This window comes from Rubritalea profundi (genome assembly GCF_002954445.1).
Taxonomy (GTDB): Bacteria; Verrucomicrobiota; Verrucomicrobiia; order Verrucomicrobiales; family Akkermansiaceae; genus Rubritalea; species Rubritalea profundi.
Genome location: NZ_MQWA01000001.1, coordinates 2,444,248 through 2,558,619, shown reverse-complemented (window position 1 = coordinate 2,558,619; position 114,372 = coordinate 2,444,248). Strand labels below are relative to the sequence as shown.

At 49.4% G+C, this 114,372-nt stretch carries 115 protein-coding genes, 4 tRNA genes and 4 pseudogenes (1 of these 123 only partly in view); 42 read left to right on the top strand and 81 right to left on the bottom strand.

Annotated elements, in window-relative coordinates:
- From BSZ32_RS11190 to BSZ32_RS11175, 4 genes are all read right to left on the bottom strand, one after another.
- Positions 1–423: the beginning of an endonuclease/exonuclease/phosphatase family protein gene (locus BSZ32_RS11190; RefSeq protein WP_105043489.1), read on the bottom strand. 612 nt of this gene lie to the left of the window's left edge; 423 of the gene's 1,035 nt are visible here — the first part of the coding sequence; its start codon is at positions 421–423; the stop codon falls past the left edge of the window.
- A 204-nt stretch (positions 424–627) separates the two neighbouring features.
- Positions 628–1,488: a sugar phosphate isomerase/epimerase family protein gene (locus tag BSZ32_RS11185; RefSeq protein ID WP_105043488.1), complete on the bottom strand. Its 861-nt coding sequence runs from the start codon at positions 1,486–1,488 to the stop codon at positions 628–630.
- A 54-nt stretch (positions 1,489–1,542) separates the two neighbouring features.
- Positions 1,543–2,589, bottom strand: a complete 1,047-nt coding sequence (locus BSZ32_RS11180) for a Gfo/Idh/MocA family protein (protein WP_105043487.1) — start codon at positions 2,587–2,589, stop codon at positions 1,543–1,545.
- Between the two features lie 25 nt (positions 2,590–2,614).
- Positions 2,615–4,225, bottom strand: coding sequence for a divalent metal cation transporter (locus BSZ32_RS11175; protein WP_105043486.1), 1,611 nt, complete (start codon positions 4,223–4,225; stop codon positions 2,615–2,617).
- 255 nt (positions 4,226–4,480) lie between these two features.
- Between BSZ32_RS11175 and BSZ32_RS11170 the strand changes: the two genes are divergently transcribed.
- Positions 4,481–5,635 (top strand): substrate-binding domain-containing protein, encoded by a 1,155-nt coding sequence (locus BSZ32_RS11170; protein ID WP_105043485.1) that lies wholly within the window; start codon positions 4,481–4,483, stop codon positions 5,633–5,635.
- A 155-nt stretch (positions 5,636–5,790) separates the two neighbouring features.
- Entirely contained in the window at positions 5,791–8,247 is a 2,457-nt protein-coding gene (locus tag BSZ32_RS11165; RefSeq protein ID WP_105043484.1) for a U32 family peptidase, read from the top strand.
- A 791-nt stretch (positions 8,248–9,038) separates the two neighbouring features.
- On the opposite strand, the gene BSZ32_RS11160 is transcribed toward BSZ32_RS11165, so the two are convergent.
- Complete coding sequence (locus BSZ32_RS11160; protein ID WP_165788796.1) at positions 9,039–9,824, bottom strand: helix-turn-helix transcriptional regulator; 786 nt, start codon at positions 9,822–9,824, stop codon at positions 9,039–9,041.
- 189 nt (positions 9,825–10,013) lie between these two features.
- Between BSZ32_RS11160 and truA the strand changes: the two genes are divergently transcribed.
- On the top strand, positions 10,014–10,778 hold the full coding sequence (gene truA / locus BSZ32_RS11155; RefSeq protein ID WP_105043482.1) for a tRNA pseudouridine(38-40) synthase TruA: 765 nt from the start codon (positions 10,014–10,016) through the stop codon (positions 10,776–10,778).
- On the opposite strand, the gene BSZ32_RS11150 is transcribed toward truA, so the two are convergent.
- From BSZ32_RS11150 to BSZ32_RS11050, 21 genes and pseudogenes are all read right to left on the bottom strand, one after another.
- Positions 10,763–11,209, bottom strand: coding sequence for a GAF domain-containing protein (locus BSZ32_RS11150; RefSeq protein ID WP_206018822.1), 447 nt, complete (start codon positions 11,207–11,209; stop codon positions 10,763–10,765). The two genes, truA and BSZ32_RS11150, sit on opposite strands and share 16 nt — an antisense overlap.
- A gap of 162 nt (positions 11,210–11,371) precedes the next feature.
- The gene (gene rplX / locus BSZ32_RS11145; RefSeq protein WP_105043480.1) at positions 11,372–11,593 is read right to left on the bottom strand and encodes a 50S ribosomal protein L24; all 222 of its coding nucleotides are present in this window, start codon (positions 11,591–11,593) and stop codon (positions 11,372–11,374) included.
- A 20-nt stretch (positions 11,594–11,613) separates the two neighbouring features.
- Positions 11,614–11,979: a 50S ribosomal protein L14 gene (gene rplN / locus BSZ32_RS11140; RefSeq protein ID WP_105043479.1), complete on the bottom strand. Its 366-nt coding sequence runs from the start codon at positions 11,977–11,979 to the stop codon at positions 11,614–11,616.
- A 76-nt stretch (positions 11,980–12,055) separates the two neighbouring features.
- Positions 12,056–12,322, bottom strand: coding sequence for a 30S ribosomal protein S17 (rpsQ, locus tag BSZ32_RS11135; RefSeq protein ID WP_105043478.1), 267 nt, complete (start codon positions 12,320–12,322; stop codon positions 12,056–12,058).
- Between the two features lie 20 nt (positions 12,323–12,342).
- Entirely contained in the window at positions 12,343–12,549 is a 207-nt protein-coding gene (gene rpmC / locus BSZ32_RS11130; protein WP_105043477.1) for a 50S ribosomal protein L29, read from the bottom strand.
- 34 nt (positions 12,550–12,583) lie between these two features.
- Positions 12,584–13,006, bottom strand: coding sequence for a 50S ribosomal protein L16 (gene rplP / locus BSZ32_RS11125; RefSeq protein WP_165788795.1), 423 nt, complete (start codon positions 13,004–13,006; stop codon positions 12,584–12,586).
- A gap of 37 nt (positions 13,007–13,043) precedes the next feature.
- Positions 13,044–13,757 carry a 30S ribosomal protein S3 gene (gene rpsC, locus BSZ32_RS11120; RefSeq protein WP_105043475.1) on the bottom strand — a complete coding sequence of 238 codons (714 nt, stop codon included), beginning with the start codon at positions 13,755–13,757 and terminating at the stop codon, positions 13,044–13,046.
- A gap of 17 nt (positions 13,758–13,774) precedes the next feature.
- Positions 13,775–14,128: a 50S ribosomal protein L22 gene (gene rplV, locus BSZ32_RS11115; protein ID WP_105043474.1), complete on the bottom strand. Its 354-nt coding sequence runs from the start codon at positions 14,126–14,128 to the stop codon at positions 13,775–13,777.
- A gap of 32 nt (positions 14,129–14,160) precedes the next feature.
- Entirely contained in the window at positions 14,161–14,886 is a 726-nt protein-coding gene (locus BSZ32_RS11110) for a hypothetical protein (protein ID WP_105043473.1), read from the bottom strand.
- Positions 14,887–14,911: 25 nt separating this feature from the next.
- Positions 14,912–15,181 carry a 30S ribosomal protein S19 gene (gene rpsS / locus BSZ32_RS11105; protein WP_105043472.1) on the bottom strand — a complete coding sequence of 90 codons (270 nt, stop codon included), beginning with the start codon at positions 15,179–15,181 and terminating at the stop codon, positions 14,912–14,914.
- A gap of 25 nt (positions 15,182–15,206) precedes the next feature.
- Positions 15,207–16,040 carry a 50S ribosomal protein L2 gene (gene rplB, locus BSZ32_RS11100; RefSeq protein ID WP_105043471.1) on the bottom strand — a complete coding sequence of 278 codons (834 nt, stop codon included), beginning with the start codon at positions 16,038–16,040 and terminating at the stop codon, positions 15,207–15,209.
- 63 nt (positions 16,041–16,103) lie between these two features.
- Positions 16,104–16,388 carry a 50S ribosomal protein L23 gene (gene rplW, locus BSZ32_RS11095; protein WP_105043470.1) on the bottom strand — a complete coding sequence of 95 codons (285 nt, stop codon included), beginning with the start codon at positions 16,386–16,388 and terminating at the stop codon, positions 16,104–16,106.
- A gap of 22 nt (positions 16,389–16,410) precedes the next feature.
- Complete coding sequence (rplD, locus tag BSZ32_RS11090; RefSeq protein WP_105043469.1) at positions 16,411–17,019, bottom strand: 50S ribosomal protein L4; 609 nt, start codon at positions 17,017–17,019, stop codon at positions 16,411–16,413.
- A 27-nt stretch (positions 17,020–17,046) separates the two neighbouring features.
- Complete coding sequence (gene rplC, locus BSZ32_RS11085; protein WP_105043468.1) at positions 17,047–17,694, bottom strand: 50S ribosomal protein L3; 648 nt, start codon at positions 17,692–17,694, stop codon at positions 17,047–17,049.
- Between the two features lie 28 nt (positions 17,695–17,722).
- Positions 17,723–18,031 (bottom strand): 30S ribosomal protein S10, encoded by a 309-nt coding sequence (gene rpsJ, locus BSZ32_RS11080; RefSeq protein WP_105043467.1) that lies wholly within the window; start codon positions 18,029–18,031, stop codon positions 17,723–17,725.
- A gap of 42 nt (positions 18,032–18,073) precedes the next feature.
- A pseudogene (fusA, locus tag BSZ32_RS11075) lies at positions 18,074–20,217 on the bottom strand (elongation factor G).
- A gap of 39 nt (positions 20,218–20,256) precedes the next feature.
- Positions 20,257–20,730 (bottom strand): 30S ribosomal protein S7, encoded by a 474-nt coding sequence (gene rpsG, locus BSZ32_RS11070; RefSeq protein WP_105043466.1) that lies wholly within the window; start codon positions 20,728–20,730, stop codon positions 20,257–20,259.
- A 45-nt stretch (positions 20,731–20,775) separates the two neighbouring features.
- Positions 20,776–21,150: a 30S ribosomal protein S12 gene (gene rpsL / locus BSZ32_RS11065; protein ID WP_105043465.1), complete on the bottom strand. Its 375-nt coding sequence runs from the start codon at positions 21,148–21,150 to the stop codon at positions 20,776–20,778.
- 287 nt (positions 21,151–21,437) lie between these two features.
- The gene (locus tag BSZ32_RS11060) at positions 21,438–23,009 is read right to left on the bottom strand and encodes a serine/threonine-protein kinase (protein WP_105043464.1); all 1,572 of its coding nucleotides are present in this window, start codon (positions 23,007–23,009) and stop codon (positions 21,438–21,440) included.
- 19 nt (positions 23,010–23,028) lie between these two features.
- Entirely contained in the window at positions 23,029–23,736 is a 708-nt protein-coding gene (locus BSZ32_RS11055) for an RNA polymerase sigma factor (RefSeq protein ID WP_105043463.1), read from the bottom strand.
- Positions 23,737–23,755: 19 nt separating this feature from the next.
- A complete protein-coding gene (locus tag BSZ32_RS11050; protein ID WP_105043462.1) occupies positions 23,756–25,198 on the bottom strand; it encodes an NfeD family protein in 1,443 nt (480 codons plus the stop codon).
- Between the two features lie 124 nt (positions 25,199–25,322).
- Between BSZ32_RS11050 and BSZ32_RS11045 the strand changes: the two genes are divergently transcribed.
- The gene (locus tag BSZ32_RS11045; protein ID WP_105043461.1) at positions 25,323–25,934 is read left to right on the top strand and encodes a methyltransferase domain-containing protein; all 612 of its coding nucleotides are present in this window, start codon (positions 25,323–25,325) and stop codon (positions 25,932–25,934) included.
- Between the two features lie 601 nt (positions 25,935–26,535).
- Here BSZ32_RS11045 and BSZ32_RS11035 read toward each other — a convergent pair.
- The 7 genes from BSZ32_RS11035 to BSZ32_RS11005 form a co-directional block, all read right to left on the bottom strand.
- Positions 26,536–27,846, bottom strand: coding sequence for an EF-hand domain-containing protein (locus BSZ32_RS11035; RefSeq protein ID WP_105043459.1), 1,311 nt, complete (start codon positions 27,844–27,846; stop codon positions 26,536–26,538).
- Positions 27,847–28,095: a leucine-rich repeat domain-containing protein gene (locus tag BSZ32_RS20605; protein WP_105043458.1), complete on the bottom strand. Its 249-nt coding sequence runs from the start codon at positions 28,093–28,095 to the stop codon at positions 27,847–27,849. It lies immediately after the preceding gene.
- Between the two features lie 50 nt (positions 28,096–28,145).
- Positions 28,146–28,838 (bottom strand): hypothetical protein, encoded by a 693-nt coding sequence (locus BSZ32_RS11025; RefSeq protein WP_105043457.1) that lies wholly within the window; start codon positions 28,836–28,838, stop codon positions 28,146–28,148.
- 731 nt (positions 28,839–29,569) lie between these two features.
- Entirely contained in the window at positions 29,570–30,307 is a 738-nt protein-coding gene (locus BSZ32_RS11020) for a sulfite exporter TauE/SafE family protein (RefSeq protein WP_105043456.1), read from the bottom strand.
- A gap of 53 nt (positions 30,308–30,360) precedes the next feature.
- Positions 30,361–30,936 carry a hypothetical protein gene (locus tag BSZ32_RS11015; protein WP_105043455.1) on the bottom strand — a complete coding sequence of 192 codons (576 nt, stop codon included), beginning with the start codon at positions 30,934–30,936 and terminating at the stop codon, positions 30,361–30,363.
- A 20-nt stretch (positions 30,937–30,956) separates the two neighbouring features.
- Positions 30,957–31,679 (bottom strand): COG3415 family protein, encoded by a 723-nt coding sequence (locus tag BSZ32_RS11010; protein WP_165788793.1) that lies wholly within the window; start codon positions 31,677–31,679, stop codon positions 30,957–30,959.
- Positions 31,680–31,773: 94 nt separating this feature from the next.
- On the bottom strand, positions 31,774–33,159 hold the full coding sequence (locus BSZ32_RS11005) for a dicarboxylate/amino acid:cation symporter (protein WP_105043453.1): 1,386 nt from the start codon (positions 33,157–33,159) through the stop codon (positions 31,774–31,776).
- Positions 33,160–33,388: 229 nt separating this feature from the next.
- Between BSZ32_RS11005 and BSZ32_RS19805 the strand changes: the two are divergent.
- The 3 genes and pseudogenes from BSZ32_RS19805 to BSZ32_RS10995 all read left to right on the top strand — a co-directional run.
- Positions 33,389–34,161 (top strand): annotated as a pseudogene (locus BSZ32_RS19805) (glutamate--tRNA ligase); the annotation flags it as partial.
- Positions 34,138–34,701: a hypothetical protein gene (locus tag BSZ32_RS19800; protein WP_425500445.1), complete on the top strand. Its 564-nt coding sequence runs from the start codon at positions 34,138–34,140 to the stop codon at positions 34,699–34,701. The pseudogene BSZ32_RS19805 and the gene BSZ32_RS19800, both read left to right, overlap by 24 nt.
- Positions 34,702–35,278: 577 nt before the next feature.
- Positions 35,279–35,878 (top strand): N-acetylmuramoyl-L-alanine amidase, encoded by a 600-nt coding sequence (locus BSZ32_RS10995; RefSeq protein WP_105043452.1) that lies wholly within the window; start codon positions 35,279–35,281, stop codon positions 35,876–35,878.
- Positions 35,879–35,960: 82 nt separating this feature from the next.
- On the opposite strand, the gene BSZ32_RS10990 is transcribed toward BSZ32_RS10995, so the two are convergent.
- Positions 35,961–36,149, bottom strand: a complete 189-nt coding sequence (locus tag BSZ32_RS10990; protein ID WP_165788792.1) for a hypothetical protein — start codon at positions 36,147–36,149, stop codon at positions 35,961–35,963.
- Between the two features lie 17 nt (positions 36,150–36,166).
- Positions 36,167–36,865 (bottom strand): class I SAM-dependent methyltransferase, encoded by a 699-nt coding sequence (locus BSZ32_RS10985; protein ID WP_105043450.1) that lies wholly within the window; start codon positions 36,863–36,865, stop codon positions 36,167–36,169.
- A 125-nt stretch (positions 36,866–36,990) separates the two neighbouring features.
- Between BSZ32_RS10985 and BSZ32_RS10980 the strand changes: the two genes are divergently transcribed.
- Together BSZ32_RS10980 and BSZ32_RS10975 are read left to right on the top strand one after the other, a co-directional pair.
- The gene (locus BSZ32_RS10980) at positions 36,991–38,427 is read left to right on the top strand and encodes a glycoside hydrolase family 10-like protein (protein WP_240610618.1); all 1,437 of its coding nucleotides are present in this window, start codon (positions 36,991–36,993) and stop codon (positions 38,425–38,427) included.
- A gap of 150 nt (positions 38,428–38,577) precedes the next feature.
- The gene (locus BSZ32_RS10975) at positions 38,578–38,772 is read left to right on the top strand and encodes a hypothetical protein (RefSeq protein WP_105043448.1); all 195 of its coding nucleotides are present in this window, start codon (positions 38,578–38,580) and stop codon (positions 38,770–38,772) included.
- Positions 38,773–39,127: 355 nt separating this feature from the next.
- Here the strand turns inward: BSZ32_RS10975 and pyrE are convergent, their stop codons facing one another.
- From pyrE to BSZ32_RS18870, 25 genes are all read right to left on the bottom strand, one after another.
- Complete coding sequence (gene pyrE / locus BSZ32_RS10970) at positions 39,128–39,697, bottom strand: orotate phosphoribosyltransferase (protein WP_105043447.1); 570 nt, start codon at positions 39,695–39,697, stop codon at positions 39,128–39,130.
- A gap of 288 nt (positions 39,698–39,985) precedes the next feature.
- A complete protein-coding gene (locus tag BSZ32_RS10965) occupies positions 39,986–40,864 on the bottom strand; it encodes a cytochrome c oxidase subunit II (RefSeq protein ID WP_240610617.1) in 879 nt (292 codons plus the stop codon).
- A gap of 27 nt (positions 40,865–40,891) precedes the next feature.
- The gene (locus BSZ32_RS10960; protein WP_105043446.1) at positions 40,892–41,083 is read right to left on the bottom strand and encodes a hypothetical protein; all 192 of its coding nucleotides are present in this window, start codon (positions 41,081–41,083) and stop codon (positions 40,892–40,894) included.
- 25 nt (positions 41,084–41,108) lie between these two features.
- Positions 41,109–41,312: a hypothetical protein gene (locus BSZ32_RS10955; protein ID WP_105043445.1), complete on the bottom strand. Its 204-nt coding sequence runs from the start codon at positions 41,310–41,312 to the stop codon at positions 41,109–41,111.
- Between the two features lie 18 nt (positions 41,313–41,330).
- Positions 41,331–41,681 (bottom strand): cytochrome C oxidase subunit IV family protein, encoded by a 351-nt coding sequence (locus BSZ32_RS10950; RefSeq protein ID WP_105043444.1) that lies wholly within the window; start codon positions 41,679–41,681, stop codon positions 41,331–41,333.
- Between the two features lie 37 nt (positions 41,682–41,718).
- On the bottom strand, positions 41,719–43,614 hold the full coding sequence (locus tag BSZ32_RS18415) for a cytochrome c oxidase subunit 3 (protein WP_129589722.1): 1,896 nt from the start codon (positions 43,612–43,614) through the stop codon (positions 41,719–41,721).
- A gap of 52 nt (positions 43,615–43,666) precedes the next feature.
- The gene (locus tag BSZ32_RS10940) at positions 43,667–45,511 is read right to left on the bottom strand and encodes a cytochrome c oxidase subunit I (protein WP_105043443.1); all 1,845 of its coding nucleotides are present in this window, start codon (positions 45,509–45,511) and stop codon (positions 43,667–43,669) included.
- A gap of 38 nt (positions 45,512–45,549) precedes the next feature.
- Positions 45,550–46,326 (bottom strand): c-type cytochrome, encoded by a 777-nt coding sequence (locus BSZ32_RS10935; RefSeq protein WP_105043442.1) that lies wholly within the window; start codon positions 46,324–46,326, stop codon positions 45,550–45,552.
- A gap of 74 nt (positions 46,327–46,400) precedes the next feature.
- Positions 46,401–47,159 (bottom strand): cytochrome c family protein, encoded by a 759-nt coding sequence (locus tag BSZ32_RS10930; RefSeq protein ID WP_105043441.1) that lies wholly within the window; start codon positions 47,157–47,159, stop codon positions 46,401–46,403.
- Positions 47,160–47,199: 40 nt separating this feature from the next.
- Entirely contained in the window at positions 47,200–48,678 is a 1,479-nt protein-coding gene (locus BSZ32_RS10925) for a cbb3-type cytochrome c oxidase subunit I (protein ID WP_105043440.1), read from the bottom strand.
- A gap of 39 nt (positions 48,679–48,717) precedes the next feature.
- Positions 48,718–49,050 carry a hypothetical protein gene (locus tag BSZ32_RS10920; protein ID WP_105043439.1) on the bottom strand — a complete coding sequence of 111 codons (333 nt, stop codon included), beginning with the start codon at positions 49,048–49,050 and terminating at the stop codon, positions 48,718–48,720.
- Positions 49,051–49,111: 61 nt separating this feature from the next.
- Complete coding sequence (locus tag BSZ32_RS10915; protein ID WP_105043438.1) at positions 49,112–50,584, bottom strand: hypothetical protein; 1,473 nt, start codon at positions 50,582–50,584, stop codon at positions 49,112–49,114.
- Between the two features lie 43 nt (positions 50,585–50,627).
- The gene (locus BSZ32_RS10910) at positions 50,628–51,290 is read right to left on the bottom strand and encodes a c-type cytochrome (protein WP_165788791.1); all 663 of its coding nucleotides are present in this window, start codon (positions 51,288–51,290) and stop codon (positions 50,628–50,630) included.
- Positions 51,291–51,315: 25 nt separating this feature from the next.
- The gene (locus tag BSZ32_RS10905; protein WP_105043436.1) at positions 51,316–51,867 is read right to left on the bottom strand and encodes a DUF3341 domain-containing protein; all 552 of its coding nucleotides are present in this window, start codon (positions 51,865–51,867) and stop codon (positions 51,316–51,318) included.
- Positions 51,868–51,906: 39 nt separating this feature from the next.
- On the bottom strand, positions 51,907–53,391 hold the full coding sequence (nrfD, locus tag BSZ32_RS10900) for an NrfD/PsrC family molybdoenzyme membrane anchor subunit (protein WP_105043435.1): 1,485 nt from the start codon (positions 53,389–53,391) through the stop codon (positions 51,907–51,909).
- Between the two features lie 55 nt (positions 53,392–53,446).
- Positions 53,447–56,896 carry a TAT-variant-translocated molybdopterin oxidoreductase gene (locus BSZ32_RS10895; protein WP_105043434.1) on the bottom strand — a complete coding sequence of 1,150 codons (3,450 nt, stop codon included), beginning with the start codon at positions 56,894–56,896 and terminating at the stop codon, positions 53,447–53,449.
- A 35-nt stretch (positions 56,897–56,931) separates the two neighbouring features.
- A complete protein-coding gene (locus tag BSZ32_RS10890) occupies positions 56,932–57,672 on the bottom strand; it encodes a cytochrome c3 family protein (RefSeq protein WP_105043433.1) in 741 nt (246 codons plus the stop codon).
- Positions 57,673–57,918: 246 nt separating this feature from the next.
- On the bottom strand, positions 57,919–58,896 hold the full coding sequence (locus BSZ32_RS10885) for a 2-hydroxyacid dehydrogenase (protein ID WP_105043432.1): 978 nt from the start codon (positions 58,894–58,896) through the stop codon (positions 57,919–57,921).
- Positions 58,897–59,152: 256 nt separating this feature from the next.
- Entirely contained in the window at positions 59,153–60,064 is a 912-nt protein-coding gene (locus tag BSZ32_RS10880) for a 2-dehydropantoate 2-reductase (RefSeq protein ID WP_105043431.1), read from the bottom strand.
- Positions 60,065–60,170: 106 nt separating this feature from the next.
- Positions 60,171–61,241, bottom strand: a complete 1,071-nt coding sequence (locus BSZ32_RS10875; RefSeq protein WP_105043430.1) for a Gfo/Idh/MocA family protein — start codon at positions 61,239–61,241, stop codon at positions 60,171–60,173.
- Positions 61,242–61,267: 26 nt separating this feature from the next.
- Positions 61,268–62,680 (bottom strand): MFS transporter, encoded by a 1,413-nt coding sequence (locus tag BSZ32_RS10870; protein ID WP_105043429.1) that lies wholly within the window; start codon positions 62,678–62,680, stop codon positions 61,268–61,270.
- A complete protein-coding gene (locus BSZ32_RS10865) occupies positions 62,677–63,534 on the bottom strand; it encodes an FAD:protein FMN transferase (RefSeq protein WP_165788790.1) in 858 nt (285 codons plus the stop codon). The genes BSZ32_RS10870 and BSZ32_RS10865 overlap by 4 nt, the downstream gene beginning before the upstream one ends.
- A gap of 203 nt (positions 63,535–63,737) precedes the next feature.
- The gene (locus BSZ32_RS10860; protein WP_105043427.1) at positions 63,738–64,871 is read right to left on the bottom strand and encodes a formylglycine-generating enzyme family protein; all 1,134 of its coding nucleotides are present in this window, start codon (positions 64,869–64,871) and stop codon (positions 63,738–63,740) included.
- Positions 64,872–64,875: 4 nt separating this feature from the next.
- On the bottom strand, positions 64,876–66,201 hold the full coding sequence (locus BSZ32_RS10855) for a Gfo/Idh/MocA family oxidoreductase (RefSeq protein WP_105043426.1): 1,326 nt from the start codon (positions 66,199–66,201) through the stop codon (positions 64,876–64,878).
- Between the two features lie 11 nt (positions 66,202–66,212).
- Positions 66,213–67,469: a 3-keto-disaccharide hydrolase gene (locus tag BSZ32_RS18870; RefSeq protein ID WP_165788789.1), complete on the bottom strand. Its 1,257-nt coding sequence runs from the start codon at positions 67,467–67,469 to the stop codon at positions 66,213–66,215.
- A gap of 64 nt (positions 67,470–67,533) precedes the next feature.
- On the opposite strand from BSZ32_RS18870, the gene pyrB reads away from it, so the two are divergent.
- The 4 genes from pyrB (at position 67,534) to BSZ32_RS10830 (ending at position 69,844) form a co-directional block, all read left to right on the top strand.
- Entirely contained in the window at positions 67,534–68,619 is a 1,086-nt protein-coding gene (pyrB, locus tag BSZ32_RS10845; protein ID WP_105043425.1) for an aspartate carbamoyltransferase, read from the top strand.
- 106 nt (positions 68,620–68,725) lie between these two features.
- Entirely contained in the window at positions 68,726–69,013 is a 288-nt protein-coding gene (locus BSZ32_RS10840; protein WP_105043424.1) for a hypothetical protein, read from the top strand.
- Positions 69,014–69,026: 13 nt separating this feature from the next.
- Positions 69,027–69,302: a TfoX/Sxy family DNA transformation protein gene (locus BSZ32_RS10835; RefSeq protein ID WP_165788788.1), complete on the top strand. Its 276-nt coding sequence runs from the start codon at positions 69,027–69,029 to the stop codon at positions 69,300–69,302.
- Between the two features lie 35 nt (positions 69,303–69,337).
- On the top strand, positions 69,338–69,844 hold the full coding sequence (locus BSZ32_RS10830) for a hypothetical protein (RefSeq protein WP_105043422.1): 507 nt from the start codon (positions 69,338–69,340) through the stop codon (positions 69,842–69,844).
- Between the two features lie 202 nt (positions 69,845–70,046).
- On the opposite strand, the gene BSZ32_RS10825 is transcribed toward BSZ32_RS10830, so the two are convergent.
- Entirely contained in the window at positions 70,047–71,177 is a 1,131-nt protein-coding gene (locus tag BSZ32_RS10825; protein ID WP_105043421.1) for a citrate/2-methylcitrate synthase, read from the bottom strand.
- Between the two features lie 153 nt (positions 71,178–71,330).
- On the opposite strand from BSZ32_RS10825, the gene tsaB reads away from it, so the two are divergent.
- Positions 71,331–72,002 (top strand): tRNA (adenosine(37)-N6)-threonylcarbamoyltransferase complex dimerization subunit type 1 TsaB, encoded by a 672-nt coding sequence (tsaB, locus tag BSZ32_RS10820; protein ID WP_165788787.1) that lies wholly within the window; start codon positions 71,331–71,333, stop codon positions 72,000–72,002.
- Positions 72,003–72,026: 24 nt separating this feature from the next.
- On the opposite strand, the gene rnhA is transcribed toward tsaB, so the two are convergent.
- Positions 72,027–72,500: a ribonuclease HI gene (gene rnhA, locus BSZ32_RS10815; RefSeq protein WP_105043419.1), complete on the bottom strand. Its 474-nt coding sequence runs from the start codon at positions 72,498–72,500 to the stop codon at positions 72,027–72,029.
- 36 nt (positions 72,501–72,536) lie between these two features.
- On the opposite strand from rnhA, the gene trmD reads away from it, so the two are divergent.
- Positions 72,537–73,229 carry a tRNA (guanosine(37)-N1)-methyltransferase TrmD gene (gene trmD / locus BSZ32_RS10810; RefSeq protein WP_240610616.1) on the top strand — a complete coding sequence of 231 codons (693 nt, stop codon included), beginning with the start codon at positions 72,537–72,539 and terminating at the stop codon, positions 73,227–73,229.
- A gap of 255 nt (positions 73,230–73,484) precedes the next feature.
- On the opposite strand, the gene BSZ32_RS10805 is transcribed toward trmD, so the two are convergent.
- Both BSZ32_RS10805 and BSZ32_RS10800 read right to left on the bottom strand, forming a co-directional pair.
- Complete coding sequence (locus BSZ32_RS10805; RefSeq protein WP_105043418.1) at positions 73,485–73,838, bottom strand: putative signal transducing protein; 354 nt, start codon at positions 73,836–73,838, stop codon at positions 73,485–73,487.
- A gap of 3 nt (positions 73,839–73,841) precedes the next feature.
- Positions 73,842–74,543 (bottom strand): hypothetical protein, encoded by a 702-nt coding sequence (locus BSZ32_RS10800; RefSeq protein WP_105043417.1) that lies wholly within the window; start codon positions 74,541–74,543, stop codon positions 73,842–73,844.
- A 156-nt stretch (positions 74,544–74,699) separates the two neighbouring features.
- On the opposite strand from BSZ32_RS10800, the pseudogene hemL reads away from it, so the two are divergent.
- Together hemL and BSZ32_RS10790 are read left to right on the top strand one after the other, a co-directional pair.
- Positions 74,700–75,981: pseudogene (gene hemL, locus BSZ32_RS10795) on the top strand (glutamate-1-semialdehyde 2,1-aminomutase).
- Positions 75,982–76,197: 216 nt separating this feature from the next.
- A tRNA-Arg gene (locus tag BSZ32_RS10790) sits at positions 76,198–76,272 on the top strand.
- A gap of 325 nt (positions 76,273–76,597) precedes the next feature.
- Here the strand turns inward: BSZ32_RS10790 and BSZ32_RS10785 are convergent.
- The 5 genes from BSZ32_RS10785 to BSZ32_RS10765 form a co-directional block, all read right to left on the bottom strand.
- On the bottom strand, positions 76,598–77,512 hold the full coding sequence (locus BSZ32_RS10785; RefSeq protein ID WP_129589721.1) for an EF-hand domain-containing protein: 915 nt from the start codon (positions 77,510–77,512) through the stop codon (positions 76,598–76,600).
- Positions 77,513–77,664: 152 nt separating this feature from the next.
- Positions 77,665–79,650 (bottom strand): transketolase, encoded by a 1,986-nt coding sequence (tkt, locus tag BSZ32_RS10780; protein ID WP_105043415.1) that lies wholly within the window; start codon positions 79,648–79,650, stop codon positions 77,665–77,667.
- A gap of 127 nt (positions 79,651–79,777) precedes the next feature.
- Positions 79,778–80,236 carry an acetolactate synthase gene (locus BSZ32_RS10775; RefSeq protein WP_105043414.1) on the bottom strand — a complete coding sequence of 153 codons (459 nt, stop codon included), beginning with the start codon at positions 80,234–80,236 and terminating at the stop codon, positions 79,778–79,780.
- Between the two features lie 97 nt (positions 80,237–80,333).
- Positions 80,334–81,137: a hypothetical protein gene (locus BSZ32_RS10770; protein ID WP_105043413.1), complete on the bottom strand. Its 804-nt coding sequence runs from the start codon at positions 81,135–81,137 to the stop codon at positions 80,334–80,336.
- 38 nt (positions 81,138–81,175) lie between these two features.
- Complete coding sequence (locus BSZ32_RS10765) at positions 81,176–81,958, bottom strand: hypothetical protein (protein ID WP_105043412.1); 783 nt, start codon at positions 81,956–81,958, stop codon at positions 81,176–81,178.
- A gap of 152 nt (positions 81,959–82,110) precedes the next feature.
- On the opposite strand from BSZ32_RS10765, the gene BSZ32_RS10760 reads away from it, so the two are divergent.
- From BSZ32_RS10760 to BSZ32_RS10725, 8 genes are all read left to right on the top strand, one after another.
- A complete protein-coding gene (locus BSZ32_RS10760; RefSeq protein WP_105043411.1) occupies positions 82,111–83,979 on the top strand; it encodes an ABC transporter ATP-binding protein in 1,869 nt (622 codons plus the stop codon).
- Positions 83,980–84,054: 75 nt separating this feature from the next.
- Positions 84,055–85,329 carry a serine--tRNA ligase gene (serS, locus tag BSZ32_RS10755; protein WP_105043410.1) on the top strand — a complete coding sequence of 425 codons (1,275 nt, stop codon included), beginning with the start codon at positions 84,055–84,057 and terminating at the stop codon, positions 85,327–85,329.
- A gap of 157 nt (positions 85,330–85,486) precedes the next feature.
- Complete coding sequence (locus BSZ32_RS10750) at positions 85,487–86,749, top strand: cation:proton antiporter (RefSeq protein ID WP_105043409.1); 1,263 nt, start codon at positions 85,487–85,489, stop codon at positions 86,747–86,749.
- 89 nt (positions 86,750–86,838) lie between these two features.
- Positions 86,839–87,396, top strand: coding sequence for a hypothetical protein (locus BSZ32_RS10745; RefSeq protein WP_105043408.1), 558 nt, complete (start codon positions 86,839–86,841; stop codon positions 87,394–87,396).
- A 171-nt stretch (positions 87,397–87,567) separates the two neighbouring features.
- Positions 87,568–87,918 (top strand): hypothetical protein, encoded by a 351-nt coding sequence (locus BSZ32_RS10740; RefSeq protein WP_105043407.1) that lies wholly within the window; start codon positions 87,568–87,570, stop codon positions 87,916–87,918.
- Positions 87,919–87,979: 61 nt separating this feature from the next.
- Entirely contained in the window at positions 87,980–88,381 is a 402-nt protein-coding gene (locus BSZ32_RS10735; RefSeq protein ID WP_105043406.1) for a hypothetical protein, read from the top strand.
- Positions 88,382–88,747: 366 nt separating this feature from the next.
- Positions 88,748–89,614: a sigma-70 family RNA polymerase sigma factor gene (locus BSZ32_RS10730; protein WP_105043405.1), complete on the top strand. Its 867-nt coding sequence runs from the start codon at positions 88,748–88,750 to the stop codon at positions 89,612–89,614.
- Positions 89,615–89,728: 114 nt separating this feature from the next.
- Positions 89,729–92,443, top strand: a complete 2,715-nt coding sequence (locus BSZ32_RS10725) for a DEAD/DEAH box helicase (protein WP_105043404.1) — start codon at positions 89,729–89,731, stop codon at positions 92,441–92,443.
- A 32-nt stretch (positions 92,444–92,475) separates the two neighbouring features.
- Here BSZ32_RS10725 and BSZ32_RS10720 read toward each other — a convergent pair whose 3' ends face one another.
- Genes BSZ32_RS10720 through BSZ32_RS10710 form a run of 3 tightly spaced genes read right to left on the bottom strand, consistent with a single transcriptional unit; the run spans position 92,476 to position 94,943 of the window.
- Complete coding sequence (locus BSZ32_RS10720) at positions 92,476–93,423, bottom strand: PulJ/GspJ family protein (RefSeq protein WP_105043403.1); 948 nt, start codon at positions 93,421–93,423, stop codon at positions 92,476–92,478.
- A gap of 7 nt (positions 93,424–93,430) precedes the next feature.
- Positions 93,431–94,180: a type IV pilus modification PilV family protein gene (locus BSZ32_RS10715; protein ID WP_105043402.1), complete on the bottom strand. Its 750-nt coding sequence runs from the start codon at positions 94,178–94,180 to the stop codon at positions 93,431–93,433.
- 31 nt (positions 94,181–94,211) lie between these two features.
- A complete protein-coding gene (locus BSZ32_RS10710) occupies positions 94,212–94,943 on the bottom strand; it encodes a pilus assembly FimT family protein (RefSeq protein ID WP_105043401.1) in 732 nt (243 codons plus the stop codon).
- A 209-nt stretch (positions 94,944–95,152) separates the two neighbouring features.
- Between BSZ32_RS10710 and BSZ32_RS10705 the strand changes: the two genes are divergently transcribed.
- From BSZ32_RS10705 to BSZ32_RS10680, 7 genes are all read left to right on the top strand, one after another.
- Positions 95,153–95,719 carry a type II secretion system protein gene (locus tag BSZ32_RS10705; RefSeq protein WP_165788786.1) on the top strand — a complete coding sequence of 189 codons (567 nt, stop codon included), beginning with the start codon at positions 95,153–95,155 and terminating at the stop codon, positions 95,717–95,719.
- A gap of 223 nt (positions 95,720–95,942) precedes the next feature.
- Positions 95,943–96,449 (top strand): hypothetical protein, encoded by a 507-nt coding sequence (locus tag BSZ32_RS10700; protein ID WP_105043399.1) that lies wholly within the window; start codon positions 95,943–95,945, stop codon positions 96,447–96,449.
- Between the two features lie 20 nt (positions 96,450–96,469).
- Complete coding sequence (hisI, locus tag BSZ32_RS10695) at positions 96,470–96,922, top strand: phosphoribosyl-AMP cyclohydrolase (protein ID WP_105043398.1); 453 nt, start codon at positions 96,470–96,472, stop codon at positions 96,920–96,922.
- A 128-nt stretch (positions 96,923–97,050) separates the two neighbouring features.
- Positions 97,051–97,404, top strand: a complete 354-nt coding sequence (locus tag BSZ32_RS19360; RefSeq protein ID WP_206018821.1) for a helix-hairpin-helix domain-containing protein — start codon at positions 97,051–97,053, stop codon at positions 97,402–97,404.
- Positions 97,287–98,147 carry a DNA-processing protein DprA gene (gene dprA / locus BSZ32_RS10690; RefSeq protein WP_240610714.1) on the top strand — a complete coding sequence of 287 codons (861 nt, stop codon included), beginning with the start codon at positions 97,287–97,289 and terminating at the stop codon, positions 98,145–98,147. The genes BSZ32_RS19360 and dprA overlap by 118 nt, the downstream gene beginning before the upstream one ends.
- A 150-nt stretch (positions 98,148–98,297) precedes the next feature.
- A complete protein-coding gene (locus tag BSZ32_RS10685) occupies positions 98,298–98,645 on the top strand; it encodes a P-II family nitrogen regulator (protein WP_105043397.1) in 348 nt (115 codons plus the stop codon).
- A gap of 87 nt (positions 98,646–98,732) precedes the next feature.
- Entirely contained in the window at positions 98,733–99,800 is a 1,068-nt protein-coding gene (locus BSZ32_RS10680; RefSeq protein ID WP_165788785.1) for a peptidylprolyl isomerase, read from the top strand.
- On the opposite strand, the gene BSZ32_RS19355 is transcribed toward BSZ32_RS10680, so the two are convergent.
- Positions 99,797–100,126, bottom strand: a complete 330-nt coding sequence (locus tag BSZ32_RS19355) for a rhodanese-like domain-containing protein (RefSeq protein ID WP_206018819.1) — start codon at positions 100,124–100,126, stop codon at positions 99,797–99,799. The genes BSZ32_RS10680 and BSZ32_RS19355 overlap by 4 nt on opposite strands.
- Positions 100,120–100,338: a hypothetical protein gene (locus BSZ32_RS19350; protein WP_206018818.1), complete on the bottom strand. Its 219-nt coding sequence runs from the start codon at positions 100,336–100,338 to the stop codon at positions 100,120–100,122. Before BSZ32_RS19350 ends, BSZ32_RS19355 begins: the two co-directional genes overlap by 7 nt.
- A 77-nt stretch (positions 100,339–100,415) precedes the next feature.
- Between BSZ32_RS19350 and pssA the strand changes: the two genes are divergently transcribed.
- Positions 100,416–101,246, top strand: a complete 831-nt coding sequence (pssA, locus tag BSZ32_RS10670) for a CDP-diacylglycerol--serine O-phosphatidyltransferase (protein WP_105043395.1) — start codon at positions 100,416–100,418, stop codon at positions 101,244–101,246.
- Positions 101,247–101,405: 159 nt separating this feature from the next.
- Positions 101,406–102,671: a hypothetical protein gene (locus BSZ32_RS10665; protein WP_105043394.1), complete on the top strand. Its 1,266-nt coding sequence runs from the start codon at positions 101,406–101,408 to the stop codon at positions 102,669–102,671.
- Here the strand turns inward: BSZ32_RS10665 and BSZ32_RS10660 are convergent.
- Positions 102,668–103,195, bottom strand: coding sequence for a SprT family zinc-dependent metalloprotease (locus BSZ32_RS10660; RefSeq protein ID WP_105043393.1), 528 nt, complete (start codon positions 103,193–103,195; stop codon positions 102,668–102,670). The genes BSZ32_RS10665 and BSZ32_RS10660 overlap by 4 nt on opposite strands.
- Positions 103,196–103,249: 54 nt before the next feature.
- Positions 103,250–105,496 (bottom strand): carboxy terminal-processing peptidase, encoded by a 2,247-nt coding sequence (locus tag BSZ32_RS10655; protein WP_105043392.1) that lies wholly within the window; start codon positions 105,494–105,496, stop codon positions 103,250–103,252.
- A 223-nt stretch (positions 105,497–105,719) separates the two neighbouring features.
- On the opposite strand from BSZ32_RS10655, the gene metF reads away from it, so the two are divergent.
- The 3 genes from metF to BSZ32_RS10640 all read left to right on the top strand — a co-directional run bounded on the left by metF (position 105,720) and on the right by BSZ32_RS10640 (position 107,412).
- Positions 105,720–106,628: a methylenetetrahydrofolate reductase [NAD(P)H] gene (gene metF, locus BSZ32_RS10650; protein ID WP_105043391.1), complete on the top strand. Its 909-nt coding sequence runs from the start codon at positions 105,720–105,722 to the stop codon at positions 106,626–106,628.
- Between the two features lie 47 nt (positions 106,629–106,675).
- Positions 106,676–106,749: transfer RNA gene (locus tag BSZ32_RS10645), tRNA-Gly, on the top strand.
- Between the two features lie 96 nt (positions 106,750–106,845).
- On the top strand, positions 106,846–107,412 hold the full coding sequence (locus BSZ32_RS10640; RefSeq protein WP_105043390.1) for a hypothetical protein: 567 nt from the start codon (positions 106,846–106,848) through the stop codon (positions 107,410–107,412).
- Here the strand turns inward: BSZ32_RS10640 and BSZ32_RS10635 are convergent.
- Positions 107,369–107,818: a sirohydrochlorin chelatase gene (locus tag BSZ32_RS10635; RefSeq protein ID WP_129589720.1), complete on the bottom strand. Its 450-nt coding sequence runs from the start codon at positions 107,816–107,818 to the stop codon at positions 107,369–107,371. The two genes, BSZ32_RS10640 and BSZ32_RS10635, sit on opposite strands and share 44 nt — an antisense overlap.
- A gap of 56 nt (positions 107,819–107,874) precedes the next feature.
- Positions 107,875–108,204, bottom strand: coding sequence for a sirohydrochlorin chelatase family protein (locus BSZ32_RS10630; RefSeq protein WP_105043388.1), 330 nt, complete (start codon positions 108,202–108,204; stop codon positions 107,875–107,877).
- Positions 108,205–108,333: 129 nt separating this feature from the next.
- On the opposite strand from BSZ32_RS10630, the gene BSZ32_RS10625 reads away from it, so the two are divergent.
- Positions 108,334–108,423, top strand: a tRNA-Ser gene (locus BSZ32_RS10625).
- Between the two features lie 268 nt (positions 108,424–108,691).
- Here the strand turns inward: BSZ32_RS10625 and BSZ32_RS10620 are convergent.
- Together BSZ32_RS10620 and BSZ32_RS10615 are read right to left on the bottom strand one after the other, a co-directional pair.
- Positions 108,692–108,766 (bottom strand) — tRNA-Met (locus tag BSZ32_RS10620).
- A gap of 97 nt (positions 108,767–108,863) precedes the next feature.
- Positions 108,864–109,745, bottom strand: coding sequence for an alpha/beta hydrolase (locus BSZ32_RS10615; RefSeq protein WP_105043387.1), 882 nt, complete (start codon positions 109,743–109,745; stop codon positions 108,864–108,866).
- Between the two features lie 156 nt (positions 109,746–109,901).
- Here BSZ32_RS10615 and BSZ32_RS10610 point away from each other — a divergent pair, with 156 nt between their 5' ends.
- From BSZ32_RS10610 to BSZ32_RS20125, 4 genes and pseudogenes are all read left to right on the top strand, one after another.
- Positions 109,902–110,927, top strand: a complete 1,026-nt coding sequence (locus BSZ32_RS10610) for a S10 family serine carboxypeptidase-like protein (RefSeq protein ID WP_165788783.1) — start codon at positions 109,902–109,904, stop codon at positions 110,925–110,927.
- Entirely contained in the window at positions 110,900–111,391 is a 492-nt protein-coding gene (locus BSZ32_RS10605; protein WP_105043385.1) for a hypothetical protein, read from the top strand. The genes BSZ32_RS10610 and BSZ32_RS10605 overlap by 28 nt, the downstream gene beginning before the upstream one ends.
- A gap of 77 nt (positions 111,392–111,468) precedes the next feature.
- A pseudogene (locus BSZ32_RS10600) lies at positions 111,469–112,725 on the top strand (sulfatase family protein).
- A 66-nt stretch (positions 112,726–112,791) separates the two neighbouring features.
- Positions 112,792–112,914 (top strand): hypothetical protein, encoded by a 123-nt coding sequence (locus BSZ32_RS20125; protein ID WP_276308431.1) that lies wholly within the window; start codon positions 112,792–112,794, stop codon positions 112,912–112,914.
- A gap of 241 nt (positions 112,915–113,155) precedes the next feature.
- On the opposite strand, the gene BSZ32_RS10595 is transcribed toward BSZ32_RS20125, so the two are convergent.
- Complete coding sequence (locus tag BSZ32_RS10595) at positions 113,156–114,250, bottom strand: transposase (RefSeq protein ID WP_105043384.1); 1,095 nt, start codon at positions 114,248–114,250, stop codon at positions 113,156–113,158.
- Positions 114,251–114,372: the final 122 nt, after the last annotated feature.

The window sequence follows — 114,372 nt, the reverse complement described above, 5'->3', positions numbered from 1 at the left end:
GCGACTCAGCACCAATCGGCCTTTGCTATCAGCCGCGGCATGCCAGGTTTGCCCCGTGATTTTGGCGAAATGCTTACCGATAGCTTCAGCCGTGGTATCCGCTCCGTCTTCTTTACTGTAGATGATTTCCTGCATGGCCCAGATGTCCGCATGCGCCTTGGGTGCCCATGCAGAAAACCGGTTCAAGCGCGCCTCACCATCAATGCCTTTTCCATCAATCCACTCGCTGGTTCTGACCTCGCCATTATCCCGAGGGAAAATCGAGGTCCAATACCCATTGTAAGAGACAACTCTGAGCCGAGTGTTTTCCACCCTATGAATCCCCTTGGACAACGCTTCCGTAGCGCCATCAATCGGCTTGGATTTTGCACTCATGCAGAAGCAGAGCCCAATGAAAAGAATGCTGGCAAACAGTTTGTTCATTTAGGGATATGGTTACTCTAATAGCCCTCTCCGCAAGACTATTTCGTTGAAATGGGCTCAGCCATCAACACCTGTGTAGCTTCGAGTATTGATTCGACGCTCCAAACAAGACAAAGGCATCTTGCTCTATTGCCTAGTCCAGTTTGGCTTGCCGTGATCTGGTGTGCCGTATCCTAGAGACTCCACATTTTATGACAACACGCGCTACTCGCTGGTCATTTTTTCTAGAGCTCTGCCGTAGTCGACGTAACTTTGGTAGCATTGGTCCCAGTCCACGCTATCGGATTTGGCATGGAAGACAGTGGCGACATGAGGCTCGATAGCCACAAAACCTTGATAATTTGAAGCCTTGAGATCGGCCATGATCTGTTCCACGTAGCCCTGCCCTTTACCGGGGAAAACGTATTCAGGCTCAACACCATCGCGCAACGGATTGAAGCAATCTTTAATGTGCACATGCACGATGTGCTCCTTCACGTCTTGATAAAACTGCCAAGCATCTTGCCACGGTTGCGGCTCGCTCATAGATCTATCCCGTTGAAAAACTGGGTTGCCTGTGTCAAAAATGAGCTTCATTCCAGGCACCTTCTCGACAAGATCTAAGGTATGCTGACTACTGAATCCTCCGTAGTTCATGCAGTTCTCGTGAGCAACCGTGATCCCAGCGTCTGTAAATCTCGCTACAATCTCGCGGAGCCTTTTGACCCTTTCGTCAAGGTATTGCTCCTCTCCCCAAGGCTCTTGAGCGTAGGACATCACGCGAACGATCTGGGTGCCAAGTTTGGGCATACGATCGATGCAGCGTTCGATTTCGCCAATCGTAATGTTAAAATCAGAATGAATCGACTTTGCCCAAGTTCCAATGAGGGAACCAAATTCTGCGATCTTGATATCAGCTTCAGCCAATTGCTCTACCGCATTGTTAAATGCAGCATCGCTGAGGTCGTGGATGTTTTTCCCATCGATTCCGCGTGCTGAAATATACTGCCATCCCAGCTCCTGTGTCGCTTTGATTTGAGTAGCGAGGTCTTTTGCTGCTTCGTCAGCGAATCCTGTGAGTTTCATGAAAATAATTCTATTATGTATGACTATGAGCTTTTGTGAGAACAATCCCTCAACTTAGAGGCTCACCCATGCGCCGTCGTTACGCGCACTTTCATAGATAGCACAGATCACTTCAACAGCTTTTCTGGCTTCGTAGCCACTTACTGTGCAAGGGCGTCCTTGTTCGATAGACTCTACCACCTCTTCGAAGTTTCTCTGATGGCCTGTGAAGTTAATCGCGTTGGGGTCGTTAGCTCCCAAGCCAGCTTCCTCTCCGCCGACCATAAGGTTTGCGTGAACATAGCTGTCAACATCTTGCGCTTCCGCAAAGTCCCAGACTTTAAACTTCTCGTCAGCAAGGAATGCGCTGCCTTTATCCCCACAGATGTTCACCTCAGCTGGGTGTCCAGTGGAGGAGTAACAAGCGGTCGACCCTTGAATGACGCCTTTAGCGCCATTTTCAAATTCTAAAATAGCGACTGCTGTGTCTTCAACTTCGATGTCTGTGTGTGCCAGACACGCCATGCTTGCGGTGAGTCGTTTGACTGGTCCAATGGTGTGGATAAGCTGGTCGACAATATGAACAGACTGATTCATCAGTGCTCCACCACCATCTAGTGCCCATGTGCCACGCCACCCTGCTGAGTCATAGTATTCTTGTGATCGGAACCATTTGACGGAAGCTTCTACTAGAGAGAGCGTGCCAAAGCGTTTTTGATCGACCGCATCCTTCAGTACAACGACCGACTCATTGAAGCGTCGGTTAAGAATCGCGGCTAGCGTGACCTTATTTTTCTCCGCCGCTTCAATCATAGGAGCGATGCGTTCAGGTGTCACCTCAAGTGGTTTCTCACAAATAACATGCTTGCCCGCATTCAGTGCTGCCATTGCGGGCTCCTGGTGGGTGCCTGATGGTGTGCCTATCGTGACTATTTCAAGCTCTGGATCGGCCAGAAATTCCTCCATTGTAGCATAGCTCACGATGCCGTTTGCTTCCGCGTATTCAGTCGCACGCTCAGGGCTACGATCAAAACAAGAATGGAGAGTTCCCCCAGCCATCGCTTCGATCGCTTTGGCATGAAAGTTTGCGATCATGCCAGTTCCTATAATTCCAAATTTCATAATATATTCTTTTTTGAGATTTACTCTATGCTGCTTTATTCCGCTTCAAGAAGCCAAGAATTCCAATAACTGCGAGCGCTCCGAGTCCGGCCATACCGATCATTCCTGGAACTCCTTTAGCGCTGAGTGCCCAGATCGATGCGAACGATGCCGCACCAGCTGAGATGACCATGAGTAGATTGATCAAGCCTCTGCGCTTCGGAAGCTCGTCGCCCAATGCGGACTTAGAGTTCATCAACAGCAGAAAGGCTAAGTACGCGATCGGCAGCAAGGTTGTTGCTATCACCGATGCGGGGACTGCCATAGCAGCCTTGGCATCGCCACTCCAAAGGTAAGGTGAGAAAAGCCCTGCAATTGCTGGCATCGAGGCTCCTAGTACGAAGTACTTCGAGTTGCCGACTTTGTTAAATGCTTCGCTTATCGCGTAGCCGTTCATCATCATGTGAACGAGTAATGTGGAGACCGCCATCGCTAAAACGCCAATTCCAAAAATAACTTGAGCATTCTCGCCGAGGAAGGGCTTCAGTGAGGCTGCTAGGTTTTTAGCCCCTCTGTTCGCTAGCATCGCGGCGAGTTGTTTTTCTTCTAGTGCTAGTCCTTCACGATGGACGGCTTTAGCTTCTACGTCTAGTTCGGCAAAACCACTAACGTCGTTCTGAAGACGCTTATCGACCACCTTGTAATACGCACTTTCCATTCCTGGGAGTGGCTTACCGTCAGCGGTGATCATATCGGCATGCTTGGCGTGAAATGAAGCCGCTGAGGCGATGACGAGCGCTGAGGCTCCAAGGACAAATGGCACAAACAAACCGAGCATGAGATCATAGCGCGAGAGTTCGCGGTGCGGTTTTCCCCAGCCTTTTTTCTTAAGTGAATACGGGAGAAGGAAGGTCATGTTGATGCCCACTGCTGTTCCGAATGCTGCGATAATTTTACTGCGCTGTTCTCCAGTAACGTACTCGGTCCAGTAACTAGCGCCATCACCAGTAGCTGAGATTGCCGCTGCTATCTGATCGGTGGGTCTAAAGAGTGCTGTAAAATCTGGGATAAGCCCTGAGAATAGGCTGCTCCACTGCACGGCTCCCTTGGAAATAAGGGTCACGACCACTGCCATGAAGCAGAGGACGATTATGCCGACTAGGGCTTTTAGAATATTATCAATGAGCGCTGCTGCTTTCGAGTTTTTCTGAGATATACAGATCAGAGCCATCGCTAGTACGAATAATGAGCCGGTGATGACATAGGGGCCAGGGGTGAATCCTAGATTATCCTCAATCGCACCTCGACCTAACGAAAATTGGGCGGCACAGAATACGGTGTCCGCAATAACGGTCGCGATCAGCCAGCCCCATGCAAGAGTGGGTGAAACTTTCTTTTCCATCACGCGGAATGGCCGCTCATCACAGGAAAGTGTGACGTAGCTGATAGCTGATAGCATAACAATGCCACAGAGCATCGCGAGTGGTTGCAGCCATAAGAACTCATAGCCACCAATCACTCCCAAATAAAGCGCGCCCACCAAGGAACCTCCGCCCAATGTCACAGCGGCCTGAATCCAACCAGGACCAGACATCTTGCCATAAATGGCGAGCTTCGTGCCAAATCCACCTTCTTTTGCTCTCGTTAAATCATCCATTATCGTTGTGTCTTAAAATTGCCGATCATTCCATCAATGAAAACATTCATCACGGTGGACTCTGACAGCACCAGTTGGCGCTCAAAGTTCAATTGGTCTAGCGTGCGTGAATCCTGCACAAGAGCATGTCGACAAGCAATCACATGCTGCGCATCGGATCATTACATTTAACGACAATTCATTTTCTGTTGACTTACACCAGCGCAGCTGTGATCACATCGATATTACGTCATTCAAATTTCAAATCACGACACCTTGAAAACTACCCACCAAAAACTCAAAATCCTCTTTCTTGGTGAATCATCTGGTTTCATTTCACGTGAAATCCTCAGAGGCGTACTCTCAATGCGCACCGAGGGCTTCAACTGGGACATCCGCTGTATCCGACCATCTATTACTGCCGAGGAACTGGAAAAGCACCGCAAACAAGCTGGCTTCGACGGAATCATCGCGCGCGGACTGACACCTGAGTTAGCCCGCTCCATCGCTCAACTCAACACCCCTTGTATTTTCATCCGAGATACTGAAGATGAATCAGCCGAGTACATCAACGGCCCGCACGTAGACGACCAAGCCATCGGTCGATTGGCTGGCGAAGAATTCAGCTTACTCAATCTAGGCTACTGGGGCTTCGTCCACTGGGACGACGTAGTGTGGTCCGATGCGCGTAGAAAATCCTTTCACTCCTACGCCACAGCCAGAGCAGTGAACAATGAGACCCTTACCCTTTCTGCCGAAACGCGCCATAGCTGGGCAGCGGTCGAAGCTATCGCCGAATGGTTGGCCCCAATCCCCAAGCCCTGCGGGATACTGGCATGTAATGACCAAGCGGGCATCGACGTGATCAATGCAGCTAATAAATTAGGCCTCTCCATCCCAGATGAGGTGGCTGTCATCGGCGTGGACAACGACAGACTTCTTTGTGAAACAACGAGCCCATCGCTCAGCAGCATTGATCTCAGGAGCGTGGACATCGGCCGCGCTGCAGCCGTTGCTTTAGCCAAAGCTATGGGAGTTCTCGAACAAGACGCCCCCAGCATGCTGCAACCAGCAAAGACAGTGGTTCGCGAATCCAGCCACGAGATCAACAAGTCGATGCTCACCTACCAAAAATCTCTCGATTATCTAGCGGCCCAGTCGCTCAAGGGCACTAGCGTCACTAAACTTGCAAGCGCCTGTGGAGTATCACGGCGCGGACTCGAAAGAGCATTTGAAAAATGCACCGACACTAGCCCTGCTGCATTGATCCGCGAAATGCGCATCAATGCCATCACTACCTTGTTACGAGATAAGTCCTCGACGATTGAGAGCATCTCACAACAAGCAGGTTTCTCTGAAGCCTCTGGGCTCTCGAATTTCGTCAAAAGAATGACAGGCAAGTCTCCAGGAGAGTTCCGCAGTGACGACTAGTAGCAGCCCTCGCCCCCCCCCTCTACCCCTTTTAATCCCTTAGACTTACGACTTAGTAGCAAGCCACACTTTGATTTTGCTTGGAATAGGGCTAGATTCAGTCCACCACCGCTTCGCAGCAACAACGTGTTGCAAAGCCAACCACTTCTAGAACCATGAACAACGACCGCACACCCGAACTTCTCTCACCCGCAGGTAACTGGGACTGTGCCCGCGCAGCTGTTGCTAATGGAGCTGACGCCATCTTCTTTGGTCTCTCTAGGTTCAACGCCCGCCTTCGCGCAGACAACTTCACTGACGAAGACCTGCCCGAGCTAATGAACTTTCTTCACGCCCACGGAGTCAAAGGCTTCGTGACGATGAACACCCTCATTTTCACCTCTGAGCTGGAAGATGCCGAAGTCCAGCTACGTTTGCTCGAGCGCTCTGGAGTCGACGCCATTATCGTCCAAGACCTCGGGCTCGCTATGCTCTGTCGCGCCGTGGCTCCCTCCATCGAGATCCACGCCTCGACCCAGATGACCATCACCTCGCCTGAAGGACTGGAGTTCATCGATTCACTTTACAAACTTGACCGAGCTGTGCTCTCGCGTGAACTTTCACTGGTGGAGATCAATAAGTTCAACCCCAGCGAATGCGTCCCGCTCGAAGTTTTCGTCCATGGAGCACTCTGCGTCGCCTACTCTGGCCAGTGCCTGACCTCCGAATCTCTCGGCCAACGCTCCGCCAACCGTGGTGAGTGCGCTCAGGCATGCCGTATGCCCTACGAACTCGTAATTGATGGAGAAATTCAGGACATGGGAGAAAAACGCTACCTCCTTTCCCCACAAGACCTCGCAGCAGTCGACCTCGTCCCCGACCTCGTCAACCAAGGCGTGGTCTCCTACAAGATCGAAGGTCGCCTCAAGACTCCTGAATATGTGGCGGCCGTGACCCGAGTCTACCGCAAAGCTATCGATGATGCCGTGGCCCAGCGCGATTCCACCATCACCGACCATGAACGCTACGCGATGGAAATGACCTTCTCCCGCGGCCTCTCCACTGGCTGGCTCGCTGGCACAGATCATCCGTATTTGACCCACGGTAAATACGGCAAAAAACGAGGTATCCGCGTCGGCACCGTCGAGAACTGTGGCCCTGGCTGGATCGTCTTTAACCAAGAAGGCAATGTCGGACTCAAAGCTGGCGATGGCATCGTCTTTGACGCGGGTGAGAACCGTGACCTCGAACAAGGCTCACGCATCTGGACAGTCGAGGGCACCGTCCTCAACTTCAGCAACAAGCATTGCAGAATCAACTGGGACCGGATCAGACCTGGGATCGAAATTTATAAAACTGACGACCCAAAGCTCAATTCCGAAGTGAAAGCACTTTGGAAAAATGCCAAACTCGAACCCGTCAAAAGCGGTCTCAAAATCACAGTCACCGGATCTGAGGGAACCCCTCTCAGCCTCGAGAGCAACGGACTCACAGCCTCCACATCAGAGCTTCTCCAGTCAGCAGAAAACCGCCCACTCACAACCGATTCACTCACAGCTCAACTCGGCAGACTAGGCAACACAGCCTACTCATTAGGAAGTATAGATAACAAACTCGAAGATGGTCTAATCATTCCAGTTTCAGCCCTCAACCGCACAAGAAGAGCACTTGTCGAAAAGCTCGACCAACACGCGGAAGCCCAGCCGATAATCGATAAAGCGATCTCCAAGCTCACCCTCTCAGACATCATGCCAACAAAGCCTGAGTCTGAGCCAGCACCTGCAGAACTTTCAACACTCGCCCGCCACCCCCACCAGATCGAAGCAGCACTAGAAGCCGGGATAAACCGAATCTACGCCGACTTTGAAGACATCCGCCGCTACAAAGAAGCTGTCGAAATCGTCCGCAGCGCCGGCGGTGACGCCACGATCCACCTCGCCACTCCACGGATTCAAAAGCCGCAAGAAACAGGCTATTTTAAATTCATAGACAAAGCTGAGCCAGATGGTGTTTTAATCCGCAACCTCGGAGCCGTAAGGTATTTCGAAGACCATGATGGGCTTTACCGCACTGGCGATTTCTCACTCAACTGCGCCAACCCAGCGACCGCTAAAATTCTTAAAGAGCGAGCCTCACTCGATCACCTCACTCTCTCCTACGATCTCAATGTCCAGCAACTCATAGATATGCTCGACCAAGCTCCGAGCGAGTGGTTCGAGCTCACCCTGCACCAACACATGCCCATGTTCCATATGGAGCACTGTGTGTTCTGCACCTTCATGAGCACGGGTACCAGCTATAAGGACTGCGGTCGTCCATGCGAAAAACATAAGGTCCAATTGCGCGACCGCGTAGGCCAACTCCACACCTTAGCCGCCGATGTCGGCTGCCGTAACACCCTCTTCAACGGACGCGCTCAAACGGGCGCCCGGTTCTATGATGAAGTCCGCGCCACCGGCCTCAGCCGCTACCGTATCGACTTCCTCGACGAGGACAAGGAATCCACCCTCCTCACACTCCAAGCCTACCAGCAACTCATCGAGAAGAAAACCGATGGCCACATGCTCTGGCAAGACCTCGGTATCATGGAGAAACTCGGCGTCACTGAAGGCACACTTGAGGTTAAATCCTAAAATAAAACCAGCTCTAGCAGTTTCCTACTAGAACTGGCTTTTGCACAAGTGGTTAGAGAGAACCTCTAACTTCTAACCACGAACTATTAGAATAGGGCCCAAATTGTTCGGATGGCAATCAGCCCAATTGACACCCATATGAAGATACCAGATCTAAAGCATTCTTGCTTTTGATTTGATTCATCGGAAAAGAGTTCGGCATAGGTGTGATCTAGGGGTTGCTTCTTCTTTTGTTTTTCTGTGGTAGATCTCATTTTTTAGAAGAGTGCTATTGGATGGATTGAGAGAAACATTGAAGTGAAACAAATAATGCTAGCAGCCCCCCTCATACATTGTTGGTAAATTTTATTAGTGAGCGGCAACAATAATCAGAGTAACAAAAACACGATGATCGAGCTCATCGTAATGGCTAACACGACACGTGAGGCTGCGGGTAACTGTTGTCGGTATCGGTTCTCGTCACTGAGAAATTCAGCTAAACGAGGATCAATGGGCCTGTCTTGATTTTCCTTAGTAGGTGTATTTTTTAACATTGGAGAGGTTGAAGGAAGTAACCTAACTCACGGAGCCAACATTGAAGTTAGCTCCGCAAATTAAGCTTGGATTCGGGGGGGCGAAGTTTCTAGGATGAGTGAGCAAATAGATCACTTCAAAGATATCGACATCTGAAACTAACAAACAACCCAGCACTTCTAGTTTCTACATCAATGAGCTTTGAGGATTACCCTCTGCTAATTTGAAGAATAAACGATAGTATCATTCTGTCTATTCCCCTAATTGGGGGGGGGCATCTAACAATGACCACTAGCACGAGTTGACAGTCCACCAGTGTAGGTATTCCCTACAAGAAACTTGCTCATCAACTGGGCATGTGAACTCACACCAAAATGCCTGTAAATATCTTTAATGTAACCTGCCACAGTGTTTTCTGTAAGTTGCATTTCAAAGACAATTTGCTTACGCCCCAAACCATCTAACATCAGATTAAGTACAACCCTCTGACGAGGATAGAGCTTTGGAGCTTTGGCGCTCATTTCCTGTGACCACCCAGCCGAGTGAAGCCAAGGGATTTCTTTAAAGAGAAGGTGAGCAATCTTAAGCTCCCTACGGCTGAACAGGGCTTCGCCGCTAGCACGATAAACGCCAATAGCGCTCATTGATGATTCATCAACTGGATATCCACTAAGAAAAAGCTCACCAATGTCGGCTTGCTCCATGAGATCAGCAACTTCACTATTACTAAATAAACCAGCCTCATCTAAATCTGTGAGACTATAGGTTGAATGCTTTTTCTGACGAGTCACTTCTGCGATCCACGGCGAGACAATTGTCTCATTATCTGGATGCTCTATGATACTCAATAATTTTGTAAACCTATTCTCATCAAAACCGCCATGCATAATACCCACATAAACTGGCGGATCACCAGGCTCCCCCCAAGTACCCAGCGACCATAACCAAGCATCAGCTCCTATCAGGTCACAAAGCCCATTCATCAGAAAACGCTTTTTATCAGATAATCCACCCTCAACCGCAGCAGTGTTTCCAAGTAGGCGCACTATGGCGCGAGCATCCATGTCAGATATCATATAATGTGGGAGTATGTTGAAGCGAGGAGAGCGACAACGTAAATCTAACACACTAACAGATTCATATAAGATTTGAATTTAGATCCCTGACATCTAAGAATTGTATTTTAGTGTCTCGGTGACATTATTCACTTCACCTTCAGCCCATCGGGTGCCAACTTCTCCACAAAAGAAACCATGCGCCTCAAACTCACAATAGCCTACGACGGGCGCCGGTATTCAGGCTGGGCCACTCAGCCTAGTTCACAAACAGTCCAAGACAAGTTGCAAGCAGCTCTCGCTGCTATTGCCAAACAAGAAGTCAAAATTCAAGGGTCAGGAAGAACGGATACTGGCGTGCATGCTAATGCGCAAATAGCTCATTTTGATAGCCCTGAAGGTATTGATATGAATCCCTACAATTGGGTTCCAGCTCTCAACACCAAACTACCAAAAACTATCCGAGTCATGGATTGCGTCGAAGTCCCTGAAGATTTCCATGCGCGCTTTTCAGCCAAATCGAAAACCTATAGCTATTTCCTAGCTACCAACCCGGTGCTCCACCCCATGCTCAATGGCCGAGCCTGGCATCTCCCTAGATTACTCGACCCAGCTACTCTAGAGCAAGCGCTCCAGCACTACATTGGCACGCACGACTTCAAAGCATTTGCCGCTCTACGTGGCAACGAAACAGCAGAGACAAGCTACACACGCACCATCAACGAAGCCTCACTCACATCGGTCGATGGAGGCTACCTCATCCGCTTCACTGGCAATGGATTTCTCTATAAAATGGTCCGCCTTTTGACGGGAGCTGCAGTACAAGCAGCACAAGGCCGACTCAGACTCGACGACCACCTCAACCTACTTGATCAATCAGCCGATCTCCCCAATGGTAAATCCCCCTACTGCGCTCCAGCTGATGGGCTCACACTCAGCTCAGTAAGCTACGAGACGACATAGCAAGTTCGCGTCAGCAGATCACAGACCTTAGCTAAGTGGTACTGATCCATAGCATCAAAGTGCGCGAGCTCATCAGAATCGACATCCAGCACAGCTCGCAACTCATCATTTACGTCCACCACTGGTAAGACGATTTCTGATTGGGTCGTAGTTGAACAAGCGATGTGATCCGTGACTGCATTCACATCACTGACTATCTGCACTTGCTTGGTCCTGGCCGCAGCTCCGCAGACGCCGCGGTCAAAACTAATCTTTAAACAACCATGGCCGCCTTGATATGGCCCGACAGTCAACTCTCCTGGTACTGTCACTCGGTAGAATCCCACCCAGTGAAATTCTTCGAACGCATGAAATAACTCACAGGCTGTCGTCGAAAGACAAGCGACCTCATCGCTCACTCCCGCCAACAGCGCCTCGAGACGCTTAAACACATCCTCATATCTTTGCTCCTTACTGCTCACCTGGTGACAACGCCACAGATGCGCTCAATATTCAACGAAAACCCAATCCTAGTAAGCTATGGTTCTAGAGCACAAAAAAAGCGGCCTCTGTGAAGAGAGCCGCTTTTTGAAAATCTCGTAGAGAGAGTAGAATTAATCTACTTTCTTAACGTTTGAGATGTGGATTGTACCGTCGATTTCAACGATGCCACCTTCTTGGTTAGCTTCGGAGGGCTTGATAGCCTTCTTGATCTTGCGGACACCTTCAACGATAACGCGCTGCTTAGCTTCATTGATAGAAGTTACAGTGCCAGATTTACCTTTGTGGTTGCCTGCGATGACCTGTACTTTGTCACCCTTTTTTACGTGTGCCATGATAGTTCAGTTCGTTAGAATTAGAGTACCTCTGGAGCGAGGGATACGATTTTCATGAACTGCTTTTCACGGAGTTCACGAGCAACAGGGCCGAAGATACGAGTACCTTTAGGGTTGTTGTCCTTATCAATGATGACTGCAGCATTGCCATCGAAACGAAGCACTGAACCGTCTTTACGACGAACAGGTGCAGCGGTACGAACGATAACACATTTCACAACTGCTCCCTTCTTAATAGTAGAAGTAGGGATAGCTTCACGGACGTGAGCTGTGATGATGTCACCAACGTTAGCAACCTTGGAACGAGTTCCGAGGACACCAATCATTTTTGCGGAACGCGCGCCAGTATTATCAGCGATCGCGAACGAGGATTCCATTTGAATCATATATTTGTAATCAGTTAGATTGTTACAGAGATGGAGGTCGCGCCCCGTTGATGGGACGCCGAATCCTTTGAGTTGATTAGTGGGAGAGAACTTCTGTAAGTTCCCAGCACTTAAGCTTAGAGATAGGCTTTGTCTCGGTGATACGCACCTTGTCGCCAACAGCAGCTTGACCAGTTTCGTCGTGAGCATAGAATTTCTTCGTGCGCTTAACGATTTTCTTGAAACGTGGGTGCGGAACGCGAGCTACGTATTCTACTACGATAGTCTTGTTCATGCTTGTGGAAACAACAACGCCGACGCGGGACTTGCGTAAACCTGGCTTAGTAGTGTTTGATTCGCTCATGTTTTTAATCCTTTGTGGGGTTATTTAGCAGCCTTAGTACGAAGCTCAGTGAGAACAGTGTTCACACGTGCGACTTCGCGACGGATTGCTTTGATGCGGGCGGTATTCTCTAGCTGGCCTGTGGCCTGCTGAAGACGGAGTGTGAGGGCTTCCTGCTTGAGTTCACGGAGACGTGTGCTCAACTCTTGAACGGAAAGCTCGCGGATGTCGTTAATTTGAGTAGACATAGTGTTTATTCTATTTCGCGTTATTTAAGTTCGATTACGAGATAAGCTTGTTACGCTCAACGAAACGAGTACGGAAACCAAGCTTGTTTGAAGCGAGACGAAGGGCTTCCTTCGCATCGGCTTCAGGTACACCTGCGATCTCGAAGATCATCGCACCTGGCTTGATTACTGCAACCCAACGGTCAACAGCGCCTTTACCTTTACCCATACGAGTTTCAGCTGGCTTGGCTGTGACAGATTTGTGAGGGAATACACGGATGTATACTTTTCCCTTACGTTTGAGGAAGCGGTTGATGGAGATACGGCAAGCTTCAATTTGACGGTTACTCATCCATGAGCGACCGAGTGATTGAAGACCGAAGTCACCGAAGCTTACTTCTGTTCCACGCTGTGCATTACCACCGCGGTTTCCACGCTGAGTCTTACGGAACTTCGTCCGTTTTGGCATTAATGGCATAATTCTTTATTCCTAATTGTTATAAGTTATATAGAGATTAGCCCTGACGACGCTCGCGGCGGTCACCACCTGGACGGCGACCACGACCACCACGATCATTGCGGTTATTGCCACCAGCTGTTAGCTTTTCTTCCTTCTTGTTGACCCATACTTTGACACCGATGATGCCGTATGTTGTTGCTGCTTCAGCGAAACCGTAGTCGATTGGAACACGGAGAGTTTGAAGAGGCACTTTGCCTTCGCGGTACCACTCAGCACGTGCGATGTCAGCACCACCTAGACGACCTGCGCAGCGAACACGGATGCCCTCGGCACCGAATTCCATTGCAGTCTGGAGTGAGCGTTTCATTGCGCGGCGGAAAGCGATACGACGCTCAAGCTGAACGGCGATGTTTTCTGCGACAAGCTGTGCGTCGAGCTCTGGCTTGCGAATCTCGATGATGTCGATCTTCACCTGGCAGCCACCACAAATCTTTGTGATGTCTGAAGTCATTTTCTCGATCTCTGAACCCTTACGTCCGATCACAAGACCTGGACGTGATGTGTGCATAGTTACACGAACACTGTTCCATGCACGCTCGATAGTGACGCGTGAAAGAGCAGCGAACTGAAGACGACCCTTGATATACTTACGTATCTTGAGGTCTTCGTGGAGCTTGTCTGAGTAGTCTTTACCCTTGGCATACCACTTCGAACGCCAGTCTTTACTAACTGCGAGGCGGAATGCGATCGGATTTACTTTTTGTCCCATAATATTGGTTCTTTAAGTTATTTAGTAGATTCAGCCTCTGCTTTTGGAGCAAGGGTAATGAAGATGTGACTTGTGCGTTTACGGATAGCACCTGCGGAGCCGCGGGCACGTGGTTTGAAACGCTTGAATGTTGGGCCTTCACCGACTGTCGCTTCTTTTACGATGAGTTCATCTGCATCGAGTTCGAAGTTATTTTCTGCGTTAGCAATGGCGGACTTCAGTGTCTTAGCAATGAGAGCGGCTGATTTCTTTGGTGTAAAGTTCAGTGCGTCAAGTGCGGAGGACACAGGAAGACCCTGGATTTCGCGGGCCACGTCGCGGGCCTTCTTAGCGGAGACGCGAGCGTATTTGTATGTTGATTTTACTTCCATGGATTTGTTTCCGTTGGATGATTGATTCCTGATTATTTAATCGTTTTGATTGATGCGATGTCGCCTAGGCGAACCGCGCTTTTTGTGTCTTCGAGTGTCACTACAAGGGCGCCAGATATATCTGGACGAACCCGAGCAATGATAGCTTCAGCTATTTGGCCGTTACCGCGTAGGATACGGAACATCATGCCGATGCGCACTTGCTGCTTTCCCCCTGCATTCAGTACCAGCAAGCCGGATTGGCTATCGATACTGATGATTTTAGCTTCCTGAAGGGAGCCAAAATCTACTTGGGGACGCGGCTTGTGCCTTATTCCGAGCTCAACGTCAAGTCCTCTGATAGCAGATTCTACATTTAGTCTTGCTTCGGCGTCAGCTGCAAAGGCGGTCTTGAGGTATTCACGCACCTGGTTGGTGAGCTTCAGTGCTGCTGTTTCCAGCTTGCTGTTGCGATCCTCGAGAACCTTGCGGTTGGCCACCGCCTGCTTGAGTCGTTCATCATCTATCCCTAGTGGGTAGGTTCCGAGCGCTTCAAGATCTAAGCGGATTGCATCTAACTCTCTGTTGGCTACTTCTTCTTGCTTATTAGCATGCGCAAGAGCCTTGGAGAGCGTCTGGTTATGTTGTTGAAGACTGGCAACTTTCGCTTCCAGTCTTAATAGGCGAGCATCTCGATTTTCATTTTGTTGCGCGCTACCCACACCAGCAGTCAGGAGTGAAGCCCCTGTGATTGCTGGTAGTAATTGAGAAACGCGCATAAAATGAAATCAGACGATCTAAGAATTACTTCTTACCGATTCCTCCGTGAGCTTTGAAGATTCGGGTTGGTGCGAATTCACCGAGCTTGTGTCCAACCATGTTCTCAGTAACGTAGACGGCAACAAATGTTTTGCCGTTGTGTACTGCGAAGTTGTGGCCCACGAAGTCAGGTGTAATCATTGAACGGCGGCTCCATGTTTTGATAGGCTTTTTGTTACCGCTTTCAACAGCAGCATCTACCTTATCAAGAAGCTTTTGGTCCACGAATGGTCCTTTTTTGAGTGATCTTGGCATAATGTTAAATGGTTATAAGATTAAGTTACTTAGTGCGAGGTGACACAATGAGCTTGTCGCTGTGCTTGATCTTCTTACGAGTCTTCTGACCCTTAACATGGCCCCAAGGAGACTTGAGGTGCTGACGACCACCACCAGATTTTGACTTACCTTCACCACCACCGTTAGGGTGGTCGACAGGGTTCATACACATACCACGAACTGTTGGGCGCTTGCCCTGCCAACGTGAACGACCAGCTTTACCTGAGACTTCGTTCATGTGATCGCGGTTACCGACCTGACCAATGGTGCAGATGCAGTTATGGTTGAACTTACGGATTTCTCCGGAAGGCATCTTCACGAGTGCGTACTCTTCTGAGCGGTTAGAAAGGATTGCTTCCTGACCAGCGGAACGAGCAACCTTGCCACCTGAACCCGGAGTGAGCTCGATGTTATGGATGCTTGTACCGAGAGGTACGTTACTGAGGATTGTTGCGTTACCTACCTTAGGTGCAACATCTGGGCCGGATACTACTGTAGCGCCAACTTCAAGACCAACTGGAGCTAGGATATAGCTCTTCTGTCCATCAGTGTACTCAATCAGTGCTATACGGCATGTACGGTTAGGATCATACTCGATCGCTACGACTGTTGCTGACACGCCGAAGTTACGACGCTTGAAGTCAACAAGACGGTACTTACGTTTGTGACCACCACCGATGTGTCGACAAGTGATACGACCGCGGTTGTTACGGCCACCAGTTCTCGGGAGAGGCTGCGTGAGCGACTTCTCAGGTTTTGATTTTGTGATCTCTTCGAATCCCGGTAAAACCTTATAACGGTTTGAAGGGGTGAAGGGTCTAAATGTTTTTAAAGGCATAATGCGCTATTAGTTTCGAATGAATTTCGTTTTTCAGCGTTAATAATTGTTCGATCTCGGTGCTTAGATGAGATCAAGTGTGTCACCTTCTTTGAGGCGTACGATAGCTTTCTTCCAGTTAGCGGTGCGTCCTGCATCGCTACGGCGTTGGCGTTTCAACTTACCTGCATAGTTGCAGGTGCGTACAGCTTCAACCTTCTTACCGAAGAGTTGCTCTACTGCACGTTTGATTTCGAGTTTGTTCGCACGGCGATCAACTTTGAACACGTATTCGTTGTTCTGCTCCGCAAGGAGTGTTGCTTTTTCGCTGAGAAGAACAGTGTCGATTACATTGTAGATATCTTTCATCGTTTTCTTTTCGATTAGTGGTTTAAGCAGTACGCTTGGCGATTGCTTCAATTGCGTCCTCAGTGATTACCACTGCGTTCGCGTGAAGGATCTGCTCGATGTTCGCTTCCGCAGAAGTGATGAGCTGAACGATCTTGATGTTACGGGCGGCAAGGTAAGTCTGCTCAGTAAAGCTAGGAGCTATAATGAGAACCTTCTTTGCGTCTGTGATTGAAGCAACAGCTGCGATGAAGGACTTAGTCTTGGCATCAGCAACTTCGAATGCTGGCACAGTGAGAACCTCACCAGCTGCAATCTTAGATGTGAGAACGCGACGAAGAGCGAGCTTACGAACGCTTTTAGTAACTTTCTTAGCGTATGAACGCGGCTTAGGACCGAACGCGACACCACCACCAACGAAGATAGGAGCACCACGATCACCGTGACGTGCGTTACCAGTTCCTTTCTGCTTGTACATCTTCTTACCAGTGCACTTTACTTCGGCACGGGTCTTAGTGTTAGCAGTGCCAGAACGGCGGTTTGCGCGATATGCGATGATGAGGTCGTGTACTGCTTGAGTACCTTTACGTCCCTCAACGAGAGTAATGTTAGCAGATGCTGCATCTGCTGCTGTGAGTGTTTTAGCTGACATTTCAGTTATTCTTTCTAAATTTTAAGATTACTTCTTGTTCGCTTTAACACCTGGACGGACGACAACGTAAGAACCTTTGTGACCTGGTACTGCACCAGAGATAAGGACTACACCGTCTTCTTCACGAACCTGAACGATTTTAAGATTCTGAACAGTGCGACGGTACTGACCGTGACGACCTGGCATCTTCTTGTTCTTCCATACGCGACCTGGCCATGTGCCAGCGCCAATACCACCTGGGCGGCGGTGCATCATGTGACCGTGTGAATCTGGCTGACCTGCGAAGTTATAACGCTTAACAACACCTTGGAAGCCTTTGGCTTTCGTGGTACCGATAAGGTCAACTACTTGGCCAACTTCGAAAAGAGCTGCACCTGGGTGAGCTTCTTCTGTGTTTGGAAGTGCTGAGTCGTCTTCGAAGCGGAATTCCTGAACCAACTTTTTAGCTGTTCCGTTGTGCTTTTTGAAGTGACCTTTAGTTGGTGCGTTGAGGCGACTTTCCTTTTGGTCGTCGAATCCAACCTGAACTGCGGAGTAACCGTCAGTTTCAGATGTCTTCACCTGGAGGAATTCATTGCCTTTAACGTCAACAACTGTGACTGGGATCATGATACCTGCATCCTTATCGAATACACGGGTCATGCCTACTTTTTTACCTAATAGTCCGAGTGACATAGTAATTTTATTTCTACGAGTTTAGGGCTCAGATACGGATTGTGATGTCAACACCAGCGGGAAGATTGAGCTTTTTGAGCTCATCAACTGTGCGTGCTGTTGGATCTATGATATCAAGCAAGCGCTTGTGTGTACGGATTTCGAATTGATCGGCTGACTTTTTGTTCTGGTTAACAGAAGCGTTTACGCTGAATTTTTCAACGTGAGTCGGCAGAGGAATCGGGCCCGCTACTTTTGCGCCTGTGCGCTTGGCAGTTTCTACGATCTCCTGTGCTGAACGATCGATTGCGCGATGGTCATAGGCACGGAGACGGATTCTGATCTTCTGATTAGACATAATGAAGATGTGTTGTTTTTACCTTATTTGTATTTGTTGTTTTCACACGCTTTCGCCGAACTTTTGATCGACGATTGCCTGTGGGACTGGTTCAAAACTAGCCGGCTCCATAGTAAATGAAGCACGGCCAGATGAGATTGTTCTAAGTGCTGTCATATATCCGAACATTTCAGCGAGGGGCACTGTAGCCTTGAGCGTACAGGCTGCACCTTTGCTTTCCATGCCGGAGATTTGACCGCGGCGACGGTTGAGATCACCTAGAATATCGCCTTGATATTCATCTGGTGTAGTTACCTCAACATCCATTACGGGTTCCAAAAGGAGCGAACTCCCCTTTTCCAATGCGTCTCTCATGCGAATATACTCGCCATGTGAAATGCGTTTTCGTTGGAATCAACGTCGTGGGCGTCTCCATCTACTATAATCACGTGTAAGTCAACCACAGGATATCCTGCGATGATTCCATTGATCATGGAATCTTCGATTCCATTGTAGACGGCTTTGATAAATTCTTTGGGAATAACACCACCAGTGACCTTATTATCAATGGTGAGGCCTGTTCCTCTTTCTGCCGGCCTGACTACTAAGTTTACTTTAGCATATTGTCCGGTTCCTCCAGTTTGCTTCTTCAGCAATCCTAATCCTGGGGATTTTTTTGAAATTGTTTCGCGGTAAGCGATTTGCGGGGTACCCGTTCTGGCATCCACTTTAAATTCGCGCTTGAGGCGATCGACGATCACTTCGAGATGAAGTTCACCCATGCCAGCGATGATGCATTGGCCAGTGTCTTCGTCAGTTTTCACTACGAATGTAGGATCTTCTTCCTGAAGGCGCGCGAGGCCGAGCCCCATTTTGTCTTGATCCGCTTTAGTGCGTGGCTCAACAGCCATTGCAATAACCGGCTCAGGAAATGTGGGCGGCTCGAGTAGGATATCGAACTTCTTAGCGCAGAGCGTGTCACCCGTCGTCACATTCTTAATACCGACGAAAGCTGCGATATCACCTGAGTAGCAGGTTTCTATCTCAATATGCTTATCTGCCTGCATCTGGATGAGACGCGAAACGCGCTCCTGTTTACCAGTGCGCGGGTTAAAAACCATATCACCTTTGGAAACGGTTCCTGAGTAAACACGGAAAAAGACAAGCTTGCCTACAAACTTGTCTGCCCACAGCTTGAACGCTAGGGAGCAGAATGGCGCATTGTCGTCAGCGGGTGCTAAAACGACAGCATCCTCATCATCAACTTTTTGACCTTTGGCTGGAACAATATCGACTGGACTCGGTAAGTAGTCGATCACTGCATCCACCAGAAACTGAACACCTTTATTCTTAAAGGCTGATCCACCAGAAACTGGAATAAATTTATTCGCTATCGTCAGACGGCGAATAGCAGACTTGAGCTCTGCATTTGTAATTTCCTCTTCCATGAGGAACTTCTCACCAAGAACATCATCGAGATCAGCTACCACCTCGACAAGTTCTTCACGTGCCGTTTCAGCGGTGAGTTGCAACTCACTATCGAGTTCTTCAATAGTGAATGTGGAACCAATCTTGTCATCATCCGAATAAATGACTGCTTTTTGGTTAACCACATCAATTTGGCCACGAAGACTTTCTTCGGAGCCGATAGGGATTAGGACGGCCGCGGCCGTAGCGCCAAGCTTCTCACGTACTTCATTGAGCACGTTGTCGAAGTCTGCACCAGTGCGGTCCATTTTGTTCACAAATACGATACGAGGTACGTCATACTTATTGGCTTGTCGCCAGACTGTCTCAGTCTGTGGCTGAACGCCTGCGACACCGCAAAATACGACGACCGCGCCATCGAGTACACGAAGAGAGCGCTCCACCTCAGCGGTAAAGTCGACATGACCTGGAGTATCGATGATATTGACACGCTGCTTTTCACCTTGAAAAAGCTTGGTAATACCATCGTTGGGTTTTTGCACCCACTCACAAGTCACCGCTGCTGAGGTGATTGTAATCCCACGTTCACGCTCTTGCTCCATGTGGTCGGTTGTGGCAGCACCATCGTGCACCTCACCGATTTTGTGAATCATGCCTGTGTAGAAGAGAATTCGCTCGGTGAGCGTCGTCTTGCCCGCATCAATATGCGCCGCAATCCCGATGTTGCGCGTTTGCAGCAACGGGTATGGACGGTCTAAAGAATTGAGGTCAGAGGACATTCGGAGCGAATTGTGTTACTTCTACAATGTTTGCTTCAATTAGAAGCGGAAGTGAGCGAATGCACGGTTAGCCTGAGCCATCTTGTGCATGTCGTCGCGCTTGCGCACTGCAGTACCAGTATTGTTGGCTGCGTCTTTTATCTCGTTACCGAGAGCTCTGTGCATTGGTACACCCTTTTTGTTGCGGGCGAATGTTACGAGCCAGCGCATTGCGAGGGACTCGGAACGATCAGGAGCAACTTCGAGAGGAACCTGATAAGTAGCACCACCAACGCGGCGTGACTTAACCTCAACGCGCGGCTTAGCATTTTCGATAGCGCGAGTGATGACCTCAAGAGGGTCAACAGTATCGACACCGTCGTTTGCAGTTTCGATTGCGTTGTATACGATACGCTCAGCGATTGAGCGTTTACCGTCTCTCATTACCTTAGCTATGAGTGTGCCAACGAGTTGGCTGTCGTAACGTGCGTCGCGACGATCTTTTTTTGCGTGAACTTTTCTACGGCGTGCCATAATGAAATTTCAGTTAGTTATTTAAATTGATTAGATTGAAGTGGATTACTTCTTAGGACGCTTAGCACCGTACTTAGAACGGGACTGCTTACGATTTGCGACACCAAGGGTATCAAGAGCACCGCGAACGATGTGGTAACGTACACCTGGAAGATCCTTCACTCGGCCACCGCGAACGAGGACGATTGAGTGCTCCTGAAGGTTGTGACCTTCACCACCGATGTAAGCCATTACTTCCTTACCATTGGTAAGACGTACTTTGGCTACCTTACGGAGAGCTGAGTTAGGCTTCTTTGGCGTGCGTGTCATTACCTGAAGGCAGACACCACGACGCTGTGGGCAGGAGTTGAGAGCACGTGACTTAGACTGCTCTACTGGTTTTTTACGTCCGTAGCGGACGAGCTGATTAATAGTCGGCATTGTTTACTATTTGTTAATTTCTCGATGAAAATGGCTCGAAATACATATTTCAAGACACTTTGTGGGGCGGCGACTCTATTCAGCAAATGCGATCTGGCAAGCCCTATTTTGGGAGATTTTCAGCTAACCTCAAGCCGTCTACAAATTCCCACAACCCGCTGAATTTCACCAAGCTGAATCAGCACACGTCCAAGGTAATTAATAAATCTTAAGCACCTCTGTGCCACCCATAGTAACTACAGGGTCATGGCTACCAAAATATCCATGAATTTATACAAAATAGCTGTTTATTTGAGCTGCATAAGCAACTGACTGAAAAGGACTTGCGAACCATCCACTCCGAGAGCCAGCTTCCCAGCCTCCGCCCGACTCCACTTTCCTTGTATATTTTTCTCCTGAGCATCGAGACTCCAAGCCTCCAAGGTCTGGTCATCAACTCGCGCCACAATCTCCGAATCCGTGACATCAATCACGACATGGTAGACAACTCCCAACTGGAGATTGTGAATTTTTTGCTCAGCCAGCCCACGGGTATGCTTTCCTAACTCTGGAATCTGCATCGAATTAGTTCCGAGGCTGACTGTGAGCAAGCCGATAGAACTCGGCACGATCATTACAACGTCTCCGTCACCTGACACTCGAGTAAAAGCATACTCAATAGTATAGGCACCTGTCGGCCGCTGATTGAGTTGAATTAAAGTAGCTGGCTTATCGTTGGAAATAAGTGTCCCGTCGGCATTCCACCACTGACCATTCCGAGTGGCTGTGACAACATCGAGCCCATCGCACAGATCTACCCACCCTCTAACTTTACGGTCTGTGACAACAGGAAGCTCGGACGTGGCAGTCAGCTCTGAAGCAGCCAACTCATCCGCTGAGGAAGTCTCCAGCTCCCGCATTCCCCTCGCGATAAACATCGCCAAAACCCCCAAGCACGCCACACCAGCCAGCCCTGAATAAATTCCAGAACTAGCATTGCGCACCTTGCGGCCACGGAGTTGTTTATAGATTTTCTTTAACTGCTGGGCCACGCTAGCTGCCGAGGCCGGCCGCTTGTCAGGGTCACGCTGGAGACAACGCATCACCAGCTTCTCCAGCTCTTTCGGTGCTCCAAACTTCCCGAGCGGCTCGAATGCACCTCTCGGCGTTACTCCAGCGATCATTTCGTAGAGCAGCACTCCTACACTATATATATCCGCCCGTTCATCCACGACTCCACCATTGGATTGCTCAGGAGACATGTAGTCGACAGTTCCAATCGCAGTCCCGGTCATCGTCAATGCTGTATTATTATCAGTCGTCGTTTCCTTCGACACTCCGAAGTCCGTCACCTTCACTGAACCATTTTTTCCAAGCAAGACATTGGCAGGCTTGATGTCGCGGTGAATCACCCCAAGCGAGTGCACCGCGGACAAGCCATTGCAGACCTTGACTACTATCCGGATGGATTCCTTCAACTTCAGCCGCTTGCATTCGTAAATGCGCTCCTGCAGATCCTCGCCATTGACATACTCTAACACTAGATAGGGAGTACCATCACTCAGTACATCTCCATCATAAATCCCTAGGACATTTGGATGCTCCAGTTGAGCCATCAAGCGCCCCTCGCGCTTCAACCTCTCAATAAATAAATCTTGCTCGCCACCTCGGGCGGTAAAGACCTTCAGCGCCACCATTCGATCTAAGCCGTGATGCATCGCCTTATAGACGGTTCCCATCCCTCCGCGCCCGAGGACACCCAGGATGTCGAAACCTGGAAGATCTGGGTCAGCCGACGTCCCTACTCCATCGAGCTTCTCAGTCAATGCCCACGCCAGCATCTTCTGCGCATCTAACTTATCTAATAAACTGTCTCCCATCACAAAAAAAGCTCTCCGCTTAGTCGCTTAAAATACCAATCAGGTAACGTAACTCTTGATCAGCATCCTCGCCCTCACCAATCGTCTCCACAATCTCAGCTCGGAGCATTTCTCCAAAGCGTTTACGCAAACGGTGCACTCCCACTTTGACTGCCGAGAGTGACACCTCCAAGCGATCAGCAATACTTTGGTAATCTTCTTCTAGCTCACCAGTCAGGCTGCCAGCCAGAGCCTCATAAAGATCAGATTTTCCTTCGCTCGCATACTTTTTCTCAAGTTGCTCGCGTGCGCTCTCGACCACAATGATCGCCCAGCGTTTATCGAAGCCTACTGTAGGGTCAACCGCCTTACTATCTGCCCAACGTTCTTCCTCAGCCGCAATGTCAGTAGTATCCACTTTTCCGTCACCACGTTTGAGAGCAACGCTCTTTACGTGCTCGTCTCGCAGGTAGCGCTTGAAAGCTGTCAGCAAAAAGGTACGCATTTTTCCTTTCTCTTGATCAGCCGCAGAAAATAATGCCTTCTCTATCCCTTTGGCAAGAAACCCCTGCACCACGTCCTCAGCATCTTCCATGCTCCGGCCATAGCCACGAGCAAACGCGTAGAGAGGCCTCCAGTACATACTACAAAGCACATTGAGAGCCTCTTGTGCATCCGCGGCGTTGGCCTCTTTAACTCGTTGAACCAAGGTCCAACGGGTGGCTTGAAATGAACTATTTCCCTGCATTCCTCTATGCAAACAAATATCAGCCCACTAGATCCACTAAAATCCTCATTCCATCGGCAGAAACTACCTTTACCGGTGTTCCGGCCTCTACAAATCCATGCTGAGAAGCCACTTCATACTCCGAGTCACCAATCTTGACTCGGCCTGATGGTCGCAATTCCGTGACCGCGACCCCCTGCTGGCCAATCAACTCGGCATTGTGATTTTCCTCACCAGTCCCAGCGGCCAATTCTTCACTCACAGACAGAGCATTATACATCGGCATAGATGGTAGATAACGCATGACAAAAATACTACCAAACAACGCAACACTCAGCCCAACCGTCATATAAATAATTGGATAGCCCACTAGCGCGCTAAAGCTTATCAGCCCGTTTTTGCTATCCTTGAAACTATCTAGCATATCAACGTCGACCATCGCGAAAACCAAGGAAACTCCCATCATCACCACCCCAACAGCACCAGCAATAAAGGTTCCAGGGATCACCCAAAACTCCAAGATCACGAGAACCAAACCCGCGATAAACAACACGAACAAACCAGTTCCCGAAAAATTGCCGTCGAGGTTATTTCCGACAAAGAACAAAGAAAACGCCACTAAAGCCACTAAACCAAAGATTCCCAAGCCCGGCGTCTTAAATTCCATAAATAAGGCCAACAGCCCAATACTAATCAATATTGGCGACACAATCCCGACCCAGCTAGCAAATGCCTCCAAGCCCTTCGGCTCGGCATTTACGACTTCCACGCCCTCCATTCCCTCAGCCGCAAGAACAGCCTCGATATCCTCACAAATTCCATCAGCTAACAACGGCTTACCCTCGTGCATCAACACCGCCTCATCGGCTATCAAATTAAGCAACTCCCCCTTCACCACCTTCACCTTGCCATCCGCAAATTCATATTCCTGATCGCGAAACATCATCGCCTTCATCACGTCCGCATTCCGTCCCTTTTCCTTCGCCACTATCTTCACATAGGAAGAAAAGAGTGATTCGATCTTTGAACGCATCACTGGTTCAATTTCGCCACCACCACCAGAAACAATCCCAGTAGAACCGATCGTCCCACGCGGGTGCATGTAAATTTTATCACAACCAAAGGCAATCATCGACCCCGCGCTCGTAGCCTCAGGGTTCACAAAAGCAATCGATGGGATCGTCAGGTCTGGCATCACCCGCGTGATCAAGTCTGCAGTCTCCCCCGCATAACCGCCGGGTGTGTCTATATCGAAAATGATCGCACGCGCCTTCTCGTCCTGAGCGCGTCGCATCACTTTGCGCCAGTATTTGAAAGAGTGCTTATTCATCAGCGACTTCTCTCCCACCTTCAACACAACAACCTTGCCAGCATAGCTATCACCACTCACAACCGGCGGCGGTGAGTCAGCTGGCGCCTCATCAGTTGCAAAAAGAAATTGAGCCCATATTACAGCGACAAGAATTTGAAAGCAGCACTTCATACCCAATTTCTAGCACAGCCAGCTCAACTCCCCAACATTTTATGCTGCGGTTCACCCAAATAAACAAAACTCTGAAACTATCCATCGTCAATCCACGTCGGCTACGCTAAGAGTACAACAGCCAATGCCATTACCCTTTTCTAACCCACACACGCAAGATGACCTCCGGCAGCTCAGGTCTTTGCTGGCTCCACTCCTAGCGGAGCACTTCCGTAGCGCTCAGTTAGAAATTAGATTACTCAACATGGCTTGCGGCCGGGCTGACGAGACTAGCATCCTTGCGGATTCACTCGCGCCACATTGCCAGCAGCTAGAGATCACAGGTATCGACATCCGCAACCGTGAAATAGGCGAAGCAAAACAACGCTGGGGCAAGATGCTGGCTGCTAAAGCTCAATTCTACACCCAAGACGCCAGCCAGATAGCGCACATCCATCAGCTAGATGGCCCCTATGACGTAGCCTTCATCCGCCACCAGAACTACTGGAATGGTGCAGAGTCTTGGCATAGGATCTACGACAACGCTCTCCACAGATTACGCGATAATGGCATTCTAGTAATCAGCTCCTACTTCGATCGCGAGCACCTGCAGGCCGTCCAAGCCATCAGCGCGATGGGCGGCAAACTCACCACCAGCATCCGCAACCCAAGATCCCGTATTATCACCGATGCTCCAAACAAATCCGTCGACCGCCACATTGCAGTTTTCACCAGAGAGTTCCAAGCTTACTCATAAAACTTAATTCGTAAAACATAACACCTCTAGGAGCTTAAAAGCGCTTCTTTCACCGCAAAGCCCCGTGTACCTCTATCACAAACCAGGACTCCACCCACAAAGCCGACCCACTCGTAGACGCCCAATCGATGGTCTTTTGCAGGTTTACTTTATTTAAAGCCGCACTGTTTCCCGGGGTGACGTTAAATGCCTGGATGCTTCGATTCTGAGCTACCCCCAGGCAAGTGAACATGAGTAGGAGCGTGAGTTGGAGAGCGTGGAGTTTTGGGTTCATGGCTATTTGGTAGCAAATAAATAGGCCGTGTCGCTTAAAGACAAGTGACACACCACAATGAGCTGAGAACTTCATACGCGCCTACTCAAGCAAGAAATCCGGCACATCACGGGCGCGCTATGCCAAACTACCTTGGCCGGTGAGCGCACCGTCTTCTAGAGTTCAAATACACTGACAGTTTACTCATATGACGGGGAAGATGGTATCATGGCTAAGTATTTTCGCGTTGCAGGGGCGTTTGAGTTTGCCGATGAAATTGGCTAAATATATTCCCGCGTCCTTGGCCAATAAATACATGGACATACAGAATTCTGGACTTCTCTAGTCTCAGTTTTCCTTGGGTTTTACTTTCTTAGACTTCTTTTTATTGGGTTTTCCTCCACCGGATTCAAGCGGGACAGGTTGAAAATGACGACCTATTGACTTAATTGCAGCATCACGTTCTCCCACTGAAACAGTGCCCGATCCATCGGTATCAAATGCAGTAATGACTTTTGCCACCATAGCGTCATCATTCTCACCAACCCGTTTCCCACGGATTCTCCCCCTCAGAGCGTCGCGAGCTTGTACTATTTCTCCCTTGGACAGTGACTCATTGCTATCCTGATCAAAATATTGCATTAATTCGGCACGAATGCGCCTGATTTTCGAGACTCGTTCGGCCCTCAATGATTGAACTGTGAGGGAGCGGGTGCGAAACAAACCGTCCAGCTTAGCCTGATTGAGTGCCGCTACGAGTTCGTCATAGTTTAGAGATTGGCTGATATCAACATCGTGGTCTTTCAGAAAACTTGCGGCTATATACTCGAGATCTAGGCTATGTTCGGAGGGGGCATCGGAGGATTCTCCTGTCGACTTCTCCACTGCAGTTAAAGGAATCGGCCGGAAGTAGTCTTCGATAAGTTGCATTGCCCTGTTTCGCTCCGCCGTGGAGAGGGTTTCATTTTCGTCGAAATCAAAGGCAAAGATCAGCTCGTCCGAAATATCTGTCTCTTTTGTGATTGCTCTCAACAATTCGCTCGCGCGCTTTTTTTCGGCGGGAGAAAGTAGCCAGTCATCATTTTGATCAACCTGCTTAATACACTTGTCCTGGAGCTCAGCGAATTCCTCTGGCGTCTTTGTATAATAGGTCTCAATAAACCTCACAGCCTCCAACCTTTCTTGTGTCGAGAGAACTTTGGAGCCGTCCTGGTTGAAAGCTAGGAGGAACGTTTCGATCATCGCGGTATCCTTACTACCCAGCTCCGTTCCTTTGATGTCTCCACGCAGCGCCTCCACGATTCTCTGCTTTTCCTCACGAGAAATTTTTCGGTTCTCATCTGTGTCACACCAGTCTAGTGCGACTTGTCGGGCCTCAGCGATGCTCTCCTCATACAACTCCCGCTCAGTTGGAAGTGCTTTCGTCTCAGTTTCAACATATGTTTCTAACTTTTCAGATGGAGGCTGTGATGGTGTTTTTTGGGGTGAGTCGGGCTCGAAGATTTCCCCTAGGGACCGTGCCAAATCTTTCAACTCTGATGCTGATAGAGAACCGTTACTGTCTAGATCGAAGTGAACCACCATGGCGTTCATGCGTGGAGCGGCCTGAGCTGTGAGGGCCCATAGGAATGTTGCTATAAATATTAAAGAGCTTTTCATCTAATAGTGTATTTTCAGCTTAGGAAGTGTTTCTCTTAACTGGGCTAACGATTCTGGTGTGATTTGAGTGCCTTCTATATAAAGGCTTTGGAGTGCTGGAAGCGATTCGAAAACCTCCTGGCTTGAGTCCGTGATCTCCGAACATTGGTTCAGGAAAAGGATCTGGAGGCTTGCATGGTTTGCGAGATGGGCCAGACCGGCGTCTGAGATCGAGCATGCCTTGAGCTGGAGCCTCGTAAGACTTGCCATCTGACCGATCAGCGGAAAAGAATGATCTGAAATCGTGGACTGGTTTAGATTTAACCACAGGATGCGTTGCGCGTGTGAACTGAGTTTAGCCAACTCATCGTCGGAAGCGCTCGAGGAGTGTGCCATAAGATAGTCTGAGGTTTCAGCGATCGAGTGAATCTCGATTTTCTATCGTCTAGAGGTGCAGGCTCCTTCACTAATGGAGTCACTAGTGCGTTTATAGGGGCAGGATCCTCCGGTTGCGGAGTCACTGGTGGATCAGCTGTTTTATCAGGTGCTTTTGATGCAACGAGCTCGAAAGGTCCAGCTTCTGGGGAAACCGTAGACCCTGGGGTTTTCACCACTGACTTAGGCTCAGGAGTTCTAGCAACTTTGGGCTTCGGATCCTGCTTACCATCCTCATGAGGTGATGTAAAATACGCGATTACTACTAGTATGAGGAGAACAGCCGTCAAAGCTGTCAGACGGTAGAATTCGGATCGTTTTCTATCTCTGGGGATCTCTTCTTCGGCTTGCGCCAGTGGATCAACTTCGTCCTTCGAGTCCGGTTTGTTCGCTTTTGGTTTCTGCTTGCTGCTTTTTGTCGACGGTGAAGTTCCGATGATGAATTTGTGATCGCAGGAAGCGCATTGCCCCTTTCGCCCATTCATCTCATGGGGGACTTCCACACCGAAGTCACAGATAGGGCATGTTGCGCGAATGGCTTCCTCCTTTACCGCCTTCACTTCGATGCGTTCGATCATGAAGTTGTGGCTAGAATCCGGGCACTTTCCTTTGCGCCCGACGTATCGCGACTCAACTTCGGTTTAACTGCCACATTCAGGACAAAGAATAGCCATCATATTATTGCTGTCGTTCATAATCTTAATATTGCTAGAAATTTGCTGAAAAAAGAGGCTTGCGGGAGGGAGCCACAGTGACGGGTAGACAATGGGCTGACAACTGAGGAAATCGAAAAATTGAAAGCACTGGGGATAGCCAACCCGTTGCGCAAAATATGAACAATATAAGGCTCTTCACGTGCTACGCATGATCAAACTAGATAAAGGCTGAAAAATTTCTATATGCGAATTGGGTTCGCTAGGGATTGGTGGATATTAGATATTACTCAATATTCCTAGGTTTCAACTTGAGTTGAATCAGATCGAACAAACCTACCGCTAAGCTATATGGCGGTAGCATTTGATCCATTCTCTTTAATTTGCAGACTGGAGAGATACGTAGGCATGCGTCATGCATAGCGCGTGAAGAGCCCAATATAAACGCTCAATTATTACACAAATCCTACACTAGTAGAATGTGGGGTTTGGTTCCCTCTATCAAGACTCTCAAGTAGCCATTTTCATTTTTGCAGAAAAAAAGCAAAGCTGGTGATAAGCTTGCTAGAAATACAACACCCTAAGGCACACCTAGCTGGCTATTCTCTTTTTCTCATCGATCATTAAATAACAAGTTGAGGCTGAGCACTCCCTGATTAGCTTCCTGAAACTAGTCGGAGACCCGCGATAAGGGCAAAAACTACGACTGTAGCTTCGAAGGCTTTTTGAGGGACTTTCACTAGAAGTTTTTTACCAATGAGGACACCGAGAACGACGCTTGGAAGCATGATGAAATCCCACTTGAGTGTCTCCCAGGTAATTAGATCGAGCCCGGCACTGAGTGGTAGCTTGAGGAAGTTGACGACCAAGAAGAACCGAGCCCCCACACCGATCAGCTCCATCTTCGGCATCCTGCGAGATAAGAGGTAAAGCTGCATGATCGGCCCCGCGGCATTTGCCATCATTGTCGCCACGCCCCCACTGACACCGGCGGCGATACCAAAACTATGCGAATGGACCATTTTCTCAAAAAACACGGGAGCCCATTTGCGCAGCAGTTGCATCCCCACCATGCTCAGAATGATAGAACCTATGACAACGCGCACGGTTTCGTTAGAAAATGCATGTAGCCCCCATAGCGCTATGCCAATACCGATCAAGGCTGGCCACAGGAATTTCCACACCGGCCCCCAGCTTCCATATTTGCGGTAGGCTGGATAAACTAACAGGTCGGCCATGATCAACATCGGCAATGCCACTCCGAGTGATTCTTTGGCACCAAAATTCTCAGCTAACAGGAAAACCGAGATCAACGAGACTCCGGAGAACCCAGCCTTGGATACACCAATAAAAAATGCGGACACCGCAAGGACGATGACTAGCTCAGTAGTCATTTAGTCCTCTTGTAGAAAACGTTCATTATCTAAGTTCGCTGCCATCTCCCAGCTCAAGACTTGCTACAGTCTTGGGTAACCTCAAGAAGCATCTTTCTGTAGCGACGTTTCGCAACTGGCCAAGAGGCACTCGGAGTTCCAACAAGCTGCAATATCCCCTTACGCGCGTTCTTATCACCTAGGCAAGCATGGTAGTAACTGGTAAAAAAGTAATCCTCTGGTTCATCAACTAATCCCACGATCATAGGGAAAGCATCCACACTCACTACTGCGACTATAGTCTCTGGAGTTGAGTGCAACTGGCTCAGCTTATACCGATCTCTCCAGATTCCATGCTCTCTCCCAGTCGTGTATTTCACCCAACTACTCACACGCTGCTGAAACCTTTTTTGAAAACTAACTAATGGTCTACGCTGCTCGGTTTTACGGGAGGCAAACCCTTGAGTTGTCTTGATAATGATACGGTAAGAAACGGGAGTAATACACCACGCCAAAATCTCTATGCCAGCCTTCTCAGCAGCCGCAAACAAAATCCCCCGGACGATCTCTCTTCCTTCTAATGTCAATGGTTCAACATCTTTCTTAAACCCATTATAAACAAACACGGTGAACTCAGATTTACCGCTCATTGATTTTCTTCTAATCACTCTCATTTACTCTCCTTCTTTTGTAATTTCTCTTCCCACTTAGCCAATTGCTCTGTCACATAATAGCTATGTTCCACCAATGAATCTGTAAGTTGATACTTTATTCTGATTTTTGAAAAAAGCTGTTGAGCACTATTCCTACGCCCCATTTGGCTGTAATGATCTGGGTCTTTATAAAGACTAACAGCCCGAGACTCTCTTCTAGTTAGCTGTTTTGGTTTAACATTCTTCTTCCACTCCTTAAATTCATCTGAGATTTGATCTCGCCAAAGAGTATGATTGGTCAATTGAGCGTTAGACTCTTGATGATGAACCACCGAAAGTCCAAGCCCACGCAAGACGATTAAGCCCTCACTCATTGGCACGCGCACACCAAACATTTTTAGGACTAAGGCTTGAAATTCCACCACGGTCCAGTGCCCGACATCCTTACAGCCGCCTTTAAGCTTTTGTTTATAAGCGCAACTATTTATCAAGACCTCCTCTAGCTCAACTTTCTCATCCTCAGTCAGGCTAGTAGCAATCCTTAGCGGCGGCTTACTATAATTTTTCAAGTAAGTCTCCCCCCTCTCCTCATACAGCTTCACAATCTCCCTCACTTTTTGGAGGGGTATTTTTAACTTTTTAGAAATTTCACTCAAGCCCTCTCCAGACTTCTGACAATTCACAACTGAGTTGCGAATTCGGAGCACCTTTTTCATGCGCGCAGTTGAATTTTTATTCATTAAACAAAGTATTACAGATCACTGGTGACAAAAGCAACATCCATAATGAGCCACTCTATATGAGAGCAAATAGAAACGAGAACCCACTAGTGATTTAATCTTCCTTTAAAAGACGCTCTTCCTCATCTTCTATATCGTCTTCAAAGTGATGAAGGTCGCCCTGCAGCACCTTTTCACCCTCGCTCGCTCCGACTACCACAGCAGCACAGCTATCACCAAAGACATTGACTGCTGTACGCGACATATCGAGTAGACGGTCAACACTAAGTAGGGCAACCACCGCGGTCTCGGCACCTTCGATGTTAGAGTTTTTAAGAATTAGAAGGATTGCCACCAGACTAGCAGAAGGAACACCCGCCACACCTATGCTGGTCAGCAAGGCAGCAGCGACGATCACGAATTGCGCGCCGAAAGCTAAATCGACACCCATCACCTGAGCCACAAAAATAACGGCGACACATTCGTAGAGGGCTGTTCCATCCATATTGACCGTGGCTCCAAGCGGCAATGTGAAGCTCGACGTGCGTTTACTAACACCCGCATTTTCCTGCACACAGCGCATCGTCACCGGCAGCGTGGCTGAGGACGAAGCGGTCGAGAATGCAGTCAGCAAAGCAGTCTGCATTGCCTTGAAATGCGATATGGGATTGAGGCCACCGACGAATTTCAGAATCAATGGCAGCGTGATAAACATGTGGATCGCCAGAGCTGTCAATACGGTCCCGAAGTAGCTGCCCATCTCTATAAAGATTTGAGTACCAGAGTTGAAAACCACGGGGAACATCAGGGCAAACACACCCACTGGAGCCAGCATCATGATCCAACGGGTGATCAAAATCATCACGTCATTGATCCCCTGAATCGTCCCCTGCAAGGTCTTCATTTGCCCCTGAGGTAAACGAGTCATCGCCACACCAAACAGAATACTAAAGACAATCAGCCCTAGCATCTGCCCGTTATCCGATGCGGCACTAATGATATTCGGAGGGAAGAGCTTCTTGAAAAAGTCCAAGTAGTCAGTGGCTTGACGTTCATTGGCCGCCCCCACCTTTGCTAAATCCTTATCCGAGGCCTCGCTAACACTGCGATCAAAGGCGGCATGGATTGCCTCATTCGGTTGGCCATCGACTAAGCCAGGCTCGAAGAGATTCACCACCGCAAGCCCCACGAGTATCGCAGCCAGCGAAGTCAAAGCGTAAAAGCCAACAGTCTTTAAACCCAGTCGGCCAAAGCCTTTGACTCCCCCAAGAGCACCAATCCCCGCAATAATAGAACTCACAATCAACGGTACAATGATCATTTTAAGCGCGCTCATGAACAGGTCTCCAATAAACGAACTCACCCCAATAGTCTTCACTGCAAAGCTAGCAAAGCTAGATTCCGAGCCATAGGCTACCGAGAAATTCCTGAAAATAACTCCAAGAACCACGGACAATCCAAGGGCGATGAGAATCTGCCAATGGGCAGCGATCTTTTTCATAGAGCCGACCCTAACGAGCTAACAGCTTCAGCACAAGTCAGCGTTGCGGCTTTCTACCCAAAGCCACCAAACTTTGCTAACAACACCTTCGACTTTTAGACTTTTGACACGGGGACTCGTGTCAAAGGTCGGACTGTCCAAAGTCATTACTCATCGCGTGGTCGCGATTCTCCGGAAATTTATAATTTTTGCGCTAGGACTTTTCAACGGGCTCCTCTAAACCACAGCTATGAGCAAACCTGTCCGCACACGCTTCGCACCTTCACCAACTGGCTACCTTCACGTTGGTGGTGCACGCACAGCCCTTTTCAACTACCTCTTTGCCCGCAAACACAGCGGAACATTCATCCTCCGAGTCGAAGACACGGACAAAGCACGCAACACAGACGATGCACGCGCGGCAATCTTCGAAGGCCTCAACTGGCTCGGTATGGACTGGGATGAAGGCCCTAGCATAGGCGGCGACTTCGGCCCGTACAACCAGTCCGAGCGGATGGATATCTACGATCGCTACTTCGAAAAACTCGTCGCCGCTGACAGAGTCTATGAAGATGGAGGCGCCCACCGTTTCCGATTCGATCGCAGGCCAATGGTTATGAACGACCTCGTTTGTGGGGAAGTCACAGTCGACTACAGAGACGAGTCGATCAACCCAGACATGGTGGTGAAACGCTCAGACGGCACTTACACCTTCCACTTTGTCAATGTCGTGGATGACATCGAAATGGGCATGACCCACGTACTTCGCGGTGAAGACCACCTGATGAACACACCGAAACACCTTCAGCTCTTCGAAGCCTTCGGTGTTGAGCCACCAGCCTACGCCCACATTCCCCTCATCCTCAACATGGATGGCTCTAAAATGTCCAAGCGAGATCAAGGCGCTGCCATCGGCGAATACGCCACTCAAGCTACACCAGCGAAGCAGTCTTTAACTTCCTCGCACTCCTCGGCTGGTCGCCTAAAGACGAGAATGAAATCTTTTCCCCAGCGGAACTCATCGAGAAATTCTCCATCGAGTCAGTCAACCGCGCTCCTGGAAAGTTCGACATCGATAAGTGCGGATGGGTCAACCAACAGCACGTCGCCAAACTTTCTGTCGAAGATTTTGCGGCTGCAGCAAAACCCTACGTCGATGCAGCAGGTATCACCACCGACAACAAATACATCACCATCGCAGCCTCGATTCAGGAAAAGGTCCGCCTGCTGACTGAGGTCCCAGCAATGATCGCCTTCTTTTACAAACCTGACTATCCGTTCGATGCTGAAGTCGTTGAAAAAGTCAAAAAGAACGAGGCTGCAGCAGGGTTATTAGAAAAACTCGCGGAAGCCCTCACAAATCTCAGCGATTGGGCTGAGGCTAAATCCTCCATCGGCGAGACAGCAAAGGCGAACGGAGCGAAGCCCGGGCAACTCATGTTCCCCACACGCGTCGCCCTCACTGGCGCATCTGGCGGTCCTGACCTCGGAACCATTCTTGAGATTCTAGGCCAAGCCGAATCAATCCGCCGCATCCAGCGTGCTGTTAAAGAACTTTCCTAGCATACCGATAATCACGCTCCACGACAATTTTCAGATCAAGAACCTGCCCAGCATTGAGGGTTGTCGAGTAGCGCATTTGTGAATCTGCACCTTGCAACCTGAACCGTGCCAGGTTTTCTTTGCTAACTACTTGCTACTTCACGGAGACGCCAAAAGAGATCTTGTACGCCGGGCACCGGGCACAGCTTAAAATTCTCGGTTAACATACCGATAATCAACTATTTTACTATAGGGCACCTCCGGCAACTAGCGTTGGTGGTGCTGGAAAGAATTTCAAGCGAGGCTAGGCGTGATGAGTGAGCGGATTTCTATCCGTGAACGAAGAATAACGCAGCCTTGCGCAGAAAGGCTTTCCAGCCCGAAGGGGGCCTATCTTCAAAAACGAGCTACGCTCGCAAATTTAAAGAATTAATAACTCACACACCGACAGCGGGAGTTGCCGGAGGTGCCCTATATCCGCAGAGTTCTCAGCTTGCGGGTATTTTTTTGTAAACTTTTCTAAATATTCAACATACTTTAAAAACAATTGACAAGTTTTAGCTAAAATTTTAAAAACTATCTTAGATCTCAGGTGATTATGTCTAAAACTCGTCAAATACTCCCGCTCCTACTTTGCCTCTTCATCGGCAATGGAATGCTCGATGCTGGAAGCTACAGTAATGTGGTTATCGACGCTGGGCACGGCGGTAAAGACAAGGGGGCTATCTGGGGAGGAGTCAGAGAATCTGATCTCAACCTCAAAGTGGCCATCAAGGTAGAGACGCTGCTCAAGGCCCGTGGAATCCCAGTGACAATGACGCGTCGAAGCGACAAATGGGTAGCGCTGAGCCGCCGGGCACAGATTTCCAATGGCAAGCGCAATGCTATATTCGTCAGTATTCACTTCAATGCCACCACTCACACTTATGTCCGTGGTGTGGAAACCTACTATGCCAGCTACAGCGGCAAGAAGCTTGCAGAATCTATTCAATCAAAAATGATTCAAAAACTGAAGCTCAAGAATCGTAAAGCTCGGCCGGGTAAGCAATACGCGGTTCTCAACAAGACCACTTGCCCGGCAGTAATCGTCGAATGCGGCTATATCTCGAATTATTCGGAGCGCCAAAGATGTAATCGCTCCTGGTACCAATCACTCGCCGCCAGCGCGATCGTCGACGGTATTCTTGAACATTACTAGTAGCGCGAACGTCTCGGTCGCTCTATCTATAACTGGTGGTTTGGATTGGGTTTTCACATCGCACAGGTGGATACCTATGTGATTATTGACTAATTGTAGCGACGACAATATTTTCACCAACGACAAGAGAGGCATCGAGGTTGTTCTCAGTGAGGTATTCCTCTCTCAGCTCCTTATGGGTCTTACAGACAAGCACATCAAATCCTGAGTGGTCAAGAAATGCGACCAATTGGTCAGCCTTAAGCCCCCAAGTTAACATTTCTCGCTTCATTTTGAGCCAGTATAGCGTCATGGGTGAAGCACATTTGAATTGGCCCCCCCCTCATTAAATACCTCCATATAAGTGAATATAAACCGCGAATCTGAGCTGCTATGAAGACGTATGCCATCCAAAATTCCGCGGACCTCTTTTTCGTCGAGATACATCAACAGGCCCTCGGCAACAAAGACCGATGATTTACTGCTATCGTAGTGTTCGCTTTGTAAAAGTAACTCATGAATGCTGCATTCAGTGAAGTCGTGTGGGAGTAAATGGAGATTCTTAAATGCCTCATCAAACCTATAGATAGCCTTACTCTTCGGTTTTTGGGTGGCGGGATGATCAATTTCAATGATCTTAAGATTTGGGAAATCTTGGCTTATCCTCAGACTCAGAGTGTCAAATCCAGAGCCGATCACAATGATTTGTTCAGCTCCCTCGCGAATCGCAGTTCCAACGTGATCATCAATACATCGCTTTCTTAGAGCAAAATGTAGATAGAATCCTGGTATCGCAAATTTCTGCATCAGAGAAGTCTTGAACTTCAGAAGACATCTCCCAAAGCGATTCTGGGTGGAAAAAATCCCGAGGTTGAGATACTTCATCATTTCATGATTGAGTGTCCTCATCCGCTCTGGAATCTCGATCGATAATCCGGGGTGGTTGGCTACCCACCATAGACCATTGGAGACAAATAAAGCGGTCGAGCTTGGTTTGTTTTTTTTCATATTACTTTTCTCAGATAATGCTTGGGTGGATTTTGGGCGATGCTCTCACTGTAATAGCAACTCAATTTACGTTCTTTCCTATATTTTTTATTGGAGATAGACTTGACCACTTGTTAGCGTGTGGCGTGATTCGCATTTTCCTCATTTTCCTCGCACTAGTCAGTCTAGCACAAGCCCAGCATTACGCACCTAGCAACGAACAACCACCCACATTTCCTCGTGAATTTCGCGCTGCCTGGGTCGCCACAGTGTACAACATCGACTGGCCCAGTAAAAAAGGGCTCAGCGCGTCTGCTCAAAAGGCGGAGTTGATCGCCATGCTAGATAAAGCCAAAAGCCTCAACCTCAATGCCATTATTTTCCAAGTCCGGCCGAATGCTGACGCCCTCTACAAGTCGAACTACGAGCCATGGAGCCATTGGTTGACCGGCACAATGGGGAAGACCCCAGGCTACGACCCCCTCAGTTTTTGCATTACGGAAGCCCACTCTCGTGGGATCGAAGTGCACGCATGGTTCAACCCATTCCGCGCGCTACCCAATAAGGATCTCCCCACCTCACGCGACCACGTCAGCCGTACGCACCCGCAGCACATCGTGACTTACAAAAAATACAAGTGGCTCAATCCTGCGGATGCATTCACTCAGAAGCGCGCTCTTGCGGTGATCATGGATGTGGTCAAACGTTATGATGTCGATGGAGTGCACATCGATGACTACTTCTACCCTTACCCTACCGTGGTCAATGGCCGCCCCAGTCCCAACTTCCCGGACGGCAAATCAAACGCTCAGCGAAGGTCTTATGTCGATGCCTTCGTCAAAAAAATGTACCAATCGATCAAGGCTAAAAAACCCTGGGTGCGCGTTGGAATCAGCCCATTTGGCATTTGGAAACCTGGTGTTCCGGCTGGGATCGAAGCTGGGATCGACGCCTACGACCACCTCTGTGCAGACTCCAGGAAATGGCTCAAGAATGGCTGGCTCGACTACCTTTCACCGCAGCTTTACTGGCGCGACGTACCACGTAAGCAATCCTTCAATGCTCTACTCAGCTGGTGGCGCCAGCAAGGGACCCGCCCAGTCTGGCCCGGCATCGCTACTGCACGCATCAAAAGCACCGAAGACCCAGGCCGACCAGCCTCCGAGATTATAAAGCAAGTCAACTACAGCCGCAGCATCGGCCGCAACTGGGCTGGTGCTATCCACTGGAGCATGAAGTCGCTGATGCAAAACCGTGGAGGAATCTCCAGCAGCCTTCAAAGCGGAGTCTACTTGGTCCCAGCGCTCGTCCCCCCCATGCCATGGATTTCAAAAAGCGTCCCAAAGCCCCCCACTCTAGGCGCTCAATACTCCCGCGGCAACACCACTGTCAATATTGGCCGAGTTCCCGGCTGTCAGAACTTCGCAGTCCAAGTCCGTTACGGCAAAAAGTGGCATTCCGTAGCAGTGGTTCCCCACCGCAGCGTCAGCGTCAAAGGCTCCCCAGACGCCATCGCGGTGTCTAGCGTGGATCGTTATGGTAACACCAGCGCGCCTCGGGTACTCAGCTTGCACACTCGCTGAAACTTCAGTCAAAGCTCGCATCTGCGATTGACAACGGGACTCATAGCGCTCGGAGACAGCATTGTTCAGAGCAATTTTCAGCTTTACAACTGCGGGAAAAGATGCATAGCTAATCAACGAAACTTAACTTTCGCCAAGCGCTACCTATATATGAAGATAAAACTTTTTCTCTCCTCATCATTGCTCTTACTCGGAGTATGGCTTGCAGCGGCATACAATCACACCGTGGATCTCTCCAGCTACCGCAGTTCACCAGCCGCCAAAGCCCTCCAAGCCTCAGCCGAAGCTGTCGATGCTGAGACTCCAAAAGAAGAGGAAGTTGAAGTATCCCTCGCATCTCAGTAGTTTCCAGCCGAACCACACAAATTCACCCCGGCCTTTCAACCTTTGTTGATAGGCTTTTTTGTTGCCCAAAATGAGCTCTCGATGCGTTGCGCATGATTCACCCTTGGACTGCTGAGGCTAGACGCAGCTCTTGAGGTTGGATGTGGCTCGACACATGAGGAGCGGAGCAACTGTCAGGTTGACTCGGATTTCTTTGGCGAGGAGAAATTTCTAGGTGGATCCCCGACCACGCGCGTCGAGCCGCGTCCTTCCACAGAGCGGTGTCAAGCCACAGCAGTCGAGACAGCGGGCGCTAAATGAAAAAGCTTCCATCCATTACGGATAGAAGCTTTCGGTAAATTCTTTTTAAAGGATACTACGCGTTGAGCAGTGTGCTGCGTGAGTAGAGTGACACGACTGGGATGCCGCGCGCTTCGATCGCTGCACGCCCACCTTCTTCGCGGTCCACGAGAACCAGCGCGAATTTTACTACGCCTCCTGCAGCCTCGATCACATCAATCGCCTGGAGGGTAGAGCCGCCAGTGGTGATCACATCATCAACAACGACGACTTGATCGCCGGACTTAAAGTTACCTTCGATCTGTTTACCACGTCCGTGTACCTTTGGCTCTTTGCGGATGTTGAACACCTGAATCATCTCATCAGGATGCTCCATCGCAGATGTCATCCCAACTGCCAGAGAGATAGGATCAGCACCCATGGTCATGCCTCCGATAGCATCTATCTCTAATCCTTCAGACTGGATGCGCTCATGCACGGCATGCCAACCGAGTTGGCCGATCAACCGAGCTCCTACTGGATCGAGCGCTGTGACGCGACAATCGATGTAAAGGTCAGATGTGGCACCGGAGGCAAGAGTGAATTCGCCTGTGCGAACAGACTTTTCTAACAAAATTGATTTTAGCTTGTCGTACGTTTCAGACATGCCGGGAGATTCTTACCTGCTGTCGAAAATGTAAACAAGAATCCGTGCTTAACAACAAGTGTCAACCCGGTGACTTGCGTTCCCTCTATTCTAAATGAAGGCCGGGCCGCGTCAGGACGCGGCTTATGGATTTGGCCGCTTGGGCTGTCAATCATGCCGGACATTTCCAGATAAACGTCGTAGCTCAGCCCCTAGGATGCATTCTGATATCTTTCCAAAGAAAAGCCCATGAGCAGTAAACTCATGGGCTTTGAAAAAATGTTTGCTGCACATTAGGCGCGCAGCCAATTAATGGTCGTGACTGCTTTGACCAGCGTGAGAGGCGCGCTCAGCTTCAGCCTTTTCGGCGGCGACTTGACGAGCGTCGTAGGCAGCCTTGTTTGACTCGTAGGCATCTGAGCTTAAATCGCCAGACCACTTAGTGAAGACTTTTTCAGATTCGATCACCATAGTTCCTACCATGTTAGCGTGTCCTTCACCGCAGAGCTGACCGCAGACAACTGAAGTCTCTAGTTCCTCGAGCGGTGTGAACCACATTGGTATGTCTTTACCTGGGAAGGCATCCTGCTGCACACGCATTGGAACAATACCAAAGTTATGGATCACATCGGTAGAAGTCACCTGCACGATTGCTGGGCGGAGCACTGGAAGCTTGAGCGTTGACGCCACAAAGTCATCGAAGCCGTTAGGATCATCTGGGTAGATACATGCGTCGCCCGGTCCCTTCACAAGGTCGCGGTCGATGAAGCCAAACACCCCGTCGTTACCAGCATAGTGGAATTTCCACCCGAATTGGTACCCGATTGCTCGAACACGCACTTCGTTTTCTTCTTGGATAACACGGTCAAAGGAGTCTGTGCGCTCGCCCCATAGTGGGAGTGCGAAGCCGAGGAGGAGAACTGCCTCGATGATGATCACACCAATTTCTAGGTGAGTAGAAACGTGGTTCTTCACACCGAGGTAGGAAGCCTTAGCATTTTTCTTCTGACCGAATTTGAAAAGACAGACAAAGAAGAAAATAGTCCAACCGACGAAAAGAACAATCATCAACCAATGAACAACATCGATCGTGTGATCGACTTGGTCACCGTGAAGTGAATAGTTGGCAGGCAGTCCGAGCCATTCGGATGGAGAGAAAAATGAGGATAGTGTGTGGTTGCTGAACATAATGTGCTTTAGCAATTGGTTAAATGATTAGGAATCGAATGAATCTGAATATTGAGGATCGAAGTGCTCTTTCTCACGACGCGCGATGCGAAAGATGAGAATACCGACCGTAGTGATCACAGGAACAATAACGGCGAGCAGAAAAAGGATTGCGAACCCTGCAGCGTCCGCGCCTGCGTGTTGGAATGCCTTAGCGCATGTGAGACATGCTATGTTCATACTAAATACCATAATCGTGTGTGTGTTAGTTGTAGAGAGCCTTAGACTTTTTGATGAAATACACTCCGTAGATAGGAGTGATGACTGCAGTGATCGTAGATACTATAGCCACAATATTCCAGAAGCTCGCATCTTGGCTAGGACCGACAGTCCAGCCCCATACTGCAACGCCCGCAAAAAAGAGAGTGACTACAGTAACAAAGAAAATGTGAAATCCGCGGAGTGACATAGCTTTAGTTTGTTTGAATTATTGGCCGGGCTTTGCCGGTAGGAGTGTCTTGAAAGTGATCGGGTCGTACATCGCGAGTGCGAAGAGACCAATAAGTATTGCAGCAAATACCAGAGCGCCAAGGAATACCCAATAAATAAGCTTTTTCTCATGGTTAAGGTGCATGAAGATGAATGCCACAAAGAACATCTTAGTCGCGGCAATCGCAAATCCTAATATCATGTCAGCGGAGTCGAATCCGTGTCCGCCAATATCTAGTGCAGGAACCGTGGCCACAAGCACTGTAGCGACTGTACCAGCAAAGAGCCCAGCACCTACGATAGAGTATTGCTTGAAGTGTGACTTAATTTCTTCTGGAGAATTTGCCATTTGATGAGTGATTTAAAAGTTAGCTATCGAGTTAAAATTACATGAGGTAGAAGAGCGGGAACACAAGGATCCAGACCAAGTCCACAAAGTGCCAGAATAGGCCACCAACTTCTACTCGGTTAGCAAGCCACTCAGGGTTTGAGAGGTACATCTTGCGTCCGAAGAAGAGATAGTATCCGAGAACAATCGCGCCGCCTATCACGTGTAGTCCGTGAAGACCAGTGATGGTGAAGTAGATTGCGTAGTAGTTGTTCATCTTCGGTGAGAAGACTGAGTCGAACCTTACTTCATCGCGTTCGATACTCACATGGTGTGGGAAGGTTGCTATTATTTCCTCTGGAAGTTTTGACTTAACGTCATTGAGCATTGATGGCTTAAGCTCGCCATTAATTCGCATCCAGTTCTCAGCAGTAATTGCATCTTTCAACGGGGCGTTTGCTGAAATCTTTTTTGCTACAACCATTTCCTTCTTTAACTTATCATAGGCTACCATTTGGTGCCAAGTGACGCGGTAAAGGTCAACTTCTGTAGGAACGCGTCCTTCTCCAGTGAGCCAGTCATCCTGAGTTAGCAGGTCTGCTGCAAGGAATCCGCGCCAAACTTTGTGAGCTTCCCATATTTCACGAATATCAGCGCCGCCGTGGTGGCCACCGTGATCGTGAATGTTGAGAATAGGTGACCTCTCGATAAGCTCTTCAGCATTGAGGCCTTTTGCCTCAGCCTTCAGCACAAGGTGCCGGAAATCAATGCCGTCAACGTAGTGGTAGACAATGCTAGAATCACCCGCTGTTCCGCTGAGCACGGTGCCGTCGAGAAGAGAAACGTTGGAGTACTTCGCGCCAATTGTGGAGTCAGAGATACGTCCCCAGCCTGTGTTTAAACTAAACTCAGCACCTTTGGAGTTGAACATCATGTTACCGTTAGCTATCAGAAACTCATTGTTCTCTTCCGCTTTGTCGATAAGAGCATTGTGCGCCTTCGTCACAGCAGATTTGACCTTAGATTCTAAATCTGCGATATCTGCTAGCTCTGGGTGCTTGTCTACGTCGCGAATTTCATTCCAAGCATCCTTGAGGAGTTGGGTGCGAAGTTCTTGGTTGTGTGTGCGTGCCCTGATGAATTCATCGTTGGCTACAGCGAGTACTTCCGGAGAAAGCTCAGTACCAGCAGAATAAAGAACAGTTTCAGTAAACTTCCCAGCTTCGATAGTACGAATCTTGTACGGCTCAGCGAGTGTTGGTATAGTCGGAAGAGCGTGTGCTTCTTCAAGTAAATCTACCACTACTTTAGAAGCTTTATCGATCTTCTTTGGTAATACATCTTTAGAGAGTTCAATATACTCTTTATAGGAATTTTTAGCTACCTCGCTAAGATCACCAGAATTAATCTTCTCGTACAATTTTTCGACAAAGTAGGCACGAGGATAATCAGCATTTTGAGTAATGATGGCATCCAGGTAGTTAGAAGCCGTGCTCTCGACTGAGAAGTTGATTGTGTCAGCTTCGATTGTGTATTGGTTAGGGTGGTCCTTATCGAGGTGCCCTTCTAGCCAAGCGTAATCTTCTGTCTGTGATGCGTGGTGGTGAAGTTTCTTATTATATTCATCGGCTTTAAGAACCATGAAGACTGCAGCACAGAGAATGGTGAATGCCATGTTTGCTCTAAACATGTTCCACTTGCGGAGCTTTAGGCCAGCCCAAGCAAATACCACTGTGACTGAGGATGCAATCAGGATGAAGGTGTTGATCAGACCTGGCAGCACTGGAAGTGCGCGCTCAGGCCAAGGGTAATCTGCGAACACACGGAGGAAGATGTACGAGGAGAATAGACCACCAAAGAGCATGACCTCAGATGCGAGGAACAGCCAGATAGCTATCTTTGAGTTGTTGAGTCCTGTGTCCTTGCGGGCATTGACGATATAAGGAATTTCCATGGGAAAAGTGTTTCTTTATGTTTCGTAAGTTAGAGTGGTAGCGCGAGCTAGATTACTCAGCGGACTCGGGTTGAGCTTTATCGGCCTTCTTAGTTGGCTCTTCCCACTGTGGGTAGTAGTCTGTATCGCGGTCTGGACGAGAGTACTCGTAGGGTCCGCGGTAGACAGCAATGTCGAAAGTGAAGTTACCATGGCCCGGAGGCGTTGGAGTGGCCCACTCGAGAGTCGTTGCATCCCATGGGTTATCGTTAGCCACTTTCTTACCAGCAAACCAGGCAGTGAAGAGGTTGATGATGAATGGGAGCTGAGCCGCCGCGAGTACGAATACTGCTACGGACATCACCTGGTTGAGTTCGATGAAACTACGGACGGTCTGGCCGAAAACGTTAGCCGAGTCAGCGTCAACCACGTAGGCGTCACCACCATTGTACCAACGGCGGTGGAAACCAGCCATTCCCTGCATCAGCATTGGAAAGAACACGAAGTTAATCGCTACCAATGATGGCCAGAAGTGAAGGTGACCAAGCACCGTGTTCATGTGGCGACCGAACATCTTGGGATACCAGTAGTAGATACCGGCGAATAGACCGAACAGAATACCCGGAGCAACCACATAGTGGAAGTGACCAATCACGTAGTAGGTATCGTGAAGGTGGAGACCTACGAGGTTGAAGGCCAGTGGTAGACCGGTGAGTCCACCAATACCGAACATCGGAAGGAAAGCACATGCCCAGATCATTGGCATCGTGAAGCGGATAGAACCACCCCAGAGCGAGATCAACATGGAGGTGATCAACACCACTGATGGTACTGAAATCAGCACTGTGGTGATCTGGAAGAAGGTAGAAACGCCAGACCCCATACCTGTGATGTACATGTGATGTGCCCATACGATGAAGGAAAGGAAACCGAGCACCAACACTGCGTAGACCATGGACTTGTAACCCCAAAGTGGCTTACGTGTGTTTGCTGGGATAATCTCCGCGACACAGGCGATAGATGGTAGAAGAAGAACGTACACTTCCGGGTGACCGAGGAACCAGAACAAGTGCTGGAACAGAAGCGGTGAACCACCACCAGCATGCTCAATGACACCTGTGTCAGATGTGTAGAGACCTGATGGGAGGAAGAAGGAAGAACCGAAGAATCGATCAACCAACTGCATAATACCTGCCACTTCGAGTGGTGGGAATGCGAGAAGAAGAAGGAAAGCAGTCACAAGCATCGCCCACACAAAGAATGGCATACGCATCCAGGTCATGCCCTTGGCTCGCAGGTTGATGATGGTGGTGATGAAGTTGACCGATCCTAGCAGTGATGAGGAAATCAGGAAAACTAGACCTATGAGCCACTGGGTCTGACCAGTGAAGAACTGGTTGGGATGCTGGGAGTCAGCAATCGCCGCCAATGGTGGGTAGTTTGTCCAACCAGATTTAGCGGAACCAGACTCAAGGAAAAATGAGCCACACATCAGCAAACCACCAACTAGGTAGGTCCAATACGACATCATATTGAGCTTAGGAAATGCCATGTCTGGAGCGCCGATTTGCAGCGGAGTCACGTAGTTACCAAAGGCACCGAAGCCGAGTGGCACCACTCCAAGGAAAACCATGATTGTCCCGTGCATGGCACCAAACATGTTGTAGGTCTCTCCTGTCACTTTACCGTCGGTGAGCCAGCGGCCCTTCCATGTATCAGTGAAGACCCAGCTGAGCCACTCTGGGAGGGGTTCGTTAGGATAGGCAATGCTCCAACGCATTACCATCATCAGAAAAAATCCAAATAGGAGGAAGAACAAGGCAGTTATTCCATATTGAATACCGATCATTTTATGATCAGTAGAAAAGACGTATTTCTGTAAGAAACTCGGGTTGTGATGGTCGTCGTGGTCACTCATAATTACGCTATGTAAAAGGTATGTGGGGTCTAGATTAGTTACTCGGATGCGTCAACGACTTCTCCAGTCTTTAAGTTGAGCATTGTTTCAGGGGTAAGCGCTGCAGCTACGAACTTCTTGTCGAGGTGCTTTTTAAGGTCATCGGCAGTCATTGCATTCTTGCCGTGTTCTTTGCTGATAGCGCGAATTTCTGTGATTTGTTCCGTTGAGTAGATCTCACCAACTGTGTTGCCAAAGCTGTTCTGAACATAGTAGACAAGCGCGGCAATATCGAAGTCACTCCAACCGTCTGCCATCGCAGGCATTACACCATTGTAAGTATTACCAGACACTTCAATCTTGCCTTTAACACCGTGAATGATCGCAAGCGCAGGAACTGCACCGGAGCCAGTGACCCACTCAGAACCAGCAAGCGTAGGGAAAGCACCCGCCACACCAGCACCGTCAGCACCGTGACAGGCAGCACAGTTCTTATAGAGAGCTGCACCCTTCTTCATGTAGGTATCTCCAGCGAGTGCCATCGGGATTGTTATTTTATTCCCATCATACTCAGCGCGGACGTAGTCTTGTTTAGTGAACTCGTCGTAGGAGAAAAAGTTATTGGAAGCAAACAGAACGCTACCACCGACGATTGCGACGATAAATCCGGCAACCATTAGCCAAATGGAGACTGGCTCGAGGCCATTCTCGCGAAGTTGTTGTTCACGGGAAGCCGCTGCTGCAGTGCAGCTCACTTCTTCGTGGGCCTGTGCAACGTTTGTGGAATCTTCGAGATCCGGTTTTGGAGGATCTACTGGTTGTTGGTCAGATGACATCGGAATGTTTGGCTGTTGATGAGTTGAAAGGATGGGTGCTTCAAGGTTTTTTCTATGACATGGCGAAAAATTGATTACTTGGAAGACTTCTTGTTACGGGAGTAGTTGATCGAGCTTGGCACTTCACCGTCACGCTTGAGTCCGAGAAGGTAAGAAGTGAGCGTGAGGACTTTCTCGCCTGGGATAATCTGTTGGCCATCATTTGATTCAATGGGTAAGGCATTCACTGCTCCTTGACCGTATACTTTCTTCGTCTCGAAGAGGCTCTTGTTGGATTGGCAGATGGAACTATAGTTCCCAATACGTGGGTCGTAAAGGTGAAGATTGACTGATGTCACAATATTAAATTTTTCAGCTTGCGGAAGATCAACCACTTTGATGCCGAGCTCTTCTGCACGCACTTTATTTTCCTTAAGAGCGAGTATCTCCATGCGGCGACCAAAGTTGCCTAGGTCAGGGCCCATGCGGGTTTCACCGATCCAGGCGAAGGGCTCACCAGCGTAGTCCCAAAGATTGGACTCACGGCGGGTGTCACCGATGTCAGGATCTTTAGCGATACCAGCGAGATCTGGGCGACCTAAGTCATTACCAGCGTAGGTAGGACGAGCAAGCTGGCTATGGCACTGGGCACAACCTTCAGCACCGTAGATGGTCGAGCCGAAAGTAACATGCCCAGACTTCACTGGTGTGTATGCTCCCTCTTTGCCATCTTTACTAAGATCGAACTGAGGGATCTCTACAGCGCGCATTGTGGCGTAGGGTACAGCTACAACTGCAAGCCACGGAAGTGCAAAACTTGCAATCAGGCCTATGAAGAATGTTTTAACAGTCATGGTTTCGTGAATCGTTAGGTAAAATTAGAAAAGATAGAAATTAAGCAACTGGGATAGTTGGCGTATGGTGCTGAAGCAGCGTCGGGTGACTACTGCGACGACCTAGGCGGAGCCACATGAGCAGGAGGTGAAGGCAGAAGAAGACATTTGCAACTGCGACAAACACCCAACCAGTGGTGACTCCAACTGTGTATGCGTAAAGACGATCCTGTGCTGACTCAGCCGGCACGGTGAAAGTCTCTAGTGCGTATCCGTGCATGAACGCACCAAGGATACAGCAAAACAGGCCAATGAAGACCACTCCATATAGCGAAAGCCAGAAGTGCTGGCGGATAAGACCAACGGATATCCACTCGCGGTTAGTCACACGTGGAACGATGAAGTAGATCGCGCCGAACATTGACATGGAGAAAAACCCGTAGAGAGCTAGAATCTCGTATCCGTAAGTACCGCCGAAGGCGAACTGGGTGTACCGAAGCGCACCAGGAAGAGCTAGCAAACCACCCACTACCGCAGTAGCAATAAGGCCAATGATGCCCGCCATAGTGAATCGAAGTGAAGGTGAGTGAGCCACTGCGGATGTCTTACCAGTAGCGGTCTTGAGAATGTTCACTGCGACACAAAGTGCGGGAATGATGAAGAGGACAGCTGCACCTGCTCCAGCGAACTGAAGGAAAGACGGAATCGGTGCTCCCATTACTTTCTGCATGCCGGCCCATGGCCCGATGACTGCGAGTGACCAGAATCCAAGTAGTGCCAGCTTGTAGGAATAAACCGGGCGGCCAGTCACCTTGGGTGTGATGTAGTAAGCGCTGGCGATGGCTACTGGTGTGAAGAAGAGGAAGAGCATGGCAGAACGGAACCAGGCATTGATACCTGCTGCCATCACGCCGTTACCAGCGTCTGCGAATGTGTTGATAAAGATGTTTCCAGTGAGGAATACCCATGGGAACCAGAACAGTGCAGCCATCAGGTACCATTGAGAAATGTACACGTGACCACCACGGCGAACGCGGAATGCGATCACTGACCAAATGCCGATACCGAAGTAACATACAAGAAGAACTGGCCAAACCCAATCGGGGAAGTACATCCACGCTTTACCAGTACCACTACCAAGGATGAAGCCCGGGCCCATCAAGATACAGAGCGTTCCAAGACTAATCGCGAAGTTCCAAAAGTGGCCGATAGCAAGGATGATGCCAGACTTCTTGCTCTCTTGACGAGAAAGGCGAGCCATCAGCCAGATGATCACACCAAAGGCAGCTTGCGCTCCCCATCCGTAAATGAAGGTAGCCATGTGCGCCTGGAAGACGCGTCCGTAGTTAAAGAATGAACATTCACCGAGGAACCCTGGTGAGTGCGACTTAGCGGATGCTATCACACCTAAAATAAGTGAGACCGCGAGCCATGCTGCGCCGCTGGTGAAGAAGAACATCACTGGGTGACGGAGAGATCGGTCAATTTGCGATCTCAGCACATTGTCTTCGACTTGTTGGCTGGTAATTTCGGATGCCATGATTCTATATATCGTTAGAAATTTTGTTAGGTTCGACCTTTAGTCAAACTGCTTACCATGCTTCTTATCAGAAGCCTCAGGGCCGTCGAGCAGGCCCATTTGCTTACCAAGACCGAATACGTCCTCAGGCTTGACCTGAACTGTACCGTCCCCGTTGTCTTTGTATGTATTGCGCTCAGCGATTTGCTCAGCATTGATCCTGTTGAATGTCTCTGTGCGCACCTTGCCTTGCTCTATTTCTGCGTCAACTACATCAGTGGCTATGATATTTTTTACAAGCACTGCTGCGATAGCGAATACAAGGAAGAGTGCCAACCCCCAAAAGAAAGTATTGAAGCGGCGCAGTGGAGTATCTCTGAGATTTGGTTCCATAAATTGTTATCGGTTATTTGTTATCCGTTAATAGGTGAAGTGTGAGTCTGATAACTCATTGTTAGTTATGGAGATTCGCTGACTCGAGGATACGCGGGTCGCGGTTCGGGTAAGTATTTGCGCTGCCTAGGTTGCGAAGGAAGACAAATACGAAGAACGCTCCCACTGTGATGAAGGCCACGATATCACCTAGGTAGGCATTGTGCTGTACGGTAAGAAGTAACTCACAGTCAACTCCTAGCTTATCCATCACAGAAAGTGATGGTCCACGCTCAGGAATCACTGCGATGTAGAGATCGAGTACGTGCATGACGAGAATGTAGAGACAGATTGGAACCACGAACTTCACCTTTTTCTTCATATAGTGGGGAAGAAGAATCACAAATGGCACTGCAAAGTGAAGAAATACAAGCAGCGTGCTCCAAACGTTCCAGTTTACAGATCCAGTCACACTACCATCAGCTAATGTCACAAAGTCAGATGAGTTACGCAGGAGGAAGTAGGATGTCTCCTCGGTGATGTTTGCGTACCAGATCAACATGAACTGGGAGAATGAAACGTAGGCCCAGAAGATAACGAAGGCATGCATTAGCTTGCCCATGACGTGGTAGTGTTCCTCAGAAGTGACTGTCTGAAGGTACCCTTTATAACGAAGCCATGAGAGCGCCAGAATAAGCACGGCCATAGAGTTGAGCGCACAACCGGCAAAGAACCAAACTCCGTACATCGTGGAAAACCACTTGTAGTCGAGTGCCATCAAGAAGTCTAATGCTAGGAATGTGGCAGCAACTGCAAATATAGGCATCACTGCGCAAGAAACCTTACGCGCAAGAATCAGGCGGCGAGTGGTCGGATTAGGATCGGTGTCCTGGTCGATAGAGATTTTACGCAGTAGAAAGATTCCAGCACTCAGGAAAACGAAGAAACAAACGATGCGGATGAGCCACCCATCGAGAGTCATGTACCAGTGCTTCGCTTTTAGAAGGTGGTCGTGAGCGTCATGAGTCGCATAAAGTTGCGCTTTTGTTGGAGACTTGTAGCCGCCACCGGGCTCATGTGCCTTTACTGTGTCTTGGTTAGAGTATTTTGCCTCATAACCAGTTGTGCCATCACTATAAGTTACAGGATCAGCTTCCACCGTCTGCTGTACTTCGCGGTGGCGGTTCATCCACTCGTAAAGATCGTCCTGAACGGATGGGATCATCAGAGGAACGGCAATCACTGCCATGAATGGGAAGATAAATCCTAGGTTCTCCATGATGCGACGCACGCTGACGCCCCAACCTGAGTTAGTAAGGTGGTGCAGCGTGGTCCAGAAGACTCCACCTAAAGCGAGGGTGAGAAAGAAAAGGAATGCGAATAACCAAGAGTAGGCGTAGCCAGATCCGAATGTTTGATCATTGAATAAGAAATAACTGGCGATTGCTCCAGCTACAAACAAACCAAATGCGATGAGCTTAGGAAGACTGAGGTCTTTCTTAGCGATCTTTTCGCCATTCTCTGGTAGGTCCTGTGATGTGACGTTATGTGCCATGGGACTAGTGTGTTAAAAAAAATGAGTGAGTTAAAAAATTAAATTACTTAGCAGATCCTGCTTCGTAGGCATCCTTGACGAGGTCAAGCGGAGCTTTGCGTGAGTATTGAAGAGCCTGAAGGTAAGCTATAATTGCCCAGCGATCTTTAAGGTCTATTTGGTAACCAAATGCCGACATATTGCCGCGACCATTGACGATCACATCGTACTTGCCACCGTCTGGAAGCTCGGAGGTAATTAGGTTAATGACACCGGGAACACCGTAGGATGCTACAACACCTTTGCCATTTCCTGAAATACCGTGGCAGCCAGAACAATTAGCGTTGAACACTATCTTTCCACGATTAATGAACGCCGGAAGGTTTTCCTCAGTGAGTTCGAGTTCCTTTATTGGCAGGCCAGTTCCTAAGACTTGGTCGTCATACATACCATTATGGTAGTAGCTGTTATCATTAGCGAATGACTGGGTTGATGCGTCAGCGATTGATGCGGGCTCGAGTCCCTGAGGGACTGTTTCCTCCACAGGCTGTCGCGCCCCGAGACCATCGCTGAAGAAATCAGATGCTTGCTGAGGGTTGATACGGTCCTGCTCGTCCATATCTTGAAAGATACGGATCGGTGTGTTTTTGAACTTATCTCCGCGGAATCCGCCGATGCTAACAACGAGGACTGCAAGGAGTAGGTAAATGATAAAGAAATAGCGCATGAGTGTGGTTAGTAAAAAGTTGCGTTTAGTCTTCTTCGACGAGTTCGATATTCTTACCCCCAGCTGCTTCGAGCATGGCTTTTGTCTCTTCGGCAGAGAAGTTAGGGTCGCGAGCTTCGATAGCGATGAAGAATCCATCGTCAGTCACACGGTGGAACTGGCGGCTAGCGAAAAGTGGGTGGTTCAAACGAGGGAGCCCCATCAAACCGAGTAGACAAAAGAGCACTGTGAAACCCGAGAAGAGAATCGTCAGCTCAAACATGATTGGGAAGAACGCTGCTGTGGTGAAAATGTTCGCTGGCTTTGCCTGAACCACTGTTGGGTAAATCAACACCTGAGTGATGAACGCCAAACTGAAGCCAGTGAGTAGTCCGGTAGAACCACCAAAGAAAACAAAGTAGGGAAGGATCGAGCGGCGAATGCCCATGGCATCGTCGAGTCCGTGGATCGGGTAAGAGGAATAACAATCCCACTTCTTGAATCCTGCATCACGCACTTGTTCTGCTCCTTTGTAGAGGTGTGATGCGCTTTCGAATTCGGCGAGGTAACCGTAGACGCGTTTTACTGTAGTACTCACTGTTCTGTGATTAGGTAAATATTAAGAATAAGGGCGGAATTAGCACTCAACGTTTGGATTCACGTCGAGCTCGTATTGGTAAGCGGCTTCAGCTGCGACTCCTTTATCAGGATGCGCCTTCTTGTCGTCGAAGTGGGCGTCTGCTTCTAGCAGTGTCCACTTCACCTCAGCTATGTTGATACATGGTAGGAATCGGAGGAAGAGAAGGAAGAGTGTCAGGAACATCCCGATCGTTCCGACAAATGTCAGGACGTCGACTGGGCTCGCCTCGTAGTACTTCCAGTCACCTGGCAGCCACATACGTGGAAGAGTGGTCACAATGATTACGAATCGCTCGAACCACATACCGATGTTCACCAGCATACAGATACCCATGACAATCCAGAGATTCTCACGGCATTTCTTGAACCAAAAGACCTGCGGTACAATCACGTTGCAGAACATCATCGTCACGTACGCCCACCAGTAAGGACCAGTTATTCGTAACTTGAATGCCTCTATCTCGTACTTACCACCAGAGTAGTAGGCCACGAAAAGCTCCATGATGTAGGCGTAGCCTACGATCGTTCCCGTCGCCAGGATGATCTTACACATGTTCTCGATGTGCTTCATCGTGATCAAGTCGTGGAGACCATAGATCGAACGCGCTGGGATCATGATCGTCATCACCATAGCGAATCCACCAAAGATCGCTCCAGCGACAAAGTAGGGCGGGAAGATAGTGGTGTGCCAACCAGGGACAGTCGAGGTCGCGAAGTCAAACGAAACGATTGAGTGCACGGAAAGAACCAGCGGAGTAGAAAGTGCTGCAAGCAGTAGGTAAGCCATCTCATAGTGGCTCCACTGACGGTTACCACCGCGCCAACCGAGTGAGAATACTCCGTAAAGGAACTTGCGGATACCTGGCTTCGCACGGTCGCGGATGGTAGCAAGGTCAGGCACCATACCGAGGTACCAGAAGATCAAGGAGATTGTGAAATAGGTAGAAACCGCAAACACGTCCCAAAGGAGCGGTGATTTGAAGTTCTGCCAGATCGCGTTCGCATTAGGAATAGGAGCGAGGAACCAGGCCATCCAAACGCGTCCAACATGGAAGGCTGGAAAAATACCTGCACAGCAAACCGCGAAGATTGTCATGGCTTCCGCCGCTCGGTTGATCGAGGTTCGCCAGTTCTGACGAGTAAGGAAAAGGATAGCCGAGATCAATGTACCAGCGTGACCGATACCAATCCAGAAAACGAAGTTAACAATCGGCCAACCCCACATTGTGCGGTTGGTGTTACCCCAAACACCGACACCAGTGGACACGAGGTAAAATAGGCCGCCACCAACACCGATCAGAGCGATAAGGGCGCATGGGATGAAGAGAATCCACCAAAGAAGTGGCTGCGGTTTCTCCACGATACCGGCGATACGTTCGGTAATCCACGCGTAGGAGCGGTTATTTAGGATAAGCTTCTCGCGTTCCAATACTGGAAGCTGGAAGGACTTATCGCTAGTGTTTTCAGATGCTGAATCAGCCATGATGTGTGTGCTAGATTAAGTTGGGATAAAGGATGATGAAATCGGTGACTGCAGACTAGTGCATGTTGATAGTTGCCTTACCGACGTATTTGGCGCCCGGCATGCTGATATTAGGATTCTTCACACGTGCTAGGTAACTAGTCCGTGGTCGGGTGCCGATATAGTTAAGAAGGTCGTATGCGCGATCATTGATGATCTCGTTGTTCTTGTTCTTAATGCGGCTGATCATTGACTTAGAATCGAGAAGATTACCGAAGACAACTGCACCTGCTTGGCATGCGTCCTGACATGCGACGCGGACGCCGTCAGTCTTTGGCATGAGTTGCTCAGCAGTGATTTTTGACATAGTAGAACCACCAGCAGTTGCGAGTGCTTTTTCCTTAGCGAGCTTCTTAGCATCGATCTTAGCGGACTGGAGACGCTGCACACAGTAGGTGCACTTTTCCATCACACCACGCATACGAACTGAAACGTTCGGGTTGCGCTGGAGGTGCTTGGAGTCGCCTTCTTGCTTCTCACCGAGAGGACCTTTGTAGAGGTTCTTGTCGAGAAGTGGGTTACGCTTGTTGTAGTCGAAGAAGTTGAAGCGACGTGCCTTGTATGGGCAGTTGTTCGCGCAGTAACGGGTTCCGATACAGCGGTTGTACGCCATAGCATTGAGACCGTCTTCTGTGTGGACTGTAGCATTCACCGGGCAAACTGTTTCACAAGGAGCAGATTCACACTGCACACATGCCACTGGCTGCGGGATCATCTCTGGAGATTTCTCCCACTCGTCAGCATCAATGTATTTATCCGGTGCTGCAAAGTAGCGATCCATCCGGATCCAGTGCATTTCACGGCCCATTGCCACCTGAGTTTTGCCCACCACTGGGATGTTGTTCTCAGCCTGACATGCCACGAGACATGCATTACAACCATTACAGACGTTGAGGTCGATGGTCATTGCCCATTGCTGGGATTTATCAGAAAGGTGCGGAGTAGCGGTTTCTTTACCACCTGTCAGTGGGCCACCATTGGCTTCTTGCTTGTAGAGGCTCATGTTCATTGGAGCGTGGGAATCCATTCCCTGCTTCTGAACATTCGCTATCTGTGATGCGTAGTCTTTATGCGTCTTCTCGTCGGTCGCTGTGGAGATCTCACGAGCAATCGCGCGTCCGTACATCGAGTGGTGCTCCTGCGTACGAGCCATCTTGTAGGTCGTGCCATTTTCAGCACGAGCGATGGTTGCGCCTGTAGCGTAGTAGTCGTCTTCAGCACGGAGAGGGTAAGCATTGAAACCGGTATTCATGCCGACACAAGAAACGTTGCTCTTGCAGTCTTGGCTGTATGCTACGCCGCTTCCTTTGAACTCAGTCGCGAAGTTCTCATCGTAGCCTTGGCCATAACCGAGGGAGATAGATATCACGTTCTCTGCCATTCCGAAAGAAACGATCACTGGGCCTTCGAGAGTCTTGCCGTTTACAGAAATTTTAGCCACTGGAGCATAGAGACTTGGTCCTTCTCCTTCTTCAGGGACATCGGTCTTTTTGATCTTCGTTTCTGTAGCTATACCAATACCAGACCACCAAGCAGCACCAGCTTTCTCGAGCTCTACGAGTTCATCGTAGATGCCGAGGTCTTTAGCAGTTTGAGGTGCTACGTAGATCGCGTTATCCCAACAAACCTTGGTGATCGGGTCTGGAGCTTCTTGCAGCCATGCGTTGTCGATGTAACGACCGTCTAGAACGGAACCGTCAGTCGAGTAAACGATGTCGAGAGCATCTACAGACGGAACAGGCTGGGCGGTAAGTGACGGAGCACTCACAGCAGCAATGCCTTTGTTCGCTACTGCGTACTCGGACTTGAAGAATCCTTCACGAAGAAGTTTCATCCATGCCGCTTGCTTTGCTTTAGCATTGGATCCGTTACTCACGGCATCAAATGTTTTACGCACTGCTGAGTATGCTGGTGAAACTGCTTTTACATCCAGCATAGAATTATGGAGCTCACCGTCAAGAAGACCAGTAAGTAGCTCGAACTCAGAAACTCCACCGTAAAGCGGAAGGATCATTGGCTGAACGATGGTGTAAACACCATAAGATGTGTATGAGTCACCCCAGCTTTCGAGGTAGTTCGCCGCAGGAATGTGTAGGTCAGCTGTGTTTGCTGTAGCATTCAGAGTCTCGCCTAGCTGCACCACTTTCACCTTAGCGAAGGCCTTAGCGAGCGCAGCGCTCTCGTGCACTGGGTTTGCTGGTGTGAGGAGAATGACTGTGTCGAGCTGCTTAACATCTGAGATGAGTTGCTTCACACTTCCAAGGCCAGCCTTGTTAGTCTGCACAGGCTTGAGCGTTTTACCGAACGAACCGAGCTTAGTATTGATCAGGTGCGCGAGATCGTGAAGATCTTTGCCGTAACGAGATCCGAGAAGCACGACTGCTTCGCCACGGTGCTTCATGAGATCTACCGCACATGCTTTGATCCATTGCGCTTTTTTCCCCTCAAATACGCCACCAGGAATGGTGACAGAAACACCGAACTCAACAGCGAGCGCTGCGAGGAATCGACCAATTTGAGAAGGAGCCACAGGAGCGCGGTGGTCAGCCATTCCACCAGTGAGACTGAAGTTAGGCTCAGCGATGTAGAGACGGTTGAGGCTATCTTTAGTCTCTAAAGCAGTTTTGTCGTAATCGCGACCGTTCACATGGCGGCGATCGTAGAAACCTTTTACCGGGCCTTGTTTGTCGAGCTCGAGGAAGTCCGAGTCGACTGAAAGTATGCACTTAGCGTCAGAGAAGTCTGCAATGACATCCACACCAGGTCCGTAAATTGCCTCGTTAGATTCTTTGCGGCCCGCACCAGCGAGAGCTTCGTAGCTGTAAAACTTAGCGCCAGAGAATTTCTCGGCGAGCTCAACACGAAGCCGAGTCCTTGTTGCTGAATCATCTTCACCAAACACAAAACCGATCTTACCGGATTTGGTGAACTCGGTGAGTTGCTTTTCAGCGGCTGCGCGAGACACTTTATTTCCTTTGTTCAGGAAGTCACGTGAGCGAGCCGGATTGTAAAGATTGAGAACAGATGCCTGCATGAACGCGCCGTGACCATCATTCTCAGGGTGAATGCGGTTAGGCTCGAGCTTGGTCGGGCGTCCTTGGTGGTTTGTCACTACTGCTGGAATTGCGCCGCCGGCTTGTGGCATGGAAGATGCATAGTAAAGTGGCTTACCGGGAATCACCCACTCAGGAGCATTCACGTAAGGGACTATCAATGTTTCAGGGCGACGACATGACGCGAGACCAAAGCCTGCTAGCGCTGTAGAAGCGCCCATGACTTTTAGGAAATCACGGCGGGACGACTCGCGGTCATTTTCGTCGATCATTGTCTCAGCAGCACGCGGGAATTCACGTTCTACCCACTGGCGTAGGCCAGTAGTGTCTTCGAGTTGACCTGCACTACGCCATGCTTTTGTGACGTTTTCACCGGCAGGTGCTTCAGGATGTTGCCATTTACGTTTGCTCATTTTCAGCAGAAAGGTTGGTAGTTAGATAAAGTGGATTAACGATGACAAGTGGCGCAGCTTTCTTTCGGCTGAATGTCCCAGTGATTCTTGAGGAATGTGCCAACTACATGTTGAACTTTTTCTTCAGAATCTGCGGGTGAGTATAACTCACCGAATACAGCCTTCTGGAACTCTGGATTAGCCTCAACGTAGTTCTTAGCGGTGTAATCGAGATTAAATACTTCCTCGAGCGGGCGGAGGTGCTTCTCAGGCGCTCGGTGGCAATCAAGACAGAACCCCATGGAAAGGCTCTTCGCGTGGTAAACTTCAGGCATCTCGTTGACTTGACCGTGGCAACTCACACAAGAGATTCCGCGACTAAGGTGCGCAGAGTGATTGAAGTAAACATAATCAGGTGACTTGTGGACGCGGACCCATTTCACTGGATCGCCGGTGTAACCTTCATATGTCTTGTCAATCGCACGGCGGAGAGGAACAAGCTCTTCACTATCAGTCTTCACGTGCTGGTGACAAGTCCAACAGCGATCAGCCGTAGGAACGTTAGCGTGGCCAGATTCCTCTACGAACGAATGACACAGACGGCAATCAAGACCGAGCTGTTTCACGTGCAACTCATGATTATAAGGAATCGGCTGGTCGGGCATGTACCCGACACGCGTACTCTTTGGCGTACCGTAGTATGTAAATGCTATAGCAATACCAAATGCTAGTGATCCTATACAAATCGCTATTTGGATTGGTATGAGGTTGGAGTATCGTGGGAAAATGTTGGCCATGACGGTCTTTCTTGTACGTGCTTGTGAAATTTTTCACAAGGCTTTTTTGAGTTCTATTTTGGCGGCGCGATTATTACCATGAAACGCCACTTGGCAATCCGAAAAATTGCCAGCGATCTTTTTTTGCTAAATCCTTCATCCTCTGACTTACACAACAGCATTTCTGTGACGCATCTGACTACAAGATTAGTTAGGAGAGGTTAGACTCTAACTCTACAGCGATAGATTTGGTGTAATTCCAGCCACTCACTTCACCTCATTTACCAGCTCACTTCCGGACGCATAAGCCATAATATTCTCCCCAGTCGTTTCAACGATTCCCTGAAGCGCCTCTTTGGTAAAAAATCCCTGATGGCCTGTGATCAGAACGTTAGGAAATGTCATCAAGCGCATCAGCACATCATCCTGAATAATCCCTGACGACTGATCGTCAAAAAAGTAGTCCTTCTCTTCTTCGTACACATCCATGCCGAGGTAGCCAAGTTGACCAGACTTTAGGGCATCAATCGACGCCTTTGCATTCACCAGCCCACCACGCCCAGTATTGATCAAAGTAAAGCCACGCTTTGACTGTGCAAATGTTTCAACATCATAGAGATGGTAAGTTTCCTCCATCAACGGACAATGCAAACTCACAATATCAGCTTGGGAGAACAATTCCTCCTTAGTCACTAGGGTGTATTGCCTAGCCTCCTCAGACGGGTACGGATCGCAGACGATCACCTTACAGCCAAACCCTTTCATTATTTGACAAAAAACGAGTCCAATCTTGCCCGATCCAAAGACACCGACTGTCTTACCAACCAAGTCGAAACCCATTAGCCCATTAAGTTCAAAATTGCCTTCGCGTACCCGGTTGTAAGCTCGGTGCGTTTTCCTGTTCAGAGTCAACAACATCGCAACCGCATGCTCAGCGACCGCGTGTGGGGAATACGAGGGAACCCGCGCCACCATGATCCCCAGCTCAGCCGCCGCCACAACATCCACATTATTGAACCCCGCGCAGCGCAATGCGACAAACCTTACACCCGCTGCATACAGCAGCTCTAGGACGGGACGATCTAACTCATCATTCACAAACACGCATACCACCTCAAACCCCAAGGCCAAACTCGCGGTCTCGACCCCAAGGTGGTCTTTCAAGAATAGGAACTCATGCTCTTCTCCACACTCTTCAAATAATTCCCGATCGTATTCCTTAGCTGAATAGAATGCTATTTTCATGCACCCTAACAACCACGTTCACTCTAAAATTTCCAGCCGATTATCTACAATTCTACGTAATCCTTAGCTGTAAATCCTGACAACTCCGTTACCCAAATATCAAAAATAGTTATCTGAAATTTACTTCAAACTCTTGACTATTTAGCAATTCTGGCGATCTTACCATTGGTTCCCATCCGGGAGCTACTTGGGGTTGTCTCGTGTTTTTTGTTTTTTTCATGGGGCAGCCCTTTTCTCTCTCCACTTTGGCTTCAATTTACAATACAGCCTCTATTCGGACTGCCAACTCCTCCATCTCAGGCACCGGAACTTCTAATCGATGAGCCACGGCAAGTGGAGTTTCCCAAATCGCCTCGAACTCAACTGGTCGACCTTCCACAAAGTCAATCATACTGGAGGGACGATAGGCCCCCATCGGCAAGGTAATCTCCACCTGGTGATCGATAAAACTCTGCGGGATGGTATGCCCAAGAGCTGCCGCCACAGCAACCACCTCGGCCATGATTGCTCGCACCTTTGCTTCTAGACCTCGCTCATGTAACAACACAGCCGTATCCACCCCACCTTCAGCAATTGCTAAACCATTGAATGGCACGTTCCACACCAACTTCATCCAGAGAGCTTTCTCCAAAGAATCAACGGCTTCACAAGGGAAATGAGCACCACTGAAAACTTCCGCCACTTTCTCCAGCCTCGCACTTTTCCCTCCCACAAATTCACCGATGCGGATCAGACCTGAGGCTGTGTGAGAGACCACACCTAGACTCAGGCGGTTGATACAAACAAAACAAAGGCCCGCCATAATTCTCTCAGCTCCGAATAGATCTGCTAGGTGCTCACAATTCCCCAGACCATTCTGCAAGGTGATAATGGCAGTATCGGGGCCCAGCAATGGCGAGATCACCTCATGAGCCATAGCATTTGATGTAGTCTTCCAAGCCACGATCACAAGATCCACTGGCCCAATTTCTTCAGAGCTTTGAGCACACTGGACGTCATCGAGATAAAAATCCCCAGCCACACTGCGCACTTCGAGCCCGTGCTCTTTCACATGCTCGTAATCTGAACGCAGCAGAAACGTCACATCCTCCCCTGCCCGCGCCAGTCGTGCTCCGTAATACGAGCCCACCGCCCCAGCTCCCACAATTGCTATTCTTCCTAGTCCCATTTTGTTTTTCTAAAATTCTCAACCATGGAGTAATCGATTCCTCCAGAAAAAGCAATGGCCTCATCCGATGATCGGATGAGGCCATGAAAGTGGAAATGCCTGAATACTAGTCGAGGTGCACGATCTCTCCTGTGCGAAAGGATTTGTCTGCAGCTTCCACGATCTTCATGGAGTTGATAGCATCATCCATGTGGTCGGTTAGATCCACATCGTTTTGAATAGCATCAAGCAGGAACAACTGCTCGCGCTGGCAAAGCTCATCGTGATCCGGTTCGTCGCCGGTTTCCTCCCAGACGTCTTTCTTGACAAATTGGTTGTTAGCATCGAGCTCAGCGAAGTGGCGGCGCAGAGTATTTGTCTTGGTATGCGCATCGACATCGGAAGAAGCGCCTTCACCGGCAGCCTCTTTCGCTTCGATAGTCACGCAGCCCTTAGGCCCTACGACATCTTTCACGAAGAAAGCCGTCTCAGACATCATTGGACCCCAGCCTGCTTCATACCAACCAACTGATCCGTCTTCGAAAGTCACCTGTAGGTGACCGTAGTTGATTTTACCTTCAGGTATTTCATCGGAAAGACGCGCACCTAGTCCAGCAACGCGCACCGGCTTGGAACGAGTCATCTGGCACATGACATCGACGTAGTGGACACCACAGTCAACGATCGGGCTGATAGAGGACATGAGATTCTTATGCGTCTCCCAGTTGTCTCCGAAAGATTGCTGGTTGAGGTTCATCCGCATCACTAGCGGCTTGCCGAGGTCGTGCGACATCTCGATGAATTTTTGCCACGATGGATGATGCCGTAGGATGTAACCAATCACCAACTTGCGGCCATTGGCCTTCGCTGAATCGACAATTTCCTGCGCTTCTTCCACAGTCTCAGCTAGCGGCTTCTCGATGAACACATCACAGCCAGCTTCAAAGGCAGCTTTAGCAAATAGTGCATGAGTGTCTGGGTAAGTTGAGATGGAAACAGCATCCGGCTTGGTCTCTTTGAGTGCCTTGTAGAAATCATCGTAGAGCGCGTAACCTCCACCAAGTTCTTCATTGAGCTTCTCGCGAGATCCAGCAGAACGTGTGCAGATACCGACGATCTCGAACTCAGGAATATTGTGGTACGCCAAGGCATGGGAACGTCCCATATTGCCTGCACCTGCGCATAGAATTTTGATCATAATTGTTTAGTGTGTGTATTTTAAAATTAGTCTTGAGGTTCGTCGTCAGTTTTCACTTTGTCCCAAAATGTGAGTCCAAAGATGACAAAAATGACAGCGGCCATGATAGCTGGGAAAATCCAGTAGTTGCTCCAGTCAGCCATATTTGAACTAATGAGGTCAGTGTCTACTAAATCGGAGTAACCTTTACCAAACATGTCAGCCAATTGCTCTAGCGTATTTTTACTTGGCTCACCTTCTTTAATCTTAGCGATACTCGTAACGAGTTCAGCTGATGGCGGAGTTCCATATGTTTCTCCATTTTGGACGAAAGTGTTAGGAAGGGCCGGGAGAGAGATTTTTGTGAATGGCCAATTCCCTCCACCAAAAGCAAATGCATAACCAATAAACATTCCTATTCCCTGCGTGAGAAATACGATCAAACTCTGAGCCTGACCTCGCACTTCTTTAGGGGCCTTCTTGTCAGTGTAAATAAATCCTGTAACGAAGAAGAAGTCGTAACAAATACCGTGCAGAGCCACACCCAATAACAACATCCAAGCAATTTGATTTGATGCTCCAGCAGCAAACAGAGCGTACCGCGCCACCCAACACCCCATACCAATGAGTAGCATCTTTTTTACTCCAAGCTTCCGGAAGAAAAACGGAATCAATAACATGAATATGATTTCGGACATCTGACCAATTGTCATGGTCGATCCAGATTCTTTATAGCCTGCTGCAGTTAAGAAATCAGCAGTCTGTCCGTAATAGTAAGCCAGCGGAATACAAATAAGAGTCGAACAGATTGCAAAGACCGCGAACGATTTATCTTTGAGCAGCTTGAACGCATCAAACATTAACAATGATCGAATATTTACCGCCTGCCCCTTGGCTGGAGCGGGAGTGTGAGGCAAAGTGAAACTAAATAGCCCTAGAAGCAACGTTGATGCTGCTGCCAACCAGAAAATATTCAACGAGATTGACCACCCGACAAAGCCAATAACTAGACCAGCAACAATCCAGCCTATCGTCCCCCAGACTCTAGCCTTAGGGAACAGTTCCTGAGGGAGGTGGGTGAAGGTGATCGTATTACCCAAGCCCAGAGTCGGCATGTAGCAGAACATGTAAGCAATCATCAAATTTACAATCAAGGGACCTTGGGAAGCTCCTTCTGGAGCAATAATTGCAATATAACTCATTATTACTCCTCCAATCACTAGAAGAACGCCCATTACTTTTTCAGATGGGAAAAATCGATCCGCTACTAGACCTAAGAAAAGCGGAGCAAAAATAGCAGCGAGTGGAGCACTCCCATAAGCGCCACCAATAATGCTTCCTAGATCATGCGCATTTAGAGCTGGTTTGAGAGTTGCGAACCATGATCCCCATGCAAAGAATTGCAGGAACATCATGATTGAGAGTTTACTGTAGTTATTTTTGTTTTCTGTGCTGCTCATGGTAGCTGTAGTGTTGGAAAGTTTTTGGTGCTGCTAGTGTTTTGCTGATAGGGAATAAATAGAACCTCTAGCTGGGGCTCTTTGTTGGCAATTCTGACGGCTTCTTCTGTGGGCAAGATTCGTAGGGCTGTGGCCCAGGCATCAGACTCCATCGCGGTGGGGGCTATGGTCGTCACGTTGAGGCGATTGATTTTACTTTGCTTAGTAGCGGGGTCAATGAGGTGAGATTGGCGTTTGCCGTCGGCTTCGAAAAATTGATAACTATCACCAGAGGTGGATAGAGCCGTGTTCGCTAACACTATTTTACCGATGACCTTATGTTCTGGATCTTCAATGCCAATGTGCCAACCTTTTTTTTCTGGAGGAGCTGCAGCGAGGACTGTCTCACCACCGACAATGATTGCGGCATGGGTGATTCCAGCTCCTTTAAGAATATCCATAAGTTGATCTCCTATGTATCCTTTACCGATGCCTCCTAGGTCAATTTTTAGCGACTTTTGCAGAGTGATGGCTTTCTTATCGTGGTCGAGAATGAGATCTCGATAGCTCGGAGCTCCCACCGAGGGATTTTCCAGCATGGTTAGCTCTCTCCATGCCTGGGTGTGCTTACCGAGGGTGACATCAAATGCTCCGTTAGATTTTGCCGAAATGGCCTGAGCTTGAGCAATCACTGAGAAAAGTGCATCACTTACCTTGTGCGCTTTCCCTATAGGTTTTGCGCACAGTTCGCTGACTTCGCTATCTGCACGATAGTCAGAAAGTATGGTGTCTAAATCTTTGACTCGTTGAAAACAACTCTTAGCTAATGTATCAGCATGCTCTTTCTCCTCAGAATAGAAAACGAGACGCACCATGGTGCCTAAATGAGGGGCTGAATAACTGCACCTTTTCAGCTCTGATCTAGGAGGCGGACTTGATGATTCCTCCTCCCTTGGACTACAGCTGAGAACTGATAGACAGAGAAAGAGGGGGATAGGTGTGATTCTTCTCATGTATTTCTAACTTGGCGATAGCTACATTGCAGCCAAATCATCACCCTCTGACCTGCGTTTTGTAATTAGTCCTCTGCTACACCAGAATTCCAGTAGTGATACATTTCTTCTGCAGTCGGTATTTTACGTGGGCGAACGATACGTATTCCTGGATAGGGTTCACGAGTATGATACCATTGGCTTTTAGGGCCTTGTGGGTCATCTTTTTTCCAGATTGGATCTGATTGCAGGCGCGCTGACGCTTGCACGTCATTGAGCGGCAGCTTCCAAAACCCACCCTTCGCGACATGTGGGTATGGCTTGGTTGCTTTCACCCATGGATTGACTACCTTCTTCTTACCAAAATGGGCCTGCCTATTCGGAACGTATTGATCAAGAGTCCACTCTAGCACATTGCCATGCATGTCATAAAACCCCCAAGCATTGGGTTTTTTCTGAGCGGGCTTTTGATAATGTGAGCCAGCTTCACCTGCGAGCCATGCATATTTACTCGCATCTGCAGGATCGTCTCCCCAGCTGTATTTAGTTTTACTGCCAGCACGGCAGGCATATTCCCACTCGGCTTCAGTAGGAAGTCGGTAGAAGTGGCCAGTTTGGAAGCTGATCCATTGACAATATTTGTTAGCTGCATGCTGAGTCATGCCTATTGCGGGATGACCATCACGAGCCATGCCAAATGTCATGGGGTGGTAGGGAGTTGTGGGACGAGCCAGGAAGTCGAGATCACCTTTGATTTGCTCTCGCATAAAATCAGGCAATTGGCCGTCTTTCGTCCGTGGTAGCACGGAGTACATAAAGGGATCATACTCTTCCCATGTAACTTCGGCTTTGCCCATCCAGAAGGCAGAGAGATCCACTTCTAGAGTGTCACCCTCCTTCTCACCTTTCCAAGTGAAACTACCAGCTTTGACCGGTAACATCTCAAACTGCGCTCCCGAATTAAGCGTCTTTTTATACGCGATAAAGGGCTTTTCCGTACTATTGTTGACCTTATTCTTTATTTGCTGATAGTCAGTGACGCGCTTGTGAATGACTTGAGCTAGGCGCATTTGCTCCTCGTCGAAATCACCTTTAGCGAGAGCTGGTTTGATATCAGCAACGGGTTGAGCTGCGTCCACAGTCTCAGCACCAACACAAAGTGCGGCTAGTGCTGAGATCGCTAAAATTGCCCTGCTAGAGTTAATTTCTAACTTAATCATTCACTTAAATAAATTTTGTTTTACCAGGGATTGGTGATTTGCGCGCTGTAAATGGAGTGTCAAAGTTGAGCCCTTTAGACTCAACAAACACATCTTTGGAACTCATAATTTGCTTATCAGTGAGCAACGCTCCTGTGTAGCCGGCTGTGCGTCCCATTATACAGATGGCGTGTGTAATATCGAACTTATCGATCACGTCGTTATAAACCTTCCCCTTGCGAATGTGCTCAGTAAAGATCTTGTGCTCATTCACGTAGCCAAGTCCACCTGAGCTTTTCCAGATGGTCTTACCATCACGAACTAGAGAGACATTCTGCCCTTTTGCAATAGCATGACCTTTACTACCTGTGATTACATCACCGCTAGCTGCGTAGGTGCCAGGAATCTGACGACCGAAGAAGTCTGCCACGCGTCCATCTGCATATTCGTAGCGAAGGGTAAACTGATCCCAGGCGTTCGCGGCTTCTACTGGTATGATGTTTCCTCCATTAGCAAAACACCTGGCTGGAAGAGTATCTCCCATAGCCCAAGACATCCGGTCAATTCCGTGAATCATGTACTCCAAGGTTCCGTCACCACCTAATTCGACAAAGTTTTGCCAATACCTAAGCGACCATTCCATATCAGACATGCTCGCGGGCTTGAACTTGATATCAGGCATTTTATTTGGTCTTCCGCCACCACAGTAGGACGAAGAGGTGGAGAGCACGTCGCCAATCTCACCACCTTGAATGCGCTTGTGCATCTCCATAAGGGCAGAGCTATAGCGCCAAACTAGACCTGTGAGAACTGACTGTCCATTGCTCTGAGCCTTCTTAGCGCTATCCATGACGCTTTTAAGTCCTGGAATATCTAGCGCGAATGGCTTCTCAATAAAGACATGCTTTCCTGCATCCACTGCAGCCTTAAAGTGCAACGGACGGAAAACTGGCGTAGTCGTCAGCAAAATAATATCAACTCCACTATCGATCACTTTTTGATAGGCATCAAAACCGACAAAGTGACGCTTGCCACCGCCTGTATCGACACGACCAGAGAATTTCTTCTCGATACCGCTCACTTTTTTCATGCGATCATCAAAGATATCACCAACAGCCCAGAGGATAGTATCTGGATCAGCGGTCAAGATATCTCTCACTGCTCCAGCTCCTCGGCCACCTAGGCCGACGACTCCTACTTTAAGCTTTTTCTTTCCAGCTCCGTCAGCGGCGCTAAGCGATGGGAATACTAACGGGCTAAGCCCCAGTGCGGCAGTGCCGATTGATGCTTTTTTTACGAAATCACGTCGCGTAGACTTAGACTCTTCGTTTGATGGTTGTTGATCTGACATAATAGGTGTTTTTAAAGTTCTTTGATGGATAGGTTACGGAACTCAAGAGCACTTCCGTGGTGCTGCAGAGCGATTGGTCCTTCAGATGGAACGTCAGGGAGTTGAGCGTTCTCAATCACTGTCTTGCCATTGAGCATCACAGTCAAACGGTCTCCATTGAGCGTGATCGCCATACGGTTCCATGCGCCAATCGGATTGTCTGCTGGGACTTTAGGTGTGAGTGCTGCTCGGATCTCTTGGCTAAATTTACGATTCATGCGGTATCCGTAAACCTCACCTGAGCCACAAGGCCAGTTCCAGAGGTTGACTTGTGAACGATTGTTGCCACGTAGGTAGATCCCACTATCAAGCTCGATCACATTCTTTGATATTGGCTTACCATTGGCATCCTTCTTTGTCTCGCCCGTCGCGGGGTCCAGCACTGGACGATCGAGTCGCTTGGCAGATGTCTCAGCCCAACGCCAATCAAACACCATGGTGAAATTCTTATAGCTCTTCTCAGTCCAGAGATTCTTGTCCTTGGCGGTGGATTTACTGTCGTAGTAAAGCACATCGCCGCGTGGCTGCCAGTGACCTTCGTGCCCTGGCTCTTGTTTCCAGCCACCCAGGCTCTTGCCATCGTAGAGTGCTTTGAAACCGGTGAGATCTACTTTCACCAAACTAGTATCCTTGATCTTAATATTTCGAAATGCCACTGGATCTCCATGGCCGCAGAATGCAATAAAGCCTGAGCGACGCTTTACGCCCACGTGCTTTGGAAATTTCTTAGCCAGCTCGTCGAGGTTCGCATCATTGATGACAACACCATTGAGTTCGATCGCCACATGGTTACCATTGACAACCACGCGCTGCTTATTCCACTCGCCTACTGGCTTGAGGTGGCCATGCTTGGCTGCCTGTACCTTATAAAGGCCACCATGGAATTGTGATTCCTTGAGCTTGGCGTACTCTGGGTGCGTGTCATCGAGAATTTGCAGCTCGAGCCCAGTATAGGCGGGATCCCCCTTACCTGGGTAATGAACGCCCAGGCCATTGTTGCCACCAGCTGGCAATTTGAATTCAAAATCGAGCACATAGTTCGAGTACTCCTTTTTAGTCATCAGGTTCTTCCCCTTCGGCGTGCAAACGATGGTCCCATCCTTTACCGCATACCCCTCACCAGTCCAGCCAGTGAGGTCTTTGCCATTGAAAAGATCAATGAAGCCCTCTTCGGCGAGCGTGAGCTGACTGCAGAGTCCTGCAAAAATTAGTGTTTTAAATATTCTCATGGTTTCAATTGTGTGAGTTAAAATACGTAGCTCCGTCAAATAACTTACAATAAATGCACCGTTCATGCATTTCCGTATGAACCTCTGCAAGGAAGATCAAACTCGATCACTTGTCCACTACGAAAGAGGGAGCAAGCAACTCTCTTTCGTCTTTCAAACAATGACTTCCGCTCGGCTCGCTCACGCAAAAGTTTCTTGTAAAAGGGAAAAGACTTCTCACACCTCACTTCTTGCTTCTTACTTCCTCCGTATGCATCACGTCCTCACTGCCGACCAATTTTCCCGCGCGGACCTCGACCGCATCATGCAGCGCTCCGCTGAAATGGAAGCCATCCTCAAGCAAGGCGGCACCAAGATGTGTGATGGGAAAATCTTAGGCGCGCTCTTTTACGAGCCCTCCACCCGCACCCGTCTCTCCTTTGAGACCGCCATGCTCCGACTCGGCGGCAGTGTCATCTCAGAGAGCGATGTCACCTTTTCCTCCCAATCCAAAGGCGAAGTTATCGAAGACACCATCCGCATCGTCGGCGGCTATTCAGACGTCATCGCTATCCGCACCAAGGTCAAAGGCGAAGCAAAAGTCGCAGCACACTACTCCCCTGTCCCAGTCCTCAACGGCGGTGACGGCAGCGGCGAACATCCCACCCAGTCGCTTCTCGACCTCTACACCATCGTCAAACACCACAACATAGGCAACGAGCCTCTCAATATAGCTTTCGTCGGCGACCTAAAATACGGCCGAACCGTCCATTCTCTCGCTAAAATCCTGCGCAACTACGAGGGAGTCTCCCTCCAATTCGTCGCCCCAGAAGCCATCCAAATGCCGTCCGAATACGTCAACAGTCGCGACAGCATCCACACCACGCTCACCGACGAAATCCTCCAGACTGCCGATGTCATCTACGACACCCGAATGCAGAAAGAACGCTTCGAAGACATCGAGCAATTTAACCAAGTCAAAAATGCCTTCATCTTCACCCCAGAAATGGTCCACAAGATGAAACCAGATGCCACCCTCATGCACCCACTGCCACGGGTCAACGAGATCATGCAAGCTGTCGACAGCCTCCCCCAAGCACGCTACTTCGAGCAAGCCCTCAATGGCGTACCCATCCGCATGGCCCTCATAGCCGAAGCGCTCGAGGTCTAACTTCACGGATCGCTGCCAGTGATCAAAAAATTTTGCCCAGCCAGCAAATCTGCGCTTCTCTAGGGAATTCTCAGCTCTGAGATACCGATATTCACCAAAAGTAACCATGCCACCTAACGTACTTCTCAAGTCTGCCCACTCCGGCAACCCTATGCCCGATGGACTCAACAGCTCACACCAAGCTCTCTGGCTAGAACAAGCCGGTGACTGGCACAAAGCACACGACATGTGCGACACCGTCCCCGACCCTGCAGGTTCGTGGATTCACGCCTACCTTCACCGTGTCGAAGGCGATCTCTCCAATGCCTCCTATTGGTACCACCGCGCCAGTAAAGAAATGCCAACCTGTAGCCTCGACCAAGAATGGCTCCAGTTGGCTGAAGAGCTGGCATGAAGTCCATTCAGCGATGACTCAACCACTGGCAGACCTCCCCAACTTAGGAGAAAAAACAGCCGACTGGCTTCTAGCCGCTGGCATTCCCAGCGAGTTCGAACTCCGACAGCTAGGCACTATTGAGGCCTGCCGCAAGCTCCTACTCAACGGTCAGGACATCAACCTCCTCATGGCCTACGCTCTAGCTGGCGCCATCCACGACCACCATTGGAATAAGCTCCCGCCCTCTCTCAAACAAGAAACCCGCCAGAACTTCCGAGCACTACAGCAAAAATTGGGATTGAAATAATCACAGCTAACAAGTTAGATTGCGGCCTGCTCGATATGCGCTTTACCTCTACTCTTATTCTCCTACTAGGACTGACATCTGCAGCCCACGCGGGGATGACGGTCATCACCTTGACCGATGTCGCAAAGATGCGGATCGAGTCGCTTTCCTTCTTCATCGCCGCCTACCTATTGATGGCACTCTTCGTCAAATGGCTCTGGAACTACCTAGCGAAGTCGTTTGGGAAACTCCCGATGCTCAACTACAGACGCGCACTCGCGCTGGCTCTCATTTCTGGGCTATTCCTCTACGTCGTCCTCACCATGATCTCAGGCGCCCGTGAGCTCCTCACGCCTGGCGCTTGGCAGAAGAAGGGCTACGGCTACAAGCTCGAAGAATCAGCCACTTCAGGCCCCGATCGTAGTGCTCAGGCTACCCAACTACGGGACATCCTCTGGCAATTTGCCAAACAGAATGACGGCCACTTCCCCAGCAGCCTGTTCATTGATGAAATCACCCTCACGGGCGCACAGAAGCACTTCGCAAAAAACGAACTCAATTGAAGTCTGACACCTCGGGCTCTGAACTCTAGGCTGACTTCTGCTAGCGGTCTCTCTGCCAAGCCTACAAGGGATTTTAACCCCCGAGTCAGTGAGCCCTGTCGACCACACATAAAAACACCCCATATCTAACTAAAGACATGGGGTGTTGTAAATTTATGAGGCAACCACCGTACGGCAATCTCACCTCTAATATCTAAAACTCCTAGCGCTCGCTAATAGGAGTCACTGGGGAAAGTGTCGCAGGTCCTACGTACTTAGTAAGTGGACGATAGAGGCGGCTGTCTTGCAGCTGCTCTAGAACCTGTGCTGTCCATCCTGACATACGCGCGATGGCGAAGATCGGTGTGAACAGGTCCGTTGGGATACCGAGTGAGTAATACACTGTAGCTGAGTAGAAATCGACGTTGGCATTGAGCCCCTTGCGCTCACGCATGATTGTAGCGATACGCTCAGACATGTTGATCCACTTTGACTCACCGAGTTCGTCAGTCAGCTTGATTGCCATTTTCTGGAGGTGTGGAGCACGCGGATCGAGCACCTTATAGACGCGGTGGCCGATACCCATGATCTTCTTCTTATTGACGAGGCAATCTTCTACAAACGCATCCACAGCATCTTCGCTGCCGATTTCCTTGAGCATCTTGATCACTCCTTCGTTAGCACCACCGTGAAGTGGGCCCTTGAGAGTACCAATCGCAGATGTCATTGCGGAGTAAATATCAGAAAGTGTCGCAATAGTGACACGTGCAGAGAATGTGGAAGCATTCATGCCGTGGTCGGCGTGAATGATGTAGGCAACATCCAGTGTGCGAGCTTCAGCTTCTGATGGCACTTCGCCATTGATCAGGTAAAGGAAGTGTGCTGCTTCTGAGAGATCAGTGCGTACTGCTGGAAGCTCCTTGCCCTGACGAGCGAGGTGGTAGTAAGCAACGATCACTGGTGTCTTCGCTACAAGTGAAAGAGCTACTTCGCGGTTGAGTGCGTGGTCTGGCTCGCCAATCTTAGCGCGGCTATCAAAGATACCGAGCATAGATACTGCGGTACGAAGCACGTCCATAGGAGTTGCGTCAGCTGGAAGTGACTTGAGGAATGTGATCACCTGCTCAGGTAACTCACGGTCATTACGCAACTTCGTTTCGAAAGCGGCTAGCTCTGCAACATTTGGAAGACGGTTATTGTGGAGAAGGAAGGTAACTTCTTCAAAACTGCAGTTCTCGACGAGATCATCGATGCTGAATCCTAGGTAGGACAACTTACCTGCGAGTCCTTCAACCTTTGACAAGGCGGATTCATTCGCTACTACTCCTTCTAAACCTTTTGCGTAATCGCTCATAACTATTCTGGTGAAAATTGTTCATCCGACTACAGATTAGCCGAGTGACACGAGAGAGAAACATGGAGACACTCATTCTTTCAAGAGCGAATCGACATGAATCTGAAAGATTTTACATATTTACCATGAATTTTATTCAACGAACTGTTTAACGTGCCTAATATCCTCGCAATCGAAACCAGCTATCCAGCTGCCAGCATCTCCCTCAAGTTAGGTGAACAACCTACTCATTCTGAGTGTTTTGAAAGCCATCGGCAACAAAACCAACTGCTCTTCAGCCCACTCAAAAAGTTACTAGAGCTGATACCCGAAGGAGAGAAGCTCGACCTCATCCTCATCGGCACCGGTCCTGGATCTTACTCAGGCTCGCGCATATCCATCGCTGCAGCCCAAGGAATCGCCGTAGCTCACGACTGTCCAGTCGTCGGCCAGTCCTCATTTCTCGCCACCCCCACCTGGTTAACTGGCAAGCCCAGCATTGCAGTAGGTGACGCCCGCAGAGGTTCCTACTTTATCGCTGAAATAGCCTCGCACAGCCTCCCCCAGGAACCGCAACTCATGGAACGAGACGCCTTTGACCAAAAAATAAACCAGTCCTCAGATGCGATTTTCTCGCTAGATCCAACCCTGCAGCTCACTGGCGACCAGCCACTCCCCCAAGAACTCGCAAGCGCAGAGCAACACATAGAAGCCTGGCTCACTCTATCAGAGGAGAATAGGAAAACTCAGCTCAACACCCCTCCCGCACCAACCTACCTCCGTGGCCCATTCATCACCAAAGCCAAACCCGGCCACCCGCTCCTCCGAGGCAAAGTGAAAAAGTAGCTCGTAGCATGTAGCCGGCACTTCTCACTTCTCACTTCTAAACCCCGCATCCACTGGCAAATCCTCCCCCTCGGTCGATCCATAGGCGAGCTCATCACAGCGTTCGTTCATCGGATTTCCAGCGTGCCCCTTGACCCAGCTCCAAATCATTTTGTGCTGAGCCTGAGCTTTATCCAACCGCTGCCATAGTTCAGCATTCTTAAGTAGTTTGTTAGGCCCCCGGCTCCAGCCCTTCTTTTTCCAGCCGTGAATCCAACCTTTTGCCATAGCATCGATCACATACTTCGAATCTGAAATCAGCTCGACTGCACAAGATTGCTTCAGTGCCTCCAACGCCACAATCGCCCCCATAAGCTCCATCCGATTGTTCGTCGTCTTTAGAAAACCACCACTGAGTTCCTTCTTGTGCTGGCCAGTTATCAAGATCGCGCCGTAGCCACCTGGCCCGGGATTCCCCCGCGACGAACCGTCGGTATAGATAGTCACATTATGTTTCATGCCAATCCAGTAGCCTCAACGCTTGAAACTTCCAACTTGAAACTTCATTCTCTCACCATGCGCATCGATATTCTCACACTTTTCCCAGAAATAGCCCTCGCCCCACTCAGCGAGAGCATCATCAAACGCGCTAGGGAAAAGGATCTCGTCGAAATCCACGCACACAACCTACGCGACTGGACCACAGACAAGCACCGCAAAACCGACGACTACCTCTGCGGTGGCGGCCAGGGGATGCTGCTCAAACCTGATCCGATCTTCGCAGCTATCGAAGAACTGCGTAGCGATAACTGCCAAGTCATACTCATGACTCCACAGGGCAAGCAATTCAAACAAGCAATCGCCCAGCAACTTTCCACCGCACCACACCTGATCATCCTTTGTGGCCACTACGAAGGAGTCGACCACCGCGTGATCGAGCAACTCGTCGACATCGAACTCTCCATCGGCGACTACGTGCTCACTAACGGAGCCATCGCTGCCGCAGTGGTGACCGATGCCATCGTCCGTCTCATTCCTGGCGCACTAGGTGATCAACGATCCCACCAAGAGGAATCCTTCACGGACCCAAACATGCTGGAAGCTCCAGCCTACACCAAGCCTAACACCTTCCGCGACATGAAGGTCCCGGACCTCCTCCTCTCAGGAAACCACAAAAAAATCGACGCGTGGAAGAAAGAAAAAGCACTAGAGCGCACCCGCCAGAACCGTCCAGACCTACTACAATAGAAATCGTTGTATAGACCAGCACTGTGAGATCTATTCTAGACAGAATTATCAGGATTGCTCAAAATTTCACAAAATTGATTTCTATGCTGGTGTATTAGTCCTCTTCAAGATCTGTTAAATCCGCGTCATCCGCGACAAAACACACTCCCCTCTCCGCAATATGGCGAGAGCATCGCCCCCCCCCATTGGTTAATTCTGTAAATTCTGTCGAGCGCCGCAGGTAACAACCGAGATAGCCACTCTAGCCTAGCAGGCCTACAATAAAGCCTGAATGATAGAACTAGCCGCATACAAGAGCATCAGGATAATCAGCAGCGTCCCTAACCAAAGTACCAGCTGCATTCCTGCTGAACGCTTGTAACTAATGGGACGCCTAACCTCCTCCTCCACGACATTGCCATCTCTAAGGCTGCGGATCAACTCCACCGAGCGCTCATAGTCAGCGTCATCACTCACCCACAATTCGGGATACACCTGGGTGAAAGGAATCTCGCCAGTCGCCAGAGCTGCATATTCATTCTTCACCATGGTCTTGACTCCCTCCTCCTCTAACAATGACTGGTAATAGCCCACCATCGTCATGTCCTGATCTTCGTAAACTTTGCGCATAATCTAAAATCCAAAAATGATGGGTGGAACGATGATCCGGATGTTGCCAGCACTATTGTTCTTAAGACTCGAAATAGCAGTAACCACATTATTCTCGAACTCTATTGTAAGCTTCTCCTGTTCCTCGATTGTCACATGTGAGAAACGGCGAAACACCTGACCAGTCCTTGGATCTACCGTGTTTGTGTAGTGCTTCTGCTCCTTGCCCTTAATAAACTCCCACTTTCCGGTCCTGCCGTCCTTAGTGATTCGGCTTTCCTTCTTAGTTGGCTGCCCGACCGACTGCTCCACTTCATCGATGGTCATCCCTATCGCTACCTCTTTATTGGCAATCAACTCACGAATTGCCAATTCACGCTCATAGTATTGCTTCAACTCCTCAACGAATTTAGGCTGCTTCGATGCTAGATTTTTAGGCGAAACCCAACCAGTCACTAGGCTGTGCTTGGCCTTCCCTTTCACCTTATACCCCTTATCCGTCATCCCTAACAACCTGAGCTTGGTATCAACTGGGTAGGTCCCTAGATTAGACCCTCCCTTCTTCGTCGCAAATACCGTAGCCTCCTTTACCACTAACAAGATCATCTCATCATTGGCTTCAAAAAAAACCACCTCAGGGTCATTATCCAGCAAAGAACCAGCAAAACAAAGTGAGCTGCCGACCACACTGAACACCACTGATAAAAAGGCCAAAATGAATTTCATGCTCTAACTATGCCGCAAATCCCTCCATCCAGCAAACTCGTTCTTCTACTAGATCTCCTTCACCGTCAGATTGTCAAAAAAAAGCATCGCTCATGACGCCAATTTTTGACAAACCCACTGCAGACTCATTTCTAAATATTTAACAAATCAATCACCATGGTAGGCCCACTCTCCAAAAAACTTTTCGAAAAAGCTAAGACCCTCATCCCAGGCGGCGTAAACTCGCCCGTACGCGCCTTCAAAAACGTCGACGGCGATCCCTTTTTTGTCCGCAGAGCGCAGCTCGCGCATCACTGATGTAGACGACAAAACCTACATCGACTACGTCGGCACATGGGGGCCTGCTATCCTCGGCCATGCTCCTATCCTGATCACCCAGACCATCCATGAAGTCGCCAAAGATGGCATCTCATTCGGCGCTCCATGCCCGTGGGAAATCGAGATGGCTCAGACCATCGTCGACTGGGTTCCCTCTGTCGAAAAAGTCCGTATGGTAAACTCCGGCACAGAAGCCACTATGTCATCCATCCGTGTCGCACGCGGATTCACTGGCCGTGACAAAGTCATCAAGTTCGACGGTTGTTATCACGGCCATGTCGACCACCTGCTCGTAGCAGCTGGCTCCGGCGCCCTCACCCACGGTGAGCCCGACTCAGCCGGCGTGCCGAAAGCATTCTCAGACCACACCATCGTCCTGCCATTCAACAATGAAGCGGCAGTCAAAGAAGTCTTCGACGCCATCGGCGACCAAATCGCAGCCATCATCCTAGAGCCATTCCCAGCCAATGCTGGACTCGTTTTCCCTCGTGAGGGCTACCTGCAGTTCCTCCGCGACATCACCAAAAAGCACGACACCATCCTCATTTTTGACGAAGTCATGACCGGCTTCCGAGTTGCCAAAGGCGGCGTCCAGGAACTCGTCGGCATCACACCTGACCTTACCTGCATGGGTAAAGTCATCGGTGGTGGTCTTCCAGTAGGAGCCTTCGGTGGTCGCGCTGACATCATGGACTGCCTCGCCCCCATCGGCCCAGTCTACCAAGCCGGAACCCTCTCAGGCAACCCACTCGCAATGGCCGCCGGCCTCGCCCAGCTCAAAGCACTCGATGCCGCTGACGGCTACACCCAGCTCGAAGCCAAAGGTGCCCAGCTCGAAGCTGGCATCCGCAAGCTTCTAGAAGAAAATGGCCTCAACTACACCTTCCACCGTGTTGGTTCTATGTTCTGTCTCTTCTTCACCGACAAAGAAATCTGGAATGTCGACGACGCCAATGGCGCCGACATGGACGCCTTCAAGCGCTACTTCGCCGCCCTCCTAGACGACGGAGTCTTCATCGCCCCAAGCCCCTACGAAACCGGCTTCCTCTCACTCGCCCACAGCGCCGGCGACATCGAAGACACCCTCGACGCCATGGCCAAAGCATTCAAATCCATCTAATTTAGATAGTAACAAGTAGCTAGTATGTAGTGACTAGCAGCGAAAACGAAATCTTTTGAATCCGCGCAATCTGCGACGCGCGCCTTTTATCAAAATTTACTATTGTAAGGCGGGAACTTTCCCGCCTTACTTCGTTTATCCAAGCGGGCGTTAGGAAAATAACTTTCTCCTTTTTCCTCTTCTCACTTTTTCCTTCCGAGCCACGCTCGGACCAAAGGTCCCATGGTGTAACGGATAACACATCGGTTTCCGAAACCGATAATTCGAGTTCGATTCTCGATGGGGCTACCATTTATAAATCAACAAAACCCTCATTCCACATTGGATGAGTGTTTTTTTTGATTGCCGTAGAAGAGTGCTTCCACCCTCTTTCCTCCAGTCTAGCTTGAAATGTGCTCTCCCCTCCTAATTTCTAATTCCTAATTTGCCACCGCCCCGCATGACAACCAAACATGACTATGAGACAGACTAAATGGCACGAGCCTAAGGATTAGCTACGGTGAGGCTTGTGCTGGGGTTGTGCTTGCTCAGAAGGATTTGTTAGAGGTCTTGGATTCTTAGACTAAGTGCAACACCTGATCGTCGTAGAGCTATGCGCGGTCTATAGTAGGGGGGGTTATGGCCGCTGGGGTGAACGACGTCTCTCTTCCTTGGAATTAGATTCGCCGTGTCGCTCTCCGTGCTTTGGTCCACCTTTACGCTCTTTCATCTGGTGCATCAGGCGGTAAGGTTGGTGCTCCATCATGTATTCAAAGGCTGCTTTTTTCTCTTCCCCATTGAGCTCACCGTCCTTGTCAGAATCAAAGCTGTCTAGCATTTCCAGCTTTTCTTGCTCGTGCGCATTGTGCCGTTCCTCTTCGGAAAGTTTACCATCGCCGTCAGTGTCATACTTGAGGATAAGTTTCTTCTTGAGCTCCGCCATGCGCCGCTGTATCACCTTTTTTGCCACAGCCTTTTCAGCTTCAGAAATTTTGCCATCTCCATCAGTGTCGAACTGCTCCACGAAGCGTTTTTTAGCCTTGGTCGTTCTACCAGACATCACGCCTTGATTGCGTCGCATCTCTTTGTGAGCCTGCTGACGTTCTTCTTCAGAGAGCCTGCCGTCGCCATCCTTATCAAATTTGTTGAGCATATGCTCACGCATTTTATTTCCTCGTTGGCCAAAACCTTTGGATATCTCATCGCGCGCAATGCGGCGTTCTTCCTCAGATAGCTTGCCGTCTTTGTCTTTATCAAATCTTTCAAGATAATGCTTATAGCGCACGCCATGAGGAGGCTTATTCCCTCTCTCGCCATTAGGTTTACCCTCTGCTGGGCGTCCAGCTGGGCGACCTCGCTGTGGTCGAGCTTCACGTGCAGCTTTGCGCTCGTCTTCAGAAAGCTGACCATCTTTATCGAGATCAAAGCGCTTGAGCATGTCTTTGCGTGAGGGTCTCCGATCTCCTTCTCCACGCGGTTGTCCTTCTTGCGCAAGCAGCGCGGAAGTGAGACTTAGAAATAAGGTGGCTGTAGTGATCGAAATGAGCTTCATGATGGGGACTAACTTTGGTTCAAGATTCGCAGCATAGCCGCGAGATCCAACAAGTGAAACCCGCAATTTGGCCAAAAGTTGCAGAACCCACAAAAAAATCAGCTCACCTCCAAGTGAAGGTGAGCCGATGGTCAAAATAATTTCAGCTGAAACTAGCCAAGAAGGTTCTTAGCTGCAACCACAACGTGACCAGCAGACATTCCGAGCTTCTCCATCACAACATCGCCAGGAGCGGAGATGCCGAAACGGTCGATAGCGAGAACGTCGCCGTCGAGACCTGTGTACTTGTACCAAGGTGCAGAGACACCCGCTTCGATAGCGATGCGCTTAGTACATGTAGCAGGCAGAACACTTGCTTTGTACTCGCAGCTCTGACGATCGAAACGCTCGAGACATGGCATGGAGACCACACGTACGCAGTCACCAAGTTGCTCAGCAGCTTCCACAATGTGGCCAACTTCTGAACCTGAAGCCATAAGGATGAGCTTGAGCTCGCCCTTCTCTTCTTTAAGAACATAACCACCCTTGAGTGTGCCTTCACGACGAGTTGCCACTGGCACTTCGCTGTTATGACGCACACCCTGACGAGTGAAGATAAGTGCTGTAGGACCATCAGTGCGAGCAAGTGAAGCGGCATAGGCTGCAGCCACTTCTTCAGGATCAGCTGGACGCATCACATCAAGATTAGGAATGACGCGAAGGCCACTCACGGTCTCAACTGGCTGGTGCGTAGGACCGTCTTCACCCACACCCACTGAGTCGTGTGTGAAGATGTATGTCACTGGAAGCTTAGCGAGTGCAGCGATACGGATCGATGGACGAAGGTAATCAGCGAACACACAGAATGTGGCGCCAGATGCACGGAACAAACCGTCGTAAGCGATACCATTACAGATGCCACCCATTGCGTGCTCACGGATACCGAACCAGAGGTTGCGGCCAGTCGCGTTAGTCGCGGAGAAGTCGCCACCCTCTTTGATGTAGTTCTTAGTAGAACCGAAAAGGTCAGCAGAACCAGTGAGGAACTGAGGAACGAGCTCAGCGACCTTGTTGATCACTACAGCACCTGTGCCACGAGTCGCGTCTTTATAGTCAGCGTCGAACGCTGGGATCTGGTCGAGCAGGTCGCTAGGAACCACCTTAGCAACGCCGTTGCTGAGCTCTTCAGCGAGTGCTGGGTTAGCAGCGCTCCATGCATCGTAAGTCACCTGCCAAGCTGCAACTGCTGCTGCGCCTTCAGTTGCTTTTGCTGCGAAAAATGCGCGCACATCGTCAGAGACAAAGAACGAACCTTCTGGAAGGCCAAGACCTGCACGCGCTTCCGCTGCGAAGTTTGCTCCACCTTCTCCGTGTGCTTTCTGGGTACCAGCAACCTGTGGAATACCACGGCCGATTTCAGTCTTAGCGATGATTACAGATGGCTTACCATTTGAGTTAGCTTTAGCAGCATCAACAGCGGACTTCACTGCTGCGAGGTCGTGACCGTCGATTGTTACCGCGTTCCAGTTCTGTGACTCGAAGTAGTCTTGAGCTTTGTCTCCCTGGGAAACGTCAGCCATTGCATCGAGTGTTACGTCGTTGCTATCATAAATGAGAACGAGGTTATCGAGGCCACTGTGACCTGCGAATTCGATTGATTCACGTGCAATACCTTCTTGGATACAGCCGTCACCAGCGAGTACCACGATGTTGTGATTGAAAAGTGTGTGGTCAGCTGTGTTGTAACGAGCTGCTGCACGCTTGCCTGAAATTGCATAGCCTACGCCGTTTGCGATTCCCTGCCCGAGTGGGCCAGTAGTCGCTTCAATACCAGGAGTCTCATCGAATTCTGGGTGACCTGGAGTGATGCTGTCGAGCTTGCGGAAGCTCTTCACGTCTTCAAGAGATACGCCGTAACCACTGAGGTGAAGCCATGTGTAGATAAACATGGAGCCGTGACCAGCGGAAAGGATGAAGCGATCGCGGTTGAGCCACTTTGGAGCAGCTGGATCAAAGTTGAGGCTTTCACCGAAAAGTACGGCACCGATTTCAGCACAACCAAGAGGAAGACCTAGGTGACCAGATGAGCACGCGTGAACCGCGTCGATTGCTAATCCACGAGCCTGTGCAGCTGCGGACTGTAAAATTTGTTCATTCATAGACAGGCGCGACCATTCACTAAGTCGTCCAAATCCACAAGTAACAATTTTGACAGAAGCTGGGTTTCCAAGCAATCCGCAAGTGACAACTCATTTAAAACAAACAAGCTTGTCATTTAGCGTCAATCTATCGCGACAAATCCTCTTGGTAGAGTACCTTAAAGCCAGCACGGTTGAGAACATCAATTCCAAAAGAGTAGTCTTCTAAATGCATCGCCACGAGACTTTGCCTGTCGGGATGTGCCATTAAAGAATACGCAAAATCAACATTCGTTTCGGCCGCCATCAGCGCCTCAAGACAGGCTGCCAGTCCGATTCCAGATTCACGCAGGCCGATCACCACCATTTGGCAAATCGTGTACGGAATCCCTTTTTCAGCAAATAGGCAAAAGACTATATCCGGATCGGTGACCAACATCCTTACGATAGTTGCGTCTCTCGAATCCTGGATACTTATTCCTATAATCTCGACCTTAGCAGATCGGACGAGCCTCACTAAGGAGCCTAGCGCACCAGCTCTATTCTGCAGCATCACAGAAAACTGCTTTACTGGCTCCCCTTCCTTTTTGACTAGTACATTCTCCATAGTTTATGCCGAGGTAATAACACATTTCAGTACCAGCCACTAACGAAAAAACGCATTGCCCATCGGACAATGCGTTTTGAGAAGTAATTCTAGACGCTTAGCGGCTGTTCGCTTTAGCGAGGATGACACGGTCACCAGCACGCACACGGGCACCAGACACTAGGCTATCGTAATCAATATCTGCAATCACGCGGTTCGTTTCAACTGCATTGATATGGAGTCGGCCAATGTGTTGTGCTCCTCGAACGATGATCAAGTTAGAATCTACGTTGATGTCAGTATTTGGATGCGGCTTAATAATTACAAAGCCCCAGCTCGAGTTGACTGCAGTGATCAGTGAAGAAAGACTATTCTGACGGAGGCTTTTGATTCGCTCTGACTCACTTTTATTCAGGCCAAGTAGATCCGCATTACTAGCATCGAACTGCTCCTGAGTTTCTTCCAATGCTATAACGAGTTCTTCGCTCTTCTTCTCAAGCCCCTTAAGCTCTTCATCGAGTTTCTCAACAAATGCTGGAATATTTTCTAGAGCAACGTTTTGGCCCTGGAATGCTACTTTAATTTTATTAATGAGAGCCTCAACGTCTTCGATCTTCTCTTGCTGAGTCGCGACTTTATTATCTAGATCCTGAAGAGTGCTTTTAAGTGTGAGCTTTTGCCTATCTTTAATCTCGATCTCAGCTAATGTCGCGTTGAGGTCGTCTTCAGCCTTCTTCTTGAGCTCTTTTTCTGAGTCGTAATCTTTCTGCATCGAGTCGATCGAGACGTCGACGTTTATGATCTTATCTTTCTTATCGTCAGTGGAGTCGAGTTCAGCTTGATGCGTCTTAATATTCTGGTAGGAAAAAATTCCTGCTGCGGCAATACCAGCACATGCGGCAACGAACAAAGGTGTTTTCATAGTAGTAAAATGAGTAAGTAGTTAAAAATTTATATCGTTTACTGCTGAGCAATTTTTTCAGCCACGACTCGGTCACCGGACCGGAGCGAGATTGTAACAGGAAGAGCACCTGGGATGATGTCTGCTGCTGCGCGATTTTGCTCAACTGCTGTTACTTTCAATTTAGCAACCACTTCACCATTGCGAAGTACGTCAAGAATAGAGCTAGAAACTACGCCTTGTGCATTGCCACCACTGAGTGTAACAAATCCCCAGTTGCGATAGACGCTCTGGACAGAAGTTGAAAGAGATGGGAGTGACTTACCAGCAGCCTGGCATTCAGCCACCACGCGCTTGCGAGCTGCTAGAGCTATTATTTTGTCACTACTTTCCTTCAAGTCAGTAAGACTTGATTCGTCAGATTCGATATCTGTCTTAAGTTGAGCGATCTTGTTCTTGGTTGCTGTGATCTGAGGAACGAGGACATCTGGATCTGGCAGACCTTTAAGCACATCGACGTTAGTCGCGATCTGTTTATCGTTTGCTTTCTTAATGTTCTCTTTTTCTGAAATATCGCTTTCGATAGAGGCTACATCCTTTACTAAGGCTTCAAGATTTGCAGTTTCTTTAACATTTTCTTCAGTGGCGGCTTTTTTACTAGCTACAGTATCGTCGCGTTTAGTTTTTAGGTTAGACAAATCTACTCGCAAAGAGTTTAGCGTGCTCTCAGCTCTCTTGTTGAGCTTAACTTGTTTTTCAAATTCATTATTGTTCTTAAATCCCATCCATATGGATAGGGCTAAGACGGCGGCGGTTAGCCCGCCAAAGATATAAGTAGCCATTGTGGTTTTATGTAACAGTTGTTAAAATAGGATTTTCGGGTGTGTTGGTGGACACTAGTTGGCTCCTCCCCCACTCGACAACCCTAAAATTCACTGATTTTTAGCATAGCTTTACTTTTATGCGAAATATGCCCATCTTTTAGCAGTATTTCATGAAGACTATCCGACGCATTTTCTCTTACTACGGCCGCTATCCGAAGCTCGCTATAGCGCAATTACTCTGTGCTATTCTCATGACCGTAATGCTCCCCGTATTCCCTGAAATGTCGGGTCGAATCTATGAGGAAGTCATTGCTAGCCATGCCGAAATTGAAAAAACCGAATATATTGCCAAAAAATTAGAGTCAAAGGAAGGTAATTCTAATCTAGCCGCAGCCGAGTCAGTTCGCGGGCTGGTTGCCGACGTGGAGTCAGACGCCTACAAAAGCGAGAACGCCCGGAAGGTTCTGCTTTACACCTGTATTGCCTTAGCTGCATTTTTCGGCCGCGATCTTTTCAATTGCCTCCGCATTTTCATCAATAATGTGTTTGAGCAAAAAGCCATTTTTGATCTCCGCTCTGAACTTTATTCTAAATTACAACGACTGCCGCTCAAGTGGTTTGATTCTAAACGTACGGGCGACATCATGACACGAGTCGCCGAGGATATCCCAGCAATGGAAAGGCTGCTGATAGACGGCGTCGAGCAAGGACTCATAGCTGTCCTTCAGATTATTGGAGTGAGTGCCTTCTTGATATGGAAGGACCCAGTCCTAGGTTTCACCGCCTTGGCTCCGCTTCCACTGTTAGCGATAGGTGCAACTATTTATACCCGCAACGCTAGAGATCGCCACCGAGATGTCAAAAAATACACTGGTGAGATGAACGCGTTGCTGAGCGATAACATCGCTGGAGTCAACCAGATCAAATCCTATGCCGCTGAGGCAGATGAACTGAAGCGCTTCAACAAACTCTCTAACAAAGTCCAGCACACTACCCTCAAGGTCATGAAATACTGGGCTCTGTACTCGCCCAGCATGAGTTTTGTGAATTCATTGGGTTACGTTCTGGTACTTGGTGTTGGCGGCTACCGGATCATCACTGACCCTAGCGTTGGCACTGAGATCTACCTGTATTTCTTCACTATCATGTGGGCACTCTACGAACCCATCTCTAAGCTCCACGGCCTCAACCAGATGGCATTATCATCTAAAGCCGCTGCCGAACGCGTCTTTGAAATCCTTGATACGGATGACGAGATCCATGCTGATGACGGTGAAATTCTGCCCCAGCCTGTGCGTGGTGAGGTTTGCTTCGATCAGGTTTCCTTCAGCTACGATGAGATTCCGACTCTCCACAATATTTCACTCAAAGCCATGCCGGGCCAGACCATCGCTCTGGTGGGCTCTACCGGCGCGGGGAAATCGACTCTAGTCAACCTCCTCACCCGCTTCTACGAATATGACTCAGGCTCGATCACGATAGATGGATACGAGCTCAACACGCTGAACAAACCCTCACTTCGCTCTAATATAGCCTACGTCACTCAAGATTCATTTCTATTCAATGGCTCTGTGCGTGAGAACCTGTTGTTAGGAAAACGTGACGCCACTGACGAGGAACTATGGCGGGCGCTCGATGCGGCGAATGCTAGCCAATTCATCAAAGAACTCCCCTCACACTTGGACACGAATGTTGGAGAGCGCGGAGTCAAACTATCCGGCGGAGAGAAGCAACGCGTCTCGATCGCCCGCGCGCTACTAAAAAATCAGCCTATTCTCATTTTAGACGAGGCCACTGCCAGCGTCGACAGCAAGACTGAAAAACTGATTCAAGACGCCCTCGACAACTTGATGAATACGAGAACAGCCTTCGTTATCGCTCACAGACTCTCCACCATCAAAAATGCCGACATCATCCACGTTTTAGACCGCGGCAGGATCATAGAGTCAGGTACCCACGCATCCTTGATTCAGCAAAATGGCAAATACGCTGAACTCTCAAAGCAATCCTTCCTCAACGACAGTTCATTGAACGAATAAGCTCCCATTCGAACAATCTCTCGCAATGCTGCTTTTACGATTTACCTTTCGGTAGGAAAGACGTAAACGAGCCACATGCTCGACATCCGAGAAATACGCGAAAACGCTGAAGCTATTCAGGCCCGCCTTGCCACCCGTGGTGGTGACACTCAGAGCCTGATCTCCGAAGTCCTTGCCTGCGACCAACGTCGCCGAGCAATCGAGACAGAAAAACAACAACTCCAAGCTGAACGTAAGTCGTCCTCCAAAGCTATCGGAGCTCTGATGGGGCAAGGTCAAACTGAGGAAGCTGAGACTGCGAAGGCGGCAGTCAAAATGATTGGCGAAAAAATCAAAATTCTAGAACTCGAAGTTGATACTGTCGAAAGCCGCCAGAACCACCTGCTCATGAGCATCCCGAACGTGCCACATGCGGAATGCCCGGTTGGTCTCACGGAAGACGACAACCCAGAAGTCCGCGTATGGGGCGAAAAGCCAGCTATTGCCGAGCCACTCGACCACGTGCAGATCGCCGAGAAGCACGGCCTCATCGACTTCGATGCTGCCGCTAAAATTTCAGGATCAGGTTTCGCCGTTTACCGCGGATCAGGAGCACGCCTCGAGCGCGCCCTCATCAGCTTCCTCCTCGACCTCCAGACAGAAGAGCACGGCTATACTGAGGTAAATGTCCCTCACATCATCCGTCGCTACTGCATGGAAGGCACCGGCCAGCTACCTAAGTTCGAAGACGACATGTACGGACTCGAAGACAATGCGATGTTCCTTGCCCCTACTGCTGAGGTTCCAGTCACCAACCTTCTGCGTGAAACTCTCCTCGCCGAGTCAGAACTCCCGATAAAGATGACAGCGCACACTCCATGTTTCCGCCGTGAAGCGGGCAGCGCGGGTCGTGACAACAAAGGCATCATCCGCATGCACCAGTTCGACAAAGTTGAACTCGTACAGGCGGTGCACCCAGACGATTCACTCAAAGTGCTCGAAGAGCTCACTGGCCACGCCGAAGCGGTCCTGCAGAAGCTAGGACTCCACTACCGCACAATCGAACTCTGCACTGCTGACGTAGGATTCTCTGCGACGAAGACCTACGACATCGAAGTGTGGGCACCAGGTCAGGGCAAGTACCTTGAGGTTTCTAGCTGTTCTAGCTTCGGCGACTACCAGGCACGCCGCCTTCGCCTTCGCTTCAAGGACGCTGACGGAAAAAATCGATTCTGCCACACTCTCAACGGCTCAGCCACCGCTCTTCCACGCCTCTACGTGGCTCTTCTGGAGCAGAACCAAAACCCAGATGGCTCCATCACCATCCCAGAGGCATTGGTTCCTTACTTCGGTAAAACTGAAATTAGCTAAGGTGCTGAACTAACAAATCTTTCAAAAAGGTCGCAGTGATTCACACTGCGGCCTTTTTTTGTGTAGCCTCGCTTGAGCGGGAAGGCAGCAAGAACTGTCTCATCGGTTGATTATTTCCTGTAAGACTCAGAGACAGCTCGCTAGAACTAACACCACTATGGAACTTCTCGATATTGCTGCGATTCTACTCACTCTGGCGAGCCTCTTTGCCTACGTGAACCATCGCTGGATAAAGCTACCGTCCACAATCGGCATCATGCTGATTTCCCTAGTCATCAGCCTAGCCCTACTAGGTCTAGGCGCTATCTGGCCACCAATGGATGACTACGCTGAAAAATTCGTCAGCATGATCGACTTCAACGAAGCACTGATGGAAGGCATGCTTAGCTATCTCCTCTTTGCTGGAGCTCTACACGTCAACATGACTCAGCTCAAAAACCAACGCCGTCTTGTAAGCGTGCTCGCCAGTGTTGGCGTGGTTCTTTCTACCGTTCTGGTTGGCTCTATCGCTTGGTTACTCTTTGGCGCACTGGGCATTAATATGCCATATATCTGGTGTCTCGTATTTGGCTCATTGATCGCTCCTACTGATCCTGTTGCTGTTTTAGGAATCCTCAAGACTGCCGGTGCTCCAAAATCTCTCGAAACAAAGATCACTGGAGAATCACTCTTCAACGACGGTGTCGGCGTCGTCGTCTACCTTGCTTTACTCGGTATTGCAGGCGTAGGCGCACACCACGGCGGCGATGCCCATTCCAGCAGCGTAACAATGGATGTCGCCAAGCTCTTCGCGGTAGAAGCGGGTGGAGGAATCCTTCTCGGTTTGATTCTCGGCTACCTTGGTTACCGTTTACTCAAATCAATCGACAACTACCACGTAGAGATCCTCATCACCCTTGCCCTCGTGACTGGTGGTTACCGTCTCGCTATGGGTCTTCACACCAGCGGCCCTCTCGCAATGGTGGTGGCTGGCCTGATGATAGGCAATCACGCGCGCGAAAATGCCATGAGCGCCACGACCCGCACTAACATCGACACCTTCTGGGAAATTATCGACGAGATCCTCAACGCTGTACTCTTCCTCCTCATCGGTCTAGAAATCTTCCTACTCGAATTCTCTGGTATGGTGTTACTCGCTGGTGTGATCCTCATTCCAGTCTGCCTATCGGTTCGCTACGCATCGATCTGGGTGCCCGTTACCATCCTCAAGCGCTTCCGAGAATTCAGCCCTAACGTGGTGAAAATCCTCACCTGGGGTGGTATCCGTGGCGGCATTTCAATCGCCCTAGCTCTGGCAATCCCTAAAGAAGCCGGCGAGGCCCGAGAAGTAATTCTCCTAGTAACCTACGTCATCGTCATCTTCTCAATCTCAGTTCAAGGTCTCTCGCTCAAAAAACTGATCCAGAAATCACTGGGGTAGTTACTTTTGATACGAGCTCGATTTCTCCAACTTTTCACACAGTCTTCATCATAACCTCACAATGATGCGTCAGGGTTCTTTCACTCCTGATGAACAACCAATCTTCTTCGCATAGCTTAACTCAGCTGATCCCCGCACTTTGTCGTGGCGATCATGCGCTATTGTCCGAGTGGCTCACACTCAGCCCGAAGAAAATGTTCATTCGGACTGTTCCGTGTGTTGTCGTCGGCTGTGCGCCTTATGGCTTCTCGATGGGTCTATGGCGCGGAGCCGAAATGGGGATGTATGTCGCCATCAAGTTACCACTGCTGATCTTCTGCACGCTACTTGTGAATGGGCTGATCAACGGACTGCTCGCTGCAGTTCTTGATAGCGGCATTACTATGCGCCAGAGCCTGCAGTTCTTGCTCGCGGGCTTCGCCACGATGTCGATCGTTCTCGGAGCTCTGAGCCCTATCAGTCAGGCACTGGCTCTCCACGCCCCCGCTGCCAATGCGGACCACGCTAGAGACTTCCACGCCTTTATTCTACTTTTCCACACCGCAGTCGTGGCCTATGCGGGCATCCTCTCCCACCACACACTTCGTCGGTTCTTACTCCATTTTTCTAAAAAAAAGAGCGCAGCCAACAGCACATTCTTCGCCTAGATAGGCGGTAACCTCTTCGTCGGGGCTCAGCTTTCGTGGATCTTGCGGCCGTTCTTCGGCAGTCCGCGGCTAGAGGTCGCCTTTCTGCGTGATGACCCATTCACTGGCACCTTCTACGAAACAGTTTGGAACAGCATCCTCTGCTTCTTTTAACACTAAATAAACAACACCATGGAACCTAGCACACCACCCGAAACACCAAGTCCAGCAAACAAAGCTCCTCAAAATTTGCAGGACGTCATGGCGCAAGCCTCTCCATCAAAGCCACAAACCCCTCTAAAACCTGTCTCTCTGATTGAAGACCCCCTCACCTTCTCCACCCTGCTCAATGCCCTGCTAAAAAGGCCAATTGACCTCATCGCCACCATCCACACAAAGCAAACCCTGCCATGGCTGCCGTTGCTTCTGTTCAGTATCCTCTGCCTTAGTATCTTTGGACTCGTCATCGGTGCCTTCAGCGGCGCTAAACAACTATGGCTCGCACCGGCAAAGATCGTTCTAGGTCTCAGTTTCGGCGCCTGATCAGCTACCCAGTCTCTATATCTTCAGATGCCTCTCTGGAATCGACGTCAAGTTTCAGACCGTGATCGGACTCTTACTCTGCGCCATCTCTCTTCTTTCCTTATTACTCGTTGGCTTTGCGCCAGTTGTTTGGCTGTTCTCAACTTCTAGTGGATCGATCCTCTTCTTCGGCTTCATCTGCACCGCAGTCTGGCTGATTTGCCTAGGCTTCGGTTTCAAGCTGATTGGCAAGGCCAGTAAACACCTCGGCATGACCAGCTCACTCCACCTCAAAGTCTGGATGGCCGTTTTCACCCTCGTAACACTCCAACTGCCTACCACCCTCCGGCCGATCATCGGCAGATCTGACAATATACTAAACTTCTCTGAAAAGAAATTTTTCATCAGCCACTGGCTTGATCCAGTCGAAGTCGCCACGCCCGCATCTAAGAACTCAAATGCTGATTCAAGGAGAGATCGATAACAATCTCATGCTGAATACAGAAAACAAACCTCCTCATCAGTGTGTCGCATTCGTGTCTAGACTCTCTATACGGGTACTTCATCCTAGCCAAAAAAAATCCACAACCCCTTTAAAATAAGAACATTGCAAATATTGACATGAAAAACATAAAATTGTGAGGATTAAATTCATCTTTCACCCCTCTTATATTGTGAACACCTGTTACAAATTGTTTTTTAAATTACTTAGACAAAAAAGTAAACAAAGAGCGCTCCACCAGTCTAGAGACGAATACATAGAAAGAACTCGACAACAACTAGCTCAAAATTGTAGACATTATCTAGACAAGCATAACTAAAACAAAAAGTAATAACCTAAGACAAAATCATGAAATCATACGACAGCGAGAACTCACTCCGAATTTATCTTCGAGAAATCTCAAAAACTGACTTACTGACACCAGCTCAGGAAGTCGAACTTGCTGAAAGGATTAGAAACGGAGACAAGAAGGCCAGAGCGCACATGATCAAGGCAAACCTTCGCCTTGTTGTGAAGATTGCTCAGGATTACTCGAACTACGGCTTACCACTTTCAGACCTCATCTCAGAAGGCAATATTGGACTTATGAAGGCGGTTGAGAGATTTGATCCTGAAAAAGGAGGCAAGTTGAGCACCTACGCATCATGGTGGATCAAGCAATCGATCAAGCGGGCTCTAGCGAATCAGAGTAAGACTATTCGCCTCCCTGTCCACATGGTTGACAAAATTTCAAGGATGCGCCGCATCTCCAATATGCTCGCTGAAGATTTAGGCCGTGAGCCTACTGACTCCGAACTCTCGGAAGAGCTCGGCATCCCCCGCAAGAAACTAGCGATGCTCAAGCAGGCAGCACAACTCCCCGCGTCACTAGACGCTCCTGTGCAAGAAGGCGAAACAAGCGCATACGGAGAACTTATTGGCGACGATCACGCTATCGACCCTGCTCTAGCACTAGAAAACAAGAATATGCACACCCAACTGGATGGCTTATTGGACGTTTTAGACGAACGTGAGCAGAGAATCATCGATGCTCGTTTCGGTTTAGACGGCCAGAATCCAAAAACTCTAGAGGAAGTCGGGCTGGAATTTGGGGTCACTCGCGAAAGAATTCGTCAATTACAGAATGTTGCTCTTGCCAAGATGCGTAAAAATTTGCGAAAAAGAGATCTGCCAAAGTTAAAGCCACTTTCCGGTGGTTTTGCTGGGGCTTCATAAAATAGTAATCCTAAGTGATTGGGATATAGGTGTGAGAGCGGCAGATGCGAATCTGCCGCTCTTTTTCGTCTTATTACTAAGCAGCACTACGATTCATTCTCCACTGACACAGCAATGAGCCAAAGCCTCTCGATCCCATCTATCTCCGACTACCTCTCTGGCGACCAATGGAAACCCCTCTTCTCTAACGGCACTCTCCAACAAGGAAAGAAGCTCGCGCACGCACGGAAAGTCTATCAATCAAAGGCCGAGCATTTACCGACAGGTGATGTTGAAATAGTCAGCTACGTCTCAGAACCTTCAGGCCACCAGCACGAAAGCATCGTCGCTCTTTGGTTAGAAGAAGGTGAAATGCAGATAGACGCGTCCTGTTCCTGCTCAGTGCAAAGCAACTGTGAGCACTGCGTCGCTAGCATTGAGCACCTCATTAGAGGCGAAAGGCTAGCCATCGCTTTTGGCGAAACGCCACACATGGGTGCAGTCACTGAAGGAAAGACCATAGGACTTGCCTCCCCCGCTCCAACTAAGAACTCAGACGACCCCAGCTTTCTCCTCCGCATCGAACGTAGAAACAGCTCTGAGAGATCTGGCCCGGAAATCTACGCTCACGCATTTGCTATCTATGATGAACACAAAGTGCCACTAGAGCCATCTGGGATGTTACTTCCAATCGTTACCGCCGAACGCAAAATCAGCAGGCAACGGGAAGCCGAGATGACGGCTTTACAGACGCTCTACGCGCTCGACCTTTTACCGAAAGATCCTCCAGCGCCTCAGCAGAAGAAAAAATTTGATTCCCGCCCGAAGTGGATGATTGAAACTGATGACCAAGCTGAGGACTGCGGGAAAATTTGGTTTCCCGACAATAAGCAATGGCCGCACCCCGACTTTTACTGGCAACGATTTCGCCACGAGGCCACCAAGGCACTGGAAGCGCGCCATTGGGAAGTACAATTTTCCGCCCACGTAGGGCTCCAGCCTCTGATCTTCCGCAGTGATACTTGGAAGGCTGAAATGGTCGAAGAAGCTAAAGGTTGGTTCAATCTCTCTGCAGGTTTTGAAATTGATGGAGAACACTTCGAGCTACAACCAATTCTAGCAGCACTGCTCACTAACAACTTCTTAGAAGTCACCGATGGCCTACCAAAAGGCCAAGAGTTTATGATCTTCCTGCCAGATGGCCGCGGCTTAGCTCTACCTGTCGGCCGCTTCCGCCACATGTTGGTCACTCTCGGAGAGTTGCTAGAATACAAATTCACTGATGGACCGATCAAAGTTAGTACCCTCGATGCCGCTTTGCTTGAGAATGACACGGACATTGAACTCGATGTCCCAGAGGGTATTGAAAAAATTGCCGAACAAATCCAATCGCTCGAAAAAATTGCCGTCGTCGAGGTCCCCTGTGAACTCAAAGCGACCTTGCGTGACTACCAGCTCCACGGATTTTACTGGATGCAGTTTCTCACCCGCCATCATTTTTGTGGAATTCTAGCGGATGATATGGGGCTGGGTAAGACACTCCAGACGCTCACCCATATTCTCACAGAGATCAGCAGTGGTCGTTCGAAGGGCCTCCCCCATCTCGTCCTCGCTCCAACTTCGGTGGTCGTCAACTGGCAGCGTGAAGCTGCAAAATTTGCGCCAACACTTAAGGTCCTTATCCTTCAAGGCCCAAAACGGCATCAGCATTTTCCAAAAATCTCAAGCTACGACCTCGTCCTCACCTCGTACGCCCTGGTTCATCGAGACCTCGATCAGCACCTGCAGCATTACTATCACCTGATCGCGCTGGATGAAGCTCAGCACATCAAAAACCCTAGTGCTCAGGTATCCATTGCTGTGAGACAGCTCAAATCTAATCACAGGCTTTGCCTCTCAGGCACTCCGATCGAAAACAACCTCGGAGAACTATGGAGCCTCTTTGCCTTCCTAATGCCCGGTTTGTTAGGTGAGCGATCCGCCTTCACGGAAAACTACCGCACACCAATTGAGAAACAAAACGACAAAGGAAAGCGTGATGCTCTTAACCGCAAGGTAGGCCCACTCATCCTACGCCGCACAAAAAATGATGTTGCCAAGGAGTTGCCACCAAAGACAGAAATCCTCCACACCATCACACTCAGTACGGCACAAAAAGATCTCTACGAGACTGTCCGCGCGGCGATGGACAAACAAGTACGCCAAGCGATTGTCGCACGTGGTGGTGAGGCCCAGATTGTCTTTCTCGACGCCCTCCTCAAGTTGCGCCAAATCTGCTGCCACCCAGGCCTTCTCAATTTTAACAGCCAAGCAATGCAAGACGCGTCCAAAACCGAGTCGGCCAAGATGCTCTACCTAATCGACCTGTTAGTCACCCTGCGGCAGGAAGGCCACCGCGTTCTCATATTCTCGCAATTCACTTCTATGCTCTCGATTATCGAGGACTATCTCAAGAGTGAAGAAGTCAGCTATCTCATTCTCACAGGAGCCACAAAGGATAGGCAAGCCTTAGTCGAACGCTTCCAAGGTGGTGAAGGCGAAGTGTTTCTTATCTCTCTCAAAGCGGGCGGTACAGGTCTCACCCTCACTGGGGCTGACACGGTCATCCACTACGACCCCTGGTGGAACCCTGCTGTTGAGAACCAAGCGACCGACCGAGCTTATCGCATTGGTCAGGACAAGCCAGTCATGGTGCACAAGCTTATTTGCTCTGGCACAGTGGAACAAAGGATCCAACAGATGCAGGCAAAGAAAAATACCCTCGCCAACAACATCCTAGATGGCGCCACCCATAGCCTCGATCTAAACGAAAAAACGCTCAGCGATTTACTGAGCGTTGAGGAAAACTAAGTCTCTCACGAGACTGCAATTGAAATACAGCTTTACGGCCGCGGCATTACCACGGACTTGGTGAAGTAGTGGCTATTCTGTTTAACGAACTTAGCGAATGCCGCATCACCAGCGAATTGCTTCTTATTCAGTCCTCTCATTCCTGAATCGGAAAGTACAAGAATGCCGAGTTCGGCGCCTGCCAGGCGCGCTGATGAAGCAACATTGACACCATTACTGTCGACAATATTTGCAGCTGTTGGTGAGGCTAGGGCATCCTTAGCAACCATATTCCCTTTTATTCGAATTTCTTGAAAGTCATTACCCGAGGTCATGACTGGAACTCGTTGTTGCTCCATTACCCCAGTCGCAACGTTATTGAATTCAAAAATAAGAGTAACCGTAAGATTGTAGACATTTTCGGCAATGAAGTTATTGGCATTGGTCACAGCTTCAGCCGCTGCAAGACTTTGAATATCAGGCTTAGCTAGATAGTTATCAAATGTCATATCTGGGTTGATCAAATAACGATACAGCGAGAACACGGGAAATTGCATTCCTCCACTTCCTTCAAATTGATCTTTATACACCAATTTGTAGATCACAGTGGAGATATCGCCGCCATTATCAGTTGCAGTACCTATTGCCCCATCGTAGCGGTCAGTCGCAGCGCTGAAGAAAACAAACTCCAGTGGGTTTTTCATCTCAGCATTAGCCGACGGTCCTAAATCAGTTGAAGCTAAAGTACCATCCATACGAATGGAAAGCCATTCGTACTCATTACCAGAGCGGATCACGATTCCTTCTAGATCGTGCGACATTAGCTCAATACTCTCTTTGGCTAAGCGAGAAGCTCGGGCTTTGTCTCGGCTATCTTTCCATGCGTCCATGGACATACGAGTGGCTCCGATCAAGACGCCAATAATGACAGTCGTGATGGCCATTGCCGTCAACAGCTCAATGAGCGTGAAACCTTTTCTAATAGATGGGTGAGTTTTCATATAAATACTAGCGGCGGACTGCGATATTCTGAGTGGCGACGGGAGTTCCTAACTTATCGAATTCCCAAGCCCCTCCAGTAACGTATGCGTGTAGGTTGTTATTAAGTGGGAAAAACTCCACTTGAAGAGTCATGTAGCCGTCATCATACTGAGAGCCATCTGTAGGGTTAGGTATCGTACTTCCTGCTGCTGGATTCTCTATTTGCCCGGGAGTTCCCAAAATCAATCCTGATCCAGTCGTGGTGTCTTGGACCAACTGAGTCATGCGCACTGCATAAACTTTCCCTTGCACAATACCTGGAGATAGTTCAGCGGTGAGGAGCGCTGCTGACGTTGCTTTGTCGATGCGGCGAGCTACAGTCTGCGTGATATAATCCACTCCTGGGAATTTCAAATCATCATTCACGACGTCAATTGTAGCAGCCTGGAGAGTTCCATCGTCATTATCAACTCCTGGAAGTGTTTGATACTGATAGACGACAATAGCGCTAGTTTCCGTTGGAGAATCTTTAATCCACTGGAAGGCTTTATCGAACGAGGAAATATAGTCAGACTCCCCGGGTCGTAGAATCGCCATTTCATTTTCCAATGTATGAACGAGTCGATTAGCTTCGGCGACTCCGAGAGCTTTGTTGATATTTTTCTGAGCTGGACCAAAGACGGCCATGAAGGTGGTCAGTAGTACGGCAACAATACCGATGGCAATGACCACTTCAACGAGTGAGAAGCCTTTGCGGGAAGAAATGTTTTTTTTCATAAAATTAGAATAGAATCTCAGTCTGATGACATTAGAATTTTGGATCCTCTGAGTTGCTTAAATCTGGGATTTGGCTAGGCGCCCTAAACAAGGTCGTATTGCCACGCTTCCAGATAGCGAAACCGCCGACGTCTAGGCTCCCGTTCTTAGCTTCTTTCGGCGTATCATCTGTGGGGTAGAGCTTCCCTGACTGTACTACAAAAACTCCGACTGGGTCTGGATCATTAGCTGGATGAGGCGGATCCACAAATAAAAATCCTGCGTCATTAAATTCATAGTAGTAACATTCCTGAGGTAGATCAAAACCAGGGATTTTTACATCCATAGTCGCTAGGTCAGTCCCACCACTCAGATTAGCATTGAAAAATACCTTGGGCGGGAGCTGTACACCTCGTGCTTTCAATTGATCTTTAAATTCAGGATTTCCATCCCCGTCCTTTAAGTAAAACCCGTCAGCATCTTGCTGCTGTCCGACAATACCCATGTAACGCAAGTGCTTGGAACGATTTTCACCAGTACCGCCACTCTTGTAGATTACTACACGTGTCGAAGATCCACTGGTTTTTGCTAAGCTACGCGCTTCAGCAAAGAGGCTCTCCGCTTTTGAGGCAGCTGTGTCAGTCCCCTGGGCTGTCGTCGTATTTTTCATCACTTGAGCCCCAATGCCTAGTAGCGTGGAAATTATCACCACGACAACCAGCATCTCGATCAATGTGAATGCCTTACGGCTTGGGGAGGTGTGGCTATTGAAACGGTTTTTCATGGATTGCTTGGTACGCTAGAGATTTCTGGCTGGAGTTAAAATACTTTTTTAAAAAAATTGCTAGCTAATCGTCTCGCCTCAATCTGTATTTACAAAGTAATTGTATAATCGATAAAGGTCAAGCTATCAAAGTCTCGAGAGCATGTGTCAAAAAAAGAATTGGAATCGGGTGCCTCTGACGCTTAATGTTACCCTAGTTCATGAATGCTATGCAAAAAACCTCATACTCACAATTTATTCGTCGCGGTTTCTCCCTCGTCGAAATCCTCGTCGTTATAACCATCATCGCAGTTCTTGCTGCTATAGCTTACCCCGTCGCGGGAAAGATGATCAAGAGTAGCAAGTTGAAGAAAAATCTTGCTATGATTGTCACTATCGAACGAGGCATTGAAGACTTTTACGACGACTACGGTTATTTTCCTATTGATGCCGGCTCAGACGACGAAATCGAATTAGATCAGGTTAACCTACTCAATGCTCTCGCCGGCAACACCAAGGATCGTAATACTACAGGGAAAAACTTCGTCGCTTCACTTCCCGATGCCTCCAATGGCGTAAGCGGGCTTGTCTATCTCGCTAATGGTGACATTGATTCTTTAGTAAACAGTTTCGGCGGGGACTTCTATATCATGCTCGACGGCACTTTTGACGAGGAGATCGACGAGCCTAATGAATTTGGTAACACCACAATCAAACAAAAGCGCAGCCTCATTTGGACCTACGGCGAAGAAGGTCAGGATGGGGACGAGAATGACTTCGTCACATCTTGGGAATAACTCCAAGAGTGGCCGCGCTCGACAAAAGCCAAAATTGTGCGTTTTCGTGGGAATCTAGACACTCTACATGAATGACTTATACATTTAAATTTCCTCTTTCTAGGGGTTTTGTAGGAATTGCCAAGATGTACAATATTGGTACCTTGTAGGATCCTACCCTTGACGGATCACCCATAGCTGCTTCACTGCGTCAGCCCTTATTTTCACTTCATATTATACGACCGTGAACGCATACGAAATTTATCAAAATATCAAGCCATCCATCATTGTAGACCTCTTCATATGGATGCGAGCCGAAGAACGTGACCTCTACAAGACCACTGTCGCAACACTTGCTAACGACCGCAAACTGCGTCCAGTTTTCGTCCAGAAAAAGTCTATCCCTGAGCAAATTTCCTGGATGCACAAGACACTCAAACTCAAGTCCAGCGACATGATTGGCGAGCACCTTTTCCAGGTCTACTTCATGCAAGGCCAACAAACGCTGCTCGTTGCATTCTGTGACGCCATGGGCATTGAACACGATGGCAAAGGATCCGTCGATGGAGCCCTCCCAGAAACGTTCGACACAGATAAGCTCAAAGCAGCTATCGACACTTTACTGGTGGACTTCGACCCACAACTGGTAAGTCTTTACCTCAACATCTTCAACCTCCAGACCGAGTCTGGCTGGGAGAACCTCAATGAGATTCTAGCCTCTGACGAGCGCTTGAAATTTGTTGCCGCTTAATTCCATAGCGAACTCATCTTATGTGCACATCCATTAGTTTTGGCGAACGCGAGGACAAGAAGTCCGTTGAAGAAAAGGCAGTCTTCGCCCCTAAGTTCGATGAAAATGGTCTCATCCCATGCGTTGCCATGGATTCAGTGACCAAAGAGCCACTGATGCTCGCCTACATGAATGAAGAATCACTCAAAATGACCCTCAAGCTAGGTGAAGTGGTTTACTATTCACGTAGCCGCCAAGAAATCTGGCACAAAGGCGCGACTTCTGGCCACACCCAAAAGGTGGTCGAGATTCGGACCGATTGTGATCAAGACGCCGTGATCGTTTATGTTGATCAACAAGGTGCTGGGGCATGCCACACTGGCCGCAATTCCTGCTTCTACCGCAAGGTCGACCTCGAAGCTGGTAGCGCACCTACCGCGCTCGCGTTCACCGAAGACCTGACATTCGATCCGGACTCAGTCTACAAAAAATAGCAGCCCGACGGACAGCAATCCTTTCCAGCCGCAAGCGTTCTCGCCTGCGGCTTTTTTGCGCCCACACATTTCATTCTTGCGAGCGAGAACGATCTAGCACATCCTAACAGCTACTCATTCAACTCAAGATGAATTCACGCGAAGCCACTATAGCTCTGAATATGCTGCCGAAGATTGGACCCATTAGGGTTCGGCGCTTACTCGAGCGCCTCGGTTCAGCGGAGGCTATTCTCAAAGCTGGTGAATCCCAGCTCACTCAGAGCAATGGGATAGGCCCAGAGACTGCACGTATCATCTCCCAATGGGAACAGCATATTGACCTCAGCAAAGAGCTCGACGATGCCAAGCTAGGGGCATCTCCATCATCACTCAAGATGACTCGGATTACCCCGAAGCCCTTCGCCACATGTACGATCCCCCACTCGCGCTCTACATCTGGGGGAATCTCACTGCCGCTGATAAGCACGCCATCGCAATCGTAGGTTCACGCCGCACCACACACTACGGTCAACAAGCTGCTCTAGGATTTTCCCGCGACCTCGCACGCTCAGGCTTAACCATCATTTCAGGGCTAGCAAGAGGGATTGATTCCTTTGCCCACCGAGGAGCACTCGAAGCCAAAGGCCGTACCATCGCAGTCATTGGCTCAGGCCTCGCTCAGCTCTATCCACCAGAAAACTTCAAACTCGCTGAAGAGATCGCCAATGGCCATGGAGCTGTGATCTCAGAATTTCCACTTCAACAACGTCCAGACAAGAAAACCTTCCCCATGCGCAACCGAATTGTCGCCGCGTGGTCTACAGGCGTGCTGGTGGTAGAATGCCCAAAATGGTCGGGTTCAATAATCACAGCGAACCTGGGAATCGAAATGGGCAAAACCGTGTACGCCGTCCCAGGGCCAATCGATAGGCCCACCTCGGCTGGTTGCAACCAACTCATCCGTGACGGTGCCTCACTCGTAAGTAGTGCCGATGACATTTTAGAAGACCTCGAAACCCTGCCTCTCAATTTCGAGCTCGAAGTCCAACCAGCATCCTCTCCTCCGAAAGAACTCGATGCCACGGAACAATGTGTTTTTGACGCCCTCAGCAAAGAAGAGACCCTCATCGATCATATCGTCAACAGCTCCAAGCTTCCGGTCTCCACCGTAATCACCACCTTACTAAGACTTGAAATGAAGAGGCTCATCCGTCAACTCCCAGGTCCTCGATATGTTCTTCGCTAGAATAATTTCACAGACACACAATCTCGTTTTCTTCTCTTGCAAGCAGCCAGCGCCTCCTCTAACGTTGTAACAATAAATCAAAAATACTGATCAACCCAAATGTTGGCACGCTACTTGCTGACAAACAATCAAGACAAACTGTTTTAAGCTATGAAAAAAATCGAAGCAATCATCAAGCCATTCAAACTCGAAGAAGTCAAAGAAGCACTCGCTGAAGTCGGCGTTCAGGGCATGACTGTCACTGAAGTCAAAGGTTTCGGCCGCCAGAAAGGCCACACTGAAATCTACCGCGGATCTGAGTACACTGTAGACTTTCTGCCTAAAGTCAAAATCGACATCGTAGTCGACGACGATCAAGCTCAGAAAGTCGCCGAAGCAATCGTTAAAAGCGCAAACACTGGTAAGATCGGTGACGGCAAAGTCTTCCTCTCTACTGTAGACGAAGCGATCCGCATCCGTACTGGCGAAACTGGTGCAGAAGCGGTTGCAGTCAACTAATCTGACGCGACTCTATCTTTCTAGGCCACACAGCTTTTGTTGTGTGGCTTTTTTGTGCCTGCGCGCTTAGAAACACTGCATATGAAAATGAGTTCTCCATTTGTGATCCGCCTCGCTGCGTGGTCAGTGCTGATGCTCTATCTACTTTTCGACCTCGTGCTTTTTGAAGGGCCTCTCAAAAAGCAAGTTTATCGAATGCAGGGATCGCCGACTGAGAAGTTAAGCAATGACCTCGAACGGGGAATTGTCGCCCGAGTTTTCACCAAGCCTATTTTACTCAGCCAAGTGGACTATGGGGTCGACGACCTCCTTTGGCGCGGTGGCCGCAGCCGTGAAGATGTCGGAGAAATCGAACGTCTTGCACTACGCAAAGCCGTCCTTCGTGAACTCTGCGACCTCTCACTCTTACGAGAAAAAGTAGCACTCAACGACAAGGAATTCCCAGTCACTGACGCTGAGATCGAAGCTGTAATGCTCCGCTTTTCTAGCCGATTCAACAACCCTCAAGACCTCATAAAGGCGATGGCTGATTTTGGGTTTGAAGGAGAAAAAGAACTTCGATTCAGAATTGCGGCACGGCTGCAGCAAAACAAATACCTAGATTTCCACATAGCACGCGGCATCGCCGTAACCGACGAAGAAGCACGCGCGTGGTACACGGCACACACCGAATCACTCACAACTCCCGCCCTCAGAAAAGTCCGTCACATCTTCCTCGCAGCGCTTGAACATTCCGAAGAAGACGCACAGCGCTCGCTGAATGAGGCTCTCGATTTCATCCAATCAGCAACCAACAACTTCGCCTCACTCAACTCCAAGCTCAGCGAAGATGAGCGCAGCAAAAAAGTAGGTGGAGATCTGGGATGGCTGAGCCAGCAACGCATTCCAAATGACTTTGCCGATGCTGTCTTCGCTCTCGAACCACACCAGCCAGCCATCATCAAGACAAAGCTAGGCTGGCACCTAGTCGAAGTCACTGACTCCAAACCCTCCAAGCTAGAGAGCTTCGAGACACTCGAAACTGAAATCATAGTAGCGCTCGAAACCTCACGTCGCAAAGACGCCGTAGCTGAATACCGTAGAAACCTGCACCGCCAGCACCCTAGAAAGGTTGTGGTTCACGAGTCGTTACTCGAAGAACCATGGAGCAACTAGTCCATTTCTAGTCGGTATCTAGGCACCGACTTGTCGACCTCTTTACTCCAGCCATCGATCCCACCGATCACACCCCGGGTCCCTTTGAGACCGTGCCCTTGAAACCAAGCGCAAGTATCGAGCACTCTACCACCAGTGTGATCGTAGAGAATAATAGTGGTGTCTTCTTTAGCCGATCCGAATAGCTCTTGCTGGCGTTCCTGGGTCATAAACTCGGAGCCAGTAATGGCAACAGCCTCATGCTCCTCGCGCGTACGGGTGTCGAGGAATACTATCTCAGCTCCCGATTCGACTAACTCTTTGACATCCTTAGCGGCGATCAACATCGCTGCATCACAGTGTGGCTTTGCAGGATGTGCTCGATCACCTCGCTCACATCAATCTCATTGCGGGTCGCAACCTCAGCCAAGGTTTCGTCATCTCGGTAAGCGCACGAGCTACAACCGCCGATATGATAACGGGCAAAAAGTGCGCGCTTAGCGCCTGGGAATCGAGCAAGTAAGCTCGCCATCGGTGTGGATGCATCTAGATCTGCCATTGCGTGGTCAAGGTAATCACATCTGCCAGCATTTTCCACTGTTTCTTCCCCAACAATTATGCCTATGTAGAACTGCGATGAGTGAGGAATACGAAGAACCAAAAATCTACCTGCTGCCCAACTTGATGACTGCGGGCAATCTTTGCTGCGGTTTCTTTGCTGTGCTCACGATTTTCAAGGGGATGCAGCACGACGAGTTCTCAGAAGCTTATAAGTTTTACCAGCAGGCCATCATGCTCATTTTTGGTTCCTGCATCTTCGATCTTCTCGACGGTAGACTGGCACGACTCGGTGGCCAAGAATCTCCCTTCGGCCAGGAATTCGACTCGATTGCCGATGTTGTTTCCTTCGGCATGGCTCCAGCCCTCCTCGTATCCAAGGCGGTACTTTTTCCACTTTCAGAACAACTCGGTGACTTTAAAATAGGCTGGGCAATCGCCTTCATCTACCTGCTCTGTGGAGCGATGCGGCTCGCCCGCTTCAACTGCCTGGCTAACATGCCTAAAAAACCTGGCGACAACATGGACTTTAGAGGTATTCCAATTCCTATGGCAGCTGGCTTCATCGCCTCCATCACCTTCCTCATCATTCACCTCTACACTGGATCAGCCAATACAACCCAGGGTTTAGGAGCCTGGAATTACGTGCTTGCAGCTGCGATGTTAGGCCTCTCAGCTCTGATGCTCAGTAATGTCCGCTACCCCAGCTTCAAAAAAGTAGATTGGCGCACCAAAGGTTCACTCTGGGGAGTCGTGATCGGAGCAATCTTCTTCATGCTTCTACTCAACGAGCAGACCCGTTGGTACACACCAACCCTCATCTTCACACTCTACCTTCTTTACGGCCTCATCCGCCCTATGCTCTCCAAAAGAATGCAAAAGAAGCTCGAAGAGAAAGTGGAGTCTTAGACATACTGCTTTACTTCAGCTCAGTTGAGCCCCCCATTGTGCTCAATGACGCATTCCATTGCTGCTTGAAAAGCCCTAACCAAATCTGCTCGTTTTTTCGGACAATAGGATAAATATCTTAACCTTGTCCCAATTCAGAATTTAGCCTATATGTTAGTAATGAATCCCTTTATCAGCTGTATCAGCGGCGGACTATTAGCCCTTAGTTCTACTTTAACTTACGCTCAAGCACCCACTTCATTTGAAAAACCTCCTACATTTGAAGCTTCGAAGCTACTCCCCCCAGCGCTCATCAAGAGTGACCTTCACCGCATCCGCGAGTTTTGCCCGAGCGATGGCTTCATGATCCATTTCACCATCGACTCCAACTACGGCGAGATCCAGTGCAACGGAATGAACGAACTGGCCGAGCGGCTCAACGAGCTCAAAGCGATCAAAACTTTAGTTGAAACGAGCCGCACTGACCTCTTTGCAGATGGCCTCAAGCGATCAATCGAAGCACCCATTGATGCGGTAAAAAACATCGCAGAAGACCCGGAAGGTGCCCTTAGGAAAGCCCCCGCCACGGTCGGTCACTTCTTCAAAAAAGTGGGCTCGTCCATCTCAAATGCCTCAGATAAAGTCGAAGATAAATGGGCGAACCGAGACAAAAACAAAGACTCCGCCGAAGCCATTGAAGATGCAGGGAAAGGCCTCGGTAAATCCGCAAAAAGCATTGCAGGCTTTGATAAAGCCAAGCTCGACTGCGCAAGAAAACTAGGAGTAGATCCATATAGCGACAATGCCCTCCTGCAATCTGAAATGGAGAAAATCACTTGGGCATTCTTTGCTGGTGGCCTCCCGCTTCGTCTAGGAGTGTCTGCGGTATCAGGTGGTGCATCTGCCGCCATGACTGCCACCAAAACAGTCGGTCTCCCAGAAGACATTTACGATGTAACCCCCAGTGAGCTGCTGCTGCGTGACCGTGAATCCATGCTAACCCTCGGAGCCAGCGAAACATTGATTGAAGCTGTTTTTCGCAACCAAGACCTCAGCATAGCACAACGCCATAGTATCATAGAGGCACTCAAAGAATTCCCCAAAAATGGTGACAGGCTCAACGCCCTCGGCATCGCGGCCAATTGCCTCAGTAAAGAGCAAGCCCGCTACCTCAATCAGGTAATGATGAAACTCAAAGCTCAGAACAAGAAGACCCCCTACGCAGCTCTCACCACAGTGGGTAGAATGCCTGCAGGTGTCACCAAAGAAGGAATCGTAGAGATTGTCGCGCCTGTCGACTACATCTCGTGGACACCACGTATCGCCGATTTTGCGCAAGCACCAAAAATGCCGCAGATGAAATACCGAGCATTGATCTACGGCCAAATGAGTTCGAAAGCGAAATCAGGATTTGAAGCAGCCGGATGGCAGGTAGTCCAACGCTAAACGATCTGCTCTAACACCAGCAGAAACTTTTTATTATACATGCCGCCACTGAATTTTTGGCAGCAAGGGAAACAAGCGACGTAGCGCTTCATTTTACGGACTCGATCGACTCCATCACCGCAGCTAGGGCAAGAATAGCGCCACTTTTTTTGCTGCTGCCGACGAGGCAGAGGCAAACTATGTGTGGCGCGCTCACCTGGAATCCCTAAATCTACGCAGGCTCGCTGCCACTCCACCCCATGCGGAGCTATTCTTCGACGACCACAACGATGGTACGCCAAGAGATGCGCCAACTCATGGAGCAAGGTTCTACGGACTTCCTCTAGGCTAATCGCAATCAACTTAGGATTCAGCTCGACCTTCGCCTCTGGCCAAAATGCCCGACCAGCAGTAGAGCGCATCCGCGTGTTCCAGACAACATTCACCTTAGAAGCAAATACTGCATCAGTAAGCTCTTCAAGCCGCTGCATAGACTCCTCCAACATGGAGTGCAGTGCTTGACGAATCTGCTCATCTTCGCTCATACAAAAAAGAACCCGCAAGGCCAGCTGAACGAACGGGTTCTGGAAAATTTTTGATTACTTGTTAAGTACACCAGCCATCTTGGCCTGGTTTGTCATTTTCAAAAGATCATTGAGAATAGCAATCCCCTCACGCTTCACCGGGTCGATTCCTGATGGCCACTCTGGGGTGATGTCTAGCTCTTCGATCTCGTCCACAGCACGCTTCATGTAGTCATTGTCATCTGAGGATGGATCAAAAACGGGAAGTTTCGCCGACTTGAGGTCATCTAGGTGCGCTTTGTAGAATGTCATGTTCGCTTTATCTTCTTTCTGAACTTTTGCGAAACGTGCGATACGCTCTTTATTGCGTTCCTTGGTGCGAGCTTCAGCTACGGTCAATTCTGCCTGACGCTCTTCGAGGTTAAGAGAAAGCTCATTCTGCTCAATCCTCTTTTGGGTACGTTTCACATCGTCTTCGAGGTAGCCGAAATCTTTCGACTGCTCCAAGCGCTCAAGGCTCATGCCCTTCAACTGAGCGATAAAGAGGTTTTCGCGGGCAGCTGCTATATATCCAGGAGCGCGACGAATCTTGTCGTAGGCCAATGCGTAGTAGAGGTACTTTTCTCCGACTTCGATGGCATCCATTATATTTGGAAGAACAATGTCAGCCTCGACCCCTTTATTTTGAGTCGACATACCAGAAACTCGGTAGAATTTCTGAATTGTTGGCTTGAGGTATCCTGCACGCTCACGGTTAGCAAAGAAAGGCATCAAGCGCGAGATATCCATAGGCTGCTGGACTGTACCTTTACCAAAAGTAGAGCTGGTACCGACGACGAGCGCGCGGTTATAGTCTTGTAGAGCTCCCGCAAGAATTTCACTCGCCGAGGCACTAGATTTATCGATCAACACAACCATTGGCTGCTTGAAAATTGCTTTATCGTAAGCACTCTTCAGATCGATACTGCCCTTGTAGTTTTTAACTTGCACCACGGGACCTTTACCCGTGAAGAAGCCTGTCATGCGGCGGACTTCTTCGAGTGATCCTCCACCATTACCACGAAGATCTAGAACAAGGCCTTCTACCTTTTCCTTATTGAAACGGAGTAGAATTTTCTCCACATCCACCGAACAACGGGTCTCACCGGTGTCAAAGTTAGCGTAGAACGAAGGTAAGGTAAGCACACCAATGCGGCTCAATTCACCGTCTGCATTTTTGCGTTCAATGATCTCGCCCTGAGCAAACGACTCGCCCATCTCGACGGTTCCTCGCTTGATGACAATAAACTTTGGCTCACCACCATCTGCTGGCTCCACCTTGAGGCGGACACTAGTCCCAGCTGCACCACGGATCTTATCGACGACTTTGTCGAGCTTCATGAACATGATGTCGACCACTTTGCCTGTGTTGTTGATGTCTACTCCTACCACACGGTCATTGAGCTTGAGCTCACCTGCTGATTCAGCTGGTCCACCTTTGACAATTCCCATGATCTTAGTTGCTCCATCTTCTTCACCTTGGAGCATTGCTCCAATACCGACAAATTCGTTGCTCATACCTGACATGAAACGCTCCATCTCACGTGCGCTAAAGTAATCAGTATGCGGACCATATGACTTGGCCACAGCACTGAGAAAAAAGTTTGCAACGTCTTCGTTGTCGACACCGTCCACCGCGCGCTTCACTCGCTCATATCGTAGCTTGAGTTTCTCACCGATAGCCTTCTCATCTTTCAGTGGGTTCTCTTTTCCTTGCTCCTTGGCTCGAATCTCAATAATGGATCGACGTAATGTCTCAGAAAGCATCGCGTCTTCAATCATTCCACTCCAAAGTTTATTTGCTGCCGCTTTATCAGCCGGCCAGCCCGTATCCGTAGGCTCTTTCACATCGCGACGCGAGCGTACGATCGTATCGTTCCCACTAAAATCAAATTTTGCTTCCGTCAGAAGCCTTTTAGCAAACTCGGTCTGCTCATCGACACGCTTGCGATAAAGGTTATAGATAGCCTGAGCCGGCTTCATGCTCTCCTTGTGAAGTAATAAATCGGTAAGGCGTGTTCCGTATTCCTTCTCGAGCGCATCAATGTCCTTCTGAGTGAAAAACATTTTCCCGTAATCGAGCTCATTGACGTACACTTTGAAGATCTTCTCACTTAACTTTGCATCAAAGGGAAGACGGTCATAATGTCGATTTTGCAGCATGATCGACATCTGCTTACCGACTTCATTGAAATCAGTCTCAGCAGCCGCAGCTGGTATTACAGTAGACAAAGCTGCTGCACCACTGAGTACAACATTACGTATTGTGTTTTTTATCTTCATAGTTCTAGTTCTCCCCCGACATAAATATTCATCCCATGCATGAGGTGTGTATCATCGTTCAGAGATTCTCACTTGTCGAATCCTTTCCTCCAATCAAGCGCTTCAAGCCCCCTCTCTTATCCAATTTTTTATAACTACGCTCTAAGTATGCAGCAACTTACACCCTCCTTGACGGCTTTTTGGCTTTGCTTCCCTCCATTCATACTCCACAAATGCGCCGTTCATGCACATTTCTGACATTCTTAGCCAAGACGGCCCGTCCCTCTCATTTGAATTCTTTCCTCCACGTACCAAGGAAAGCTTCGACGCTCTTTACCAAGTCATCGCTGAGCTTGAACCCTACAAACCATCGTTTGTCTCCGTCACCTACGGAGCTGGCGGCACCACCCGTGACCTCACTCACGATCTAGTACTCAGAATCAAGGAAACTACTGGAATCCCACCCGTTCCTCACCTCACCTGCATTGGCCACACTGAAGCCGAAATCGACGCTATCCTTCAGCGCTATGCTAACGCAGGAGTCTCCAATATCCTCGCCCTCCGTGGGGACCCGCCACGCGACCAACCAGACTATGATCGCTCCAATGATGACTTTAAATTCGCCGCAGACCTCGTCGCATTTATCAAAAAATTCAACCAATCTGGACGCCACCCCGACGCTCGTGGCTTCGGCATTGGCGTGGCTGGCTTCCCAGAAGGCCACCCAACCACTCCAAATCGGGTGTTAGAGATGGAATATATGAAAGCCAAAGTCGATGCCGGCGCCGACTACATCTGCACCCAGCTCTTTTTCGACAACCACGACTTCTTCGACTACCGCGAACGCTGCCAAATTGCTGGGATTACTATCCCAATTATCGCAGGAATCATGCCTGTTACTTCGGTCAAAGGCATGAGCCGCATGGCTGAACTCGCCGAAGGCGCTCGCTACCCAGCCAAGCTACTCCGAGCCCTAGAACGCGCCAATGGCAACCCAGAATCTGTGGAACGCATTGGTACTCACTACGCTGCACAACAATGCCTCGAGCTCCTCGACGGCGGAGTCGATGGCATTCACTTCTACACACTCAATAAGTCGAAGGCGACACGTGAAATTTATGCAAGTTTAGGCTTGAGCCAAGCGCTGGCCTAGCCTAATACTCTCCCACATCACCAACACGGCGATGTTCTAACGGTAAAGCGGGTATAGCATAGTGGTAATGCTCCAGCCTTCCAAGCTGACTAGGAGAGTTCGATTCTCTCTACCCGCTCCACCGCTAAAAAGCCGCATCTGATAAAGATGCGGCTTTTTTGTGTCCGTTACAAAACTCTCTTCACAAACTGACTCCACCTCTGTTAGTTTTCAGTCCATGTCGAAGAAGAAGAAATACGTAATCCTCATCTCTCTGGCAATTGTCACTATCGCCACTGTCAGTATCCGAGGCTACTATAAAAGCCAGTATCCCTACGGTCGCACGCACCGATGCTCAAAAGGTCTATACTTTGCTCTCCTCAGCTACTCTGAGGGCCATGATGGCGAATTACCGAACTCTGATGACCCCTCAAAGCTAGCTCTAACACAACTTATCGGAAATGGATGGGTCGATCAAGACAATCTAGATCTTATCGTCGGCAAAGCTGGCGATCTAGAAGCCGCCGAGAAATTCTACGCCAACCATGGCTACCTCAAACCTGAGCGCAGCTCATGGCACTTCGTCAATGGCCTCAATGAGAACGACCGAGGAATGGCCATAGCATGGGATAAAATTCCACTCGACCATAACGGCCGCGTATCTGAAAGCAGGGAAGTCATCATGGTTGGTCGGGCTGTGAGCAACATCCCGAACTCAGAATGGCCAGCCTTCCTCAAAAAGCAGGCAGAGCTCCTAGATGTTAAGAAACTACGTGAAGCTCACGATAACGATCCGCAAGAATAGCCACCAACTCTTCCACTTTACTCCCGACCAGCCCAGTCATCTCAGCTTCTAACTGAGGGGTCTTTAGCTTTGCCGCCTGACAGATCTCGGCCACATCGCCTTGCGCTCCAGCATGCCTACCAGGCCCAGCGAACAACATCGACACGATCACCTTCTCCTCATAGCCCTCTGCCCCGAGAAGACTCCCTAACAAAGGATCGTTAAAATCATACTCAGCTCCCTCACGGCGCTCCATAGAGCACGCAGTGACACTGCATTGTTTCTCAACTAACAACTCCTGAAGCTGTTTAGCAATAACTTCCCGCACCTCATTCACTGCCCGCGCTGGTGTCCCGTGGTCGCACATCGCCACACTCGCCTGCGTCCAACCCAGAGTATCCATTTTCTCAGCCACTAGCGATGCCATGATATCTGCTATGCGCGTATCTGCCTGCCGCACCAATGTCGGCGCTACAGTCACCTTCAGCCCCCCCAGCCCTCTAACCTCAGCTCACTCACCCGCTGCGGCAGATAATCCACCAGCGCCCCACTCGGTCCAAAAAACAAAGGAATAATCGTGAATTCATCTTTCCCCAGAGCCCTCTGAGCACGCAGAAATGGCACCAAAGTCTGAGCCACCACCCCATCCGTATCCGCTGGATCCAGCTTACTCGAATGCAACAACGAAACTGGATGGACAGGCATCTGCAAATTGGCACTAAGAGCCTCCGCCAAAACGCGCAACTGTATAGTCGCCTCAGCTCGCAATGAGCCATTATCCATCAATACTATCACCTCATCTCCTGCTGCCATCCCCCCATATAGGAGCGCATTTCTCAGCCGTCAAAAACCAATCTAGATTTTTGCAAAAAAAGCATTGCCATCAACTAGATCACTCGTTAGCTTCCGCCCACCTCGAAAGAGGTAATATTTAAGATAACGGGGTCGGTGTCAGAGTGGTCGAATGAGCTCGCCTGGAAAGCGTGTGTGGCAGTGATGTCACCGAGGGTTCGAATCCCTCCCGGCCCGCCATCTTAAGCAAACGCTGCAACCGTATTGGTTCGCAGCGTTTCTTGTTTCTAGCAATAGGCCAATTGATACATTGCCCTGTACGTATTCAGGAATATTCAAAACCACCCACTTTTCAAAAATGGCTTCACATTCATGCTGGGTCGAATATTCCACCAACATCAACCCATCAAGGTGGGTTATAGTCGCATTCAGCTTAACAGAACCCAACGCCTCAATACCCAGACAAGAAAAAGCCCGTAACCATTACAGTTACGGGCATTTATATAAATGGTAGCAGGTGAGAGATTCGAACTCTCGACCAATGGACTATGATTCCACTGCTCTACCACTGAGCTAACCTGCCATTCACTTATTTACGTCTGAAGATTGCTCCTTAGACGGGCTGGGATTTACCCCAACCACCTCGTTCTGTCTACAGAAAAGTAGATAAATCTTCAATCTTACGGAACGAGAGTCTGGTCCATCCAGCGCAGCAGCTGAGTGCGGTATTTGCCGTCATCGACAAAAAAGCAATTCACGTGGTTACCGCCCACCACCCGCATCAATTTTTTTGGCGGATTTGCAGCCGCTAGTAATCTCTCAGCCTGCGCGAATGGGATGGTCTCATCGTCTGAGCCATGCACCACGAGGATTGGCGTACCTTCCGGCAGTTTCTTTACGTAAACATAGGGTTCAAAGGTATCGCTCACCACCTTTCTCGCTCGCGGTCCAGCCACCCGCTCAGCCATGTCCTTATAGGAAGCGAAGGTTGAATCTACCACCACAGCCTTGAGGTTTTCCGGGGCCAACTCGGCGAGTGCTGCAATAGATTTCGCTCCCCCCAGACTATGACCCATGGATATAATTCCATCCACCTCCTTGCGCCCAGTTGTATAGATAAAAGCGGCCTTGGCATCCTCCACAATACCTTCTTTAGAGATTTCCCCGCCAGACTTCCCATAGCCTCGGTAGTCGTACATCATCACGTTGTAGCCAGCATCCACTAGCCAATAGACGAATACGAAGTGGTGCGGCAAGGAACCAGCATTGCCGTGAGAGTAGACGACTGTGGCCTTGGCCGTCTTGGCTGACTTGGCCGGTATCCACCAGCCGTGGAGTTTGACTCCATCGCTCGCCGTGAATGTTACGTCCTCGTAGTTGTAGCCGTGCTTAGCGGGGGTGAATGGTGCGTCCTTTGTCGGGAAATAAAAGAGTCGATCACCACCGTCTTTACCCATCAAACCCAATGCAATCGCGGTGGGTAAATCGGTCTCCGCAGCACAAGAAACTAAACTTGGCTGAGCGAGTAGACAGAGGGAGGCGATGAGACGCTTGAACAACATATTCTAGAGTTATCATGAATTTTGGCGTTTGGATAGGGCATCAATCGACGATCAGACCTTGAGCTCGAACTAGAGTTCTCCCCCTCCACCAGAAAATTAGTTGAAATATCTCAAGAAAAGATGACAGATGGACGATTCTCTGCTTGTTTACTCCCTATGCATTGGACATCACCACTCACCCTTCTTGTTGGACTCCTACTCACTGCGGGCAGCGTAAGCGCAGCGGAAGAAAAGGAGAAAAAGGACGAAGCTAAACCTGAGCAAAAAGAACCTGTCAGCCGAGATGGATCGGTCACAATAGCAGGGGCTCAGATCGACTACACAGTGACGACTGGCGAACTCCAACTGAAAAATGACAAAGGCGAAGAGCAAGCCAACATCTTTCACGTCAGCTATATAAAGAAAGGCGTCAAAGATCTGAGCACCCGCCCGGTCCTCTTTGCCTTCAATGGAGGTCCAGGTTCCTCAGCAGTCTGGTTACACCTCGGCGCACTGGGACCTAGAATCATCCCAACCTCTGCGGATGGCACCAAGGCTCTCGCTCCTCCAGTCACAGTGGTCGAGAACCCACAGTCCATCCTCGATGTCGCTGACCTCGTGTTTGTGGACCCCGTCGCGACTGGACTCTCGCGCCCTGAGGACAAAGACAAATCAAAGCAATTTTTCGGCGTCAATGGCGACCTCGATTCGATGTCCGATTTCATCCGCCGATGGATTACTCAGCACAAGCGCTGGTCTTCACCAAAATTCGTTCTCGGTGAAAGCTATGGATCACTCCGCGCTGCCGGTCTCTCGGACAAGCTACAACAGCGCTATGGCATGCATTTGAATGGAGTGATCTTGCTCTCTGGACTGCTCGACTATCGCACTCTGAGCCCTAGTCCAGGCAACGACCTATCCTACTCCATTTTTCTTCCATCATTAGCTGCCACGGCGCATTTCCATGGCAAAATAAAAGGCGACCGCAAAACCATTGTCAAAGAAGCCAGGAGTTTGCGGCAACGACCTACCGCACAGCTCTCTACCGTGGACAGACACTCGATGACGCAAGCAAGCAAAAGATCGCGGCTAAAATCTCAGAGCTCACCAGTCTCGATCCACAATGGATCATCGACAACCACCTTCGTATCTCCCCTAGCAAGTTCCGCAAACAGTTGCTCAAAAGCGAAGGTAAAGTGCTAGGACGCTTTGATGCCCGAGTCGCATGGGACGCGATCAACACTGCCAGCGACCACCCTGACTACGACCCCTCCTACTCAGTAGTCCACGGACCAATCTCCACCGCTATGCTCGACTACCTCGGTCGTGACCTCGGCTGGAAAGATGAACGCGTCTATGAAATCCTCACCGGCAAGGTTCACCCGTGGAACTGGAATGCTAACAACTCCTACGTCAACCTCAGCGGATCGATCGCCAGCGCTCTCAAACACAACCCAAAGCTTCGTGTGTTAATCCAATGCGGCCACACTGACCTAGCCACCCCAGCTAGCGGCATCCTCTACAGTATTGACCACCTGATGCTCCCCAAAGCGCAGCGCGCTAACATCCAGACCGCTTGGTACGATGCGGGTCACATGTTCTACCTGAACCAAACAGATCTAGAAAAGATGCGCAAAGACCTCGTTTCCTTTATCACTGAAGAATAAATTTGACGCCAATACATTAGCAAGAAATCGATCGCTCAAGTGTCCATTTTCCACTAACATAAAGGCACCTTATTCAGATGACCCATATCAAATTCTCTCTTTGCTGCATCGCCATCTTGGCTCTTAGTATATCAGCTCCAGCAAAAGACCAACGGCCTAACATCATCCTCGTAATGGCAGATGACCAAGGCTACGGAGATTGCGGTTTCACTGGCCACCCGTTCGTCAAGACTCCTGAGTTAGACGCCATGGCTAAAGAAAGTGTCGTCTTCAATCGCTTTTACGCGTCTGCTCCCGTCTGCTCCCCCACCCGCGCCAGCGTCCTCACCGGCCGCCACCCGATGCGCACCAACATACCGAACCACGGCCACTAAATGCGCCCCCATGAAACCACCCTAGCAGAGGTACTGCAGTCCGCGGGCTACGTCACCGGACATTTTGGCAAGTGGCACATCGGGTCGGTCCAACCCGAGAGCCCAACATCGCCAGGTAAAGTTGGTTTCGACGAGTGGCTCACTGGTCTCAATTTCTTTGACCAAGACCCCTACCTCGTAAAGAACGGCAAGTACGAGCAACTGAAAGGGCAAGGGTCGGTGCTCACCATGGATGCCACGCTCGATTTCCTCAACAAGCACAAGGACGGTGACAAACCAATGTTTGCCGTCACGTGGTTTCCAGCGCCTCACGACCCACACAAAGAAGTTCCTGTCGATTTCCCCGGCGGTGATGACCTCTACAAGGACCTTAAAAAGAAGTACGGTATCGAAGATCACTTCCGCGGATACTTTCTAGAAATCAACCTGTTAGATCAACAAGTGGGACGCCTCCGCAAAGAACTACGCAAGATGGAAATCGCCGACAACACCATCGTTTGGTACTGCAGCGACAATGGAGGACTGGTCACACAATCCGCTGGTGGACGGGCTAAAAAAGGGAGCATCTACGAGGGTGGCTTGCGTGTTCCGGCATTACTAGAATGGCCAGCCAAGCTCAAACACATAACGATCGACACCCCCGCAAACACCTCTGACATCTACCCCACTCTTCTGAAAATCGCAGGAGCAGAGGTAGAGCACCAGCCTCGACTCGATGGTGTCGACCTCGCCCCCGTTATTGCTGGCACCCAAAAAGAACGCCCTGGAATGGGATTTTGGCATCATTACGAAAGCGGCCAATCCACCTGGAGTGACAGAATCATCAAAAAGTTGATGGAAGCCCAGCAGGCGGGAGAAGCCACACCCCACCCCGAGCGCCTCCTCAAAAACATCAACGACTTCCCCAAACGTGACCGAAGCAACTTCAACGGCCACGCCGCCTGGACTCAATGGCCCTAGAAGATCCACCGTATCGTCAGCAATGGCAAACAGACTGTAGAGCTCTACAACCTAGTAACCGACCCTATGGAAGCCAAGGATCTCTCGAAGTCCGATGCCGACCGCACTGCTACAATGCTAGAACAGTTAGACAAATGGCAAAATTCAGTCTTCGACTCCTGGGAAGGTAAAGACTACCAAAAACCTTAACACCCTAGCTAAGCCAGCTTCCCACAAATTTTCAGAGCCTCAGCGAGTACCGACACGCCGGGGATTTTTTGAATTCTGGAGAGTAGTTAGTAGGCCGCGGTGCCATGTCCCACGGCCTGCTCCATCCCAGTCGGAAAACCGAATACTGCCAACTGAAAACTCTCAACCTTCGAGCTTCTCATTTTCCAAGCAGAGCATCCGCTTCGCCATAACCCAATGTAGGAGAAATAGCCTACTCACACTAAATACGGTAAATATCCTTCCTCAAATCTCTAAGACTATACATACGGGAATCACTAACTTGCTGTAACTTCCTCGCTCCGGTCGTTCGTTTAGTATGCTGCTCTGGCCGAGCTTCCTTCATTCTATAAAAGAACCTATCCACAAACTCACGACTGCCTAACACCACGCCATCGGTGAAGTAACGCACCTTGCAGTGTAGCATTTGCGCAGCACTCAGTTTACCTCCAGTTTTTAGAGTTTTATCAATCTCGCTCGCGCTAAAACCATTTCGTCTCTTATACCGTATCGATTTACTCTCGCCCAGTACTCCCTGCGCCTCTTGATCGGCTGCCGCCCCCTCTCCAACCATCATCATCCGGTACTCGCCCATCACCTCTTGCCAGGTCTCAGCTAGAGGTTCATTTACTGCATAGCCATCCGGCTTCCGCATCACCTCTAACAAACCATTCTGAGCAACCTCAACACCTGCAGACGCTTCGCCATAACTGCACCACCTATAATCCTTCGGATCACTCACCATTCCTGCACGTACAGGATTGAGGTCAATGTAGGCCGCCGTCATACGTGTGGCATAGCCATCCTCCACTAACACACTCTTAAATCTTCCCTCCCACAGCGTGCCTGTCGTGCCCTTGCGCTTATTGTACCACTGCGTGAATTTCTGCTTCACCGCCTTCATGAACTCGGACAAATCACACATCCTCCGCGTGTAGCGCTCCTTCAGCTCCCGCACCGCTAGCTTCCGATCCTCTTTATTCTCGATAGCACGGCACTCAGCCAGCCAGCGCTTCACATCCGCGAGGTGTTCATCGCTATAAATCAAAGCCAACTTCTCTAAAAAGGCGGCATCTGAAAGCATTCGCTTAGGTTTTGGTGGCACCTTCACCAGGATATGCACATGGTTACTCATCAGACAAAACGCCAACACCTTCACCCCGCAATACGCTTCATATTGCCGCATCGTCTTCCTAAAAAACTCCTTTTCCTCCTTCTTAAAAAGAAACGTTCTCCATACGACCCTTGAAAGGCAGTGATATACTGACGCACAAGTCTCATGCTCCTGGGCTAGTAAATATTTACGAGTAACTCTCATGATCAGGGGAATCACAACAACTCGAACACAACGCACAAATCATTGATTACTTAAGATATACACAACATCTAAAAACCATTCAAGACTTTTCCTGACTATTGCTCTGTCCCTATATACCCACG

Bases quoted from the DNA above. Each gene is read 5' to 3' on its own strand.
- BSZ32_RS18870 (WP_165788789.1), bottom strand. From the start codon at position 67,469: ATGAGAATATTTAAAACACTAATTTTTGCAGGACTCTGCAGTCAGCTC.
- BSZ32_RS11165 (WP_105043484.1), top strand. From the start codon at position 5,791: ATGAACAACGACCGCACACCCGAACTTCTCTCACCCGCAGGTAACTGG.
- rplC (WP_105043468.1), bottom strand. From the start codon at position 17,694: ATGTCACTCGGACTATTAGGTAAAAAAGTAGGCATGACCCGTGTATTC.
- BSZ32_RS10765 (WP_105043412.1), bottom strand. From the start codon at position 81,958: ATGGCTACTTATATCTTTGGCGGGCTAACCGCCGCCGTCTTAGCCCTA.
- BSZ32_RS10610 (WP_165788783.1), top strand. From the start codon at position 109,902: ATGCATTGGACATCACCACTCACCCTTCTTGTTGGACTCCTACTCACT.
- BSZ32_RS11185 (WP_105043488.1), bottom strand. From the start codon at position 1,488: ATGAAACTCACAGGATTCGCTGACGAAGCAGCAAAAGACCTCGCTACT.
- BSZ32_RS10800 (WP_105043417.1), bottom strand. From the start codon at position 74,543: ATGAAATTCATTTTGGCCTTTTTATCAGTGGTGTTCAGTGTGGTCGGC.
- BSZ32_RS10835 (WP_165788788.1), top strand. From the start codon at position 69,027: ATGACTCAACCACTGGCAGACCTCCCCAACTTAGGAGAAAAAACAGCC.
- BSZ32_RS10750 (WP_105043409.1), top strand. From the start codon at position 85,487: ATGGAACTTCTCGATATTGCTGCGATTCTACTCACTCTGGCGAGCCTC.
- BSZ32_RS10745 (WP_105043408.1), top strand. From the start codon at position 86,839: ATGAACAACCAATCTTCTTCGCATAGCTTAACTCAGCTGATCCCCGCA.
- hisI (WP_105043398.1), top strand. From the start codon at position 96,470: ATGTGCACATCCATTAGTTTTGGCGAACGCGAGGACAAGAAGTCCGTT.
- BSZ32_RS10805 (WP_105043418.1), bottom strand. From the start codon at position 73,838: ATGCGCAAAGTTTACGAAGATCAGGACATGACGATGGTGGGCTATTAC.
- pyrB (WP_105043425.1), top strand. From the start codon at position 67,534: ATGCATTTCCGTATGAACCTCTGCAAGGAAGATCAAACTCGATCACTT.
- BSZ32_RS11160 (WP_165788796.1), bottom strand. From the start codon at position 9,824: ATGGATGCTCGCGCCATAGTGCGCCTACTTGGAAACACTGCTGCGGTT.
- BSZ32_RS10985 (WP_105043450.1), bottom strand. From the start codon at position 36,865: ATGAAAAAAAACAAACCAAGCTCGACCGCTTTATTTGTCTCCAATGGT.
- serS (WP_105043410.1), top strand. From the start codon at position 84,055: ATGCTCGACATCCGAGAAATACGCGAAAACGCTGAAGCTATTCAGGCC.
- BSZ32_RS10870 (WP_105043429.1), bottom strand. From the start codon at position 62,680: ATGAGCAGCACAGAAAACAAAAATAACTACAGTAAACTCTCAATCATG.
- BSZ32_RS19355 (WP_206018819.1), bottom strand. From the start codon at position 100,126: ATGTTGATCGCCGCTAAGGATGTCAAAGAGTTAGTCGAATCGGGAGCT.
- metF (WP_105043391.1), top strand. From the start codon at position 105,720: ATGCACATTTCTGACATTCTTAGCCAAGACGGCCCGTCCCTCTCATTT.
- BSZ32_RS10960 (WP_105043446.1), bottom strand. From the start codon at position 41,083: ATGAACATAGCATGTCTCACATGCGCTAAGGCATTCCAACACGCAGGC.
- BSZ32_RS11010 (WP_165788793.1), bottom strand. From the start codon at position 31,679: ATGAATAAAAATTCAACTGCGCGCATGAAAAAGGTGCTCCGAATTCGC.
- BSZ32_RS11025 (WP_105043457.1), bottom strand. From the start codon at position 28,838: ATGATCGAACGCATCGAAGTGAAGGCGGTAAAGGAGGAAGCCATTCGC.
- BSZ32_RS19360 (WP_206018821.1), top strand. From the start codon at position 97,051: ATGAATTCACGCGAAGCCACTATAGCTCTGAATATGCTGCCGAAGATT.
- BSZ32_RS10635 (WP_129589720.1), bottom strand. From the start codon at position 107,818: ATGGCATCGCTAGTGGCTGAGAAAATGGATACTCTGGGTTGGACGCAG.
- BSZ32_RS10705 (WP_165788786.1), top strand. From the start codon at position 95,153: ATGCAAAAAACCTCATACTCACAATTTATTCGTCGCGGTTTCTCCCTC.
- BSZ32_RS10910 (WP_165788791.1), bottom strand. From the start codon at position 51,290: ATGCGCTATTTCTTTATCATTTACCTACTCCTTGCAGTCCTCGTTGTT.
- BSZ32_RS11175 (WP_105043486.1), bottom strand. From the start codon at position 4,225: ATGGATGATTTAACGAGAGCAAAAGAAGGTGGATTTGGCACGAAGCTC.
- BSZ32_RS19350 (WP_206018818.1), bottom strand. From the start codon at position 100,338: ATGGCAGATCTAGATGCATCCACACCGATGGCGAGCTTACTTGCTCGA.
- BSZ32_RS10740 (WP_105043407.1), top strand. From the start codon at position 87,568: ATGGAACCTAGCACACCACCCGAAACACCAAGTCCAGCAAACAAAGCT.
- truA (WP_105043482.1), top strand. From the start codon at position 10,014: ATGCGCCTCAAACTCACAATAGCCTACGACGGGCGCCGGTATTCAGGC.
- tkt (WP_105043415.1), bottom strand. From the start codon at position 79,650: ATGAATGAACAAATTTTACAGTCCGCAGCTGCACAGGCTCGTGGATTA.
- BSZ32_RS10840 (WP_105043424.1), top strand. From the start codon at position 68,726: ATGCCACCTAACGTACTTCTCAAGTCTGCCCACTCCGGCAACCCTATG.
- BSZ32_RS10885 (WP_105043432.1), bottom strand. From the start codon at position 58,896: ATGAAAATAGCATTCTATTCAGCTAAGGAATACGATCGGGAATTATTT.
- pssA (WP_105043395.1), top strand. From the start codon at position 100,416: ATGAGTGAGGAATACGAAGAACCAAAAATCTACCTGCTGCCCAACTTG.
- BSZ32_RS11055 (WP_105043463.1), bottom strand. From the start codon at position 23,736: ATGCAGGGAAATAGTTCATTTCAAGCCACCCGTTGGACCTTGGTTCAA.
- BSZ32_RS10760 (WP_105043411.1), top strand. From the start codon at position 82,111: ATGAAGACTATCCGACGCATTTTCTCTTACTACGGCCGCTATCCGAAG.
- rplP (WP_165788795.1), bottom strand. From the start codon at position 13,006: ATGCCATTAATGCCAAAACGGACGAAGTTCCGTAAGACTCAGCGTGGA.
- BSZ32_RS10865 (WP_165788790.1), bottom strand. From the start codon at position 63,534: ATGGTGCGTCTCGTTTTCTATTCTGAGGAGAAAGAGCATGCTGATACA.
- BSZ32_RS10950 (WP_105043444.1), bottom strand. From the start codon at position 41,681: ATGGCAAATTCTCCAGAAGAAATTAAGTCACACTTCAAGCAATACTCT.
- BSZ32_RS10640 (WP_105043390.1), top strand. From the start codon at position 106,846: ATGTCGAAGAAGAAGAAATACGTAATCCTCATCTCTCTGGCAATTGTC.
- BSZ32_RS10895 (WP_105043434.1), bottom strand. From the start codon at position 56,896: ATGAGCAAACGTAAATGGCAACATCCTGAAGCACCTGCCGGTGAAAAC.
- BSZ32_RS10880 (WP_105043431.1), bottom strand. From the start codon at position 60,064: ATGGGACTAGGAAGAATAGCAATTGTGGGAGCTGGGGCGGTGGGCTCG.
- BSZ32_RS10655 (WP_105043392.1), bottom strand. From the start codon at position 105,496: ATGAAGATAAAAAACACAATACGTAATGTTGTACTCAGTGGTGCAGCA.
- BSZ32_RS11060 (WP_105043464.1), bottom strand. From the start codon at position 23,009: ATGGGAGACAGTTTATTAGATAAGTTAGATGCGCAGAAGATGCTGGCG.
- rpsG (WP_105043466.1), bottom strand. From the start codon at position 20,730: ATGGCACGCCGTAGAAAAGTTCACGCAAAAAAAGATCGTCGCGACGCA.
- BSZ32_RS10940 (WP_105043443.1), bottom strand. From the start codon at position 45,511: ATGAGTGACCACGACGACCATCACAACCCGAGTTTCTTACAGAAATAC.
- rplD (WP_105043469.1), bottom strand. From the start codon at position 17,019: ATGTCAGCTAAAACACTCACAGCAGCAGATGCAGCATCTGCTAACATT.
- BSZ32_RS18415 (WP_129589722.1), bottom strand. From the start codon at position 43,614: ATGGAAATTCCTTATATCGTCAATGCCCGCAAGGACACAGGACTCAAC.
- BSZ32_RS10890 (WP_105043433.1), bottom strand. From the start codon at position 57,672: ATGGCCAACATTTTCCCACGATACTCCAACCTCATACCAATCCAAATA.
- BSZ32_RS10855 (WP_105043426.1), bottom strand. From the start codon at position 66,201: ATGTCAGATCAACAACCATCAAACGAAGAGTCTAAGTCTACGCGACGT.
- BSZ32_RS10615 (WP_105043387.1), bottom strand. From the start codon at position 109,745: ATGTTGTTCAAGCGTCTCATCGCCTCCCTCTGTCTACTCGCTCAGCCA.
- BSZ32_RS10955 (WP_105043445.1), bottom strand. From the start codon at position 41,312: ATGTCACTCCGCGGATTTCACATTTTCTTTGTTACTGTAGTCACTCTC.
- BSZ32_RS11050 (WP_105043462.1), bottom strand. From the start codon at position 25,198: ATGAAGTGCTGCTTTCAAATTCTTGTCGCTGTAATATGGGCTCAATTT.
- rpmC (WP_105043477.1), bottom strand. From the start codon at position 12,549: ATGTCTACTCAAATTAACGACATCCGCGAGCTTTCCGTTCAAGAGTTG.
- BSZ32_RS11005 (WP_105043453.1), bottom strand. From the start codon at position 33,159: ATGAAAAAGATCGCTGCCCATTGGCAGATTCTCATCGCCCTTGGATTG.
- rpsS (WP_105043472.1), bottom strand. From the start codon at position 15,181: ATGCCAAGATCACTCAAAAAAGGACCATTCGTGGACCAAAAGCTTCTT.
- rplW (WP_105043470.1), bottom strand. From the start codon at position 16,388: ATGAAAGATATCTACAATGTAATCGACACTGTTCTTCTCAGCGAAAAA.
- BSZ32_RS10925 (WP_105043440.1), bottom strand. From the start codon at position 48,678: ATGGCATCCGAAATTACCAGCCAACAAGTCGAAGACAATGTGCTGAGA.
- BSZ32_RS10630 (WP_105043388.1), bottom strand. From the start codon at position 108,204: ATGGCAGCAGGAGATGAGGTGATAGTATTGATGGATAATGGCTCATTG.
- BSZ32_RS10995 (WP_105043452.1), top strand. From the start codon at position 35,279: ATGTCTAAAACTCGTCAAATACTCCCGCTCCTACTTTGCCTCTTCATC.
- BSZ32_RS10720 (WP_105043403.1), bottom strand. From the start codon at position 93,423: ATGAAAACTCACCCATCTATTAGAAAAGGTTTCACGCTCATTGAGCTG.
- BSZ32_RS10595 (WP_105043384.1), bottom strand. From the start codon at position 114,250: ATGAGAGTTACTCGTAAATATTTACTAGCCCAGGAGCATGAGACTTGT.
- rplB (WP_105043471.1), bottom strand. From the start codon at position 16,040: ATGCCTTTAAAAACATTTAGACCCTTCACCCCTTCAAACCGTTATAAG.
- BSZ32_RS10990 (WP_165788792.1), bottom strand. From the start codon at position 36,149: ATGAAGCGAGAAATGTTAACTTGGGGGCTTAAGGCTGACCAATTGGTC.
- BSZ32_RS10915 (WP_105043438.1), bottom strand. From the start codon at position 50,584: ATGGCACATAACGTCACATCACAGGACCTACCAGAGAATGGCGAAAAG.
- BSZ32_RS10715 (WP_105043402.1), bottom strand. From the start codon at position 94,180: ATGAAAAAAAACATTTCTTCCCGCAAAGGCTTCTCACTCGTTGAAGTG.
- BSZ32_RS11045 (WP_105043461.1), top strand. From the start codon at position 25,323: ATGCCATTACCCTTTTCTAACCCACACACGCAAGATGACCTCCGGCAG.
- BSZ32_RS10930 (WP_105043441.1), bottom strand. From the start codon at position 47,159: ATGACTGTTAAAACATTCTTCATAGGCCTGATTGCAAGTTTTGCACTT.
- BSZ32_RS10775 (WP_105043414.1), bottom strand. From the start codon at position 80,236: ATGGAGAATGTACTAGTCAAAAAGGAAGGGGAGCCAGTAAAGCAGTTT.
- rpsC (WP_105043475.1), bottom strand. From the start codon at position 13,757: ATGGGACAAAAAGTAAATCCGATCGCATTCCGCCTCGCAGTTAGTAAA.
- BSZ32_RS10685 (WP_105043397.1), top strand. From the start codon at position 98,298: ATGAAAAAAATCGAAGCAATCATCAAGCCATTCAAACTCGAAGAAGTC.
- BSZ32_RS20605 (WP_105043458.1), bottom strand. From the start codon at position 28,095: ATGGCAAGTCTTACGAGGCTCCAGCTCAAGGCATGCTCGATCTCAGAC.
- BSZ32_RS10825 (WP_105043421.1), bottom strand. From the start codon at position 71,177: ATGAGCGATTACGCAAAAGGTTTAGAAGGAGTAGTAGCGAATGAATCC.
- BSZ32_RS10710 (WP_105043401.1), bottom strand. From the start codon at position 94,943: ATGAAAAACCGTTTCAATAGCCACACCTCCCCAAGCCGTAAGGCATTC.
- BSZ32_RS10875 (WP_105043430.1), bottom strand. From the start codon at position 61,241: ATGATCAAAATTCTATGCGCAGGTGCAGGCAATATGGGACGTTCCCAT.
- BSZ32_RS11110 (WP_105043473.1), bottom strand. From the start codon at position 14,886: ATGCGCGTTTCTCAATTACTACCAGCAATCACAGGGGCTTCACTCCTG.
- rplN (WP_105043479.1), bottom strand. From the start codon at position 11,979: ATGATTCAAATGGAATCCTCGTTCGCGATCGCTGATAATACTGGCGCG.
- BSZ32_RS10770 (WP_105043413.1), bottom strand. From the start codon at position 81,137: ATGAAAACACCTTTGTTCGTTGCCGCATGTGCTGGTATTGCCGCAGCA.
- BSZ32_RS10730 (WP_105043405.1), top strand. From the start codon at position 88,748: ATGAAATCATACGACAGCGAGAACTCACTCCGAATTTATCTTCGAGAA.
- BSZ32_RS11035 (WP_105043459.1), bottom strand. From the start codon at position 27,846: ATGAAAAGCTCTTTAATATTTATAGCAACATTCCTATGGGCCCTCACA.
- BSZ32_RS20125 (WP_276308431.1), top strand. From the start codon at position 112,792: ATGGAAGCCAAGGATCTCTCGAAGTCCGATGCCGACCGCACTGCTACA.
- BSZ32_RS10965 (WP_240610617.1), bottom strand. From the start codon at position 40,864: ATGTTCAGCAACCACACACTATCCTCATTTTTCTCTCCATCCGAATGG.
- rplX (WP_105043480.1), bottom strand. From the start codon at position 11,593: ATGGCACACGTAAAAAAGGGTGACAAAGTACAGGTCATCGCAGGCAAC.
- rpsL (WP_105043465.1), bottom strand. From the start codon at position 21,150: ATGCCGACTATTAATCAGCTCGTCCGCTACGGACGTAAAAAACCAGTA.
- BSZ32_RS10680 (WP_165788785.1), top strand. From the start codon at position 98,733: ATGAGTTCTCCATTTGTGATCCGCCTCGCTGCGTGGTCAGTGCTGATG.
- BSZ32_RS10660 (WP_105043393.1), bottom strand. From the start codon at position 103,195: ATGAGCGAAGATGAGCAGATTCGTCAAGCACTGCACTCCATGTTGGAG.
- rpsQ (WP_105043478.1), bottom strand. From the start codon at position 12,322: ATGAGCGAATCAAACACTACTAAGCCAGGTTTACGCAAGTCCCGCGTC.
- rplV (WP_105043474.1), bottom strand. From the start codon at position 14,128: ATGGAAGTAAAATCAACATACAAATACGCTCGCGTCTCCGCTAAGAAG.
- BSZ32_RS10935 (WP_105043442.1), bottom strand. From the start codon at position 46,326: ATGTCATCTGACCAACAACCAGTAGATCCTCCAAAACCGGATCTCGAA.
- BSZ32_RS10920 (WP_105043439.1), bottom strand. From the start codon at position 49,050: ATGGAACCAAATCTCAGAGATACTCCACTGCGCCGCTTCAATACTTTC.
- BSZ32_RS10785 (WP_129589721.1), bottom strand. From the start codon at position 77,512: ATGAAGCTCATTTCGATCACTACAGCCACCTTATTTCTAAGTCTCACT.
- BSZ32_RS10665 (WP_105043394.1), top strand. From the start codon at position 101,406: ATGAATCCCTTTATCAGCTGTATCAGCGGCGGACTATTAGCCCTTAGT.
- BSZ32_RS10830 (WP_105043422.1), top strand. From the start codon at position 69,338: ATGCGCTTTACCTCTACTCTTATTCTCCTACTAGGACTGACATCTGCA.
- rnhA (WP_105043419.1), bottom strand. From the start codon at position 72,500: ATGAAACATAATGTGACTATCTATACCGACGGTTCGTCGCGGGGGAAT.
- BSZ32_RS10725 (WP_105043404.1), top strand. From the start codon at position 89,729: ATGAGCCAAAGCCTCTCGATCCCATCTATCTCCGACTACCTCTCTGGC.
- rpsJ (WP_105043467.1), bottom strand. From the start codon at position 18,031: ATGTCTAATCAGAAGATCAGAATCCGTCTCCGTGCCTATGACCATCGC.
- BSZ32_RS10860 (WP_105043427.1), bottom strand. From the start codon at position 64,871: ATGATTAAGTTAGAAATTAACTCTAGCAGGGCAATTTTAGCGATCTCA.
- BSZ32_RS11020 (WP_105043456.1), bottom strand. From the start codon at position 30,307: ATGACTACTGAGCTAGTCATCGTCCTTGCGGTGTCCGCATTTTTTATT.
- BSZ32_RS10975 (WP_105043448.1), top strand. From the start codon at position 38,578: ATGAAGATAAAACTTTTTCTCTCCTCATCATTGCTCTTACTCGGAGTA.
- nrfD (WP_105043435.1), bottom strand. From the start codon at position 53,391: ATGGCTGATTCAGCATCTGAAAACACTAGCGATAAGTCCTTCCAGCTT.
- BSZ32_RS11180 (WP_105043487.1), bottom strand. From the start codon at position 2,589: ATGAAATTTGGAATTATAGGAACTGGCATGATCGCAAACTTTCATGCC.
- pyrE (WP_105043447.1), bottom strand. From the start codon at position 39,697: ATGTCTGAAACGTACGACAAGCTAAAATCAATTTTGTTAGAAAAGTCT.
- BSZ32_RS11015 (WP_105043455.1), bottom strand. From the start codon at position 30,936: ATGAGCGGTAAATCTGAGTTCACCGTGTTTGTTTATAATGGGTTTAAG.